This is a genomic window from Brevibacillus reuszeri (assembly GCF_001187725.1).
In the GTDB taxonomy this organism is placed as follows: Bacteria; Bacillota; Bacilli; order Brevibacillales; family Brevibacillaceae; genus Brevibacillus; species Brevibacillus reuszeri.
In genome coordinates, this window is record NZ_LGIQ01000005.1 from 980,418 (window position 1) to 1,093,971 (window position 113,554).

Consider the following 113,554-nt stretch of genomic DNA (forward strand, 5'->3'; position numbering starts at 1 on the left):
ATGAAACCGGAAATCCAAGAGTCATTAACCGTATTGGTGGCAAACCTGCCGAAACTGGCTGAAATGACAACAATCCTGACCAAAACGTATGATTTGGTGCAAACAGTAGCAACAGACAAAGTGTTGATCGACGATCTCAAAGGCGGTATGGAAGAGTTCGTGAAACCGATTTCCGACAAAGCAAAGGGCATTGCGCAAGCCGCTATCGAGGCGAACGATCGTGCGCATGTGGAAGCATCCACAGTTGGCTTGTTTGGTATGCTCAAAATGCTGAAAGATCCGCAAGTACAAAAAACATTGCGTTTTGCTCAAGCATTCCTGGAAGTTCTGGCTGAACGTCAACAAGAAAAGCGCTAAATCAATTACGATTGAAAGACAAGGACGGAGGATTGGGCATGGCGAAGCATATTCTGATTCTAGGCGGCGGTTATGGCGGATTGCTCTCCGCATTGACTGCACGCAAATACATGACAGCTGAAGAAGCATCCATCACAGTAGTAAACCGTTTTCCTTCTCACCAAATCATCACGGAGCTGCACCGTTTGGCAGTAGGAAACCTGTCCGAGCAAAACGTAGCACTGCCTTTGGACAGATTGCTGCGTGGCAAAGATATCGACCTCGTGGTTGATAGCGTAGAAAAAATCGGACTGGATTCCCAGCGTGTTACACTGGCTAGCGGCGAGTCCATCAAGTACGATGCACTGGTTATCGCTTTGGGTAGCGAAACGGCATTCTTTGGAATCCCTGGACTGCAGGAATACAGCTTCACGCTGAAATCTGTAGAAGAAGCAAACAAGCTGCGTGCTCACCTCGAAGAGCGCGTTATCGAATACGGAAAAAGCAAAAACAAAGCAGACGCAACGTTCGTGGTTGGCGGCGGCGGTTTGACAGGTATCGAGCTTGTTGGTGAATTTGCTGACATGCTGCCAGGACTGTGCCACAAGCATGGCGTAGATTTTGCAGACGTTTCCATCTATTGCGTAGAAGCAGGTCCATCCATCCTGGCAGGCTTTGCTCCTGAGCTGGTTGAGCGTGCAAAAACGAGCTTGGAAAAACGCGGTGTGCAGTTCCTGACAGGTGTACCAGTAACCGAAATGAAAGAAACAACTGTATGCCTGAAAGACGGTGGCACCATCGAAACCAAAACAATGGTTTGGACAGGTGGCGTTCAAGGAAATCATGTAGTAGCTGAGTCCGGTATTGAAGTAAACCGTGGTCGTGCTACTGTAACTGAATTCATGCAATCCACTTCCCACCCTGATGTATTCCTGGCTGGTGACAGTGCAGTAGTTATGGGTCCAGAAGGGCGTCCATTCCCACCAACTGCTCAATTGGCTTGGCAAATGGGTGAATTGGTTGGCTACAACCTCTTCGCTCACTTCAAAGGTACAAAAATGAACAGCTTCACGCCAGTATTCTCTGGTACTTTGGGTAGCCTGGGTCGCAAAGATGCAATCGGAACAATCGGTGCTAGCCAAATCAAGCTGAAAGGTTTGCCAGCGACCTTGATGAAAGAAGCAAGTAATGTTCGTTACCTGGCTCACATCAACGGTTTGTCTTCTTTGGCATACTAATCCAAATCCATACCCACATGAAAACCCGGGGCGTTATGCTCCCGGGTTTTTTGCTGTGAAAAATGTCTCGATGTGACCGCTTGCGGTCAAACAAAGCAGTCATGATCGTTTTGTATTGTCCTGATGCCTACCCGTTCCCGCTAGGATCTTCGATGATGTTCGGGGATTGGGCCATTTTTTTGCCCTTTGTGTTGTCGCCAAATTGCTCGAGACTGCTCGGCTTTCCAGCTGGATGGTTGTTGCGACGCTCTGATTTATCTGACTTTCCACGCCCTGCCATATCCATGTCACCTCCTCATGCCAACGGTCATCTCTAGTCTGTACGAAGGCTAGCCTCATCATGTAAGCCCAGGTAAACCGAATATAATTCCACGAAAAAAATTAGCTGCAAGGATTGTCAGAGGAGGGGGGAATCCGTTATAATGTCCTCTATGAAGAAACAACTGTTTTTCTCAGGAGGACATTACAGGTGAAACGGGAAGAAAAATTTTACTTGATTCGAGCCGACATCCTGCCTGAATCGATTGCGAAGACGATTGAAGCGAAAAAAATGCTGGAATCGGGTGAAGTGGATACCGTCAATGAGGCTGTTGATCGTGTAGGGTTGAGCCGGAGTGCTTTTTACAAGTATAAGGACGGGATTTACCCTTTTAACGCGATGATGAGTGAAAAAATCATGACGATCACTTTTTTATTGGAGCATACATCCGGTTATCTGTCGAAGGTATTGACCTTTGTAGCAGATCAAGGCGGCAACGTACTTACCATTAACCAGACGATTCCGCTGCAGGGGATTGCGACGATTTCCATGTCTGTTGATATGGCCTATATGCGCGTATCCAGCACGGAATTTTTGGAAAACCTGCAACAAATTCCCGGCGTCCGTAAAGCGATGATCGTCGGCAGAGGGTAAGAAAACCTATTGAGGCTTGATTTAGAAGACCGACCGCGTTAAGGCGGAATAAGCGCTTGCGGTTAAAAATTCTTTTACGTAAAGAGAAGGGTAGGAGAAGAGAGACGATGGAGAAGCAAAACATTAAATTAGGCTTACTGGGATTTGGAACTGTAGGTACAGGGGTTGTGCGCATCATTTCCGCACATCAGGAGGATTTGCAAAAGCAGACCGGACTTGGCATTGAAATTACGAAGATTCTGGTGCAAAATGCGGAAAAATCCCGCCATATCTCGTCGGTGGACAGCTTAGTGACAACCGATGCGAATGAGATTCTACAAGACCCGGAAATCGAAGTCATCGTTGAAGTCATCGGCGGTATTCATCCAGCCAAGGAGTACATCCTCGAAGCATTGGAGCGTGGCAAGCACGTTGTCACTGCAAATAAAGACTTGATGGCTCTGCATGGTGCCGAAATTTTGAACAAGGCGCAAGAAAAAGGCTGTGACGTCTTCTATGAAGCCAGCGTAGCGGGAGGTATTCCGATTCTTCGTGCGTTGGTCGAAGGTTTTTCGTCTGATCGCATTACGAAGATGATGGGAATCGTAAACGGAACAACAAACTACATTTTGACCAAAATGAGTCAGGAAGGCGCAGAGTACGCAGATGTATTAAAAGAAGCGCAAGCGCTAGGATATGCAGAAGCGAATCCGACCTCCGATGTAGAAGGCTTTGACGCAGCTCGCAAAATGGCCATTCTGGCAACCCTGGGCTTCCGTGTCCCAATGAAGCTGGAAGACGTAGACGTAAAAGGAATCAGCGAGGTAAGCAAGGAAGACATCGCGTATGGCAAGCAATTGGGCTATGAAGTAAAGCTGCTTGGACTTGCGCGTCGTGATGAAGAAGCCATTGAAGTGAGTGTACAGCCTACACTCGTTCCGAAATCGCATCCGCTCGCTTCTGTAAATGGTGTGTTCAACGCCGTATATGTACATGGGGAAGCGGTAGGCGAAACGATGTTCTACGGTCCAGGGGCAGGTGAGCTGCCTACAGCGACAGCCGTCGTCTCTGACCTGGTTACGGTTGTGAAAAACAGAAAGCTCGGCGTAAATGGTCGCGGCATGGTTGCACCATATAAAGAGAAAGTCCTCAAAGACAACAGTCAAAAATTATCCAAATATTTCCTTCGTATCGTCGTTGCAGACAAACGCGGCGTGCTTGCACAAATTACACAGCTTTTGGCTGATAAGAACATTTCGCTGGAGCAGGTCATTCAGCAGCCGTACAACAACGAGGGCGAAGCTGAGATCATCATGGTCACACACATATCCTCCAAGAGCGATATGGACAGCGTGTTGGTATTCATGGAACAAATGGATATCGTTTCAAAAGTAAAAAGCTGCTATCGTGTGGAAGGTGGAGACAAATAATGAGTTCAGATCTTCGTAGTTCAGGCATTATCGCGCGTTACCGGGAGTTTCTTCCGGTCACAGACAAAACTCCACTCGTTAGCCTACATGAAGGAAGCACACCACTGATCCATGCGCCGAATCTTTCCAAGCAGCTAGGTGTTGAGCTGTATGTCAAATACGAAGGATTGAATCCGACTGGCTCGTTTAAAGACCGCGGCATGGTCATGGCTGTTGCCAAGGCTGTAGAAGAAGGCAGCACAACGATCATGTGCGCTTCTACAGGCAATACGTCAGCTGCTGCGGCTGCCTATGCCGCTCGTTGTGGACTGCGTTGCATCGTTTTGATTCCAAGCGGGAACATCGCCTTGGGCAAGCTGGCACAAGCAATCGCCTACGGAGCAGAAGTGATCGCGATTGACGGCAATTTTGACGAAGCACTCAACATCGTTCGGGAAATCACGGCAAAAGAACCGATTACACTCGTTAACTCTGTAAATCCGTATCGGATTGAAGGTCAAAAGACAGGGGCGTTCGAAGTGTGCGACGTGCTCACAGACGCACCAGATATTTTAGCAATTCCAGTGGGTAATGCAGGCAATATTACAGCGTACTGGAAGGGCTTCAAGGAGTACAAGGCTGCTGGCAAATCAAGCAAGCTGCCGAAGATGTACGGCTTCCAGGCTGCAGGGGCTGCGCCACTCGTACTGGGTAAGACAGTGGAAAATCCTGAGACCATCGCTACAGCGATCCGAATCGGGAATCCAGCCAGTAAAGCAGGAGCACTTGGGGCCATCAGTGAATCCAACGGCCTTGTAGATAGCGTGACTGATGGGGAAATTTTGCAGGCGTATCAACTGCTGGCAAAGAGCGAAGGTGTTTTCTGCGAGCCGGCTTCGGCTGCGTCCTTGGCGGGAATCATTAAGCTCCATCAGGCTGGTCAGCTTCAGCAGGGTGTGAAAGTGGCTTGCGTTTTGACGGGAAATGGCTTGAAAGACCCGAATATTGCCTTGAAGCTCGTTGGGGAAGAGCCACGTTCCGTTCCAGCAACACATGAGGCGGTCATGGATCTCGTTCGCCAAAAAGAAAGAGAAGTAACGTCATGATGAGTAGTGTTGTAAAGGTAACCATCCCAGCCAGTACAGCAAACCTGGGCCCAGGGTTTGATGCCTTGGGAATGGCGTTTCAGCTCTATTCGATCGTGGAAATGGCAGTAAGTGACAAAACGAAGATCGTGCTGGAAGGTAAGGAGCTGCAGGGCACACCCGCTGATAAAAGTAATCTGCTCTATCAGGTAGCAGCAGGATTATTTCAGGATGCGGGGCAGCCTGTACCCGAGCTCTCAATTCGTGCCGCGAGTGATGCTCCACTGACACGTGGCCTCGGAAGCAGTGCTGCTGCCATCGTAGGAGCTCTGGTTGCAGCGAATCACTTGGCAGGTGAGCCGTTTACCCGTGAACAATTATTTGCCAAAGCATCTCAGATGGAAGGCCATCCTGATAATGTCGGGGCATCCATGTTCGGTGGAATAGTGGTTGCAACGATGCCAGATCAGGATGGGGCATCCATCCCTTATGTAAAACTTCCCGTTCCAAAAGGCTTGCAGACTCTTGTCGTTATTCCAGAGTTTCCGTTGTCAACCGAAAAAGCGCGAAAAGTATTGCCGCAGGTGTACAGTAAGCAGGATGTTGTATATAATGTTGGTCATAGCAGTTTGCTCGTTGCCGCGTTAGCGCAGGGCAGACTGGACCTGATGGGACAAGCGATGGCGGATCGATTGCATCAGCCATACCGCGCCGAGCTTGTACCTGGCTTAAAAGACATTCTGGACAATGCTACTGATCACGGAGCGGTAGGCGCTGCTTTGAGCGGTGCAGGACCCACGATTCTGTGCTTTTTCCAAACAGAGGAAGAAGCGGCCAGACTTCGTGAGTTCGTGGACAGGGTGATGAACGGACACGACATATCGTACCGCATCATGATATTACAGCCGGACGAGCATGGCGTACAGGTAGAAATCCATCAGAGATAGAGAAAGTGGATAGGAGTAACGCCATGGAGAAGAAACTCGCTTATCTCGGACCACGAGGAACCTTTACGGAAGAAGCGGCTCGCGCTTTGACCGCAGGACAGAAGCTGTCACTCGTGCCGTATCCGAGCATTATCGAAGTGTTAAATGCTGTTGCCAAGGAAGAGGTTGCTTTTGGAGTCGTTCCAATGGAAAACTCGATCGAGGGAACCGTCAATTCGACGCTGGATTGGCTCATTCATGAAGTAGATCTGCCGATTTTGGCGGAGCTTGCTCTGCCGATTACGCAAAATCTGCTTGTCGCCAAAAGAGAGCATTCACTTCCGTTATCCGAAATAACAAAAGTGCTGTCACACCCGCAAGCGATCGCCCAAAGCCACAATTTTCTACGAGAAAATTTGCCTGGCGCCGCTATCGAGTATGTAAACAGTACAGCGTTTGCTGCGCAAATGGTCAGTGAGAACCCGCAGGAGCCATGGGCTGCTGTTGGCACAAAACTGAATGTCGAGATTTATCCACTGGAATTTGCACAAGAACAAATTCAAGATTATTCGAATAACTACACACGGTTTGTTCTTGTGGGTCAAGAGCCTTTGGATATGCCGGCTTCTTCAAAAGAAAAAACAACGATTTTGGTTAACTTGCCAGAAGATTTTCCAGGAGCGCTCTATCAAGTGCTGGCTGCTTTTGCGTGGAGGAAAGTCAACCTGTCGAGAATTGAATCACGCCCGACCAAAAAGGCGTTGGGAAGCTATTATTTCGTGATTGATATTGAGCAAAAAATGGATGATGTTCTGCTTCCAGGCGCTTTTGCAGAAATTGAAGCGATTGGCTGTCAGGTGCGTCAGTTAGGCACCTATCCATTTTATTTGCAGCAAGCCAATTCTTAGGAGTTGGCTTTTTTCTTTTTGTCGTTGCATTACCAACAAGGAATAGCCTCCAAGGAGCAAAAAGCCCATGGGTGCATACCATGGTAGGGAGTTTTACGCAAGGGAGGAGAAAGAGTGAGGATTCACGTAGTCCAAAAAGGCGACACGATGTGGAAGATCGCCAAAAAATATGGCGTCGATTACAAGGAACTGTTACGCCTGAACAATCAAATCAAAACTCCCGATACGATCTATCCTGGAGCGAGAATCAAGATTCCGGCGAAACGTGTGCCAGTACGACCTCAAGACAGACAAACACCTCACCCCATGAGTGAGGCCCCTTATGTAAAAGAGCGGCCGATCACCGAAGAAGGTCCAGAAGTCCCAGAACAGATTGAGCGCAGACCGATTGAACCAGAGGAAAAAGAGGAAGTGCGGATCGAATCCGAGCATGAGACGCGTCCTGCACTACCACCGACTACTCCACCACCACCGCCAACAACTCCACCACCGACTGCGCCACCCAAAGAGGAACCTGTTAAACCTGCGCCAACTGTCTCACCGGAATCGCTACCACCGCCTGTTCCATTGCCTCAACCAACAAAACCGATTGCACCACTACCAACAGCACCTTATGTTCCACCGAATGCCAACCTGCGTCAACAACCAGTCTTACCGCCAATGCCACAGGCGCTACCACCAATGCCACCGGCTCTACCACCAATTCCTCCTACCCGGGTAAGTCCTTATATTTATCAACAACCAATGCCACCCAATATACCGAATGTACCGCCGATGCCGCCGTCACAAATCAGTCCTTTCCAACAGATGAGGCCACCTGCTTTGAATTGTCCGCCATGCTATCCGCCGGTCCAGATTCAACCGACCCGGCCACCAAGTCAGGTACTCCCATGGCAGCAGATGCAGCCGCCGCCACAAGTGCGTCCAATGCCACCGATGAAGCAGCCTCAACAGGTTCTTCCGTGGCAGCAGATGCAGCCGCCACCACAAGTGCTTCCAATGCCACCGATGAATCAGCCTCAACAGGTTCTTCCGTGGCAGCAGACCAAACCGCCACAACAGATAAGCCCGTTTCCGTTTCCGCCAACGAAGCCACCTTCGCAGGTACGTCCAACTTACTCACCGCCACCAGTGAGTCCATCCCAAAAGACCAAACCTAGCCGACCTACTCCGTGCCCGCCTGGAACAGCACCTTTGAGGAGGCCGTCGCCAACCGAACCATTGGTGTCACCAGAATTCATGCCGCCACCTGGAATTGGGCCTATGCTGCCATTCCCACCACCGTTTCCACCACCATTCCCGCCACCATTCCCGCCACCATTCCCGCCACCGTTTCCACCGCCGTTTCCACCACCATTCCCGCCACCGTTTCCACCACCATTCCCACCACCAATGCCAATGCCATGCCCGCCAATGCCGATGCCATGTCCACCAATGCCAATGCCATGCCCACCCAAGCCACTTAAACGACGTCGTACAAAAAGACAGAGTTGTCCAGAGATCGTAGAATCGTCATCGTCATGCGATTGTCCTCCGGAAGAATTCGCAAGCAAATACACGACTAGCCGAGGTCCTCAGCCATTTCGCAACAACATGATGTTTCCACCTTCTCCGTGCATGTCTTCCATGCCTGAAAAAGGGGTATGGCCGAATTGGGGAGATGGACATGATGAATCCTCTTCTTACTGAAAGGGACGGATATGAACAAGGGACTCATATCTTCACTTGAAAAAGCGTTTCGCTGTCAGATTCACGGGGTAAAACCAAAGCGAAATGTGAATCTGCTGAAGACGGACCGGGGCCATTGGATCATCAAGGGGTATAAACAGCTGGATAAGGCAGTGTGGGTTACCGAGCTGGCAGATGCTTTGAGACAAAAGGGATTTCTGCACACCGTTCATTATGTACCGGATGAGACAGGAGCAAAAATTTTCCCCTATGAGAATCAGTATTACACGATCATGAAAATGATTGACGGACAGGAAGCTGATAACGGCTCGTTGTTCGATGTGAAAAAAACAGCGGAGACTCTGGCGCGATTTCACGTGGCAGCACAGGGCTTTCCTGTCGCACAATCATATGCTTATGAAGGCAAGCTGGCTTTACTCGACAAATGGGAGAGCCGGTTAGAGTATTTCGAGAGGCTGACGTGGTCTATCGAGCAAAATGGCCCCCAAAACAAGCTGGAACAGATCATTGAACAGATGTCTGGAGCCGTGATTCGCGATGGGCAAGAAATTCTTCAATCAGCCTACAAGCTGCCGCTTACCCCGGAATTGTTTGGGGCAATGGAACGGGGCACACTTGCTCATCGGGACGTAGCGAGTCACAATTTCCTGATCACACAAAAAGGAAACTGCTATTTAATTGATCTGGATACAGTGGGTCATGACCTGCAGCTTGTGGATTTGGTCCAACTGATGTCGCGTATGCTTTTGTTGCAAGACTATCGAATGGATTCATTCGTCGAGGCAATGGAAGCCTATAGCAATATCAATTATTTGAGTGATACGCAAATATGGGCCGTTCATCAGCTGCTCCGTTACCCCGATAATTTTTTGCGTGAAGTAACGGGGCTGTACAGCAATCGCCCGGGCTATCATACACGTGGAGTTTTGCAGCTGCTTCAAATGGAGGGACGGCTCCACCAAAATCGGCAAAGCTTTTTGGATGCAGGTGAACGAATTTTTCAACGTTCGCCGTGGGGTCATTACCACTTTGTGGGATGAAACGATGATCGTGTATATTACGCAAAAGTCAAAAAAACATCCCTCAACAAATCGAGGGATGTTTTTCCGTGTTTATTTGGAAGCTGGTTTGGAAAGATCGATAGCGAATTTGGCGAAGCCGTTTTCCAATACGCTGATAAATTTCATGTTGGACATTTTTTCAGCGAATGGTTTTGCATCAGGAGAAGAAGTAAATGTTACATTTACTTTTTCTTTCACCGGGGTAAATTTCCAGTTATTATCAGCTGCCGGGTTAATATCTTTTTGGTCCAGGATGTAGTCGATTACAACTTGGCGGTTTTCATCTGGAGAGTCGATCACGATGTTTGAGCCATCCAGTCCAGGGAAGGAGCCGCCGCCGCTTGCACGGTAGTTGTTTGTAACTACAATAAATTTATCTTCTGCTTTTACTGCTTTACCATTGAAGGACAGGTTTTTGATCCGGTTTGCATCTTTGTTAGCGAGCGTGCCGTCAATCGCATATTTGGATGGCTGGGTTACGTCGATTTCATAAGTAACGCCATCAATTACGTCAAAGTTGTACGTAGGGAATGCTTCGTTAACAAGCTGTTGCTCTTCGGATTTTTTCACGTCGATCTGATTGAATTGACCAGCAGAGCGCTCCAGCCACTCTTTCAAAGTAGAACCGTTGATCAGAACTGCTTTGAGTGTGTTTGGATAGATGTACAGGTCAGAAACGTTTTTGATCGCGATGGTGCCAGCAGGAATGTTGGTGTAGTAGCTTGCGCCGTTACGTCCGCCTGCTTTGAATGGTGCACCTGCAGAAAGAACAGGGATGCCATCATATTCGGTACCTTTGATGTTTTTCTCTACGAACCATTTTTGTGCATTGGTTACGATTTGGATGGATGGATCATCTTGAACCAGTGCAAAGTAGCTGAAGATCGGAGAAGATGTTTTTCCTACAGCAGAGCGAACCCACTCAACAGTGTGGTCGTGATCTTCTTTTACAGCATTCAGGATGGATTGATCTGCGTCTGCGAGAGAAGCTTTATTCGCTTTATCGTAGATCGGAATCGCTTTGGTAGTTGATTCAGCTACTTTCCATTTTCCGTTTTCTTGTGTCAACGTGAGGTCAATCACGCCGAGGTTGTTGCCCCAGTAGCCAGGCATGACAGCAGGCTTGCCGTTGATGGTTCCTTTTTCGCTATCAACGCCAGGGATGTTTTCAAAACCAGGACCTGGGAATACGAGGTGGGAGTGACCGAACAAGATAGCGTCAATTCCATCGATTTTGCTCAATTGATAGCTCGCATTTTCCAAATTGGCAGCGTTTTCAACTGGGCCGAGACCAGAGTGAGGTACAGCGATAATGAGGTCTGCGCCTTTTTGCTTCATCTCAGGAATGAACTTTTTAGCAGTTTCCACGATATCTTTTGTAATGACTTTGCCTTCCAGATTCGCTTTGTCCCACTGCATGATTTGTGGAGGAACAAAACCGATAACGCCAACCTTCAGGGTTACTTCCTTGCCGCTTTCGTCCTTGAATTTGCGCTCAAGAATTTGGTAAGGGGTGAACAGGTTTTTGTCGTTGTTCGGGTTGTTGTCTTTGTCATCAATATACACGTTGGAGTTGATATACGGGAATTTCGCGCCTTTAAGGCTGCGATCCAGATGCTCCAAGCCAAAGTTGAACTCATGGTTTCCGATATTGCCAACGTCGTAATTCAGGAGGTTCATCGCTTTGTATACTGGGTGCGTTTCGCCGTCTTTCAAAGGGTCGATTTTCGCAACGTAGTCACCGAGCGGGTTACCTTGGAGCAGGTCTCCGTTGTCGATCAGGATGCTGTTTTTTGCTTCTTCACGAGCTTTTTTGATCAGGGTAGCTGTTTTAGCAAGACCAAATTCGTCAGTAGACTTGTCTTGATAGTAGTCATAGTTGACGATGTTAGTGTGGATGTCAGTAGTTTCCAACAGGCGGAGCTTAAGAGTGGAGCTGGTTGCAGCGCTTACAGGAGTAAGTGGGAAAGAAATGGCGCTAACAACCAAAGAGCTGCTGAGTAAAAACGCAGTCAGCATTTGCTTGTTCTTCTTTGTCATGTTTTGCATAACCTCCATAAGTTTAACAATAATGCCATGCAAAATAAGTTTATCACTAGAATAGTATAATTGGTAGATAGTCCCTTGAAATATGTCGTAAATTACGAATCTTGAGAGAGCAGGGTATGGTCCCCTTCATTCCTGGAGAGAATAGGAAAAAAGAAAGAGAAGGGGTTCATCGAAATATGGAAATAAATAGAAGATGGATGGTGTATACTTCGTGGGCACTAGCCCTCCTGGCTGGTTTGGTTGCGGGGTTTTTTATAGCAGATGCCAGCAAGGAAACAGGGCCACTGCGACAATGGTTTGCCACTGGCTCAAGCAGGTCTGTGGATGTAGCAGGTAAGCCTTACAAGCTTGTTCTTACACGGACGTATTTGTGCGGAGTAAGAGATGAGGAGCATAAGCCGACAAGTCTTACCCATTTAGCGGAGACGATGGTAGACTACAAAGGTTGGGAGATCGTATCTGTTGACTCCTCAAAAATGATCCTGATGAAACGTGAGCAGGATATTTCACCGGCATGTAAAGCCAATGGGCATTTTGGAATATCTGCAGACGGTATGCTGACACTGTTTCATGGGTTGCCATCTGAACAAGAGGTTGTTCAAACCTTTTATCGAATCAATACAGCAAAAATGGAGGCCAGACTCTCTAAAGACGATGTGGAGAATCTGAAGCGCGGAATTCGTGTGCGCGATTTGGCTGAGTATAATAGCATTTTGTCTACGTATGGAGAATTTCAATTAAATGATGACTACTAGGCTGCCCCGATTGAGGCAGCCTTTATTCTTTCAAGTCAATCGAAGTAATTCGCCAGCGCTCCCATGGAGAGAAACGGCGCAGAGTAAATGTCCAACGCTCTCTTTGATTGCCGTCATTTTTCGTGAAATAGTCGATATGAACAGGTACTTCTACCAGAAAGGGACCGCGTTCATCGGATGGAATCACAACCTCCGAATTTTTTACGGATGCGATCGACTGAAGCTTTTGCGGCAAGGTGAACCCATCAGTGGCCATGCGCATCGTATGCTCGTCGTGTTCGTGCAGGGCTGTGAGAAAATACTCAATCAGCTCTTCTGGCGGTGCACCGCTAATGGTGCTTGCCAAGGCACCTGATGCCTTCAGGATCATAAGACTGTGGCTAGGGTCTGGCTCCCTGCGTCGATGAGTGGAGCTGCCAAAAAAGTGAATACAAAAATGCCCGGGAAAATCATTGTCTTTAATGGCTCCGGCACCATGTGGCATGCCGTGCATAGATGCGGCATAGTACAGCCCATCTACTTCTACGAGAATCGCTCGCCGCTTCCAGCTCCATTTGCCTTGGTAAATGTGTTTCATAATCCGCGTATCTTCTCGGGTCAACGGCTGGACATCTGCATGTCGACTGCCTGCTCTGCGCTGCACTTCAAATCGTTCCCCTGTTTCGAGGTCGATAACTGTGCCATAGTCCATGCGGGCAAATGACTTTTTCACCTGTTCCCAGGGAACTGCTTGTCCGTAGTGGACCTTTTCCACCGAGCTTACCAATTCTTCCAGGCGTAGCTTCATTTCTTTGCTAACAATATATTGATGTGGTTTTTCTTTGTCAAACAACAGGCCGTCGTGATCGAATAAAAAGGTCCGTTGATTCACGGTCACCAATGCCCGCTGCCAATGCGGCTGAGACCGAGCTGGCACATATGGCGCGGCAAGAAGCTGAGAAGCAAATCGTTTGTCATGAAACGTGAGAGTCGAAATAAATAGAGAGGAAGGAGAAACCGAAACGGAAATTCTCACTTCGTCTTTCGCTTTTGCTTGGGTGTTCTGAGCAAACGACAGGGAAGAAACGAGCACAAGGAAGCTGCATAAAAACAGGAAAGCACGCCACAACACAATCACCTCCACTGCTATAGTGTGTCCAATGGAGCTAGGCGATGACGAGCAAATCTTGGTATCATAAGCAACTCAGCATTTCGCCATACTGTTTTCATACGGCGATCATGAAGGAGGAGTCTTTTAGCATGTCTACGATGCCTAGGGGTAGCTATAAAGACCAGTTCCACCAGCGTTTGTACGTTCAATTGAACCAGGGACACAACAAGCTCAATTATCGACAGATCAATATGATTAATGAGCAGATGCAGAGTGGCGTTGATGATTATGCCCATATGCAGCACGATGTGTCAGAGACACTTGGGATGAACAAACACTAATTGAAATGACGCCGTGTAACCCGTTCCCTTTTAGGGAGCGGTTTTTTATGTGACCGCTTGCATTCAAACAAAATGGTCATGACCGTTTTATTTGTGCAGGAGCGAAGTCTGTAATTCATGGAAATACACGTTCGCTTTTTAACCGCTTTGTGATACAGTAGAAGATAGAAATGTAGCACGCGGAGAGTGAATTATGCGTATTTTAGGAATCGATCCTGGCATTGCCATTGTCGGCTTCGGGATTGTCGATAAGCAGGGCAGCCAATTGCGTCCCGTCCAGTATGGGAGTATCCAGACCGAAGCGGGCTTGCCAGTGCCTCTGCGGCTTAAACAGATTTTTGAAGCGATGCAGAGTCTTTTGGAAACATATCGTCCTGATGAAATGTCGGTAGAAAAATTATTTTTCAATAAAAACGTGACGACTGCGTTTACCGTAAGTCAAGCGAGGGGCGTCATCCTTTTGGCAGCGGAGCTTGCTGGTGTGCCTATTCATGAATACACACCCATGCAGGTCAAGCAAGCTGTGACAGGCTATGGGGGCGCAGAGAAAAAGCAGATTCAGGAAATGACCAGGATGTTATTAAAGCTAAAAGAAGTACCAAAGCCTGACGATGTGGCGGATGCGCTAGGGATTGCAATTACGCACGCACAGTTCCGGGCGTATATTTCCATTTCGGAGGGAGTTCAGAAATGATCGATTTTGTAGAAGGCACGCTGTGCTATCTGGATTCGGAATACATAGTGCTGGAGACGGGAGGGATCGGATATCGCCTTTTTTGCCCGAACCCGTACCAGTTTGTTCGATACGAAGGCAGCAAGACCAAATTATATACACATCATCACGTCCGGGAAGATGCGATTCTGCTCTACGGCTTTGCTTCCCGAGACGAGCGTGATCTGTTCCGCAAGCTGCTCGATGTAAGTGGAATCGGCCCAAAAGGCGGATTGGCCATTTTGGCGGCAGCAACGCCGGAGCAGCTCGTCATGGCAGTACAGCAGGAGAATGTTACGTATTTAACGAAATTTCCTGGAATTGGGAAAAAGACTGCACAGCGCATCATTCTGGATTTGAAGGATAAATTGGTAGGATATACGCCATCTGCGATTTTGACAGTGGCTGCTGGTGACCTGACGGCTGGCGAACAGGCTGTTTCGGCGTTGAATGAAGCATTGGATGCACTGACGGCGCTTGGTTACTCAGATGGAGAGCTGCAAAAAATCAGAAATGCCCTATCGGAAAAATCAAAAGAGGGCGATGGTGTAGAAAAGCTCATCAAACAAGGGCTTGCCTTGCTCATGAGGGGGTAGGATTTTGGATCAGCGGATCATCACGACGCATATGAATTGGGAAGAGGATGCGGCGGAGCTGAGCCTCCGTCCTCGCTTTTTAAATGAATATATTGGCCAGCAGCACGTAAAGGAAAACCTGAAGATTTTTATCGAAGCGGCCAAAATGAGAAAAGAATCGCTGGACCACGTTCTTTTATATGGTCCACCCGGATTAGGGAAAACGACATTATCACAAATTATTGCAAACGAGCTTGGGGTAAATATCCGCACGACCTCTGGACCTGCTATCGAGCGTCCTGGCGATTTGGCAGCTATCCTGACTAACCTGCAGGAAGGCGATGTCCTTTTTATCGATGAGATTCACAGACTTAATCGAAGCGTCGAGGAAGTGCTGTATCCGGCAATGGAGGACTTTGCGCTGGATATTATCATCGGCAAAGGACCGAGCGCGCGCAGCGTGCGTCTGGATTTGCCCCCATTTACGCTGGTAGGTGCTACGACCCGCGCAGGCATGCTGTCAGCACCGCTACGCGACCGTTTTGGTGTTGTGAATCGACTGGAATTTTACACGGTGCCGGAGCTGACCTTTATCGTTTCGCGTGCAGCTGATATTCTGCAAGTTATCATTCGCGAGGGCGGAGCAGAGGAAATCGCGAGACGCTCACGTGGAACCCCTCGTGTAGCGAACCGTTTGCTGAAGCGCGTCCGAGATTTCGCCCAGGTAAAAGGCGAAGGCGTCATTACGACGGAGATCGCCAAGGAAGCGCTGGAACGCTTGCAGGTAGACACGTGCGGGCTAGACCATATTGATCATAAGCTGCTGCTTGCCATTATTGATCGATTTGATGGAGGGCCGGTAGGTCTTGATACGATTGCAGCTACAATTGGAGAAGAGTCACAAACCGTTGAAGATGTATGCGAGCCATATCTCATGCAAATAGGTTTCATGCAACGGACGCCACGGGGGCGTGTTCTTACCCCGAGTGCGTACCAGCACTTCGGGCGGGAGATGAAATCGTGAATCCTGTAGCCAAGCTACTTATTTTTGGTGGAGCTGCTTTGATCGTGATCGGTATCCTTTGGCAGGTAGGCGGGAGATTTTTGCCGCTGGGCCGCTTGCCGGGAGATATTGTGGTTGAGAAGGAAAATGTGAAGTTTTATTTTCCGGTCGTGACCTGTATTGTGATCAGTATCGTCTTGTCTCTGGGGATGTACTTGTTCCGTCTGTTTAAATAGCAAAAGCTTGCAAGGCAAAAACATCAAAGCCATCGGAGCGGGCTGTTCCGATGGTTTTTTCTGTGCAAAACATCTTGAAGAGCGGCCGATAGCTTCGTCAATAGTAGGACGCAGAAAGTTGTTCGATCGCGAAGACGTTTGCTCCCAAATTGAGAAAAAGGGCAGGAGATTGCATTGTGATTGTCGAAAAACATGGGAGTAGATGCCAATTTTCGACGATTTCAGGTGAAAGGAAGGACGATGGACGACATGAAGAAGAAATGGATGGGAACTGTCCTTTCGGTGGGCCTGATCACAGCAGCTCTTTTGGGGGGACAAGTTCCGGCAAAAGCAGCTGGCGACAATATCAGGGTTGCGCTATTTGTAGATACAGGGCAAGGATACCGAGGGGTAGTCCCTTCGATTACGTTAACCACTGAAAAAGGAATGGAAGTAACACTGGAGGGCCCAGGGGGCAAGACAGAGTTACCTGACTTAAAAGGAGATGCAGCCCGATATCGGGTTGACGAATATCATCTAATCGTTACAGAGACGCCTGACTGGAATCTCGCGCAGCAGGTAGCACAGCAGATGAGTCAGCGCAAATACGAGGGCTCGATTCAGGTGACTACTCGCAATGGTCAGACTATCTACCAGGTCGTTAGTGGCTCGTACGACAACTATCAGGCTGCCACCAATCAGGCAAAAACAGTTGCTCAAGCGACTGGTCAAAATCCGTTTGTAAAAGGTCCTTTCCGAATGGAGGTAGGACAGTACAAGAGCTTGAATGAAGCGCAGAGAACGCAGTCAGCTTTTGAGCAAAAAGGAATCCCTGCTTATCCTGTCATGCTAGCAGACGGCGGTAAAATAACCTATGCAGTATGGATTGGCGATGAGGTCAGCTATGACGCCGCATCGGCTTTGGCAGGGAGAGCTGCCGGTGCTGTTCCGGGCTATACCTACCATGTGCCTTCAACTCAGTCTTATGCTGTGCTGAAGCAGGATGTATACGGCTCACCAGACGAAAGAATTTGGAAATACGTGTTTTCATCCCAGGTAAAACTGACCGCCCGGGCGCTTAAAACAGAGGATCAAGCCTTGATCAGTGTAGTGGAGCGGGACCAGCGGACGTATCGGGGCGAGATGGAGCTATCCGATTACAACGGTCATCTGACATTGGTAAATGAACTGCCAATGGATGAGTACCTGTATGGCGTAGTTGGCTCCGAAATGGCTCCAGACTGGCCGATAGAGGCCTTGAAAACACAAGCGGTCCTGTCGAGAACTCGTGCGGTGTGGCAAGGTAATAAGTACGGCATCGCGAATGTATCGGATACGGTGATTGAGCAGGCGTATTATGGTGTAGCAAAAGAGTCCGAGGTTGTTCGCGAGGCTGTCGACAAAACAAGGGATGAAATTATCTACTATCAAGGTAAGCCAGTAGAGTCTCTGTTTTACTCAAACGCGGGCGGTATGACGGCAGATGGCACGGAGGTCTGGGGAAATCCGGTTCCTTATTTGCGTCCTGTGACGAGCGATGATACATATCCGATGGAGAGAGCAAACGTGTGGTATCGCGTGGAGTTGTCGGATGGTTCGACCGGTTATGTACGAAATGATCTGGTATCAGTGACAGGAGCTGCAAATGGTAAAGGTCAGCGCACAGCTGTCATTACAACAGCAAATACGAATTTGCGCTCAGGACCGAGCACCACGCTACACCGGGTGTTATCCACATTGCCAGGCGGCGCTGAGGTTACCATCCTCTCGGAAGAGGCGGAGGAAAATGCTTACTCGTGGACGCGAGGTCCATACACGGTTGCTGAAATTACCGCTATGATTAATGCAAGTCAGGATAAATACAAGGCTGCTCGCATTTCTGGAAATGTCACGAGTCTGAAGGTAACGGCGCGAGGTCCATCCGGGCGAGTGATCGCGATGGAGGCAAACGGCAAACCGATTGCTGCACCTTCGCCGGATACATTCCGCGCTATTTTCCAACAGGGGGGTACTTCTCTTCGCAGCACGAAGTTTGATGTAGAAGTGATCCAAAACAACAAACAAGCAGGACCACAGTTTTTATTTCGCGGTACCGGTTATGGTCACGGACTTGGTGTATCGCAATACGGTGCACGTGCAATGGCGGAGAACGGGTATGACTATAGGCAGATCTTGCTACACTATTACCAAGATGTGACAATCGAGAAATAAGTCCTTTGCGACATGATCTGACAGAAAAGGGAGTAACGATTCGTGGACGTGCAACAATTTGATTTTGAGCTGCCGGAGCATCTGATTGCCCAGCATCCTTTAGAAGATCGGACTTCATCCAGATTGCTTGTTTTGCAGAAGCAAACCGGAGAGATTATGCACCAGCATTTTACTGATCTGATTGATCATCTGCAGCCAGGAGATGTGCTCGTCATGAATGACAGCCGAGTGTTGCCTGCCAGATTGATTGGAGAAAAGTCTGAGACAGGAGCAAAAATCGAAATTCTCCTGCTAAAATCTTTGGGTGACGATCGCTGGGAGACACTGGTGAAGCCAGGAAAGCGGATGAAGCCTGGTACGGAAGTGGTTTTCGGGAATGGACTTCTGCGTTGTGTATGTGAAGAGGTGACTGAGACGGGAGGGCGGATTGTACGCTTTATGTACGAGGGAATTTTTTACGAGATTCTCGATCAGCTTGGCTCGATGCCTTTGCCTCCTTATATCCATGCACAGCTGGAGGACAGTGAGCGATACCAAACGGTTTACGCACGGGAGAGAGGATCGGCAGCAGCTCCAACTGCAGGCCTGCATTTCACGAAGCCTTATCTGGAGAAAATCGCGGCAAAAGGAATCCAGCTGGCATATGTGACGCTGCATGTCGGACTGGGGACGTTTCGCCCCGTTGCAGCTGATTCCGTCGAGGAGCATGTGATGCATGCAGAGTATTACGAGATACCTGAAGAAACGGCAGAGTTGGTCAACCGGGCGAAAGCAGAGGGCAGACGGGTGATCGCTGTCGGGACAACTTCATGCCGTACACTGGAGACGGTGGGCAGAGCACATGGAGGAAAGCTGGCAGCGACTTCCGGCTGGACCGATATTTTTATTTATCCGGGCTATACCTTTTCGATTTTGGACGGACTTATGACCAATTTCCACTTGCCGAAGTCTACGCTTGTCATGCTGGTTTCCGCATTGGCTGGAAAAGACAATGTCATGAATGCGTACAAAACGGCGGTTCAGGAAGAATATCGCTTTTTCAGCTTTGGAGATGCTATGCTCATTTTATAAAAAGTCTCTGCCATAAGAAATGTGAACAACCCACCTGTATAAGTGTGTACTTATGACTTGGGTGGGTTTACTTCACCCGGAAGTTTTTCTATAATAGGAAAGACTTACATACATAGCTTGAGGAGTGCAATGATTTGGCTGTACGCTACGAATTAATCAAAACATGCAAACAAACAGGTGCACGTCTCGGTAAACTCCATACTCCTCATGGGACCATTGACACCCCGGTCTTTATGCCAGTAGGCACACAGGCAACGGTCAAGACGATGAGCCCGGAGGAACTGAAATCAATCGGAGCGGGCATTATTCTCAGCAACACCTACCATTTGTTTCTTCGCCCAGGGCATGAAATTGTGAGAGAAGCAGGCGGTCTGCACGGATTTATGAATTGGGATCGTGCCATTCTGACTGACTCGGGTGGATTCCAGGTTTTTAGCTTGAGTAATCTGCGCAAAATCACGGAGGAAGGCGTTTCCTTCCGCTCTCACCTGAACGGAGAAAAGCTGTTTATCGGACCAGAAGAAGCGACTCAGATTCAGAATGCATTGGGTGCGGATATCTTTATGGCCTTTGATGAGTGTGCTCCGTATCCGGCTGAGTACGATTATGTGAAGAAATCGATGGAGCGGACGACCCGTTGGGCTGAGCGCTGCCTGAAGGCACACTCCCGTCCAGATGAGCAAGCGCTTTTCGGTATCGTCCAAGGCGGGATGTACAACGATTTGCGTGCTCAAAGCGCCCGTGACCTCGTATCTATGGACTTCCCGGGATACGCGATCGGTGGCTTGAGCGTAGGGGAACCGTTTTCATTGATGTATGAAGTGCTGGAGCATACCGTTCCGCTGCTTCCTACAAACAAGCCCCGTTATTTGATGGGGGTAGGTTCACCAGATGCACTGCTTGATGGGGCTATCCGGGGAATCGATATGTTTGATTGTGTATTGCCAACGCGTATAGCGCGAAATGGGACATGCATGACAAGCCAGGGAAGACTGGTCATTCGCAATGCCAAATACGCTCGTGATTTCACTCCGCTGGATCCGAATTGCGACTGCTACACCTGCAAGAATTACACACGTGCTTACATCCGACACCTGGTCAAGTCGGAGGAAACCTTTGGTATTCGTCTTACTACCTACCACAACTTGTACTTCCTGGTGAAGTTGATGGAGCAGGTGCGTCAGGCCATTGCCGAAGACCGCTTGCAAGATTTCCGAGACCAGTTTTTCGCTCAATATGGATTGGGTGAAGATAGATCTTTTTAATCGAGGGGGATTTACATGGAAGGCTTGACGAATTTTTTACCGATTATCATCATGTTTGCGATTTTCTACTTCTTGCTGATTCGTCCGCAACAGAAAAAAGCAAAGCAGCGTAACGCAATGCTTGCTGCGATCAAAAAGGGCGACAAAATCGTTACGATCGGCGGCATGCACGGTACGATTCAAGAGCTGACAGATGATATGGTAACCTTGCGTATCGCACACAATGTGAATGTATCGTTTGATCGCGGTGCTATCAATAGCGTGGTGTCTGCTAGCAACGAGTCAGCAGCAAAAAGCGAGCCAGCAAAAGTGGAAGAAGCAAAAGAAGAATCGAAATAATACAGGAAAAGCAGGTGGGAGTCTCCCGCCTGCTTTTTTGCATTTCTGCGCCTGTACACTACCGCCGCGGCTTGATTCCTTTTGGCTTGTGACTGGAATTGGCAGAGTTTACCCCCATAATTCCTCCAATGCCTGCGATACCAAAGGCAGCGAGGAGATAGAGAAAGGTGTTCCATTGCATAGGGGCATCAAAGCCAAGAAAGCCGATTAAAATGACTAAAATGAAATAGGAAAGCCCGGTTAACCCCCCATAGTACCAGCCTTTGCCGCCGCATCGCCGACCTGTTACAAAACCACCTGTCAAAAGGCCTATGGCATTGATGACGTAAGTAAAATAGGGGAGAGAAGCTTCTCGCATGCTGGTAAAGCTCAGAAGAAGAGTGGCCAGCAATGCTCCAATCAAAATGAGGCCAAGCGTATACAATAATCCCGTCAGTACAGAGGTGGATGCACTCCGCACAATATTACCCCCCTCACTGCTCAAGTGTTTGTACCATCTATATGAAAGGCTTGGCAGACGTATTCATATTCGCGTTGAACATTGAAAGGAATTTTCGTATGATGGATGAGGAACAAGACGGGGGTGAGGAAGATGATCAAAACCTACTTTTACAACCACTCAGAACAGAAGATGTTTCACGATGTTGATTTGGCTACAAAGGATCAGTGGCTGAAATCGCCAGAGGACCTGCTCTGGATTGATCTGTATGATGTGGGCAACAATGAGCTTCCCTATATTGCTAAGATCTTCGACTTTCACCAACTGGCTATCGAGGACTGTCTGCACGTAAGTCCACGGGCCAAAGTGGATAAGTACGATGATTATTATTTCTTCGTCTTTCACGCCCTGCGTTACAATGAGGAGAGCGACGATGAGATTACCACAGTAGAACTGAACGTGTTTCTCGGCCCGAATTATATCGTCACGATTCACAAATCCCCTATGAACACTATCGGACGGATCGCAGCTATGTGCCATCGTAATATTTCTTATTTAAATCGCGGTCCTGATTATTTGCTTTATGCGATTGTCGACGGGATTACGGATGAGTACTTCCCGATTATCGACCGGATTAGTGTGCGGATTGACGAGCTGGAGGACGAGATTTACGAGCACCAGATGCAGGAAATTACCGAGGAGTTCCTCGCGTTGAAGCGAACGATTATTTTGATTCGTCGCGTCATTATGCCGCAGAAGCGAATCTTCGCCAACGTAAATGGCCGCTATTCCTTCGATATCTCCGAGGAAAACGTTCCGTTCTACAGTGACCTGACAGACCATTTGGAGAGGATTTCAGATTCGACGGAAACCTTCCGTGATCTGGTAAATGGTACACTGGATACGTACTACACGATTATTAGTGCAAAAACAACAGAGACGATGCGAGTGTTAACCATCATCTCGACGATCATCCTGCCTTTGACGTTTATTACAGGGTTGTTTGGAATGAATACCTTTGCCTGGTTGGGAGAAGAAGCGGAGCCGTATATGCTGGTGGTCGCGCTTGTGATCATGCTGGGGATGACGTTTGGGATGCTCAAAATTTTCCAAAAGCGAAAGTGGCTGTAATTGGCGCTAATAGTTGAACGCCCCTTTGCTAAAGACTAGTATCAAATGTCTTTAGGGGGCGTCGTGAAGTGGAAGGACTTTCAACAGCGTTGCTACGCACCCTTTTCTCGTATTTTTTTCTCCTGATCATTATGCGAATGATGGGGAAGCGAGAGTTGGGGAAGCTATCTGTTTTTGATGTTGTGATCTCGATTATGCTTGCTGAGATGGCCGCTATGGCAATTGAGGATGTTGACAAGCCGGCCATTCTTTATTACATACCCATGCTGCTGATCGGTTTGTTGGAAATTGGTCTGGCGTATTTTGCCTTGAAAAGCAAGAAGTTCCGTGATGTGGTAGCAGGGTCGGCAGACTTGATTATTGAAAACGGCGAAATCAGAGAGCATGCCATGCGCCGGAACCGTTTGAATATGGATGACCTGATGGTTCATTTGCGGCAAAAAAATGTAAAGAACATTGCTGACGTTGAATTTGCGGTGATGGAGCCTACTGGTCAGATGAGTGTGTTTTTAAAGCAGCCCAAAGACACGGTAAAGCGTGAAGACATGGAAATACCCGAAAGCAAACCCGTGGGTCCCGTATTTTTTAAAGGACTTCCGATCCCGTTAATTTTAGATGGGAAAGTAAGGGATGAGGCACTAAAAAAAATTGGACAGAACGAGCTCTGGTTAAAGCGAGAGATTCGCAAATATGGGATCAAGGACGTACGCGATGTTTCGTTTTGCTCGATAGACGATCGCGGGATCATGTATTTGGACAAAAAGGACAAGCCGCTGCAATAATGTCAGCGGCGAGGGAAAAAGATTGCCAATTGTTCCCCGATCCAAGGAATACGACGCACATCCTGTTTGCCGAGAACACGCATCGCAACCAACAGGACGAGGTAAAGCAACATACTTGCCATGGTGCTTAAGAGCAGCAGGCGACCCGTAGAGGCCTCGATAAACCAGTGATTCGCTATATACCAGCCTGAATAGCCCATAGCCAGCATAGCGGCGCCAATTTTGCCGAACTCCCGCAGATCAATGGTAAAACCGATTTTCTTAATCAGGCTGGCAAAATGAAGCAGTGTCCCCAAGGTGATGCCGATGTTCATGGCAATCACCGCGCCATGAATCCCGAAAGATGGGTGAGAGGTTAACAAAAACATGGCGGCTGTTTTGATAACAGCACTGATAAGGGTATTACGAAACACGACTTGAGCGAAGTCGAGACCTTGCAGGGCTGCTGCCAGGGGAGCCTGAAAGAATAGAAAAACAGAAAAGGGAGCCAGCTCTTTTAGTAAAATGCCTACTTCTGTAAATTGCTCTCCGTATAAAAGAGCGCAAAGCGGCTCTGCGAAAATAGTAAGCAACACTGTACACGGTGCTCCTATAACGAGTGTAATCCGCATGGCTTGGTAAATGCGTCGATGCACGAGGGGGGCATTGTTTTGATAAGCGGCCTCTGCGACAGCAGGAACCAGTGAAACGGACAAGGAATAGGTTAGGAACGTTGGAAAGAGCAGCAAAGGTACAGCCATACCGGCAAATTGACCGTAGAGTCCTGTAGCAGTAGCGGTGGTATGACCGGCGATGACAAGAGCGAGTGGGACAAGCATCGGTTCCAGAACGTAGGCAATGGAGCCGATGACCCGACTCATAGTGACTGGAAGCGCGACGTGAATCAATTGCTTGATGCTCGCCCTGCTTTTGGAAACAGCTAAAAATAATGGTTTTTCAAAAAACTGGGCGGCTGTTTTTTTACTGCCCTTTCGGTATTGCCACAAAATGTACAAAAGTCCTGCTGCTTCCCCAAAAACAATGCTAGCGACAGCTCCGGCAGTGGCGTATTCGATCCCGGAAGAGAGAAAGGTGATGGTCATGATGACGACCAAAGCCATTCTTACTACTTGTTCCAATAGCTGAGACACAGCAGTGGGCACCATGTTTTGCTTCCCTTGGAAATACCCGCGCAGAACCAGGGAAATGCTCGCGATCGGGATGACTGGGATAGCAGCGAGCATCACGACATGGGCACGTTCGTCAGCAAACAGTGCTCCGGCGATCCAATTTGAAAAAACGACGAGCACCGTGCAGACGACCAGGCTAATCCCACTGGCTATGGATAAAGCTAATAACAGGAACTTACGGGTAAGGCGGGGATTGTTTGCCGCTTCTGTTTCTGCCACTTGTTTGGCGATGGCTACTGGCAGACCAAATGTTGTCACAGTAATCAGAAAGTATAACAGGGGCACAACCATTTGATATAGCCCCATTCCTTCCGCACCGATGATGCGCGAAAGCACGATCCTGTGAGCAAAGCCAAACACCTTCGTAATGCCGCCAGCAATGATGAGGATAACCGTTCCGTAAAAGAATGACTGTCTCATGGAAGGCTCCTTTGCACCAATAAATTCACTCAGTAAAGAATATGGACGTGCCGCACTCGGCATGACTACTTTGAGGGGGAAACAGAATGGATCAAGCGCAAAAGCAGGAATGGTATGGGCAAGTAGCTAGTCTTTGCCAGAGTAAAGCGGAGGAATTCGCCATGCTCGGCTATGAAAATGTGACCGCAGAGGAAGTGTGGGAATGTGTTGTAAGCAGCTACAAAGAGTTTCCTCCGCTTCACCGTTTAGTCAATGATGTCCTGTCTTTGAAGCCAAATAAGTATATGAACTACTTGATGATCCAAATGTACAAAAATTCATAGTGAAACTTTCTCAGCCCCCATTCGTATACGTATGTTGCGCAATGCAGACAAGGGGTGGGTTACCATGGTTCATCTTTCCAGCAATAATTGACACGTTTTTTCATACTTCGCTATAATGGGCATATTGGTTTCTCGTCTAGGACGGGACCCTGTTAGGAAAGAGGGGTATTACTGCTATGATAAAATGGGGAAGATTCCTCCTGTTCCTGGTCGTTGTAGGACTTTTGGGCACACTCGTGTCAACTACGATCACACAGGTGGCAAAGAACATCACACTCGGTCTGGACCTGCAGGGCGGGTTTGAGATTCTGTACGAGGTAGAGCCTCTCGAGGCTGGACACAAGGTTGATATCGAGCTGTTGAAATCAACTGCGCACATGATTGAGAAACGGATTAACATTGGTGGTGTCGTAGAGCCTGTAATTGCTACTGAGCTTCCAAACCGGATTCGTGTACAAATCGCCTCACAATCGGCAGATCAGGACAAGCTTCGTGAACTGATCGGTAAACCTGCTGTGCTTACATTCCGTGACGAAGCTGGCAAGATTATTTTACAGGGAAGCGATTTGGCTCCTGGCGGGGCAGCAGTAGGATATGATGATCTGAAACGCCCTTTGGTTACCCTGAAAATTTCTGACCCGAAAAAATTGGAAGATGTAACACGCGCCAATTTAGGTAAGCATATGGCCATCTATTTGGATGAAAATATGCAAACCAACCCTACCATTCAAAGCGTAATTACGGGTGGAAACGCACAAATTACTGGTAATTACACACAAGAGAGTGCGCAAGAATTGGTTGACCTCTTGAATTCCGGTGCGATGCCAGCGAAATTGGTCGAGCTGCAAGTAAACTCTGTCGGTGCTTCACTTGGTGCATTGGCCTTGCAAAAGACGATTTATGCAGGCTACATCGGTGCAGCTTTGATTTTCTTCTTCATGTTGTTTGTATACCGCATGCCAGGAATGATTGCGAATATCACACTGGCTGGATTTACTTATTTTTGTATGGTCGTTCTGGACTGGATGGACGCGACACTGACATTGCCGGGGATCGCCGGATTTATTTTGGCTGTCGGTATTGCCGTTGACGCCAACATCATTACGTACGAACGGATTCAAGAAGAACTGCGTTCAGGAAAAACCGTTCTGTCTGCTTTCCGCTCCGGTGAACGCCGTTCCCTGATTACCATTATCGACGCTCACGTAACGACACTGATTGCGACGGGCGTGCTGTTCTTCTTCGGGACAAGCTCTGTCCAAGGTTTTGCGGTCGTACTCGCTATGACAATCATCGTAAGTATCATTACCAACGTGTTTGGGTCTCGCTTCCTCCTGTGGCTGGTGGTCCGTTCCAACATGTTTAAAAAGCCGTTCTGGTTCGGAGTAAAGGAGAGTGAGATCGGTGAGCTTTAATCAAGAGAACACGGTCGTTAGATTTGACATCGTAAAGAATCGCCGAAAGTATTTTATCGGCTCTTCTGCGATCATTATTATCGGCTTTTTGTTTATGCTGTTCCAAGGTCTTCACTTGGGTGTAGACTTTAAAGCAGGGACACGACTCGATATTTTTGTGGGAAAAGAATTTAATACCGCAGATGTTGAGGCGGTCATAAAACAAGAAATTCCGGATGTTGCTTTTACCGGCATCACCCGTTATGGTGAAAACCAAGCGTATACCCGTTTTGATCAAGCCATTCCGTCTGACACGATGATGAAGCTGGAAACTGCTCTGAAGAAAAAGTTTGGGGATCAGGTAACGAAGCAGGTATCATCTGTTGACCCAACGATTGCACGTGAAATGGTGAAGAAAGCTGCGATCGCCGTTGCGATTGCCTCCATCGGTATCGTCATTTACATTGCGATCCGTTTCCAATGGCTCTTCGGGATTGCATGTGTTGCGGGACTTTTGCATGACGTATTTATCCCGATCGCGCTTTTCTCTGTATTAGGCTTGGAAGTAGATATCACGTTTATTGCAGCGATCCTTACCATTCTCGGTTACTCAATTAACGACAAGATCGTTATTTTTGACCGGATTCGGGAAAACCTAAGAACCATGAAGTCCAAAACGATTCCAGAGCTTGAGCATCTGGTTAACGTATCTCTTTGGCAGACGATGCGCCGTTCGATCTACACTGTAGCCACCGTATTTTTCACAGCGCTGGCACTGGCGGTATTGGGCAGCGAGAGCATTCGCAACTTCTCCCTGGCGCTTTTGTTCGGTCTGGTGAGTGGTACGTATTCTTCCATCTTTATTGCCGCACAAATTTGGGTAAACTTGAAAGAGCGCAACATGATGAAAAAGAAAAAAGAAAAACAAGCGTAATTAGACGTAAGATAAAGACCGCGGGGGTATCTCTCCGCGGTTTTCTACTCTCAAGAGGGGAATATCATTCGGGAGGGACTGTAGATGACAGATGAGCGCCTAGCCAAAGCACAGTTTGCTGCGTGGGTAGGGATTATTGGAAACATTGCACTGGCAGGAGTAAAGCTATTGATTGGTGTAATCGCCAAGTCTCAAGCTTTGATTGCTGATTCCATACACTCAGCGTCGGATGTAATCGGATCGGTCGCCGTCTTAATCGGTTTGCGTGCTGCAGAACGTCCACCTGACGAGGATCATCCGTATGGTCACGGAAAAGCGGAGTCTGTTTCGGCAATCATCGTTTCCGTCTTGCTTGCAGTGGTTGGCTTCGAAATGGGCGTGTCCTCAATCAAGTCACTCTTCATTCCTTTGGAAGCACCGGGCCTACTTGCGGTTTGGGCGGCAATCGGCTCCATGATCGTAAAAGAGTGGATGTATCGGTATAAATACAAGCTAGGGAAAAAGCTCAAAAGCCAATCACTGATGGCAAATGCATTGGAGCATCGCTCTGACGTGTTCTCTTCTTTTGCGGCACTAGTAGGGATTGGTGGCGCAATTGTCGGTGGACGGCTAGGAATTCCCTGGATGCTGTACCTAGACCCAGTTGCAGGTATTTTTGTGACCTTGCTCGTGTTGAAGATGGCGTACAAGATTTTGATGGAATCGATACATAGTACGCTCGACCATGTTTTGCACGACGATGATACGAAGGAACTGCGGCAGGCGATACTGGAAGTTTCTGGGGTCATGCGCATCGACTCTTTCCGTGCCCGTGAGCATGGGCACTACCAAATTGTCGACGTAAAAATAGGGGTGGATCCGTTCATTACCGTAGAAGCGGGGCATCGGATTGGCAAACAGGTAAAGCATGAGCTGATGAAAAAGTTTCCGGAGGTACGCGATGTTTTTGTGCATATCAATCCCTGAATGTGGATTTGTCGGGCTTTCAGCAAAAGCTGTATGTTTTACGCAGTTGTCAGTCTCCCGCTCCATCCTCTATAATGAATGAGGATTGGAGGAACGCTCATGCTGAAAGCGAAAACTCGCTGGAAACTGGCTACTTACGATGATCAATTAGCTGCAACGATTGCAGAAGAATGTCAGCTCACTCCGCTCGTATCCAAGCTGCTGGTCATTCGAGGCATTGAGTCATCGCAAAAGGCCCGAGATTTTCTTCAGGCAGGACCAGATTTATTTCATGATCCGTTCTTGCTAGATGGAATGGAACAAAGCGTGCGCCGTATTAGGCAGGCCATTGCAGATCAGGAACCGATATGCATTTATGGTGATTATGATGCGGATGGCGTAAGTTCCACATCACTTATGGTACATGTTTTGCGCCAACTGGGCGCCGTGTTTGACTATTACATCCCAAACCGTTTTACCGAAGGGTATGGGTTACATAAAGACGCCTTGGCGCAGCTGCAGCAAAGCGGTTACAAGCTGATTATTACAGTAGATACCGGGATTAGTGCAGTAGAGCAGGTGGAGTATGCCAAACAGCTGGGTCTTGACGTAATTGTAACCGACCACCACGAACCTCCGGCAATCATCCCGGAGGCATTTGCTGTGATTAATCCCAAAAAGCCTGGCTGTTCGTATCCGTTTGACATGCTCGCAGGGGTAGGAGTTGCCTTTAAACTGGGGCATGCCTTGTTGGGAGAGCCGCCACTCTATCTCGCTGATCTGGCAGCTTTGGGTACGATTGCTGACCTGGTACCGCTGGTTGACGAGAACCGTATTCTCGCGCGTGAGGGACTGAAGCGCTTGAATCATACGAGGAATCTTGGGCTGCAAGCGTTGATCCGCGTCTGTGGGCTCTCGGACAGTGATTTGTCGGCGGGACATGTAGGATTTGCCCTGGGGCCGCGATTAAACGCGAGCGGGCGCTTGGAGACCGCAGAATCGGCTGTCAAGCTGCTGACGACAGAAGACACGAATGAAGCAGAAGCATGTGCGCAGGCACTCGATGACTTGAATTGTGATCGCCAGGATTTAGTGGCAGCCATGACAGAAGAAGCTGTGCAGATGGTGAAGGAGCTGTACCCGCCTGATGAGCACAATGTGCTGGTAGTGGCAAAGGAAGGCTGGAATGTAGGGGTTGTCGGCATTGTTGCCTCTAGGCTTGTAGAGACATTTTACCGGCCAACCATTGTCCTGGGAATTGATCCGGAAAAGGGAACGGCGAAAGGCTCTGCACGCAGCATTGCCGGCTTTGACATGTATGAAGCTTTGACTGCTTGCAAAGAATGGTTGCCGCATTACGGCGGACATACGATGGCAGCAGGGATGACGCTGCCGGTTGAGAACCTTGATTTTATGCGTAATAAACTGAATGAGCTCGCTGGTCAGTGGCTTTCGGCGGATGATTTTATCCCCTTGACCAAGGTGGATGTATCGATGGATATTACCCAGATCAGTCTCGAATCAGTGGAACAGCTGGAGCAGCTTGCTCCGTATGGGATGGGAAATCCAACTCCTTTGGTAATGCTAGAGGATGTAGAGACCGCCGGGATGCGTACAATTGGCCGTGACGACAACCACTTGAAATGCTCCTTGAGCAAATCCGGAACAACCGTCGATGCGATCGGCTTTAACTGGGCCCATGTGACCAAAAAGGTGACGCCAAAAGCACGCTTCCAGGTCTTGGGCGAGCTATCCGTAAATGAATGGAACGGCAACCGCAAGCCCCAGCTAACGATACGGGATTTGTCGGTGCCACATCAACAAATCTTTGATTTGCGGGGAAGCCGCGACAAAGCGCAAAAATGGTTGCAGCTCTCGACTGAACCTGGCTCTATCACTGTGCTTTTCCACAAAGATAGCTATGATTTGCTCGCATCGCAGGCTACCGAGGAGCAGAGAAGGGCTCTGTATGTATTTGAGCATGAAAATAGCGAAAGCGTTTTTTCATCTAGTCAAAATGTCATTCTGTACGACCTGCCAAAACGTCGTGCTGATTTTGCTGCCATCCTAACGGGGATAAAAGAGGCAGAGAGAATTTATTGCATGTTTGGCGATCCAGACTTGGGAATGGAGCGGCTTTCCTGTCCAGGACGTCAGCACTTTAAAGAGCTGTACCAATTTTTCGTGCAAGTACCAACTGTCAAGCATATCCATCTGGATGCGCTGGCACGCAAGCTAAAGTGGAAAAGGCCACTTTTGGACGGCATGCTCGGTATTTTTCTAGAGCTGGAGTTTTTGGCAGAGGAGTCTGACCATTACCGTTTACTGAGCAATACGGCAAAACGTCCACTGGAAAGCTCTCGCCTTTATATGGAGTGGCAAGAGGAGTCTCAGCTGGCTACAGATTTATTACTTTCATCTTCAGAAGCCTTACTTCAATCGTTTCATCAGTTGGTGGAGTCTTCCACCGTTTAGGAGGAATTATTCATGGATTTCAAACAATATATTCGCGTCATTCCTGATTACCCGCAGCCTGGTATCCGCTTCAAGGATATTACCACTTTGTTAAAAGACGGTCCAGCCTATCGTGCTGCTATTCAAGAGCTGGCTGTATTTGCGCGGGAAGTGCAAGCAGAAGTGATTGCGGGTCCAGAAGCGCGTGGTTTCGTAGTGGGCGCGCCACTTTCCTACGAGATGGGCATTGGATTTGTTCCGGTGCGCAAATCGGGCAAGCTTCCATATGAGTCGATTAAAGCTGACTACGATCTGGAATACGGAAAAGACGCACTGGCTGTGCATGTTGACGCGATTCAACCAGGGCAGCGTGTTTTGATTGCGGATGATTTGTTGGCAACTGGTGGAACGATTGAAACGACAATCAACCTAATCGAACAGTTGGGCGGTAAAGTAGTTGGTGCTGCTTTCCTAATCGAGCTGTCCTATTTGGATGGCCGTCAAAAAATCGGGGATATGCCGATTAAATCTCTGATTCAATACTAATTTCGAAGAAAAAAAGCGGGTTATATACCCGTTTTTTTCTTTTTTCTTTGACTGTACCTACTTTACAGGGGAAAGCACCTTTACAATATGAACGACTTAAAAGATAATAGATGAAATACCATAGCCAAGTTTTCTTATTCGGATTAGCTGCATCAGAGCCCACGTTTACGTTTGGCTATTCACGTATAGCGTTTAGCTGACGGCACGGCGGGTTCATACTTACTTATAACGCAGTAGCACCTCTGTGAGTTGGCCTCATTTGAGGCTTTTTTATACCGATAGGAATTGAAGAAATTCTTGTCCCGTATAAGTGCAACCGCGCTTTGCCAAGGGCATGGCGTAGACAGGTTTTCTAATGAGAGGATAAGGGAAGGGAACTATGATTACCGGCATTGATGAGGTAGTAAAAAAAGCGAGCACTTATTTATCCCAATCGGATATAGACTTAATTACGCGTGCTTATCAGCTTGCTCACAAGGCTCATGAGGGACAGGTGAGAAAGTCTGGTGTGCCCTATATCATGCACCCGATCGCTGTAGCGGGTATCCTTGCCAATTTGCATATGGATGCCGTAACGATTGCAGCCGGATTTTTGCATGATGTGGTAGAGGACACTGAGATTACGCTGGATGATCTCCGCGATCAGTTTGGCCCTGATGTGGCGTTGCTGGTTGACGGTGTTACCAAGCTGGAAAAAATCAAGTATAAGTCAAAAGAAGAGCAGCTTGCTGAAAACCACCGCAAGATGCTGGTTGCCATGGCGCAGGACATTCGGGTCATTATGATCAAGCTTGCTGACCGTCTGCACAACATGCGGACACTGCGGCATATGTCCGAAGAAAAGCAGCGCGAGATTTCGGATGAAACACTGGAAATCTTTGCGCCACTTGCTCATCGACTGGGGATTGCCTCGGTTAAATGGGAGCTGGAGGATACCTCGCTTCGTTACCTGAACCCGCAGCAATACTATCGGATTGTTAATCTGATGCAAAAAAAGCGGGTCGAGCGTGAAGCCTACTTGAATGAAGCCTCGGATACGATCAGGGAAAAGCTGGGCGAGTTGAACATTGAAGCAGAAATTTCGGGTCGACCGAAACATATATACAGCATCTTTAAAAAGATGACGAAACAAAACAAGCAATTCAATGAGATTTATGACCTGCTTGCACTTCGGATTATCGTAAACGACATTCGTGATTGCTACGCGGTGCTCGGGATCGTCCACACGCTGTGGAAGCCGATGCCAGGCCGTTTCAAGGATTATATCGCGATGCCGAAGACAAACATGTACCAGTCGCTTCATACGACGGTCATTGGGCCAAAGGGCGAGCCGCTCGAGGTGCAAATCCGGACATGGGAAATGCATCAGACAGCGGAGATCGGGATCGCTGCTCACTGGGCCTACAAAGAAGGTCAGAGCGTCGTACAAGGATCTTTTGCCGAGAAGCTGGGGAGTCTGCGCGAGATCATCGAGGGTGGTTCCGAGGAAGCTCCCAATGCCCAGGAATTTATGGAGAGCCTCAAGCAAGACCTGTTCTCGGATACCGTGTTTGTTTTCACGCCAAAAGGAGACGTCGTCGAGCTGCCAAAAGGCTCCGTTCCGCTCGACTTTTCCTATCGCATTCACTCGGCGGTGGGGAACAGGACGATCGGTGCTAAAGTAAATGGCAAGATCGTTCCTCTTGATTACGCAATGAAAACGGGCGATATTATTGAGATTCTGACTTCCAAGCATTCGTACGGACCAAGTCAGGACTGGTTGAAAATAGCGAAGTCAGCACATGCTCGCAATAAAATTAAACAATGGTTTAAAAAGGAAAAGCGTGAAGAAAACGTCGCCAAAGGTCAGCAGATGGTTGAAACCGAGGTCAAGGCGCGTAGCTTTGATGTGAAGGAAGCTATGACGGAAGCTAACCTGAAGGAAGCTGCAGCCCGTTTCAATTTCCAAGGGGCGGAAGACATGTTTGCCGCTGTTGGATACGGCGGAATTACTGCATCTCAGATTGCTACACGTTTGGTTGACAAGCTGCGCCGCGAACGAGAAGAGCAGAACCCGATCATTCCAGAGGTTAAACCTAATACCGTTCATCAGGCAAAAAGTGAATCAGGAGTAAAGGTACGCGGTGTAGACAATCTGCTTGTACGTATATCCCGCTGCTGTACCCCTGTCCCAGGCGACCAGATCATTGGCTTTATTACAAGAGGTCGTGGTGTATCGGTGCACCGCTATGACTGTCCGAATGTGCTGGCGGATGAGTGCTCCGAGCGTTTGATTGATGTTGAGTGGGACAATGACTTCAAGCACAATTTCAACGTGGAAATCGAGATTACGGGCAATGATCGGAGCGGCCTTCTCAATGATGTTCTGCAAGTGGTCGCCGAGACGAAAACAAACATTGCAGCTGTCAGTGGCAAAGCCGATAAAAACCGGGTTGCGACCATACACATGACAATATCGATCAGCAATGTGGATCATTTGCAAAAAGTAGTAGAGCGCATTAAGCGTATCAAAGATATTTATTCGGTTCGCCGGATATTGAGCACCTGATCCCTGTGAGGATTGGGTGTTCTTGTTTTCAACACCTTCCACGGATTTGATAAGAAATGAGCATGAGGAGGACAAGCATTTATGAGAGTAGTCGTACAACGATCAAAAGAAGCGAGTGTAACCGTAGCAGGAGAGGTTGTCGGACAGATTCCGCACGGTTTGATGCTGCTCGTAGGAATTACACACGAGGACAGCGAAAAGGATGTGGAGTTCGTCGCTGACAAGATCGCAAATCTACGGATTTTTGAAGACGAGGAAGGGAAGATGAATCATTCCGTTCTGGAAACAGGTGGGCAAATATTGTCTGTCTCTCAATTTACGCTCTATGGTGATTGCCGAAAAGGAAGACGTCCTAACTTCATGGCAGCAGCACGCCCCGAGCAGGCAGAACCATTGTATGAGCTGTTTAATCAAAAGCTGCGTGAAAAAGGATTGCAGGTAGAAACAGGCCGTTTCGGAGCGATGATGGATGTTGCCCTGATAAATGATGGGCCTGTTACATTGATTGTAGAGTCTTAGAAATGTCGCGGTGAGGGGGAGTGGGAATGAGCAGGCAGGCATTGGTGGTAGGAGCGAGCGGGATGTTGACAGGAGTGGCGCGCTGGCTCGCAGAGCAGGGCTATCTGGTGACATTGGTCGGGAGAGATCAGGGACGGCTTGCACAAGTTCGGGACGGCTCCCTATATCCCCAATCCTTTACACTGCTTCCTCTCGATTATCACCGGACGGACCACTTGCGTGAGGCGATGGAGCAGTTAATTGGAGAGAACAGACACATCGATCTTGTGGTAGCCTGGATTCATCAAACAGCTCCAGACGCACTCCCCACGATTCAACAAGTGCTCTCTCGTCCAAACAAGAACTGGAGCCTCTACCACGTATGTGGGAGCAAAGCGTGGCTCCATCCTCCGATTGTCCAGGAAATAGCATCTTGTACCTATCATCAAATCATTCTCGGATTTATTTGTGAGAACGAGCAGAAATCACGTTGGTTGACGAACAACGAGATTGCCCAAGGCGTGATTCGATCTATTCAGTCACAGGAGATGCAATCCATTGTGGGGCAGGTAGAGCCTTGGGACAGACGTCCCTCTTCGTGATCTTGTTGTTCTTACATCAAAAAAGAAACCCCCAGCAGGGAAGTTGGGCTCGTCGTGTGCTGCGAGTCCGCTCATTGCTAGGGGTTTTTGAATGTCTTTGGCAAAGGCAATCTTGCAGAAGGCTTTATCAACCGCCCTGCGGGTTTAACGAATTGAAGTATTGAATAATCCCTTTGTATAAGCCTTCGGCAGCTAAATCCTGTTGTTTCTCCGAGCGAACCCGTATTTCATCATTGTAGTTGGAGAGGAATCCAATCTCCGCCAAAATAGATGGGACTTGGTTTTCCCGTAGAACAAAGTAGTCGCCGAAGCGGGATTGCAAATCTTTGTAGCTCGTCGCTTTAACCAGCTCATTTTGAACCAGCGAAGCGAGCTTGCTGGAGTTGCCCTGATTGTAGAAAAAGACGATTGAACCGTTTGTCGCTGTGTTCGGATGTGTATTATGGTGAACACTGACAAAAATATCTGCCTTGTTGTTAATGGCCACATCTACCCGTTGCTGAAGGGTCAGCTTGCGGTCATCAGCGCGTGTCATGATGACGCTTGCTCCTGATGATTGCAGCTTGTTTCTCAGCAAGAGAGCAACCTGCAGGTTTACTGTTTTCTCCAGGGTAGAAAAACTGGAGCCTGTCGCGCCATTATCATTGCCGCCGTGTCCTGCATCGACAACGATGGTTTTTCCGACGAGTTCATTGCCGCGAATGACAGCAGGTACACCGCTCGCCGATACGAGCCAACCGGCAATATAGCCGCTAGACCCGTCTGTAAACTTGACCTGGAACCATTCGCCTTCCTTATTGGCAATGCTATATTTTTCGCCCGGTTGCACTCGCTTGATGATTTCGTGCTCAGTGCTTGGGCCAGATCGTACATTTGTATCAGGGTTAACGATGGTGACATACGGACCGCTTGGTGTCGGCATGCTTGGCTGCGATACGGTAATGAGCCAGCCTGCTACCCAGCCCGTTTGCCCTGCTGGAGTTTGTACCCGGTACCAATCTCCCTGCTTCTCCACAACAGTCAGACTTGTGCCGACTGCCAGCGTGGTAATGATTGAGCTGGTAGTGTTGGCCTCGCTGCGCAAGTTTAAGCCGTCTGTTTGCACAGTAGCGGTTTGTTTGGCAGGTGTTGATGTTGTAGGCTGTCCAGGTTGTGCTCCTGAATTGATATCCGTCGGTGGATTACCAGGATCAAGCTCTGCGTTTGGATTAGGTGCCTGCTCAGTTGTAAACCAGGCGTTTACACCGTCATAGGGAAACTGAATCCAACCATTTTGTTGCGTGATGACATTCACCGTTTCACCGGCATGAAGCTGACCGATGGCGGGTGTAGTGGGATCCGGTGTTGCGTAAACATACGGTGCGTATTGTAGGGTCAGGCTGCTGCCTTGTACAGCAGGTGGCTTGGTTGCCTGCGATCCGCCAGCGGGTGGGGCAGTGGTTGTTGTGCCGCCGCCTGCAGAATTAGCTGGGGGGGTGGATGCTTGTCCTGCTGTCGTTTCTTTTACGAGCCAGGAAGCGACCCAGCCTTTGCTTTGGGAAGAGAGCTGAATTTGAATCCACTCTCCATTTTTCTGCACGATGTTATAGCGCGTACCCGGATTGATGGTTCCGACAATCGCATTCGTTTGTCCGGGGCCAGAGCGTACATTGAGATTCGTGGTCGTGCTTTCCACTTGTGCAACTGGAGCAGAGGCTTGCTGCTGGTTTGTTACCAGCCAATTGGCAACCCAACCTGTCTGCCCATTTGGCAGCTTCACTTGAACCCAGTCGTTTTTGGTGGAGATCACAGGCAATACAGTCTTGTTCGGCAGAGTGGTGACGACAGTGTCCTGAAGGCTAGGACCAGAACGGACATTGAGCTTGTCCACAGTGACCTGAACAGAACCGGCGGCCCAAGCTGTAGAGACGGGGATGGAAATGGCACATAGAAAAGTCAGGAGGGTCCTCAGGAGCTTTTGACGAACAAACACGATAGACATCCTTTCACGTTAATTTCCTCATACGAACCAAAATATGTCTTACATGTTTTTGGCAAATTAATCACTTCTCCCTATATCCTGCTTTTTCCTGCATCATCCGACAAACTTCCTCACTATTTTCCAGATTGCATTTCCCAGTGGAAGGCAATAATAGGAATGATAGATAGAGCAATCAGGAGGAATTTGTCGTGAGGCAATCAAATAAGGAAACCTTTGCACAGGAATTGAACCGAAAGTTTTTCTCTGTCGATTTTCATGATTTTTTGGAAAAAGATGCTTCATTAAATGATGTGGAACTGTCAAAGGAATTTACTCCAAGTGTCAGAGATGTTCAGCATTTGCGCAAAAAACGGAAGTGATGGGAGAGCTTGCCTGCTGCAGTGCCACTTGGACAGTTGACCGTGACTGTCACCGTCAGCTATGATGAGGAGTGGCATTTTGAAAAAGCAGGTGAACTCCATGATACAGATTACATGCGTGGGACACGCGTTTGAGCGTGAGCTCTCGTTGATTCTTGCCTTGTTTTACGAGGATCCACAGCTTGTTTTTGTCCCGGAATGGACGAATGAGGCTGATTTAAAAATAAAACTGGCTTTGACAGTACAGGATGAGGGCGTTTTGGCGACAGGCGAGCTGTTCGATGGTACAAAACGCTTGACTCATCAAGTAAATCGGGCGTACGTGGCTCGTGACGAAAAAGCGATGCGCAAAACAGCCAAGCAGGCCCTTTGCTATGCGCTCTTGTTAATGCTGGAAGAATACACGGGGATGGAGCAAGGGTGGGGCATTTTGACCGGGATACGCCCAACCAAATTGCTGCATCAGCTAAATGTGGCAGGTGTCCACAGAGAAGATGCACATCGCCGCCTTCAGCAAGAGGTGATTTTACGACCATACAAACTCAAGCTGCTGCAAGAGATCGTTGACAAGCAGCTTGCGGTTGTACCGGATTTGTATCAGATTGATCGCGAGCTATCTGTCTATATTGGCATACCATTTTGTCCGACGAAGTGTGCCTACTGTACGTTTCCTGCTTATGCCATTCGGAGCCATGCTGCGTCCGTAAATCCGTTTTTGGCGGGTCTTCATTACGAGATCGAGCACATGGGCAAGTGGCTGCGGGAAAATGACCAGCGGATTACGTCCATCTATTTTGGTGGCGGGACGCCAACGAGCATCACGGCCGATGATATGAATCATCTGTTCGAAGCGATGCACGAATCATTCCCTCACATGGCTGATGTTCGTGAATTGACGGTAGAGGCAGGACGACCTGACACGATCACCAGAGAAAAGCTGGACGTGATGAAGCGCTGGGAGGTAGATCGCATTAGCATCAACCCCCAATCGTTTACGCAGGAAACCTTGCAAGCGATCGGTCGCCACCATACTGTCGAAGAGACGATAGAAAAGTACCATCTGGCAATGGAGATGGGGCTTACAAATATCAATATGGATTTGATTATTGGACTCCCCAATGAAGGTGTAGCAGAGCTTGCGCACAGCCTGCAAGAGGTAGAAAAGCTGATGCCGGCATCCCTTACCGTCCATACGCTTTCGTTCAAGCGGGCTTCGGAAATGACGCAGAACAAAGACCGTTACAAGGTAGCCAGTCGCGAGGAGATCAGCAGAATGATGGACATGGCGTCGGATTGGACTGCTACCAACGGGTATGATCCATATTATCTGTATCGCCAAAAAAACATCCTGGGTAACCTGGAGAATGTAGGTTATTCGAAGCCTGGACAGGAAAGCATATACAACATCATGATTATGGAAGAGGTTCAAACGATTTTGGGTCTGGGGTGTGGGGCAGTCTCCAAGCTGATGGCACCAGGGAGCGGCAAGCTGTCACGTTTTCCGAATCCGAAAGACCCGAAGACGTATAACGACACGTACAAGGTGCTCGTAGAAAATAAGCTGCGTGATTTGGACGAGATCTATTTCGGAAAACAGGCCGTCTCACCGGAATAGCTATTCTTTAAAAAAGTTTTATGGAGCGCCTGTTGACGCGTGCCTGCTGGTTTGCTATGATTCACAATAAGCTTTTTGAATAAGTATTGATCTGATGACGGGAACAAGTATCCAGGAACCGGATAACCAGAGAGAAGGCGCCGTGGCTGAGAGTGCTTTCGTATAACGGCTTGGAGAATGACATCCCTGAGGACCGCAGTGAACGGCAGAAGAGCTTCTTTGCTGAGTAACTGGCAGGCGTGCGCCGGCGTTAACGGCTAATAAGTGGGATAGCCTTTCAAGAAACAACGGGCTATTCAAACAGGGTGGCACCACGGGAGTATAAAACCAGTCTCTCGTCCCTGACATGCGGCGATTAGCTAAATGTCAGGAGACGGGGGGCTTTTTTATTTGCTTGATAAAGAAGTCCTCTGATCCTGGAGGTTTGGCGTAGCCCAAGTTTTTTCAAAAGACATGGAGGTTCGATGGGAATGACAAGAATTCAGATCCCCCGCGGTACACAGGATATCATGCCTGGTACGGTAGAGCTTTGGCACTACATTGAAGCCAAAGCACGCGATCTATGCCGCCGCTCCAATTATGCGGAGATTCGAACACCGCTGTTTGAGAGCACAGAGCTGTTCCAGCGCGGGGTAGGCGAAACGACGGATATCGTGGAAAAAGAAATGTACAGCGTAGCCAATCCGCGCAGTACAGATGCTCTCACGCTTCGCCCGGAAGGTACAGCTGGGGTAGTTCGCTCCTACGTCGAAAACAAATTGTACGGCGTGCCGAACCAACCAACAAAGCTGTATTATCTGGGTCCAATGTTCCGTCACGAACGTCCACAAGCGGGACGCTATCGTCAATTTGTTCAGTTTGGTGCAGAAGCGATTGGGTCGAGTGATCCAGCGATTGATGCGGAAGTCATTGGTTTGGCTATTCGCTTGTATCAGGAGCTGGGACTGACTGGTCTGAGCGTTGAGCTAAACAGTGTAGGAACACTGGAGGATCGCGCTCGTCATCGTGAGCATTTGCTGGCTCATTTGAACGGGGTTCGCTCGGAGCTTTGCGAGGATTGCCAATCGCGTATTGACCGAAATCCTCTGCGCGTGCTCGATTGCAAGAACGAAAAATGCAAGTCGCTTACTAAGGACGCACCGTCCATTCTGGATTATTTGAGCGAAGAGTCTGCGGCGCATTTTGAAGCGGTTAAAGGCTATTTGACTGCACTGGATATTCCGTATCACGTGAATCCGCGTCTGGTACGTGGTCTCGATTACTACACACTGACAGCCTTTGAGATCAAAATGGCCGAAATCGGTGCGGTGGAAACGCTATGTGGCGGCGGTCGCTACAACGGACTGGTTGCAGAGCTGGGCGGCGACGACATGCCGGGTATCGGCTTTGCACTCAGCATCGAGCGCTTGCTGCTCGCATTGGAAAAGCAAGGTGTTCAGTTGCCGATTACAGGAGGCATCGATTGCTTCGTGGTCGTCCAATCACCAGAGGCAAAAACAGCAGCATTCGTGCTCGTGGATCAGCTTCGCCAAGCGGGGATCGCAGCTGAGCTTGACTACCTGGATCGTAAAATGAAAGCACAGCTGAAGCAGGCGGACCGGCTTTCTGCCCGTTTCACAGCGATCATCGGCGAGACAGAGCTTGCCAATGGCACTGTTGTCCTGAAAGAAATGGCTACTGGTGAACAGCAAGAGCTCAAGCAGGAAGAGCTTGTGGCCACACTGCACGCAAAAAGAAACTATACGAACTAAAATAACCGAGTGGGGGATATCAAAATGTCTTGGCAATATCGTACCGTAGAATGCGGAAAAGTAACCAAAGAACACGTAGGACAGGAAATTGTACTGAATGGTTGGGTACAAAAGCGTCGTGACCTTGGAGGAGTTATTTTCATTGACTTCCGCGACCGTACTGGCATCGTGCAAATCGTGTTCAACCCTGAGCATGACAAAGCAGCGTGGGAGAAAGCAGACAAGGTTCGCAGTGAGTACGTTCTGGTTGTAAAAGGGAAAGTAGTAAACCGTGCGCCAGAAGCGATTAATCCGAAGCTGGTAACAGGTGAAATCGAGGTTCACATCGACGACATCCAAATCTTGAACGAAGCGAAGACTCCTCCTTTCCAAATCGAAGACGACATCGATGTAGATGAGCAGGTTCGTTTGAAATACCGCTATCTCGACCTTCGCCGTCCAGAAATGCAGCGCTCGCTGTTGCTCCGCAGCAAGGCATCTAAAGCATTCCGCGATTTCCTGGACGGGAACGACTTCGTGGAAGTAGAAACACCAATGCTGACAAAGAGCACACCTGAGGGAGCTCGTGACTATCTGGTTCCTTCCCGCGTGCATCCAGGCGAATTCTATGCACTGCCGCAATCGCCACAGCAATTCAAGCAGCTTTTGATGGTATCCGGTTTGGAGCGCTACTATCAGATCGTACGTTGCTTCCGTGACGAAGACTTGCGTGCTGACCGTCAGCCTGAATTTACCCAGGTGGACATCGAGACCTCTTTCCTGTCGATGGAAGAAATCTTGCCGATGATGGAGAAGATGGTCGCTCACGTATTCAAGCAAACACTTGGTGTGGATGTGCCAACTCCATTCCCTCGCCTGACTTACGCAGAGGCGATGGGACGCTACGGCTCTGACAAACCAGATGTGCGTTTTGGCATGGAGCTGACAGATGTTGCAGACATCGTGGCAACTAGCGATTTCAAGGTTTTTGCAAGTGTGGTAGCAGGTGGCGGACAAGTAAAAGCAATCAACGCAAAAGGCTGCGGTCACTACTCGCGTAAAGAGGCAGACGACCTGCAAAAATTTGCTGCCCGTTATGGTGCAAAGGGTCTCGCCTACATCGGCTTTAAAGATGGCGAGGTAAAAGGTCCAATCGCCAAGTTCTTTAAAGAAGAAGAGATTAACGAATTGAAAAACCGTTTGGCTGTAGAAGAAGGCGACCTGCTTCTGTTCGTTGCAGACAAACCAAAAGTAGTAGCTGACGCCCTGGGCGCGCTTCGCTCCAAGCTGGGTGCTGAGCTGGGTCTGATCGACCAAAGCAAATTCGCATTCCTGTGGGTTGTTGACTTCCCATTGCTCGAGTGGGATGAAGATGCAAAACGCTATGTAGCTCTGCACCATCCGTTCACTCGTCCAAAAGACGAAGACCTGCACCTGTTTGACACCGATCCAGGTCAAATCCGCGCGCAAGCATACGATATGGTCCTGAACGGCTACGAGCTCGGCGGGGGCTCCATGCGTATCTACAAGCGCGACGTACAAGAAAAAATGTTTGCAGCTCTTGGCTTCACTCCGGAAGAAGCGCGTGCACAGTTTGGTCACCTGCTGGATGCATTCGAATACGGTACACCACCACATGGCGGAATCGCGCTTGGTCTGGACCGCTTGATCATGCTGCTGGCTGGACGCACCAACCTGCGCGAAGTGATTGCCTTCCCGAAAACAGCAAGCGCCAGCGACCTGATGGTCAATGCACCAGATGTAGTTGCTCCAAAGCAATTGGAGGAGCTCTCTATCGCCACTACAGTAACAGAAGAAGAAAAGGTAGAAGCGTAATCGGACTTGCAGAGCTGCATTGCTCTTTGATACATTGGTAATACTTAAAGTCAAAGCCCTGCGATGTTCGTGACATCCGATAGTTTTGAGCCACAAAGTTTTTTTAGGGAGTTTTTCGTCCGTAATTGTAAAGGCATGCCTCCGGTGAGTGGACGTCTGCAACAGTTCGGCAAGGCACCCACCTGCGATGAGCAGGTTCAAAACTAAGGAGCAACACGGCATAATGGGGCTCCTTTTTTCTCTTGAATCCTACTTTTCCGATTGACAATAATTCCGTGTACGAATGAAAGGTGACTTTTGCGATGCTTCATCAATTTTCCCGTTGTGAATTGGCCTTCGGTCCCGAAGGTTTGGAAAAAATGAAAAATAGCCGCGTGGCTGTCCTTGGCGTGGGTGGAGTTGGCTCTTTTACAGTAGAAGCTCTCGCTCGTACTGGTGTCGGCAAGCTGGTTTTGGTGGACAAGGATGCCGTAGACATTACGAATATCAACCGCCAAATTCACGCAACCCTGAATACGGTTGGACAAAAAAAGGCAGAGCTGATGAAAGAACGCATCGCGTCGATTAATCCCGAGTGCGAGGTAGTCACGCTCAATATGTTTTACAATGCAGAAACGGCTGATCAGTTTTTTGCCCACGAGCTGGACTACATCGTGGATGCGATGGACACGATGTCTGCAAAGCTGCATTTGATCCAAGAAGCAAAACGACGGGGCATTCCTATTATCTCAAGCATGGGTGCAGCGAACAAAATGGACCCGACGCGCTTCGAGGTAGCGGATATTTCGCAGACAAGCTATGATCCGATTGCCAAGGTCATTCGTCGCGAGTTGCGCAAAAACGGTATTTACAAAGGTGTTAAGGTCGTTTACTCAAGAGAAATCCCTGTAACGGTGCGCTCAGATGTACGCGAGCAAATCGTTTCCAACCCGAATTCACCGATTAGTAAAGTGAGGCAGCCCCCAGCGAGTAACGCTTTTGTGCCATCTGTTGCTGGATTGATTCTGGCCAGCGTCGTGGTACGAGATTTGTTGGATTGGCAGCCAGCAAAAGGATAGTGAACCATGAGTGATCTTTTTTCGTTTGCCTACGACCAAGAGGGAGGCAGCAAACAAAAACCATTAGCTGCTCGGATGCGGCCCAAGTCCATTCAGGAGGTCATTGGCCAGTCACACATTTTAGCGCCCGGAATGCTGTTGCGCCGCGCAATTGAAGCAGATCAGGTGTCCTCTGTCATTTTTTACGGGCCTCCGGGTACTGGAAAAACGACGCTTGCAAAAGTCATCGCTCGCACTACACGAACGCATTTTTCAGAGTTAAATGCGGTAACGGCAGGGGTTGCGGACATTCGCAAGGTAGTGGACGCTGCCAAAGAAAGACTGGTCATGGACCAACAAAGAACGACCCTGTTTGTTGATGAGATTCATCGTTTTAACAAATCTCAACAGGATGCGCTTCTTCCGTATGTGGAGGAAGGAACGATCACGCTTATCGGAGCGACGACAGAAAATCCTTTTTTTGAGGTAAACCCGGCACTTTTGTCCAGATCGCAAATTTTTTCTCTCCAATCGCTCTCTCATGAGGAATTGAAGCAAGTATTGGATCGTGCCCTCACGGATGAAGAAAATGGATTAGCCGAGCTGTCTGTCACCGTTGAACCGGAAGCAGCAGAGCACCTGATCCAATATGCGGAGGGTGACGCGCGCAGATTGCTCAATGCATTGGAGCTGGCTGTGACTACGACAAGACAAGGCTCTGACGGCCGCATCACGGTAACACTGGATGTAGCGGTGGAGTCCATTCAGCGCAGAGCCGTCCGGTATGACAAGAGCGGTGATAACCACTACGACACGATCTCTGCTTTTATCAAATCCATTCGGGGATCTGATCCGGATGCCGCGCTCTATTGGTTGGCAAGAATGATTGATGCGGGTGAGGACCCACGGTTTATTTCACGCAGATTGGTCATCTCAGCTTCCGAGGATATAGGAAATGCCGATCCACAAGCCATCTCCGTGGCGATTTCGTGCTTTCAGGCAGTTGAGCTGGTAGGGATGCCTGAAGGACGAATTCCTTTGGCACAAGCAACCACCTATTTAGCTACCGCGCCGAAAAGTAACGCGGCATACAACGGTATCAATTCCGCTCTGGATCGGATTCGGACGGATGGTCACAAGCAGGTGCCGATCCATTTGCGCGATTCTGCTTACAAAGGGGCAGCCAAGCTGGGACACGGTCAGGGGTATCTGTACCCGCACAATTATCCGTATGGCTACGTGCCGCAACAGTATTTGCCTGACGGTGTAAACTATTCGTTCTACCTGCCAAAGGATCACGGCTATGAACGGCATATCCGCCGCTTCCAGGAAGAGCGCCAGAAGATGGATGGGCGAGGTTTGCCGAAGAAAAACTCCCCCGAATAATGGGGGAGCAGACAATTTAAGTACGCACATCTCCGCCTGGTTTGTTCGGCAAGTCGCCATTTTCATTTGGCTGCTTGCTTTGCTCACTGGCTCCGTAGCGGGCTTTGTGGGCAATCGTGCCAGCCGGCTGGTCGTACAAGGTAGCGGACGGGTGATTACGTCCCCGTTCACGGCGTTTGTTCGTTGCCATTATGCTTTCACCCCCCTAAGATGCTAGTGTGTCCTTGCAGCGCCAAGTCATGTAGGCTCGAAAGGGAAGTGGGTAGAACGAAATAAAGAGGAGAGTTGTTAAACGTGAAGATTTCCACGAAAGGACGTTATGGGCTGACGATCATGATGGAGTTGGCCAATCGTTGCGGAGAAGGGCCGACTTCATTGCGGAGCATCGCCCAGAGACATGAATTATCCGAGCATTATCTTGAGCAATTGATTGCACCGCTGCGTAATGCCGGTTTGGTAAAAAGTATTCGCGGAGCTTATGGTGGATATGTTTTGGCAAAGCAGCCAGAAGAAATATCTGCTGGGGACGTGATTCGGGTATTGGAAGGACCAATCAGCCCAGTTGAATTTGCCGAGGAAGAAGATCCAGCGAAACGCCACCTGTGGCTGCGCATTCGCGATAGCATTTCCGCTGTATTGGACTCCACCTCGTTGCAGGATTTGATCAGCTTCGAAGATGATGGACATGCCAATAACTACATGTTTTATATTTAACCCAGCAAGTACCTACAATGCTAGTAGAAGGTGAGACGAGTGTCTGACATGATGTATTTTGACCACGCTGCTACGACGCCTGTCCATCCCCGTGTCATCGAGGCCATGACGCCTTATTTGACACAAGTGTTCGGGAATCCATCCAGTGTACATGGTGCAGGCCGACAGGCACGCCAGGCTCTTGAGCGAGCGAGAGACCAAATTGCCGCTTTTATGGACGCTGATCCACAATCGCTTATTTTCACGAGTGGTGGGACAGAAGCAGACAATATGGCGATTATCGGCGGAGCGATGGCACAAGCGGAGCGTGGCCGGCATATTATTACTTCGCAAATCGAGCACCATGCTGTCTTGCATGCGTGTGAATATTTGGAGCGGAATGGATTTGAGGTGACCTATCTGCCCGTTGACGAGACTGGAATGGTACAGCTATCCGACCTGAAGCAAGCCGTTCGGGAAGATACGGTGCTCGTCTCGATTATGTATGGCAATAACGAAGTTGGAACGATTCAGCCGATTGAAGAAATCGGTGCATTTTTGCGGGAACGTGGCATCATTTTCCATACAGATGCTGTCCAGGCTTTTGGCGTGTTACCCGTCCAGGTAAGACAGCTTCCGGTGGACATGCTCTCGGTATCTGCCCATAAAATTAACGGTCCCAAAGGAGTAGGCGCATTATATTTGGCGAAAAAGATACCGATATCACCAATTGCGCATGGAGGCTCCCAAGAGCGAAAACGCCGGGCTGGTACGGAGAACTTGGCTGGTATCGTTGGTTTTGCTGAGGCGACAAAAGTCGTTGCCGAGGAAGCAGAAGAACGTATTTCTAAGTACAAGCAGATGAGAGCAGCAATGCTTGGTGTTTGGCAGGAGGAAGGCATCCGTTATCATGTGAACGGACATCCTGAGCAAGTGCTGCCGCATATTTTGAACGTCAGCTTTCTAGGTGTTCATACAGAAACGATGCTGATGAACCTGGATTTGGTTCAGATTGCCGCCGCGAGCGGATCGGCATGTACGTCAGGATCACTGGAGCTGTCTCACGTTCTGCAAGCGATGCATTTGGGGGATGAGATTGAGAACTCTGCTATTCGCTTTAGTTTTGGGATTACCAATACCGTGGAAGAGGCGAGGCTGGCTGCGCATTCAGTAGCCAAAATCGCACGGCGACTTGCTCGTGATCGCTAGCTTCAGCGAAAATGGAAAATAGGCCGCTTGGTTTGTCGTATATGACGAGCCAAGCGGTTTTTGCATGAAAAGCCTTCTAGCAAAAACGTGTCGCTTACCTAAGAGATGCCAAAGTGTCCTCGATAGAGGCTCATTTACTGAGAGGAAAGTAGGTAGATGTCCAAGACCGATTTCATCAATGATACATACCATACTCATATGACATCCGCTAAGGTGAGAGCATGTATAAACAAAAGGCTTCATCACTCCGTCCCCTCTTTTATGTGCCTCAGGGCTGTCCAGATATTTTTCCTGGAAATGACATAGCCCCTCCGCCGAGCCCCCTACTAATGACAGAGAACTATTTTTATTGTGCGATTGCCGATGGGGAAAAATTGATTTTCACAGATCACGACGGCTTGCCTGAATACCATTCAAGTCCGATTTTTGATCCGAGACAAGTATCGCTGATCAATCTATATATCAATGGCATGATCCAGCCACCCGTTTTATATGAGGTTTCAAAAGGATTGCTACGATTAAAAACGGCAGATGCTCCGCGAAAAGAAGTGAGCATCGTCCTTCAATTTATCCGTCTTTTCCTCCCTACATGAATCGGATCAGGTAAAAAATCCGCGAAAAATGTGTCATTTGTGAATGTCACTTGTCCAACACTCTTTCTATTCCGAACATAAGCTATACTTAAAAGACGTCGAAAGGAGGACAACACGTGGCACTTGAAATCATGAAAATAGTCGCGGATGCAACTACAACGACAACTGTAGGACCAACAGTAACCAGATTTTTTCGAAAAGCTCTCTCGCTCGTAATTGGTCCATCAACACTGACGATTAATGCAGACGATTTTTTGAAGGATGATGGGACAGCTGCTACTGAACTACCGACACTTGATGTTAGCAATAGCTACTATCAGGTATTTATAAACGGTGTTCTACAGATGCAAGGGCTTTCAACCTATACACCTGGTGGCACTGGGGTTGGGAAATTGGAAATTACGGTTCCTGCTTCGCAAAACATTGCGTTGAATACCGTCATTGTTCTGGAAATTGTCAGCTATGCACCAACCTCTACCACCATCGTTACGGGATAAAGGAACATCTGAAAATTTCGTGAAAGAACAGTCAGATTGCTGGGAAACTAGCAATCTGCTTTTATTTAAGAGTTGTTTTTCTTACTCTTTTATGGTTAATTTTGGTGGTGGGGTGAAATAGTTCCTCAGAACTAAATATAGAGAACCGATTGGTACGGTCCAGCATAAAGGGGAGGAAATACATGTTTTCCAGACGCTTCTCAATCCGGTACAAGCTTGTCTTAACGATTTTAATTCTTACGATGCTACCACTTATGATTGTGGGGTTCATCCAGTTTGAAAATGCTCGAAGCGCAGTATACAAGCTGACAGTATCTGATTTGCAATACATAACGGATATGAAAGCAAGAGAGTTGTCTGCTTATACACAGGATGTGGCCCAAGCCGATCAGAATAAACAAAAAATTGATGAAATAATCCGGGAGGTAGCTGAGCGCTATTACCAACCGAATGGGATGACTGGCTATGCTTATATTTTGGACAAGGACGGGATAGCAATATTTCATCCCGATCCAACCGTTCACAATACATCGCTTGCGCATGAAGACTTCATCCAGGAGATGCTGGCAAAGAAAAACGGCTGGATCGAATATGTGTTTCAGGATCTCACGAAGGTAACGGCCTACAAGCAGCTGCAAAATGGCTGGACACTTGCGATTGGCAGCTATCAGGACGACCTGTTGACATCCATTGAAAGCAGCCGACCGCTGATGTTTCTTCTCAACTTGATTAGTGCGATTATAGCTCTGACGTGCGGGATTTTCATCGTAAACAAGCTGGTGCGGCCGCTCAAAGAGCTGGTAACTGTCATGAAATCGGCAGAGTCCGGCAATTTGACTCCAAGAGTAGAGGTTCGATCGAGAGACGAGCTTGGCGAGCTGTCTGCCATGTACAACGAAATGATGGATGTTTTTTGTAAGATGCTAAGCGAGGTACAGCACGTCTCTCAGCAAGTGGCTGCATCGTCAGAGGAACTGACTGCGAGTGCCGCAGAAAGTGCTCGTGCTTCTGAGCAAATTTCTATCGCCTCTACTGAAATTGCCAGCGGATCTGAGCAACAGAAGCAGACAGTCGTAGAAACAACGGGTTTTCTGCAGCGAATGGGCAAAGATATCCAGCAGGTTGCATCCTCTACTGACCGAGTAAATGCTGATGCTACGCAAGCATTCGAACTGGCTCAGGAAGGAGAGGGCAAGCTGAAGGCGCTGGTGCAGGAAATGGATCAAATTGCAAAGGATGCTCATCAGACTGAGTTGGTCGTACGTGATTTAGGGGCGCAGTCTGAGCAGATCATGGGGATCATCTCGATCATTCGGCAAATTTCGGATCAGACCAATCTCCTCGCTTTAAATGCAGCGATAGAGGCTGCACGGGCAGGTGAACAAGGGAGAGGCTTCGCAGTCGTCGCTCAGGAGGTGCGCAAGCTGGCGGAGCAATCAGGGCAGGCAGCAGAGGAGATTGCCAATTTGATTCACTCCATCCACCGAGAGATTCAGGAGGCAGTAGAGGCGATTGGAACGACCACAGGCTCCGTCCAGGAGGGAAGGGACGGAGTTGCGATGGCGGGTGCAAGCTTTCAACAAATTTTGGTTGCTGTCCAGGATGTCAGCCAGCAAGTGCATCGAATGAACGAGGCGGCACGAACCATTCATCAGGATACACAGCAGCTGGTCGCCAATGCAGACTTGATATCGGAGCTCGCTGAAACCGCCGCGAATGACACGCAGGAGGTCGCCGCCGCATCTGAAGAGCAATCAGCTACGACAGAGGAAATGACAGCAGCAGCCGAAACTCTGGCCCAAATGGCAGAACGGTTGTCAGAACAAGTAAAACGCTTTACAATTTAATACGTGTGCGCAATCGTGAAATCCACTTTGACGTAAAGTGGATTTTTCTTTTCCGTGCAAGGCTCTAGTTTAGGAGGCGGAAGGATGGAGGAGCAGCAACAGTCGATCTCCTTGTTTGCCGAGACATATATTCGCGGCTTTATCGCACAAGAAATTTTTTACAATGAAGAAACGTGGTACGGAGTTATCCGTCTTAAAATAGAAGAGACTACCGAATCCATCAAAGAATCGGAAGTGGTTGTTGTCGGCAATTTCCCTCGTCCCCATCCGGACGAGCTCTATACCTTTTATGGGGAATGGAAGACACACGCGCGCTTTGGTCAGCAATATGTTGCCAGACGCTACGAAAGAGAAACCCCGAAAACATTGGGAGGGGTAGAGCGTTATTTGGCAAGTGGTCTGTTCCAGGGCATCGGAAAAAAGATGGCAAAACGAATCGTTGAGCACCTGGGGGTCGATGCGCTGACTGTGATCGCAGATTACCCAGAGCGTTTGGCGGAAATACAGGGAATTTCCGAATCGCGAGCCAAAATCATCTATGAATCGGTTATCGAGCATCGTTCGCTGGAAAGTGCGATGGTTTTTTTGTACGACTTTGGCATCGGTGTCAATATGGCCTTGCGTATTTATCAAACCTACAAGCTGGAGACCATGACCGTCCTAAAGGAAGAGCCGTATCGGCTGATCGAGGACATCGTAGGTATCGGGTTTAAGCGAGCAGATGATATTGCCCGTGCAACGGGGATTGCAGCTTCATCTGAAGAGCGGGTCAAGGCTGCTGCCTTGTTCGTTTTGCAGGAGGCCTCTTACTCAGAGGGCCATGTGTATTTGCCGGTAGAAGAGCTTTGTGATAAAACACTTCAGCTTTTAGAGGAGTGCGGGGGGCATGTGTTTGTCCGCGATGATATCCTCGCCGCTGTTGAAGCGATGTTTGTTGCCAGCAAAATCGCCTGGGAAGACGAGCGTGTTTATTTGCCCTCCCTGTTTTTTGCTGAGCTAGGGCTTGCAAAGCGGCTCCGGCACTTTTCCCAGAGGGACGCTTTTGCCTCTTTTCCAGCCTCAGAGTTTTACCGGGCGCTGGGTGCGGTCGAGGATGAACTGGCGATTACGTATGCCCAGACGCAGCGTGATGCGATTGAACAGGCAATCAAATCAGGTCTGATGCTCCTAACAGGTGGTCCAGGTACTGGGAAAACCACAGTGATTCGCGGGATTTGCCGTGTGTTTTCACAGCTCCATGGATTGTCGCTCGACCTAAAAAAGTACGATGAGGAAAATCCGTTTCCGATTTTGCTCGTTGCGCCGACAGGACGTGCTGCAAAACGCATGACCGAGACCACAGGCTTGCCGGCGATGACGATCCATCGCTTGCTGGGCTACAAAGGGGAAAGCTTTGATCATGATGCTGAGCATCCTATCCGTGGCCGTTTGCTGATTGTGGATGAGATGTCGATGGTCGATATTTGGCTTGCCAATCAGTTATTCCGGGCCGTTCCTGATGAAATGCAGATCATTATGGTAGGAGACCCGGATCAGCTTCCTTCTGTTGGGCCGGGCAACGTTTTACTCGATATGATTCGCTCTGGACTATTGCCTCTGGCACAGCTGACAGAGATTTATCGACAGGCTGAAGAATCCACCATTATCCGTCTGGCCCATGATGTACGCAAAGGGTCTGTGCCAGCAGATTTGCTACATACAACACCGGATCGGCGATTTTTCACAAGTTCGCCACAAGATGTTCCGGAAGCGGTGAAACAAATTTGCTCCGGAGCCGTAAAAAAAGGGTATACGGCAAAAGATGTACAGGTTTTAGCACCTATCTATAAAGGTAGTGCTGGAGTAAATCGGTTAAATGAAGAACTGCAGGAGCTGTTTAATCCAAAAACAGCCGGAAAGCGCGAAGTAAAATTCGGTGAAATGGCTTTTCGGAAAGGTGACAAGGTCCTGCAATTAGTAAATAATGCCGAGGAACAGGTTTTCAACGGTGATATGGGTGAGATCGCAGCTATCTTTTTCCCAAACGAAAATGCTGAGAATGAAGAGATGCTGGTCGTTGCTTTTGACAACCGGGAAGTGATGTACAAGCGTTCGAATTACCATCAGCTGACGCTTGCCTACTGCTGTTCGGTACATAAATCGCAAGGTAGCGAATTCCCGATAGTGGTCATGCCGTTTGTCAAAAGCTATTACCGGATGCTCAGACGCAAGCTGGTCTACACGGGAATTACCCGGAGCAAGTCCTTTCTGATCATGTGCGGAGAGCCTGATGCCTTCCGTGCCGCTGTAGAAACAGATGAGGAAGGCATCAGGTACAGCTATCTGGAGGAACGGCTGAAGCAGGAGTAAAGTCAGAGGATGGAACCATTTGCGCCGAATGGACAAATCCTTTTCGCCCGATACTAAAAGAGCGGAAGGGGGATGTCCCACATGCGCAAGGCAATGGATGCAGTCGGTTTGCCCGTCGTGTGCCTGCAATCAGGAGAGACGATTGGGACCGTTCGTGACATTCTTTGCGACTCCACTTGGCATGTACGAGGAGTCTTGCTGAGCGAACAGGGTTGGTTCCATTCAGGTACCTATATCCCTACCGAGCACATTCATGCTGTAGGGGAGACCTGCCTTACCGTAACGGGAAAAGACGCCATCACGCCCTTACCTCATCTCGCTGCTTCGGAACCTGTCGGCATCGTGACGGGAAAGACAAAACTAAAAGGAAAAGCGGTTCTTACCGCTTCCGGAACACTCCTGGGCAGATTGGAAGATGTTTACTTTTCTGCGAACTGGGAGAAACTTGTAGGGTACGAACTATCGAATGGCTGGTTAGCGGACGTCACTGAGGGGCGCAAACGCCTATCCGCACCGCCATCCGTCATCGTCGGGGAAGAAAACCTGATCGTGCCGGACTTTTGTTCGTAGCCAGGCGTGAAAGGGAGGATTCGTGATGCGTGTCATTTGCCCGAATTGCAGCTCCAAAGACGTAGGAAAGATTGGAACGAATCAGTACTACTGCTGGAACTGCTTCATAGAAATGAGCGTGACAAACGAGCAGATTGCTTCTGTCTACCAGGTAGAAGAAGACGGCTCCTTGCATTCGCTCAATGATCTGTTTATTGAAGATCAAACGGTTTCCGCTCAATTAAACATGTAAGACGTGTGAGCGGCAAAAAACAATCGGAGGTGGCACGCTTGTTCATTCGAAGCCTGTTGCGCGTTCTTGCCACAAGTGGAATTGTGGCTGTCATCGGTTATCTGATGGCTCCTCGCCGTCGCAGTCGGTTTTCACTGAATTGGAATCGCTTGCCGTTTTCTATGCGTGACGTACGACGTATGCTGAAAACGAGCCGCAAGATGATGCGTGCTGTTACTCGTTAATTGGTAAAATGCCCCGCTTGGCGGAACATAAATAAACGCCCGAACGTATGATAGTTCGGGCGATTTTTTTTTCGGTTTGCTTACGATTGTTCGGCGAGTCGTTTTTGCTCTCGGCTTTTCATTCGACCGATTAATAGGACTCCAACGACTACGGCAACGATGAACAGCCATTTCACCCAAGGATAAGCAGTAAAGAATGGAACCAAGAATTTCTCTGTCGTTACCATGCTCGCAGCTGTATAAGCGAGAACAGCGGAACCAATATAAATCACGACGGGGTAACGCTCCATGACCTTTAAAATCAGGGTGCTTCCCCAAACCATGATCGGAACACTGATGATCAGGCCGATGATGACTAGCAGGAAGTCACCGTGTGCAGCACCAGCTACTGCAATCACGTTATCCAGTCCCATTACTGTATCGGCTACGATAATGGTCCAAATCGCGGCACCAAGACTTCCGCTTGCCTTCATGGTGTCATGACCCTCATCTTGTACCAGCAATTTGAGTGAAATCCAGATCAGAATCAATCCACCGACCAAGAGCAGACCCGGTATTTTCAACAACCAGACAACGGCCAGGGTTGCCAAAGCACGTATTACGATCGCTCCAACGGTTCCCAAAATAATGGCCTTTTTTTGTTGGTGGGCAGGCAAGTTGCGGGCTGCCATCCCGATGACAATTGCGTTGTCACCAGCCAACACTAAATCAATGACGATAATTGCGAGTAGTGCTGACCAAAACTCAGGGGTTAACAATAGTTCCATTTCTTTTCCTCCTCCTCGTCCTTTGGAAGTGAATAATCCACTGGCCGTTTTCTTTCGATCGCCTACTTTAGTTTGTGTTAAGTGGGAAAAAGAAAACGACCTTTCCCTGGACAGGCAAAGGTCGTTAAAAACCAAAAAAGACCTTTACCTGTGTTAGGCAAAGGTCTTGCTTACAACATTAGAAAACATGTTGCCAACATAGCCGGGGACGAATCCCGTAATGACGACTATATCGCGTAAAAGCTACTCCCCTTTGGAGATATTCTCTTGTATTTCCATACTACTTCGATGTTTCTGATGTGTCAATAGGGTACATGATTTTTGTGTATGTGTGACAACCTATCCCATATGGAAACGGAAGGGAGGGGTTGTCAACATGGATGAACTACGGCGCAGTCGCCTGTTTGCAGCGGCTGTTTGGCTCATCATAGTGTTAGTCATCGGCAATCTCCTGTGGCTGCTCCGTCCCGTCGTAGCGCAGGTTTTTCTTTTTTTAGAGGAAGTAATTGTCCCTGTCTTGGTTGGTCTCGTGATTGCCTATTTGCTTCATCCGATCGTGCAGATGCTGGAAAAACGCAGGATGCCTCGCTTGATGGCGGTCCTTCTCATTTATGGATCGTTCGTGCTGGTGATAACGATTGCAGTCATCAACGCGATTCCGATATTCACGACGCAGCTGGTGGAGCTCTCTGATGATTTGCCGAGGCTGACTGAATGGTATTACAAGTGGATGAGTGAGTGGGAAGCACATAAATATTTTTTGCCGGATAGTATCTCGCATGGTGTCGATCGTGTCATCATCCAGTCCCAGGAAGGAATGTCTCATACCGTTACCAAGCTGGTTAACAATGCACGAAATTCGTTAGGCAAGGTTTTGGCTTTCGCGGTTGTTCCGTTCATCGCCTTTTATTTTTTGAAGGATATGAAGGAATTGCATCAAGCGGGGATGTTGATTGTCCCGCGGGCTTATCGCAAGCAGGTTCTTGTCGTGCTTCGTGATATTAACGAGTCACTCGGAAATTACATACATGGACAAATGATGGTCGCGCTCATCGTGGGCGTGTTCGCCTATATTGGCTATTGGTGGATCGGGATGCCGTATCCGTTTGTATTGGCTGCCTTTGTTTGCTTGACCAACATCATTCCATACATTGGACCGTTGATTGGAGCCGCCCCCGCGGTGGTCGTGGCATTGACCATTTCGACGAAGACGCTTTTGCTGGTGATTGCCGTCAATTTGATCATCCAGATTGTAGAGGGGAATATTTTGTCACCGAATATCGTCGGGCGATCGCTGCATCTGCATCCGCTGCTCATAATTATGGCACTTCTGGCTGGGGAGGCGATCGGCGGGATTATCGGATTGATCGTTGCTGTTCCTGTCTTAGCCGTGTGCAAAGTCATTTTGGGGAGAATCGCAGTCATGATGCATGAAAGTTGACAGTGATCGCCAAAAAAATTTATAATACGAACAAAGCAATACTGGCATTGATCAATGAGGGAACGAGTACGTTGCAGACCTTTTACAGAGAGGACGCTCCACGGTTGAGAGGGCGACCAGAAGAAGTGCAGCTGAAGGCTACTCCTAAGACCGGGCAAAAACCGGCGGTTTGGCACCGTTATATGCCCTTAAAGCGACAGGCACGAGCACGGATTGGTGGTAAGCGAGCCTGTAAGCAGGGTGGTACCGCGAGACATAAAGTTCTCGTCCCTGAGGGGATGGGGGCTTTTTTTTATCGGTAGCTCAAGTGTCCACATCCGGCATCATTTCCGTAAAACCTTCCTTTCAAGCGCGGTCGCTCATCCGAGAGCAGCTACGGTAAAGGTTTTTCTATTTTTTGCAGAGGAGAATGTAGATGAAAAAGCTGACAGGTAATCAAATTCGTCAGATGTTCCTTGACTTTTTTGTAGAAAAAGGACATCGCATCGAGCCGAGTGCTCCTTTGGTTCCCATTGACGATCCATCTCTGTTGTGGATTAACAGCGGTGTGGCGACGCTCAAAAAGTATTTTGACGGCCGCATTATCCCGGATAACCCGCGTATCACCAACTCGCAAAAGTCAATCCGCACCAACGATATTGAAAACGTGGGACGTACCGCTCGTCACCATACGTTTTTCGAAATGCTCGGCAATTTCTCTATCGGGGAGTATTTCAAAGAAGAAGCAATTGAATGGGCATGGGAATTTTTGACCAGTCCAAAATGGATGGCCTTTGATCCTGAGCTTCTCTCGGTTACAATCCATCCCGAAGATGAAGAGGCTTTTGAGCTGTGGAGCAAAAAAATTGGTGTTCTGGAAGAGCGAATCATCCGTTTGGAAGGAAACTTCTGGGATATTGGGGAAGGCCCAAGCGGTCCAAACACAGAAATTTTCTATGATCGCGGCGAGTCCTTCGGCAACGATCCGAATGATCCAGAGCTGTATCCGGGCGGCGAGAACGAGCGCTATCTGGAAGTATGGAACCTGGTATTCTCCCAGTTCAACCACAACCCGGACGGTACCTACACTCCACTACCGAAGAAGAATATTGATACCGGTATGGGTCTGGAGCGCATGGCTTCGATCATCCAAGGTGTGGACAACAACTTCGAAACCGATTTGCTGTTCCCGCTGATCGAAAAGACAAGCGAGATCTCTGGCGTGAAATACAAAGAAAGCGCGGATATGGACGTTGCGCTGAAAGTAATCGCTGACCATGCGCGTACAGTAGCCTTTGCTATTGGTGACGGTGCATTGCCTTCTAATGAAGGCCGCGGCTATGTCATCCGCCGTTTGCTTCGCCGTGCTGTTCGCATGGGCAAAAAGCTGGGCGTGGAAAAGCCATTCCTGTACAGCTTGACTGAAACAGTTGGCACCATGATGGGTGAATTCTACCCAGAGGTTGTACAAAAACGGGTATTTATTGAAAAGGTAATCCGTGCCGAGGAAGAACGTTTCCACGAAACGCTGAACGATGGTCTGACGATTCTCGCTGATATGGTCAAGGCAGCAAAGGAAAACGGCCACACTCAGCTGTCTGGACAAGACGTTTTCAAAATGTATGATACGTATGGATTCCCTGTTGATTTGACGGAAGACTTTGCGGCTGAGCAAGGACTGGCTGTTGACCGCGATGGTTTTGACCAGGCGATGGAAGAGCAGCGTGAGCGTGCCCGTGCAGCTCGTCAAGATGTGGACAGTATGCAAATCCAGGGTGGACCATTATCCGATTTGACGGTTACGAGCCAATTTGTTGGTTATAATGAATTGGTAGCAACAGGAAAAGTGGAAGCAATCATTTTTGACAACCAGCTGACAGAGGAAGCCGAAGAAGGACAGACGGTTCAAGTGATTCTGGACCAAACGCCATTCTATGCCGAGAGCGGTGGACAGATCAACGACGAAGGCTATCTGATCTCCGATTCTGTCAAAGCTCGTGTGATGGATGTACAAAAAGGACCTAAGGGTCAAAATGTACATTCCGTGCTTGTAGAAGCAGGTACGCTTCGCAAGGGTGAGGAAATACGTGCAGAAGTAAACCGTGAATCCCGCCTTGCTATCACGAAAAACCATACAGCAACTCACCTTTTGCATCAGGCACTAAAGGATGTACTGGGAACGCATGTAAATCAGGCAGGCTCTTTGGTATCTCCTGAACGTCTGCGCTTTGACTTCACACACATCAGTGCGATTACGGCAGAAGAGCTGGAACGTATCGAAGCGATTGTGAATGAAAAAGTGTGGGAAAACCTGGCTGTCGAAATTTCCAACAAAGCATTGGCTGAAGCAAAAGCGATGGGCGCAATGGCTTTGTTCGGTGAAAAATACGGCGATGTTGTTCGTGTCGTAAAAGTTGGCGACTACAGCCTGGAGCTTTGCGGTGGCTGCCATGTAAGCAACACAGCCGAGATCGGCTTGTTCAAGCTCGTGAGCGAAAGTGGTATCGGTGCTGGTACACGCCGTATCGAGGCTGTAACAGGAAAAGGAGCGTACCAATTCCTGAACCAGCAATTCACTACGCTGAAGGAAGTAGCGCAAGCGCTAAAAGCCCCAGTGCTAGCAGAAGCGCCTGCTCGTGTAGAAGGTCTCCAGCAACAATTGAAGGAATTAGGCCGTGAAAACGAGTCTCTGCGTGCGAAGCTAGGCAATATCGAAGCAGCTTCTCTGACTGATCAGCTGCAGCAGGTAGATGGCATGAACGTGCTCGCAGCCCGCGTCTCTGCAGTAGATATGGACAACCTGCGCGGCATGGTGGACGAGCTGAAAAACAAGCTTGGCTCCGCTGTCATCGTTCTTGGTGCTGTAGATGGCGACAAGGTAAACCTGGTAGCTGGTGTAACCAAAGACCTGATGGATCAAGGAATTCATGCAGGTAAAATCATCAAGGATGTAGCAACCCGTTGCGGCGGGGGCGGTGGAGGCCGTCCTGACATGGCGCAGGCTGGTGGTAAAGACCCATCCAAGCTGCAAGAAGCATTGGATGCGGTAGCAGATTTGGTGAAGAGTCAGGCTGTTGCAAAATAGTGTTTCCTCGTGAGAATTTTGCAAGATTGACAGGAAAGAGTCGACCTTAGTCGAATACAGTTTGTAACGAGCAACTTTTTTCTTACGCGTTTACAAAGGAAATCGAGGTGTTGATTGTGAGTTCGTTGGATAATACCATGAAATTCACGGTGCCCAAGGAAGCGAATGCGGAGGATGTGCAAGAGACGTTGACAGAGGTGTACAAGGCCCTGCAGGAAAAAGGATACAACCCGATCACCCAGATCGTAGGTTATTTGCTTTCTGGCGACCCGGCGTTTATCCCACGCCACAACAACGCACGCAGCCTGATTGGCAAATTGGAACGGGACAAAATCATAGAAGAGTTGGTGACCGTTTACTTGTCCGAGCGCAAGTAGACCCGATGACATGACACGACTTTTAGGATTGGATGTTGGCGACAAGACGATTGGGGTTGCAGTTAGCGATGAGCTGGGATGGACAGCCCAAGGGGTAGAAACCATCAAAAGGCAGTCCAAGGAAAAGGATCTTGCCCGCCTGAAAGAATTAATTGCCCAGTACCAGGTGGGGGCAGTCGTAGTAGGCTTGCCGAAAAACATGAATGGCACAATCGGCCCGAGGGCTGAGTTGTGCCAGGCATTCGGCAAATTTTTGGAGGAACGCACATCTCTTCCTGTCCACATGTGGGACGAACGATTGACGACGATGGCAGCCGAACGGATGTTGATCTCCGCGGATGTCAGTCGTCAAAAAAGAAAGACAGTTATAGACAAAATGGCGGCCACGTTAATCCTGCAAGGATACTTGGACGCGAAATCGAGGTGACCCATAGTGAGTGAAGAGATGACTACTGAATTTGAAGTGGGCGATGTGATTGCCCTGACAGAAGAAGGTACAGAAGACCCGCGTGACTTCCGTATCATGTACATTTTTGATATTGAGGATCGCAGTTACCTGGTACTGGTTCCCGTTGATCAGGAAGAAGAGGAAGAGTACGAGGTACACTTCCTGCGTTATGACGGTACAGATATGCTGATGCCAATCGAAGACGACGAAGAGTGGGAGCAAGTTGAAGCCACTTTTGAAACGTTGATTGCCGATTTGGAAAAAGACGATATCTAATAGCTACAGCAGGAAAAGAGGACTTTCTGACAGAAGGTCCTCTTTTTTGTTTGAACGGTTTTTTTGATAGAAATGGAAATTGATCCATCCAGATCAATTATCACCTCATTTATGCTGGAAAAAAACGCTAGGATTCGCTTGGATTCGGCAGAATATCCTATACAGTGACAGCAAGAGACACCTCTTGTATAATGAATACGATGGAGAGAAGAGACCCTAAAGGGAGGATTTCTAGCTTGAAACCTAAGTCACAGTTGCCTGATTTTGAGGCGGTACGACCAGTTGTGAGACGGCGTAGACGAGGCGGACGAGTCCTGTTATGGATCATAGCCTTTTTCTTGCTGATCATTCTGGCTGCAGGGGGAGTAGGCTGGTATGTTTATCAGCAATTACAGCCGGTAGCAGGCAGTCCTACAACGAAAAATGTTACAATCCCGTCAGGTTCATCAGTGAGGGACATTGGTCGACTATTGGAAGAACAAGCCCTTATACGAAATGCTGACATGTTCAACTACTATGTAAAGTATAAAGGCGTTGCCCCACAGCTAAAAGCAGGTGAATACGAGTTTACGACGGGACAAACCCTCGATGACTTGCTAGCAGCTATGACGGAAGGGAAAACGGTCAACAATGCAGAGAGATTTACCGTCCCGGAAGGCTGGAATGTGGAGCAGATTGCCGATCATCTTGCAAAAGAAGGGATCGTAGAAAAAGACGCCTTTTTGAAAGAAGTAAACGAAGGTGTGTTTCCGGAGTTTCCTTTTGTCACTGCGATTCCTAAATCAGCAGAACGGAAAAATCGTTTAGAGGGTTATTTATTTCCTGAGACATACGAGGTCAAAAAAGGGGCAACCGCCCATGAAGTCGTTTCTCGTATGTTGGCTCAATTCCAACAGGAATGGAAGCCGGAGTGGAACGAACAATTGAAAAAGCATGATTTGACGCAGGATGAAGCCATTAATTTGGCATCAATCGTAGAGCGGGAAGTTACCGTGGATAAGGAGCGTCCAACTGTCGCAGGTGTCTATTTCAACCGCATCCGGGAGAAATGGCCGCTGCAGGCAGACGCTACCGTTCAGTTCATTCTGGGCAAGCAGCGGGATCGCCTAACCTATGATGACTTGAAGGTAAAGAGCCCCTATAACACGTACACCAATCCGGGTCTGCCACCTGGGCCGATTGCCAATCCGGGGAGATTGTCCATAGAGGCCGTTGTCAATCCGGAGCAGCATGACTACTTTTTCTATGTGACGAAAAAAGATGGGACATCGGAGCATTACTTCTCGAAAACGTTACAGGAGCATAATGCGAATAAGGCAAAAAGCAGAGGAAACTAACCATGTTTCCTCTGTTTTTTTTATTCAGGTATGCTATAATTATGCGGTTGTAAAGTAGAGGAGTGAAAGCATGATTACCAATCCGGCGATAGATGATTATGTGTCCGGCCTGGTTCCCGAACGATCCCCGCTATTGATGCGTTTGGAGAAGGAGGCTGCGGAAGAAAATATTCCCATTGTTCAGCTCGCGTCTGCCCAAGTGATGCGGATGCTGCTTTTACTTCATTGCCCGAAGGCCATCCTCGAAGTGGGAACAGCGATTGGCTATTCGACAATCTGGCTTGCAGAAGCAGCCCCAGATGCGCGGATTGTAACCATGGATATTGACGAGGACAGACTCACTCGTGCGCGAGCAAACATCGCAGAGGCAGGCTGTGCTGATCGCATTGAAATCTTGTCGCATGATGCAACGCTGGGACTTCCGGATTCGTATCAGTTTGATTGTCTGTTTATCGATGCCGCCAAAGGGCAGTATCGCACGTTTCTCGATCGATATTTGCCGTTATTGCGGGACGGCGGTCTCGTGATCAGCGATAATATTTTATTCCGTGGCCTGGTAGCGACACCAGACGAAGCTGGAAAACGCCAGCGACCTATGGTGGACAAGCTGCTTGCTTATAATACACACTTGAGTGAACGTCCAGATATGGAGACAACCTTTATTCCAGTTGGTGATGGCCTCGCCGTCAGCCTCAAGAAACGCATATAGGGTACAGGAAATCAGCTTTGAGGATTGCGTGAAGGGAGACATGAAGCATGGGTAACCCCGTACTGATAGGGGTAGCAGGAGGCAGTGGATCGGGTAAGACCACTGTAGCAAAGGAGCTTTTTCGTCAGTTCCAGAATGATAGCGTAACCATGATTGAACAGGACTCTTACTATAAGGATCAAAGTCACATGAGTGCGGACGAGCGTGCACTTACCAATTATGATCACCCGTTTGCATTTGATAACGATCTGTTGCTGACTCATCTGCAGGAGCTGCTTGCAGGCAAGGCGATCGAAAAACCGATCTATGACTTCAAGCTGCATAATCGCAAGCAGGAAAAAGTGCAGGTAGCCCCAACGGATGTCATTATTTTAGAGGGCATGCTGATTCTTGAGGACACTCGTATTCGCGATTTGATGGATATTAAAGTGTTTGTTGATACGGACGCAGACGTGCGAATTATTCGCCGGATCGCTCGCGATATTGAAGAACGCGGTCGCTCGCTTGATTCCGTTGTAAATCAGTACCTCAATGTAGTGCGTCCTATGCACTTACAGTTTATCGAGCCAACGAAGCGATATGCAGACGTCATTATTCCAGAAGGTGGGTACAATCGGGTTGCGCTTGATTTGTTGTCCACCAAAATCGGCAATATTCTTCTGGAAAAACAGCAACTTGCTCAATCATAATCGAAGCAAACACGCCATCCACAAGGCGTGTTTTTTGTTTGTGCCCTGTTTCTCTCTTTTGTATTCAGGAAATACTGGAGAAATGGGAGGTGACCGTGATGCAGCTGGAGAAGCGAATAAAAAGGCGGCATTTTCTGGTTCTGCTTGTTATGACTTTCGTTTGGCTGGGCTTGATCACACGCTTGTGGTGGATTCAAATCGGATCGCCGCATCGCTTTTCACGCCGAGGAATCGATCTGGTCAAAAACGCGGTGAAGCAACGGCAGCAAAGTATCGTCTTGCATAGTGGACGTGGCGATATTGTGGATCGAAACGGATACGCCTTTACGGGAGAAGAGCATTTGGCGCTGATCCTGTTCCCGCTTGCACGTGGGAGCTTGGAGGGAACCGATGGTTTGGCTCGCTTGGCTGAAATTGTCGGTCAGTCAAAGGAACGGCTTTCTTCGATCATGGAAAAGGCAAAAGTACCGCTGCTCTTGCGCAATGAGGCTGGAGCACTGATTGTCCTGACTGAGAGTCAAACTGAAAAGGTAAATGCGCTCGCCATCCCGGGCATTGTTGCCCTAGCTGTGACCGAGCGATATCGTACAGATGAAGTAGCCAAGCACGTGATTGGCTTCATCCACAAAAATCCCGCCATGGTGGAGTCGCTTTATCCTGACGAAGTGAAAAATGGCAAGATGAACGCAGAGAGTACATTAGGCGCGACTGGCTTGGAGCGGAGCTTTGACCGGTTCTTACAAGGGGTGGAGCCGTCTGTTTTGTCTTACTATGTAGACGGGCAGGGAAAACCGCTGCGAGGACTGGATATTCGCTACTCCAAGCAATCCAATGAGTATTATCCGCTGTCTCTGACGACGACGCTGGATGTAGGGATCCAGAGGAGAATGGAAAGAGCAGCTGATCGGGTGGGATTGAACGAGGGCAGTATTGTCGTGCTGGACGCAAGAAATGGAGATATGCTCGCAAGCGTCAGTCGTCCCAGCTATGATCAAACAAAAGTGACGAACAACAGCAATGAGTGGAAAAATCGGGTTGTCAAACAAATACCACCTGGCTCGGTTTACAAGACAGTAGTAGCTGCTGCGGCTTTGGCTGAGGGAGTCGTCTCACCGACTGATCGGTTCACGTGTACTGGGGATTACGGCAAGTATCACTTTTCCTGCTGGAAAAAAGACGGACACGGCAGTGTCACTATGGAGGAAGCATACGCGCACTCCTGCAATATTGCTTTTGCTGAAATAGCGAAGCGAGTTGGCGGAGAAAAGCTGGAGGAATATGCGCAAAAGCTGGGCTTGTCTGATCAAGTCGGACATCAGACAGCACATTTGTTCAAGCTGGACGGGTTCAAGCAACTGGATGGTGAAGAGCGCGGAAATGTGTTTGCAGAGGGAGTATCCCGCCGTGATGAAGGAGTGCTGATCCAGAGCGCCATCGGTCAGCGGGACGTGAGGGTGACTCCCTTGCAGACGGCTAACATGATGGTGACCATCTTGAGCGGCTCTACGCCGAATCAAGTGCGGCTCGTCAGCGAAATTACGTACAAAAATGGACAATCGTTTTACCGTTTTTCACCGCAAAAGCTGTCGGCGTCTGGGATCGACTACGTCACTGCAGGCAAGCTGCGGAAAATGATGCGCAAGGTTGTCACAGACGGGACTGGCCAGACCCTTCGGGATACAGCGTGGGATGTTGCTGGAAAGAGTGGGACTGCTCAGCTGGGCGGGGAGAATCAATCCAGAAACCATCTGTGGTTTGTAGGATACACCCCGGTGGAAGATCCACGCTATGCAATCTGTGTCGTCTCCGAGAACCAGCCAAGCCAAGGAAAAAACCAAGCTATGGAGCTTTTTCACCTCGTGGTTGATGAGCTTTCCGATCAAACAGCTCAATCTTCCCGACCTCTCTCAGGGTATCCCCAAGAATAAAGCCTCTCGCCTGAACCTGATTCTGCCTGCCGAGCCCAACGATCAGCATCAACGGTGAGGAGGACATGTACATCGATTGCGTTGCTTTGGTCCAGATGGTTCGTTTATCTCCTTTGCTGGGGGAAAGACGTTTGATCGTATGGCTGTGCCAATCCCCTATATATTTCCATTGGCGACTTTTGCTTAATTTCCGAACAAGCTTGCGCAAATGGTTATCGTCGAAAAAAATGGAATGGGGCTGGTGGATCGCCATCGGACCTGGCTCACTGGCATACGTAACGACCCATTCATCCTCACCGATCGAATACCCCATCATCACCCCTCCTGTCTCCAGAGAGGGTTTTTTTCTTACCGCCTTCTCAATCTGCCTCCAGGCTTTAGGCGTGATGTATAGCTTCGTCATGTCAACCTGTTCCCCTCCTTTAATCACCACAAGCATTCGCATTACATCATATGTGTCCACATAAGGGAAGGTCCCGCGATAATATAAAGTTAGGAACTGTTAAAAAGGGATTGTAACGTAAGCCCTTTCTTTCTATAATTTAGAAAATGACTAGATTGGAAGGTTGATTCTATGCCTCAGGCGCCTGTAGACTTCTCATTGATCGGCCGTGTTCTTGCGGATGATGTTTTTGCGGACACAGGAATATTGCTACTCGGTAAAAATACAACAATAACAGCAGCCCATGTCCCGGTCCTGCTCAAGCAACGAATACGAGAGGTAAATGTAGTCCAGGTCCTGTCTGAAGGAACTGGAGAACTCATTTCAAGCCAGCTGTCTCAATTGGAAGCGGATGAAGAAATCGTCGCCGCGTACGTGAAAGCATTAGACAAGACGAGAGCGCTTTTCGACCAGATCGATCATGAAGGAACACCACAGCTTGAGGAATTTTCCGATCTCTTTTTTGAACTAGCAGATCAATCGACAAAAAATTTGGGCTTTTTCCGCTCCTTGTATGTGTTGGAGGGGGCGGACAGCTATACATATCGCCATTCCCTCAATGTTGGCGTACTCTGTTCGCTGATTGCCCGTTTATTGAAATGGGATGAAGAACGAATCGCCTTTATGGGAACGGCTGGTTTTTTACATGATGTGGGGAAGATGCGCATACCCAAGGAAATTCTTTTGAAGCCAGGTAAACTGACAGACGAAGAATTTATGATTATGAAAAAGCACACTGAATATGGATACGAAATGATTAAAAGCATGGAAGGAAGCTCGGAGCTGTTAGCCTTGTGTGCCCTGCTGCACCATGAACGGCTGGATGGGACGGGCTATCCCGAGCAGCGAATTGGCGAGGAAATTCCAAAAGAGTGCCAAGTGCTGGCAGTAGCCGACATGTTTGATGCAATTTGCTCGGATCGCGTCTACAAAGGAAGGACTTCACCATTTGAAGCAGCCCAGTTGCTGTGGAAGGAAGCGTGTGATGGAGCACTTGATATTGAGATTGTCGCTCAGTTTGTTCGTTACATTGCACTATTGTACATCGGTGCAAAAGCCCGTTTGAACAATGGCGAGGAAGTCGAAGTCATTCTGATTCACGCCGATGAGCCGATGCGACCGTTGGTTCGGCGCAGCGAGGAATTTGTGGATCTACGCTTTGAACGAAAACTGACGATTGAGAAAATGATTGGATAAAAAGGGAATGCTATGGTGTGAAACCGCTCTATTTTTTTGAGAGCGGTTTCAATTTTTGAGGATCTGTGAACGTTGCTCTGGATGGCTCGACCCCCTTCACTGATTGTGCCACAATAAAAGGGTGCATCCTAACACAGGATGAACAAGGGGCGTATCGGTTTGTTTAGCATCATGATACGCGGCAATTAGGAGGAGTAACATGATACGAAAAGCAGAACCGACAGATGCAGCATTTGCCGCACCATTGATTTATGAGGCGATTGGAGATATCGCAAACATGCTGACTGGGGCAGAGGAAGCTGACGAAGCTATACGTATGATGGCTGAATTTTTTGCCCAGAAAAATAATCGCTTGAGCTACGAAAATGCACTCATAGCCATGGACGAAGGTGTACCGGTAGGCTTGGCACTGTTTTATCACGGCAGCCAAACAGAAAGGCTGGATCGGCCGTTTGTCGATCACGTTCAGCGCCTGACGGGAGAAGCACCGAGCTTTGTAAAAGAGGCCAAAGACAACGAATTTTATCTGGATACCGTAGTTGTGAGCAGTGCGTGTCGAGGCAAGGGCATCGGGAAAAAGCTGCTGGAAGCCTTTGAAAAAGAAGGAGAGCAGCGTGGTTATGATCGGGTTGCCTTGCTGGTTGATGAAGAAAACGGCCGAGCACGCCAGCTCTATGAAGCTATCGGTTATCGCCAGGATGGAACGATTCTGCTGAATGGCCATTTGTTCAGCCATATGATAAAAGAATTAACTGTTCTTGTGTAAAGGAAAAACGCTTCCGAGGGTGATGTTTAACGCGCTCTCCGGAGGCGTTTTTTAATGGACAGATAGGGAAATGTAAATATTTGGATAAATTTGGTTCTTTGGTCTGATAAAAATTCCATCTTTTCATCCGATCATATAGGAAAAGGAACGGAAAAGGGGGAAGAGCTGTGAGACATGTAGTCACCATTTGGGGTACGAATTTGCAAACAGAGGAAGAACTCCAAAATTTTATCGAACCAATTTTTGACGAGGATGGCGACGTAACTCCATCCGGCTTTCATACAGCTACTGGCCTGGAATGGATTGACGAGGACTTTTTCGAGGTTCACTTTTTGGGCAATGTAAAAGAGAGAACCGAGTTCTGGGCGTATCTGAAGGAAGAGTATGCACCGGAAGCAGGAGCTTTTTCACAGCAGCTGTCAGATGAGCTTGTGTCTAGCCTGGTTGACTATCCCTCTGTTATTTTGTTGTATGGGAACGAATCAAGGTACGGCTCCATTAATGAGAAGCTGTTTGCGCTGCAGAAGAATTTGCCGGATGATGGTTCGCCAATCGTACTGCTTGCTAAAGTTGTTTATGAAACAAAGGAACGCTAAAGAAAAACAATCGGGCATGACTTTGCCGTTTTGTTTTGTTTAAAGTTGCCGAGCTGGGCGTCAGCAGGGATGAAGAGGAAATGATCGAATGATTGAGGAGGACTTACATTTCAATACACGGCAGGAGGGACTTTGCATGTTGGCGGACATACAGAAAGCTGAAAAGGGATTTACGGCACGATTCGAACGTCATCTGAAGCATTCGGTAGAGAACGTGTGGGCTTATTTAACGGAAAATGAAAAGCTGGCCCGGTGGTTTTCGGAGCTGTCCGTGGATGATCTGCGAGAAGGTGGGAGCATTAAGTTTGACATGCAGAATGGAACCTTTGAGGAGATGAAAATTACAGCTTTGGACATGCAGGCTGTGTTGGAATTTACATGGGGAGAAGACTTGGTTCGGTTTGAGCTGTATCCGGAAGCTGAGGGCTGTCTGCTTGTTTTTAAGGAATACATCAATCAAATGACAAGTCATACTCCAAAAGACTTGGCTGGTTGGCATGTTTGCCTGGATGTAATCGCTGCATTGCTGGACGAGAGGGAAGTCGTATCGCGCATGGAGGAATGGAAAAAATGGTATGAGCAATATGTGCACGCTGTTGAAAAATTTGCGTGATCTGCAATCAGCTCTAGATAAGCGTCCTAAGCCAAGATGTAAGGACTATGGCTTGGGACGCTTTGCTTCTTTTTCCAAAACTTCGATGCGTTTTTCGAGCTCTTGAATTTGCGTTTGCTTTGCCTGTGATCGGCTCCGGACAATTCCGATACATCCGGCAAGAAACAATGCGGGGAACAGAATAAAGATCAACAGCTGGATGATGAGCGTACCCCACTCGACAGAAACCGCTCCGAAATCAAGCATTTTGTGGTAAGCCTCCTTAACTTTGATTACATATCGAGATCACCTGCTTTGATGGACTCCCAGTAGCGGTCAATTTTCCAGGTGTCTCCTTCCTTCACGATGGTTACTTGAGCAGGAAGCTCATTGGTAATTACCTTTTTAGTATCGCTGGAAATAATTTCAACAACCAGAGTGTAATCAATGCTAAATGATGTGTTGTTATCAGCGGCAACCAGCTCTTTGATACGAATTTCCTTGATTCGCAGCGTATGATTCATTTTCGCGGATGCAACGATGTAATAGCCGTCTCTGTTCCGAAAGAAGCTGTTTTGAAATACTTTTTCTGTCAAATATGGCTTGACCCTTTCTTCGATGAGCGGATAGATATCGTCTTTGTTTTCAAGAGCCATATCTTCCCGCGTGAGCTCGAATCGGGCTTTTTGATAAGCTGTAATGATCTCCACTGCTCTGTCTTCAACAGAAACAGAGGTGCATCCAAAAAGAAAGAAGAGTCCCCCCACAAGAGACAGAAACAATCCACGCATGGGTAGCGCCTCCTTTACTTTTATTTTCTTCGTCCAGATTGTTAATTGCTTGACAGCGTGATCGGAGGATTTGTGACAGGAACTTTAAAAAAGACATGGCGGTTCGACCAGGTTTGCGAGGTAATGACAATCTTTTCGCTTCCCTGTTCAAAAAAGTAGCCAGCTCCTTCTTGCTGTATAAACGACCAACCGTTCTTTTTCATTGCGGATAACAGGCTTTCGATTTCTTTTCCTTGATCAGCTTTTGCCCCATACCATGTATATCCATCCTCTACTGTGAGTTTTGTTATCGGATGGGGAGAATCCTTGATTAATGAGACTACCGATTGCTTGGAGAGAGATTGAAACGGGAGCTTGCCATAGAGAAAAGAAGGGGGATTATTCACAGTCATGATTCCAGCGAAAACAACAAGGATTAGGGCAATGGCGGGTAGTGCGAGCTTTTTCAGCATATATGCTCTCCAGTTATGATTGCTTGATATCCAAATGTTACCATAATTTCATAGATAATGACATGATTATGTATATATTTATCAAAAGGTCTGATAGAAAAAAACCACATACCATGATCGTGGCAGCGATTACAGTTTTGGGCAGCTTTTGCATTTTGCTGTTTTTCTGGCGTACATGCACGCGTAGGCATCTGCCCACATAAGCATAGGAGTAAGCTATTCCAGACGTGGAGGTGGCAGCCATGTCCAGCATCCTTGCAGCGCTTTCGCTGGTATTTAAAGAACTCCTGATGTTTGTGGCTTATGTCAAAAACAATGCATTCCCGCAACCTCTTCCTGACACGGAAGAAGAAAAGTTTCTCAGGTTAATGGCAAAAGGCGATCCGTATGCGCGCAACAAGCTGATCGAGCATAATTTGCGGCTGGTCGCCCATATCGTGAAGAAATTTGAAAACACCGGGGAGGACAGCGAAGACTTGATTTCCATCGGTACGATTGGTCTGATCAAGGCAATCGAGAGCTACCAGGTGGAGAAGGGGACGAAGCTGGCTACGTATGCGGCTCGTTGCATTGAGAATGAGATCGTAATGTCAAAAGGGGTGCTCATGGCAAAGGGGCTGCACGAATGCTGGAGTCCTTTTTTCGTGTAATAAAGTTTAAGTGCTTCCTCGTATGAAAGCAATCTTGTTTAAACTTTCTGGAACATCCTGCAGGAGGTGGCTACGGTAGAGGATTTTTTATCGCTCGAAGGTGGGTAAATCACGCCCACACTTTGGTTATACTAAAAAGGGTGATCGCGATGAAAATAGTACTAATCATTTTCTTATGCCTAGTCATTGTAATTGGAGTAGGTTATTTCCTGATAAAATCAATTACCAAATGAATTTTCGAGCAGCTGCTATCGTCATCCCTTTTTCTGCCGATTGTATAGCAACAACTGTTTGAAATGTATTCCTCTATCCTAACTTTAGTTAGTAGACTAGAAAAATTCTTCTCCTTTAATCTAAAAGTGCCCATTCTACTTTATTTTCTTATCCGTTGATGGAACGCCGAGTGCGATGAAAGTCGCTCGCTTGGTGTAGGCTCGAACGAAACCCTGGATCCGTCTTCACAGGGTGACTATCTGTTTGGATCTTCTACCCTTCTGCCGCTGCCAGTGGAATTGGATGATGGTATGAACTTCATTGCATTTAGACCAGACATTTTTAGTAGTAACAAGCAATATGTTATTACGATCAAATCAACGGGATACTCTGACGTTACACTTACTGTTCAAGGTCCGATTCTTCCGCCTATGTAATGATTCCATTAACAGCCCCTTAGGAGAAAATCCTAAGGGGTTCTTTTTGCTGAGAATAAAGAAACGAACCAACAGCCCTCTGGATAATCTGGAGGGTGGTTCAACGTATCTTTACAAGTACGGCGAGAGTGGAAGCTCTATTATTTATACAAAATATCATCTCGAAGTGACTCAACTTTGTTCAAGGCGTCTGCAATATCTCCTTCGCTGACTCCAAAATGAGTAAGGGCAGCACGCAAATGCATAACAATGGCATCAAAATGGTTGGGTTGCAAATTCGTCCCCGCATGGACTTTTGCCATAGATTGATCGGTATATTGATTAGGACCGCCAAGTGCATAGCTGATAAACTTTGTTTGGTGCTTACGCTGTTTTTCCATATCGGTGTTTTTGAAAAAATCGTTCACGGTATGGTCAGCTAAAACTAAATCATAAAAGTAGTCTACGACCTTCGATATGGTCTCTTCACCACCGTACTTTTCGTAAAACGTTTCCATCAAAGACCTTGACCTCCTTGGTAATCAAACATCAACACTACCTCAGTGCCATTGTGAATGGATACTGGCATAAGACTGAACGTATTCATCCTCAAAAAGATAGTTGATGGTAAGTGATATCTTTTTCACACTGACTTCTAAAGAGGTAGGATCAATTCCATCAAAGGCGTTTAAAAATGAATCAGGGTTATCAGTTTTCCAATTGTTAATGTAATTCCAAAATCCATCAATTATTTGTTCAATGACTCGGTGAGTTTTAATAAACTGCTTCAATTCATGAGGTTCCAGAAATGACTAATCCAAAGTGAAAAGAAATTTGAAACGCGCAGCTGGTCGACCAAGTACCGCGGCCCCATCGCAATCCATGCTGCCAAGAAAGTGGACAAGGATATATGCCTGCAAGAGCCTTTCCGCAGCATGCTGGATTTGCACGGGTATACGGTAGACAATTTGCCAACAGGCTGGGGAAGACCCCAACTTGGATTAGGGGGTCGCCAGAAGGCAACAGCCAGCAGAGCCTTGGTGCTCTAAGAATCAACCGCATTTTTTGCGGTGAAAGGAGACATATACTTTTCCGCTGAAATAGTAGTCGTTTGGTTTCACCACCAAAAACAGAGCACCAGCCCAACAGTAACAAGGATTGCAGCAGTTTGGGGGCTGGCAATATTCTTTATTCTTACTTTATTGCCACGAAGGAGCTAAACAGCTTGGACATACGGAATTTACATATCTCAAATATCAACCCTGCTCCCTAAAATCCGAGGGTAGATTTGCAACCTAGCGACCCAGAATACGAGAAGCTAAAACGATCGATTCAGGAGTTTGGATACGTACAGCTGCTCATCTGGAATGAGCGATCAGGAAACCTCGTCGGTGGTCATCAAGGATTCAAGATACTCGTTAACTAGTTAGAACGGACTGAGGTAGATGTCTCCGTTGTGGACCTTGATGATACCCAAGAGAAGGTGCTCAACATTGCACTGAACAAGATCAGTGGAGTATGGGATGAGGAACAGCTTGCGATTGTACTGGCTGAATTACAAGAGCATGAGCTGGATATTGTGATTACTGGATTTGGTGAAGACGAGGCAACGAAGCTGATCGGTGAGTTTACATTCAAAAGCGATGCTGATACAGAGTTCTCCAATAAGGAATTAGACCTGAGCGAGTTTGACGAATCGAAATTTGATTGTCATTGCCCGAGGTGCGGATACTTGAGCTCATGTTTCAGGGCTGCCCGATTCTCTACAAAGTGATGAGATCAGGTAGAGATAGGGCGCTTGACCACAACGTTAAGAGTTGATCCTGCATACTTATAGCGTAGTTGTAACACCAAGAATGAGTAGGAGAGGATGTGATGTACTCATGACACGCGAAGATAAGCTTGTCCTGGTTGCTTTGTACAGAGCATTCGAGGAGAAAAAAGACACACATCCTATTTACAACTACTTCTTACAGCAAGAAAAAGTTGATGAATTCCTCCGAATCTTGATTCGTTTGGAGCAAATGGGATTTGTGACCACTCCAACGAACGCTTGGACTTATGTAAATTCATTGCCTTATGACGTTGTAATGTCAGCGGTGATAATAACTTATATGGGGAAGCAAGTAGCCCGAAAGATACTGCGGCAAGCGAGAGAGCGTTCTAACTAGGCGCTCTTCTTTTTTTGAAAACAACCCCATGAAGTGGTGAGGTGGTGGACATTTAGATGGCGAGAAATCCAGAGAAACAGCGGTGCAAAGCAAGCCTGGCTTTGCCCAGTTCTTACACTGTCCGCGTGCTGCTTACTATGCTGAGCAACAGGACGTAATTGCAAGGGTCAGCGTTGAGCCGATGGAGTAGATAAACCAGTCCATAACTCTTTATGCTTGGCGTGAGAGGGAAATCATGCTCAAAATTTCCGCACTCGATAGTGGGCTTACTGAGAAGCAGCGCAGAGTGCTTCAGAAGCGACAGGCTGTAAAAGGAGCGGTGCCTGTTCCTGATAAGGATGGACAACAAAAGACGATCATCGTATCGCGTGAGGAACTGGTCATAGCAGAGCTGGAGGAAACAGAGTATAGGGCAATCGACGACATCCTTAATCTGCAAGAATCCCTAACACGGCTCACAGATAGGAAGCTCCGCGCCGTTGAGATGAAGCACAAGTTGAAGCTCAATGATGATCCTGACGAAGAAGAAGACGACGGCTTTATTGAGGCATTGGACGGTAAGGTCCCAGAGATATGGCTCTCCTGTAAAGGATAGGGATGCCATTATTTGTGATGGATCTGTTCGTGCTGGTAAAACGGTTGTAATGTCATTTTCCTTTGTGGCTTGGGCAATGGATACATGCGATGGCGAAAATCTATGGCCGGTAAGACAATAGGGGCACTGCGTAGGAACGTCTTACAGCCGTTGAAACGCACCTGCCCATCTAAAGTTGATATTTATGCCTTGTGGTATGTTTTGGTCATTGGTTGGAGATGAGCGTGTTATTGTAGGGGGCGAATTCTTATCAAACCGTTGAATTTCGATATTGGCCAATGGGTTTGTTCTATTGGAGAGTCATTGCAGATGACGGAAAAGGCGGGGTTACGAAATCAAGTGAAGGGACATTTATCATTTATGTAACAGGTGTAAATCTGATTATTGGAAGAGATGGACAAGGACAGGTAACCTATACGTTTCGGCCATCTAACATCATTGAACAGTGGACAATACCTATTGGCTGCGAACGTGTGCAGATTAATGCCAAGGAAGCAAAGGGCGGGAATGGGTGGTTTGCCACTAATTATACACAAGGGATTGGCGGCAAAGGAGGCAGTGTTTCATGGGACATTCCCCTTACTCCAGGCAAAATCTTGAAGATAGTTGTAGGGAGAAAGGGACAAGATTATCAAGCTGGCTTTGGTGGAGGAGGAGCTAGTTATGTCATTCGAACAGGAAACGTTCCTCTTGTGGTTTCTGCTGGCGGTGGTGCTTCAAACGCATCCAGACATCTAAACGCACGTATACTTTGACACGTTTCGTAGACAAGGTCATTTTCAAAATGGATTTTGCCAAAGTGCCTGAGACAACGAAAAAGTTTTTCACGACTGACGTTGCAGCAAAGCGCCTTTTGCTAACTCCGATGTGGAACCTTCCACCAGGGGTGAACTTGCTCGTTGAAGCCTGCAACAATGCATATGATGCTGTTCCTACTTGGGAGGATGCAACGCTTATCGTTAAAATGGGGCGGGCATATCTGTTCACCAACACTTCGAAATCAGCTGCTAAGTGGGGTGTAAACTTCCGGTTTCGTATAGAAAAAGGCTCAGCATTATTTCCGATCTCCTTCAAAGGAGTAGGGGGTGCATTCGATGAACATACAGACTTCAAACCCAAGGTCTTGCAGATAGGCCCAGGAAGCAAGAACAGCGTTGGAACAGGAAAAAATGTCGCTTGGAGCTTTGGGGCAAGAATTGGCGTCAGAAAAGATCAAGAACATACAAAAAGACTTGCTGATTTCATCCCTTGGACAGCAAGTAGCACTGTTGAAAAATGGAGTCGGGTTTTCCCATTAAGATCTATCGAGATAGTCTGAAGTATAAACAAATTGCTTCCACTTGCGATCATGAATCGTTTCAATGTCTCTCTAAACGATCGATCTCCAAGTGCCAGCTCCACAATGAACGCCTGCGCGCTGCCAAGAGAACTGCTCAGCTTCGCACCCCAGTATTAATTCTTCGACTGCATTAGTGAAGTTTTTCTACTTTTGACAAGCCGTATTTGAATATTCTCTCCACAGGAGGGGATGAACGGTGCATATAAGAATTATACCTGGCGATTCTACTGACAGTATTCGTTCTGCCTGCTACCAGTACTTAGTAAGAAAATACAGGAGGGAGAAGCCAAATGGTCGGAATCTATGCCAGGGTGAGCACGGAAGAACAAGCGAAGAGCGGATTCAGTCTCGACGATCAGATCAGGGAGTGCCGAAAAAAAGCCGGGACTAGCAAAGTAGCTGAGTATGTCGACGACGCCTCTGGAGAGTTCCTGGATCGGCCATCTCTTACCAGGCTGAGGCGAGATGTAAAGGATGGGGTCATCACGAAAATTGTTTGCCTTGATCCAGACCGATTGTCGCGTAAGCTAATGAATCAACTACTTATCACTGATGAATTCGATAAAAAAGGGATAGATCTGGTTTTTGTAAATGGAGAGTATGCGAAAACACCAGAAGGACAATTGTTTTACAGCATGCGTGGAGCTATCGCTGAATTTGAAAAGGCGAAAATTAATGAGCGCATGAGTCGGGGGCGAAGAGAGAAGGCAAGACAAGGTCGTGTTCTTCGCGACTTTCGAATATATGGATATGGCTACGATTCTGTAAAAGAACAAATTGTAATAAACGAATCCGAAGCAGCGGTAGTTCGCCTGATCTTTGATCTATTTACCCAGCCGAACGATTTGGTTCAAGGCATGAATGGCATCGCTGTTTTTTTGACGAACAAAGGCGTTCCTACGAAGCGCGGGGCTCGTGTATGGCATCGTCAGGTTGTCAGGCAAATGCTCATGAACGAGGCATATGTAGGTCGCTTCTACCAAAATAAATGGAACACAGAAGGAATGCTGGGCAACCAATATCGCCAACCAGATGAAAAGATTCGGATGAAAATACGTCCGAAAGAAGAGTGGATCGCATTACCATGTCCGTCCATTATCGAGGAAGCAAAATTCGAGCACGCACAACGTCTCCTGAAAGAATCGAGGAGAAGGTGGGCCGGGCAGAGTGTAAATGAATATCTGCTGAGTGGGTTAGTCCGGTGCGGCAGCTGCGGAAATACGATGCCAGGGAGAAAGGGCAAAAATTGGGGGCGAAGTATTTTTGAGTACACGGATGTGAAGAATACTGCCGGTGCAAAGACTAGAGGATGCGGTCGTTATATGAGATGCGACAACTTGGATCAGTTCGTATGGGAGGCCGTTCGTTCCTGGTTGCATAATCCAGATGAGTTAGCTGTGGCTGTTGAAGTTAGGGTAGAGGCTCCTGTTGAACAAGTGGAGCTGGAACGAGTGCAAAAAGACTTGGAAAAAACGAGAAACGGTCGCAAGAAATTGCTTACGTTGTTTGCATCTAGTGAGGATGACATCGGTGAAGAAGAAATTCGCATCGAGCTTAAACGGTGGAAGGAAAAGGAAGATGTGCTGCATCAGCGCTTAGGCGAGCTTTTGGAGCAAATAGGGTCGCAGAACGATCATGAATCTAGCCACAACCTGGTTCAGGAAGCAGCAGAGTTTTATTTGGCAAAGATGCAGGATGAGCTATCTTTTGAGGATAAAAAAGAGCTCATACGACATGTTGTAAGGGAAGTAAAAGTTTTTGAAGACGGCCTGGAAATCTACACATTTTAAGTTATATTGGTGCAAGAGCTTTGACATTTAGAATGAAATCCTCATGCATCTTCGCAGTCTGAAAAAAACCAAGAAGGACGTTTCCTTGCACGATCCCATCGGTACGGATAAGGAAGGGAATGAAATCACCTTAATCGACGTCTTGGGAACGGAAACGGATGAAGTTGTGGACGCCGTGCAGCTGAAACTGGAGTCCAACAAAATTTATCAGCACATCCATATTCTCGACGATCGGGAAAAAGAGGTCATTATCGGCCGGTTTGGTCTGGACCAGGACAAAGAAAAAACGCAAAGGGAAATTGCGCGAGAGCTTGGCATCTCCCGGTCGTATGTATCTCGGATCGAAAAGCGTGCACTTATGAAGTTGTTTAACGAGTTTTACCGGACAAAGCAGGCACAGAACAGATAAGACGGCAGGCAAGCGAAAGCCAAGACAATCATCGTCCGCAGGAAGCACTTTGGAAAAAGTGGTTTTTGTGGACGATTTTTATTGGTGTGATGAAGCGGGGGGATATTTCCCAATGAAAAGGTCAGCAATCTTACTCGATTTTTTACATAGGTGATTGTTTCTGGGGAACTGCAGACAGGACTCTATCAGAAGTTTTCTTGTTTATTCTTTGTTGATTGTAGTTTGGTAGAATGAATATGCCCATTGTAAATCTTCACCTTTTTATTCGTTGATGGAACGCCGTGTGCGATGAAAGTCGCCCGCACGGTGTACGCTCGACCGAACCCCCCTTATAGAAGGGAATAAGACGAGAATAGCGTACCGTTAAGCAGTGATGCAACGATTAAAGTAAAAAATGGAAGCACAATCTCTTATATTTATTCCTATGACCCGTTAACGATCGTGGTTTCGGACTCCGTTCTTGTTACAACTACATTGTTGCGGAGCAGTTTGCAAACGAATGACGCTGGAGCGACGTTCAAGATTGTTCCAGTCAACACAGTTATTACAACTGAAACTGAGTTCAATGACTCGAATGAAGCACCAGAAAACGCTCCAGTCCTTGATGGTTCTTCAGGAACCTCAGTTGTGAAGGTGGTTGTAAAAGCAGCGAATGGCGCATTGGAGATGTATGAAGTTAAGAAAAATTTACTTTAATTGATTCGAGGAGGAGCAGCATTTGCAGCTCCTCTTTCTTTTTACACCATGACCATGAGTGCGCCTCGATTTGATCGGGGCTATTTTTATTGCCCCGAGGGGGAAAAAGGTGAGGAGAACATTTGAGCACAGAATTATTGGCGCTTATTTCTGCAGCATCAGCTCTAACCGCTATTACACTTGGTTGGCTTGGTCGGTCCAGAACGATTCTACAGGATGCAGCCCAGCAAGCCGGGACTGACGCAATGCAGCGTGCAGACTAAACGTGGGGTAGATGATATTAGGCTCGAACAGCGCGCTCAAACTATTCGGCAGGCACGCGCAGGACACCAAGTGTGGGTGAACTATCATAAAAACGGGACGTAGTTGTGGAGGGATCATGTCGGTGCTTGATATGCTGGCGCGCGAAGGGTATATCGTGTGGAAGCGATCTGAGCAGGGCANTAACCATCAATGTGGCTATGGAGGTTTGAGAATGAAAATTTTAAAAATGGAGAATCTGTCTAGATTATACGGTAAAGGCGAGCTGTCGGTGCTTGACATGACTACACAGCAGCGTAAGATTATGTTTGCCTTAACCATATTCTATACAATTGTGATTCTTTATTTTATATTTCTGGCTTTCGGTAGAGTAGATTCCTTAGATCAAAGGACAAGTTATGTCTTCATCCTTGTACCGGACAGTTTTTTTAGGTTGCCAAGTGTATCAGATCTTCTACATCCTACTCTGATGGACTTTGTGGGTTTTGGAAACATCGCAGCCTTCATCCCTTTTGGCATATTGATTCCATTGTTATATCGGACCAGTTTTGTTCGATTCATTGCATTGTTCATTCTGTCCATTCTCGTGATTGAAACGATTCAGGCACTAACTTTACTCGGCAGCTTCGATATAGACGACGTCATTCAAAACTCATTAGGTGCAGCAGTCGGATTCGGGGCGTACAAACTTGGCTTTCGTACAAAAAATGTCCGGAGAAACATAGCTGTTACGGGCATTTCCATTGTTGTCCTTATGATCGTGGTTTGGGGGGGCTTCGGGATCATTGACAAAGCGTTCATTAAAGATATGGGCCCTTTTGTGCCGTTGAACGAACTGATAGACAGAACCGGAAAAACTTCAACGGGTACAAAACCATACAGTTTCAAAATTGGCGGTCAAACCGTAGAACCCAAATATAATATGTATAGTGTCGAAGGCAATCCTATCGAAACGTACACATATACGTTAGGCAATAAGGAGCTTTATCTCTCCTTGTTCTATGGGATTCCCGATCAAAAGGATTTTCATGGGAGATTAAGTGTGTGTGTCGACGGACATGAGCTCCTGTCTACGTCTGCAGAAGATCAACACCATCAACCAGATATGTTGCTAGTTTATCTCGAAAAAGCAAATGAGCTTACCATAACCATTGAGGGAAATGTAACAATGTGGGATGTTGCTTTTAGGGAGATGAAATATTATTGGAGTTGGGAAAAGCGTGAGGAATAAGACGAAATGCGAATGCTATTGAAGCCTATCAAAGTATCGAAAAATATCAACGAAAGGGTACTTTTACAGCTTGGCTTTATAAGATTGCTTATTTTCATTGTCTCAATTTGATCAAGCAGCGCAATTTGGTGAAGTGGCTTCCGTTTCTAGGCAATGAAGAGGAGTGCGAAAGCATAAATCCCAAAATACAACCAGAAGAGAATGAATTCAATGAGGCCATTTTGTACGCCTTATCAAAGCTCTCCATTGAAGAGCGAAATGTACTGATTTTACGGCTCGTTGAGGAAATGTCTATAGGAAGAGATTGCTATGATCTTTCCCCAAAAACTGGCCAGCCTTCGTAAAAAATAGGAGAGAGCGGTCAAAAATTATCGGCCGGTTCAGTCTGGATCAGGACAAAGTAAAAACACAAAAGGAAATTGCGCCAGAACTTTGCGTCTCCCGGTCGTATGTATATCGGATCGAAAAACATGCACTTGTGAAGTGTATTACACTTTTAAATTTAAATTACAAAAATAGACCGATATGTTTAGGATTTTGAACCAAAGAGCCGGTGAGGACAATCCGGCTCTCGTTCATGGCTTATTCCTCGTATTCCTCTTCTGCTTTTTCAAAATAAACGATTTCACTTAATCGAATGTGATGCTTTTTTCCATGAACGATAAGAGTTACGTGATCAATGAAAACATCATCCAGAGTACCTATCAATTTGCCAACAGTTGTCGTGATGACAATCATTACCCCTTTGTAGCGGATCAAAAGCTCGGTGAATTTGGGTTCCACAGCTGTCGTGTATATAACATTTGTCGGCAATACCTGAGTATTCTTGCTTTGCACATCTTCAATCCGAAAATATTGCTGAGCCGGAAAGGAGGCATAGGCATGTGGATACCCATAGTACATAAATCTATTCATGAACTGCATACTCCTTTGGGATATATTGAAAAGCACATCTATAACATATGGCCAATACCGATGTGATGTTCCAATGAGTGAAGGATAAGACCCTGCTGGAGTCGGAAGGCTAAACAAGCCTTCGGTAGATAAGTAAAATGCCGTGTGCGCTGAAAGGCGCCCGCACGGTGTAGGCTCGTTATAAAACCGAGTGGAATAAGACGAGAATTGCGTAAACGGAATCACCGGTTTAAAGTATGAAAGGCATTTTAGTTTTCCAGGCCTTACATTTAGCAAGCCGGAAGATGCCACAAGTGTGAAGCTGATGGTATCGACGGATGGTGGGGAAACCTGGAGTGAGACTAGGGCATGCTTTGATCAAAACTCGAAAGGCGTGTCACTTGGTGGTGCTATCGATTCCGTAAACTTAAGGATGTTTTATGAATCAAAGTTTTTCTTTCCCTGAAGAAAACCCTTCAAATAGTCGCCCGCCGTATGGTTCTAATACCCGTTCACTTAGTAGTATAACCTTGCTTTTATCACCGGTTTTATAAAAATCGTCAAAGGCTTCTATAAATTCTTCCGTAAATTTTACATCGTATTGCTTTAAAGCACGAATAATCCATTTGGAAGAACCTATCCAACATCCATTCGTTCTTAAAACAAATTCGTGAATAAGCTCTCCTAATGAATTGGCAATAAATAATTCTTCAGCTCGATTCTTGCAACCTTCAAAATCATCAAGTGCATCCGTAATAAAATAAAGTCTTGTTCTAATCATTTCTTCGGTCCATCTTTCAGGACCATTTTCCAACATCACTCTAGCTTCTTTCTTTATTGAATCTACTACTCCTTCGTCTCTTAATGGAATTCCTTCTAGCACCATTCTTTGCAAGGAGGGCTTTGCATTTTGAAAATCCATTTGGAAATAGTATTGATAGCTAGTTAAATTATGAACAAAAGCCTCAATCGCCCATCCGAAATCTATGAATGACTCTCTATAAGCTGATGCTATGCTTTCATCAAAAATGACAATGTCAAGGTCAGAAGTATGCGTTGCTTCACCTCTAACAACGCTGCCAGCCAATACAGCCCCTTGACAGTTGGGGAAGTGCTTATTAATAAACCGTTTTGCTGCTTCAATCGGCTCTAACTTCTTCGTATCTCCCATCTACTCCACCTCAATCTATTTGATTTCTAATGGTATACTAGCAATATTTTCCGTATAGTAATTTATTTTCGAGTCTACTACGTTAGTTTGATACAACAGAAGCAAATGTAGACAATAATATTGAGATTACATTTACAGAAAATGCAGCATGGCGTACAGCGATATCGGATGTAAAAGTGAATGACGTATCAGTTGGAGCAGGCGAATGGACGACTAAGGCCGGGAAATTAATCTTAGATCCAGCGGATATTGTTGCTCTTCAAACACCAGGAAGTAAGGAAATTACAGTGATAGCCACCGGGTACGAAGACTCAACCGTCACCCAGAATATAGCGACTGGCGCATTGTCGGAAAGCAAATCTTCAGTGAATCCAACTCCTGGTAATTCACCTAGACCTGGTACTGGTTTTTTTATGGTATTAACAGCCAAAGATAAATACGGTAATCCACTTCAAAATTACCAGTTCAAGTTTGACATTGAAGTAAACAATAGCAATTCAACAACAGTGAGTCTATTACTTATTATAATCAGAGTTATACTGAATCAACTTCGAATGTCCAACCTTTACCCGATCGTACTGACAATAATGGTGAATCGTATATTTCCTTTCAATGGGGATCAAACGGTGACTCGGGGGATTCTACTAAAATAGTCTGGAAAGATAAAGATGGGAACGAGATATTCACTCCGACTATTGTTAGTTACCAATAAGTGGTAAATGGTTGTCAGTAATTGATTTAAGCAAGAGAGTCTCTCTCGAAAAGGAGAGTCTCTTTTTTATGATGGGACGGATTGCTAAACGTTATAAGAGCACTCAACATCATTTTTCTGAGAAACAGTCGATTACATAAATGAATTGGGTAATTCATCCATTTTTACAATAAAGATCGACATCGACTATAAAAGAAACGAGACAAACTAACGCCGGTTCAATATTTTAGAAAAGATTTTTTTACTAGCATTTACCTAAAGGCAAATAAACGTTAAATGTCGTACCTTGTTCAGACTCACTCACGACGTGGATAAACCCACCGTGCGCTCTGACAAAATGATGAGCGATCGATAATCCGAGCCCTGTTCCACCTGTATTCCGCGAACGAGCCTTTTCGACACGATAAAAACGATCAAATAGGTAGCCCAGCTCTTCTGATGGAATACCAATGCCAGTGTCTATCACTGAAATACATGTATAGGCTGCATTCCGATCGAGGACCTTTTCTTCCATTAAAACGGAAATCTTTCCGCCTTCTGGCGTATAGCGGATTGCATTTGTCAACAAATTGATGAACACCTGTGTGATTCGTCTCACATCCGCCATTACCATGATCGGCCTCGTGTTCGAGTAGAATCGTAGTTCCAGTCCGTTCTCCTCAGCCTCCATTTTCACATCATCCACGATTCGTTCAAGTCTTGCTGATAGATCGAGCAGTTTGCAGTCCAATGACAGACGGCCCGCTTCAGCCAATGACAAGACATGAAGATCTTCCACAAGCAGGCTTAGACGGATCACTTCGTCATGGAGTCTGAGTAGCATTTCCGGAGGGACGTCTTGACCGGTCTGTTGAACATTTTCCAGCTTTAGCTGCATGATAGACAGCGGAGTTCGAAGCTCATGAGCAACATCAGCTACTAACCGCCTGCGGGCGTCCTCAGCTTCACGGAGGCGAAGTGTCATGTCGTTAAAGGTCTGGATTACTTTCCCATATTCATCTTTTGATTGGACAGGAACGTTTACGTCCAGATCTCCCTGCGCAACGCGTTCGATCGCGGCAACGAGCTTTCGAAGCGGGCGCGTTAGTACCCCTGAAATCCATAAACTGAAGAATAAGCCGAGTGCTACGAAAACGACCCAGTTCCCAAGAGCAAATTTCTGCATCTTATCTGAAACGTATGTCTTCAAGATATCAATTTGTTTCTCAGGCGGTACGTTCAAATAAGATGCATTGATTTCGTCCTTACGAAATTGATCGAACAAAGTCTCCATGTAAACTTGTTTGGTAACGATATGAGCGCCGCCGATAATAAGAACGAGCAGTCCAATGTAAACAAATATCTTTTGGCGAACTGTCAGCCTCATGATTGTTCACCGAATCGATAACCGAAACCGTATACCGTTTGAATATAACGAGGATTGGCCGGATCGTCTCCAAGTTTGCGGCGAAGATTACGGATATGGGAATCCATCGTTCTCTCGTATCCCATATATTCGTCCGAGAGTGCGGCTTTTAATAATTGCAGACGGCTGAAAACCATTCCGGGACGTGCAGCTAATGTATACAAAATTTTGAATTCCGTCGGTGTCAGTTGAATCTCCAGACCGTCCTGGAATACCTGACATTTGGCCTCGGAAATGACTAGGTTGTCTCTTTCCAATAGCATCAACCTGTCTTCTGGTCCGCGCAAGCGACGAAGTAAAGCTCGGATACGCGAAGAGAGCTCGCGCAAGCTAAACGGCTTCGTCAAATAATCGTCCGCACCGATTTCCAGACCGACGATTTTATCTGATTCATCCGATCGGGCCGTGACCATTATAATACCGCAATTCGAGATTTGCCTTATTTCGCGGACTACGTCGATGCCGCTTTTCTCTGGGAGCATCCAATCAAGCACGACGAGATCAGGACGCTCGGACCGGGCAATCGTGAGCGCTTCTTTGCCGTTACCGGCGGTCAATACCCGAAACCCTTCATGCAGCAGGTAGGTTTGCATCTCCTCAAGCATCCTCGTTTCGTCCTCCACAACCAACAATTTTGGTTGCATTCCAATCACCTCTTTCCAGTTAGTCTGCTTCCAGTGAGCGAGTCACCACTCACCCCAAATTATACTTGATTACTTACGTTCTTGAAGAAATCCACACAAAAAGAGGAAGATTTGCATAAGTTCTCGACATTTATTGTTTAAACTGACTGCGAAACCAGAGAAATAGCCGCGAAGAACAGGAGAGAACGATTGTTAGGAAAGGTGGAAGGTCTACGCCAGAATGGCGAATAAAGGAGGTGAAAGTATGGCCCCTATCAGGGTTCGTTACATTGTCGATGATGTAGTTGCTACAATCGCATTTTACACACAACATCTTGACTTCCTGGTCAAAACACACCCTGTACCCGGTTTTGCCATTTTGCAGAGAGATGATTTGAATCTTCTTGTGAATGAAAAAAGTGGTCAAGGTGGAGCCACTCAAGCCATGCCGGATGGGCGAAAACCGGAACCAGGAGGCTGGAATCGGATTCAGATCGAGGTAAAAGACCTGGACGGCTTAGTTGAGAACCTGCGTAAAGCAGGTGTACGCTTCCGCAATGATATTGTCACAGGTTTTGGTGGTAAGCAAATTTTACTAGATGACCCAGCAGGTAATCCTATCGAACTCTTCGAACCTCCAGGCAAATGATAAAAAGAAGAGCACCTCCTTTGCATCAAAGCATCAAGTAGAAGAACAAAAAGTGTTTGCTCGTTTTTGTTTTTCCTATCAGGATGAGAGAAACTACAACGAACCTAAAAACAACAAGGGAGGAAAACTAACTAATGAAAATGAAGCTAGCTTTATTCGTAATCCTTTGTCTCTTTCTACTAGCTCCAACGATTGCTTCTGCTGAAGTGACCCATGGTAATGTCGGTTATGGAGTAACCACACCCGGGCGACTCTGGGCCACGATTGACGCGGTCGTGGGGTTGATCAGTGCGATCTTCGCCGGAATGTCTTTGGCTCGCTCCACCGGTCGTTTTGGCACCGGTAGTGGGCGACGTGGGGCCAGCGTGGCCGCTGTGACGGGACTGATCGTCATCGCCTACGCTATGCTGCATCTGACCAGATTCACTGGTGATTTTGGCACCGGTGACGGGCGAGCTGGTGCAATCATTGCCATCATAATGGGGCTAATCAGCATGGTGCTCTCTGGGTTAACTTTGGCCCGCTCCCGTCGCACCGGTTGACCTAACCACCGTACCCTCTATGTCCTGCATGTGTGTATTCAGGTGCGAGCAGGGGTCAGCTATGACTTGAGTAAATTAGGTAATGTTACGTAATTTTTCGAAGCAGATCAATGTTTACCGGGGCAAAAATCTACAACAACAATCGTCCGCAGGAAGCGCTTTGAAAAAAGTGGTTTTCGTGGACGATTTTTATTGGTGTGATAAAATAAGGGGATATTTTCCAAGTAGTTTTGGACGTGAAGTGGAGGAATTTACATGCTAACGAAGGATGTCGTTTGGAGACCCAGCACAGGAATCGGTCTTGAGCATCTAAAAATAAGAGAAGATACGTATCAAATTCATATAGACAGTATTGTCGTTGGCAGTGTACATAACGATAATCGTATAGACAGAATAAAATATGAAATTGTGCTGGATAAAGGATGGGCAACTAGAGAAGTCAAAATTTCATACCTGGGAGAAAAACAATATCTGTGTCTCTCATCAGATGGTAATGGGATGTGGAAAGATGAATAAGGACAAGTAATCCCAGAATTGTCTGGTTGTATCGATATTGACATTTCATGCACGCCCTTTACGAATACTCTACCGATCAAACGCTTGTCCTATGAACCTTTACAACCGCAGGAGATGAAAGTGGTGTACATCTCTGCCGGTGATTTGAACTATCGACAAGTGAATCAGCGTTATACCTTGCTGGAGAAGAGAGACGATTCATCTTTATTTCGATATCAAAGCGGGAATTTTCAAGAGACTATTACGGTTGACATAAATGGTATCGTAATCGATTATCCAGATCTCTTTTATCGGGAGAATTTTTGAGGCGCTCAATGAGCGTCTTTTTTCTATGCGAAAACAGGCCTGAATGCTGGTTCAAATTCTTCCATTTGCTGCTGACTAAGCACGCAGGAGCAATGAAGGGAAGCGATTACAAGAGCGGTAAATATTCCCACGCAGTCAACTTTGTAGTATGCTAGCCAAAAATGGAGGAGGTCATGTTATGGTCAAACAACTGATCATCGGCGACGCCCTGCAAGAGCTGGTCGCTACACGTCGCGTTCTTGAGCGATTGCCGGACGAACATATGACGTGGAAGCCGCACGAGAAATCGATGACGCTGTGCGGACTCGCCACGCACCTGATTAACCTGCTAAACTGGCAAGTCGCGATATTTCAATCCATTGACTTCGATCTTTCCACCGTACAAGTGCGTCGTGAGCCTTTGGAAAGACTCGCGGACGTGCTGGAGGAGTTCGATGCGAATGTCAGCAAGCTGGAGAAGCTGCTGGCCGATTGCGACGAGAAATCGCTCGGTGAGGAATGGACGCTGCGCCATGGCGACCATATCATCCTCCGTCAGCCGCGTGCGATAGCGCTGCGCACTTTTGGATTAAGCCATATGGTTCATCATCGGGCTCAGCTCGGGGTTTATTTACGGCTTCTCGATGTTCCTGTGCCGGGTCTCTATGGTCCTTCGGGTGATGAGGAAAGATAGTGAACGAACTGAACGAACTGAACGGGATATCCAGCCAAGCATCAAAAGATCAATAGCAGACATCGGTCGGAAAAGTGGAGTCAGTGTAGCCGTTTGATTTAAAATGGATTCATTTCCAATTGGACTCAGGTTAAAGAAATTGGCTTATTTGCTTGCGAGTTTGAAACTTTTGTTACTACCGTACTAAAGTTAGATCGCAGAAAACAAACTTGCCAGTTTGATGATAAAAATAACCCTCGGTCTATCCCGAGGGCAGTTGATGGACGGCAGTTTAGTTTTTCTTGGTAATGTCCATTCTGGCTCCTTCTACTGGTGCTAAAGCCAGGCTTAATGGAGCTAGGAAGTGATTGCGCAATGTAATCACATCTCCGGCATTTAGATTCAAGAGAGCGGTGCCAGAAGCGCTACCACTAGGCATAATGGGGGTTGACGCATTCTCAGATACGACGCCATTAACCGCAACAGCCAGCATAGATCCGATCAAGGAGTTCGTATAGTTAATTTGGTAATCAATCTGGTATTCACCGGATGCATAACGATCCAAGAGCTCGCTCTAGCTTTCGTCGGGATCAAAACAAAACGTTCATCCAATCCACGATGTCTCTTCGCCTGTTTATTACCAATGTACAAGCCCAGACAGCCCAAGAGGGCACCACCAATCAATCCTACCAGAGCCCCAATTGTATCAATCATATGTTTCCATCCCCTTCAAAAATAAATAAATCCTCAATGGAACAGCTAAAAACCTGTGCGAGCTTGTGAGCGTATTTTACATGAATACCGCTGTCAAGGGAGCTTTACATGGGGGATACATGTAGGTTTTGTTTCGCCAACTGTGTCGGTCGCCAAGCGGGGTCAAGGTAAAGCATCATGGTGTTCTCTAAGCCTGTAGTCATAAAAAAATAACCCGCCAATTAGCGAGTAACATACGAAGAAGCATACTATCTGCGATATCTTCCATGTGGGTAGGTAGGCATATAGGCTATGCGTTAATCAGTTTCATGATCTGATCGTTCACATTTTCATTACTTAATCCCCCGTGATAACAAACGACGGATGCGATGTCGAGGTCTGTATACTTTTTTAATGAAAGGCGAGCTGTATCCATATCGAGTGTAGTTGGGGCATGAATTCCCCCGAGAATCCCATTTTCACTGTACATGGAATCCCCGGCAATGAGCGTCTTGCTTTGCTTTACATAAAGGCTGATATGACCGGGGGTATGTCCAGGAGTATGGATGAATTGAATTCCACCGCAAAAGGGCAGCTCCTGGCCGTCGATCAAGGTATGGTCCACTCTGCCTTTCGGGGGATTCTCGAGGTCCCCGTTTTTCAAAAGCGGTAGCTCCCCCTGAATATACGGCTTATCCAATTCATGCGCGTAAACCTTGACCTGATGACTACGCTCCTGCAAGATCTCGGGAAGACTGCCGATATGATCAAAATCCTGATGCGTCAAGATCACAGCTTTTAGCTTATCGAACGGCACATGTACCTTTTCCATGGCTACGCGCAAATCTTCCAATTGCCCTGGGAACCCTGTATCCACTAACACAGCCATTTCATGATCCCATAAAAGCATTGGGTGAATAACATACTCATGAAAAACGAGTTGAAGCATCTCTACTCCCTTTGAAATTTCCACAATTCCACCCCTTTTCGCAAATGGAAAACTATACGTAAAAATATATTATTACGTTGATTCAAATACTGTCAACGCCTTCTTTGAGAAAACACTGAGCAAAACTGTCCCCTTAAAATTTTTTCATATCGAAGTCCAGACGCAAAAATAACCCCTAGGTTATCCCAGGGGCAATTGCTTACTCGATCAATCCCATTTCTTCGTAAACTTTTTTAGTGACAACACCATTTGGGGACAGACGGTGATTGCGTTGATACTTTTTTAGAGCGGTAGTTGTACTTGACCGAAACTTGCCATCACATGTACCTTTGAAGTATCCAGCGCTTTTCAACCGGGATTGAATCAGTTGAACATCTCCACCCACATCTCCTTGAGCTAAATCTCTTGGGTGATGGCTCGGATGACCCAAAACATGTCCATAAATGGTAACCTTGGACCCGAGGGGCACCAGATCGAATAATTCAATGACGTCTCTGTTATGCATGCGAATACAGCCATGGCTTAAATGCTGTCCGATCGAGTGGGGCCGGTTTGTGCCGTGAATACCATAGGTTCCCCAAGGGACATTTAATCCGAGCCACCTTGGTCCAAAAGACGGCCCCCAATTTTTCCCTTTGTAGATGATTTGGTAATCACCTATTGGAGTTGGCGTGGACGGGTTACCGACGGCTATGGGATAGACCCTTATCTTTTTACCCTGTTTCCGCACAATTAATTGGTGACGATATGGATGAATCTCAATGGAATAGACCGTTTGATTCACATGAATCGGCAAAGCAGGTTCAGCATTAGCAGGTTCAGCATAAGCAGGAAGGGAATAAAGAAACATGCACAAACCAAAAAAAAGGGATGCAATCATTCGGAGACAATGCGAATGAGAAAGCAACCGTTGATGCAATTGGAATCACTACTTTTCCCGTTTAGTGTTTTACCTCACCAATTATCATGTGCCATCAACACTAATTCTATTTAGGCAACGATTTGGAAAAGTAGTCCTGGCGGGCGATTTGTAGTGTTCAATCGAAATTCATTGCAGAATATTTATGATCATTGAACCGTAACGTTCGTATACAAAATATAGTTGGCAGCGCCAATCAAAATCTGGAGGCAGAAAGAGACGAGGGAAAAATATAAAGCGGTTCGACCGACTTTTTTCATTTGCTGACTTTGATTAAATAACGAAATGATCCACGTTATAAAACCGATGGGGAAAAGAATAAAGCTCAAAATATACAAAATAACCTTTTCAAAATGATTCATTTCTTCCACTCCTTTCTTTTCCATTATACGAAAATAATATCATTTAACAAAATTTGGACGCAGGTACATAATCTATGACCACGGGAAACCGGGGGTATTTTTGTTTGCACAGGTCAATTTGGTGAAATCAAGGACATATGTCCTTTCATGCTTACCTCGTTCTATTCTTTAATGAAGAAAAAGACTTCAAGGAGAGAACGAAATGAAGGGCAGCTTCTTTGCATTTATCGGCGGGGCGTTTATCACCTTGCAAGGTGTAGCCAACTCCCGAATCAGCCAAGATATAGGAACCTGGCAAACGGCGACGCTTACGCAGCTTACGGGCTTCCTTACAGCTTTAAGTATTCTTTTTTTCGTGCGAGATAAAAAATGGCTTGGGTTAAAACGAGTCAAACCCGTATATTTGACAAGTGGCGCCTTGGCAGCATTGATTATTTTCGGCAATGTTACTGCCATTCATCAGATCGGAGCGACAATGACCGTTTCGATGCTCTTGATTGCCCAACTCAGCCTGACCTTTTTGATTGATAGTAAGGGATGGTTTGGAATGGTCAAACAGCGGATGAGGCTTCCTCATTTTATCGGGATTGGTCTGATGATTGCAGGTGTGATCATCCTTAGATTTTAGGCATCCTCGCAGGGAAAAAGCGATGGGAGAGGACGATATGGATGTAAACCAGAATTTTGACCAAATAAGTCACTATTTACGTGAGTATCAACTGGAGTCTATATTTCCTCAACAACTACTGCCGCATTTGTTGCTGTTTCGCTTTGATCCGGGAGAACTCATTTGCTTCCAGGGGGAACAGGCTGACGCTTTGTATGTGCTTGTGAAGGGAAAGGTAAAGATCTACACGACGACAGCAGAGGACAAGACACTAATCCTTTCCTTTAAGTCGCCGCTTGAGGTGATTGGGGAGGTTGAATACGTAAGAGGGATGGAAAATCTCAATACGGTAGAAGCAGTCTCGGTTGTATGGATGATTGGCGTGCAGCATCGGTGGCTGAAAAAATACGGTCATGCTCATGCCCCTTTCCTGCAATTTTTGCTTGAAATTATTACGAAAAAATTTACGCTCAAATCGAATTCACTCAGCTTCAATTTGATGCATCCGGTTGATGTGCGTTTAGCCAGCTATCTGCTTTCCGTCTCTTTTGATGAGTCTGATTCTCAGTTAAGAGGTCAGCTGGGGACAGACCAGCTGATCGATGCTGCCCATCTCATTGGAACCAGCTACAGGCATCTGAATCGAGTCATTCAGCAGATGTGTATTGATGGTCTGATTGAACGAAGCAAAGGATACATCGTAGTGAAAGATAGAGCAGGGCTCGCCGCCATGGCTCGAGGTAATATTTACGAATGAATGGAGGGTATCACGGATGCTTGCAGGGCTATTATTGGCGTTGATGGCTGGCTCGTTGGTCAGCTTGCAAAACATTTTTAACACAAAAGTGAATGAACACGCGGGAACCTGGACTACGACCACGATCGTTTTAGGGATGGGGTTTTTAGCTTCCTTTACTATCGGGCTGTTGATAGAAGGAGGCCATTTGTTTTCTATATCACGTATGCAGCCTTGGTACTGGTTCAGTGGAGTGATCGGTGTAGGAGTAGTAATTAGTCTCGTACAAGGGATCAGATTGCTTGGCCCTACGTATGCGATTTCCATCGTTCTCACCTCCCAGCTCGTTTTCGCGCTCTTGTGGGATTCTCTTGGCTGGTTCGGTCTTGAACAGGTGCCTTTTACGCTGAAGCAGCTGGCAGGTGTGCTAGTGATTGTAGCGGGGGTGATCGTCTTCAAAATCGGAGGAGGACGTGCGACGCAAAAAGCAGTGTAATAAACAGTAAAAACAGCGTCTAGAGACATCTTTTTCTTCTTTGTTTTTCATGAAAAATTATCCAAAATAAAATATTGACTTAAAATAATTTCCTATGATAAAATTAAAAATTTTAAAATCAAAATCTGTGGTATAATGAAATGGATCGTATTGAAGGAGGTGGACGTATGTTTCAAGTTGGAGACAAGATTTTTTATCCGATGCACGGTGCTGGAATCGTTGAGGCTATGGAGGAGAAAGAGTTTCTGGGGGAAAAGCATCTGTACTTTGTACTGAACATGATGTTAAAAGAATTAAACATTATGGTCCCCGTTGAAAAAATGTCCGCTCTGGGTATACGCCAGATTGTTGAAGCAGATGTTTTAGAACATGTGTTGGCTGTTTTGGATGAGGGAGAACCAGATCTGTCCATCAATGCAGCACAACGGTACAGGGCTAATACGGAAAAAATGAAGAGCGGTAACATTTACGAAGGTGCGCAGGTTATCCGTGATTTATTTTTGATCAGCAAAGGCAAGGTACTTGGAACAGGGGATAAAATCATGCTAGATCAAGCGCAACAGCTGCTCGTCAGTGAAATTGAGCTGGTAAAAGATTTGGACTCTCAAGCAGCTTCCGTATTGCTGAAACATGCTCTTTATAAAGAAGAAGCGCAGGTGACACCTTGATCTTTACCTGCTGCGGTAAGCACTGATTCCTATTATGAATAAAAAAGGGGTGGGACTGCGCTGGCAATCTCACCCCTATTTGTTTGCACAAAGCTTGGTCGCTTGGTCTGCTCAGCATTAAATAAAGCGTGGACCGATTGTGCGTCTGGAATGGCCGAAAAGCGTTCGGAGTTTTTTTCGTTGGGTTATTGTCAGGAATTTGTCTGGAGAAAGCAGCGCAGAGCGCATCGGAATGACACGATACCGGACACGTCCGCCCGAAATGTAGCGATGCGAGTAAGTTGGGACAACAGAAATTTGTGTAATTTCGGTTTGCTCGCGTTCATCTTTTTCCACCGTTAGGCGCAAAATGGCACCACACAAGGAGGTTTCGAATTGGAGCATCCGCTCCGAGGTGAAATTGCCGAGTGAATAGGCGACCACTGTACGCCGGGTTTGCCCGTTTCGTATTTTGATATTCGGGGTGACGACTGGCTGCAAAACATGGGGATGCGCGCCAAGAATCACATCTGCCCCCTGGTCCAGAATGCTCTGGGCAAGTAGTCTTTGGCGTTTGGTCGGGAGATAACGGAATTCCAGCCCAAAATGAAGAGAAACAATTAATAGATCGACAACAGGACGAAGCTGCTTGATGTCCCGCAAAATTTTATCCTGATTGATTAAATTGACGATCCAGGGTGAGTGTGGCGGGATTTGTTGTTTGTTGGTTCCGTAGGTGTAAGCAAGAAGTCCAATGCGTATGCCGTTAACCTCTTTGATGAGATAGGTTGAGGCATCCTGCCCGTTTCGATAGGTGCCAGTGTGATCTAGCTGATGCTGATCTAGGATGTCTAGTGTCCGATAGAGGCCAGTCACACCACCGTCGAGACAGTGGTTATTGACCGTCGTCAGCACGTCGAAGCCTACCTTTCTCAAATCAGCTGCTAGGGAGTCCGGACAGTTGAAGCGAGGATAGCCTTCTCGTGCTGACCCAATTTGGTAGGGTTGGGTGTTTCCGGTGAATGTTGTTTCCAGATTCCCGATCGTCAAATCCGCACTCTGCAGGATAGGAGCGACAGGAGAAAACATATCCGCGAAAGAATACTGGTTGGTACCTGGAATGTGAGCAGATGCGATTTGCTCTCTCCACATGAGAATATCACCAACCGCTGCTATCGTTACTTTTTGTTTCATCAGCTTCACCTCTCATCCCTACTCTATTCTGGGAGTCGTCCGCTTGTTTTGGATAGAAGCGGAACGTTTTCATAGATATCGGTCTATACAGGCTGTCTCACAAACTCATACAATGTGAGAGCTAATCGCAAGGGAACCGAGTAAAGGGGAGGCTGCCAGTGAAAAGGACGGGGGGAAAGAAAGCGCTTAAGCCCGCACTTAAGCCTGTAGGGCCGCTCATTCTGGATAAACCGGTTATCGCCGTGACAGGGAGCGCAGGCAAAACAACTACTAAAGAAATGATATCGGCAATCCTTAGTAGACGCTGGAGCATTTATAAATCCATGTATAACAAGAATTTTTTGGGAAATACGAGGGCACATGCTAGACGAATCAAGGACGAGCACAAAGCGGCTGTCCTCGAATACGGTATGTTGAATAGTGGTCATATTAAAAAGCACTGCCAGATTATTCGGCCATCCATAGGGGTTATCACGAACATCGGTACCGCCCATATTGGTAATTTTGGCGGTCAGATTGCGGGAATTGCAAGTGCAAAATCCGAATTGATCCGGCACATGAAAACGACAGGGAAAGTCTATTTAAGTGCAGACTGTCCGTACACGAAACAGTTCATGCAACAGCCTTATGTGGGCCCATTTGTAGGCACCTTTGTTACGATTGGCATTTACAACGAGGCGAATTACCGGGCAAGTAATATTCGTCTGGATGAGTGGGGAATCAGCTTTTCTTGCCTCATAAACAATGAAGAAGAGCCCTTTTTCATTCCAATTCTCGGTGAGCACAATGTATACAACGCGCTGTTTGCTATTGCTGTTTCTCACAGTCTTGGCTTTCCAATCACCGTCATCCGCGAAGGGCTGAGGACCTTCCACCAGCAAAGTAAACGGTTGACACAATATCGATTTTCAGGAAATGTGCAGGTACTTGACGACACCTACAGCTCGAATCCCCATGCAGCCAAGGCAGCGATTGATGTTCTCTGTCAGGTAGGAGAGGGAACCAAGGTAGCAGTTTTGGCTAGCATGCTGGAAATGGGAGCGTACGAGGTTCAGGGGCACGAAGAGGTTGGACGCTATTTAAGTCAAAAAGATGTAGATTATCTTTATACGCTAGGAAATAGTGCCCGCCATATTGCCAGAGGCGCGATTCGCTCAGGCTTTCCAGCGAATCGAGTGGTACATTGCAGGACCAAGGCTGGTTTACATCGGATGCTCGCGAAACGTATGGGACCAAACACATCTTTTCTCGTAAAAGGCTCCCATCGACTGAAAATGGGAGAAACCGTGATTTTTCTATGCAGGCAGACAGGGAAAATCGGTTCCTGAAAGAAATGAGTTGCTTTGAATGTGTGGAGGTTGAGGCTCTTGTCAGTCAGATGGGACAAGGGCTTTTGTCCATGTTTTGGTGTGATTACAGGATAGGTCAATGGTCATCCTACTATGTAATCAAATCCTCTATTGGAAAGATTTACAGCCTTATACAGGCCCTATTTTTTCAGTAAACTGGTTTTCGTACCCAATCCGTTGGGAAATACACAGCCAGGAGGAGAACGAATGACGAAACGAGATTGGTTGCAAAAGTCGACTGTCGCCGTCATGCTGAGTACATCCCTGCTCATGTTTGCTGAAGGTGGACATGCTGCAGCTAAGACTGTGGATTCGCAATCTTCTGCGAAAACGACAGCAGAAGTGGTAACACAAGCAAAAGCATTGGTTGGAAAGGATTACAAATACGGAGCAGTGGGACCAAACTCATTTGGCTCGGCAGGTTTGGCAACGTACATATATAAAAAAGCGGGTATTACGATCGGAGACACGATTGCTACGCTCTATAAAGCGGGAGAGAAAATTTCTGTGAAGGACATCCAGTCTGGTGATCTCGTGTTCTTTTCTTCGAATGGGACAGGCGTACCGAGCTTCATGGGAATTTATATCGGGGATGACCAATACGTTTACGCATCCCAGGGAGAAGACGCTGTAGTAATCAAAAAAATGAGCGATTATTCGAAAAAACTGGTTGGTGTGCGGAGACTTCTTCCAGCAGATAACGGTACGGGAACAAAACCTGCCCCGGGCGAGACAGAGAACACCTCCTCTCTCGGAGATAAAGTGATCGCAGCAGGAAAGAAATATTTGGGAACGCCGTATGAGTACGGTTCGACCCGTTCCAATAAAAAGACAATGGATTGCTCTGAACTGACGATGTGGGCTTATCTGGAAGGTGCCAATATCGATATGGGAAAAGGTGGAGCACGCTCTCAGGCAAATTACGTAAAGAAAAATGGCAGCTATACGACAGACATCAACAAGCTGAAAAATGGCGATCTCGTCTTCTTTATGGCATACAAGGGCTATAAGGAGTCTGATTATAAAGGGATCGATGTAAGCAAGCAAAATATCACTCACGTAGCCATCTATATGGGAGACAACAAACTGCTCAACACGTTTTCGAAAGAATCAGGTGGTGTGAAGATCACCGATTTTAAAGACACGCATTGGGGATATCGTTTCATCATGGGTGGACGACCTTATTAAATGGCAGGAAGCAAAGAAATGCAGGCAGTAGCGGAAAAAATAGGTGAATGACCACGGGCAAACGCACATACCATCTGTGCGTTTGCTGCATCTCTTATAGGGAGACTTGTAGGAGGTGAACGTCATGTCATATCAACATCCGCCTGGAGGTTTTCCGCCTGGAGGTTACCCACCGCCCCCCGGAGGTGGCTATCCACCACCGCCTGGAGGATCATCTGGCGGGTTCCCACCACCACCCCCAGGACCTCCGCCAGGCAGGACGCCGAGTTCGCCGGGAGCACAAGGATATGGAGGTACACGGCGCATTGATCGAGGAGCTATTTATCCTTGCCTATATCGCTATACCTACATTTGGCTGAAGAACGGTCATTCCTTTTGGTTCTACCCCGTATATGTCAGCCACAATTCGATATCGGGGTATCGTTGGAGACACAACCGTTGGGAGTATTACGGTCTGGAGCTGGATCGAATTGCCTACTTTACTTGCTAACGAACACCTACCTTCATCCAAACAAGAACGGCCTCCAACTGGGAAGGCCGTTTTTGTTCTTTCTTTTATTTGACGGTCAGTGGGAATTCCTTGTGATCATGGACATCTCCTTTTTCTACATGGACCTTCACCTGATAGGAACCAGCTGCGGGAAAGGAGATACTGCTCTCATACTGTCCTGGCTTGGATTCGCTAGCATCGATGAACGTATGCTTTTCCTCATTTCCTTGCCAGAATTCGAATTTGACGGATGCTTCCGCAAAAGTCTGATTGTCCTTCATCAGGTGGACAGTGACTGGAGCTGGAGTAGAAGATTTGATTTCATCAGCAGGCATGAAGTGAAAATCTACTCCACTTGCTGCGTGCTGTTCATTTTCCCCACCTGCACCATGCTGATGGGCAGCCCCTGCGTCAGCAGCAGGCGTACCATGTGCGGCATGCTCATCTCCTTGGCCTTTTACAGTAAATGGCGTCTTTTGCATATTGTGAAAATCTCTCGCGGTCACATGATAGTACACAAAGTAAGAGCCGGGCTCGTCGATTGTTTGCTGAGCAGTATAGACACCGTCAGATGTCAAGGCAGCGGGGATGGTCACATGCTGTTCCTGTCCATCCTTCCACCATTCAAATTTCACTTCCTTGGCGTCATCCACTGGTTTTCCTTCTTGTGTCACTTTGACAGAGAAGGTAATTGCCTCGCGAACAGCAGGCTCAGTGGGAGTAAAAGAGAAGGCTGCTTCCACAGGTGCACCGGAAGTGAGCTCGGTATGTTCGCTGTTTGCGTTGCCACAAGCTGATGCGATGAGTGCGATTGCGCAAAGTAACACGAATAAATAGCGTTTCATTTTCATTACCCTTCCTTCTTAACATTCAGCAGCTCCTGATAAATTTCGTCAGGATCAAAGTCTTCCCCCATGCCAAACTTGCGCATGACTCTATTGTTTTGATCGATCAGATACGTGCTGGAAGTATGCGAGATAAAACCGTCCTCCATTTTATTGGAGAAAAAGCCGAGTGAGCTCATAACCGAACGGGTGGTTTGTTCATCACCGCGCAAAATCGTCCAGCCCTGTGGTTGTATTCCTAATTGCTTGGCATAGTAGCGCAGTACATCAGGGGTGTCATTTTCCGGATCGATCGTGACTGTTAAAAATTCGATCCCATTCCCCATCAAATTTGCTTCCAGCAAACGCTTTTGCAGTTGAACCATCTTGATCGTAGTTGTTGGACAAATATCCGGACAGCGTGTGTAGATCAGCTCAACCAGGCGTATGCTTCCTGGCTTTGGGGTGAGAGCGTAAGCCTGTCCATCCAGCGTTTCCAATGTAACGTCAGGGAGTGTGGACTGTGCGTTTTTCGAACCGCCCCAAAACCAGGAGGCGACCAATGCAGCGAGTACGAGTAGCGGCAAAATCAAAAGCAGCCGTCTGACGCGAATCGCAGTAATAGTAGGAACAGACATGAGTCCGCCTCCTTGCGGGATTTGGTTAGTGAATCAGAATGGAGGTTTTCTTACTGCGGTAATAACTCATCCTCAGGCTGATTCTTTTCCTTTTTGTACCAGCCAGTAAAAATGTAGGCGAGTACGGCGCCATAGGTCATTTCCTGCATCAACTTCATAATAATTCCGCCAAGCCTCTGGTCCTCGTGAGGAGGGAGCGGCACGGCAAACATGGATTTGTCGATGGGGGCAGAAAAGAATGGTGCACATAAAAGAGACGGACCGTCTACATACGTCCCATACATGGCGGTTTCCGAAAAGATGATCAGGGCACAGGCAGGCGTGAGGAGTACGCCATTGGCGAAAAGATAGGCAAGCTTTTGCAGCTCTGTCAATCGATTAATCTCTGGAAACGGCGCAAGCACTGGTATCCACATCACGAGGGAAGCAAATAAGAGCACGAGATGGATCAGATTATGTACGGCCAGATTGTTCATCGCCAAATCTAGGACAACAGGCATATGATAAAACGAAAACAGGCTGTTAAACAAGAGAACAGCAGGAATAGGATGCGTGATAATACTGAGTAAACGTTTTGACCAGCTGCGCGCAATCAATGGACGCAAAAGCCACCTGGGCATTCCGGAGAGCAGCAGCAGTGGCATGACCAGGTATAAAATCGACTGCTGGAGCATGTGTGCGCTGAATAAAAAGTGTCCAGCGACGTTTAACGGACTACCCATGCCAAAGTAAAAGATCACGAGTCCAAGCGAAAAGCATATCTTTTGTCGCAGTGTCGCAGGTTCAGCATCCGCAAAGGTGTGACGCAACGGACCGACAAATGAAAAATACGCCAAGGCGAGTAACGCAGTCAGGAGCATTAGCTCCGGGTTCCAGGTTGCCCGAAAGCCAAAGGTTTCCGTCAGATAAATGAGGGTCAATGGTCTTACCTCCGTTTTCCAAGGATATTCCCCAGTACTCATTATAGGCAAAGATTGCAAAAGACTTATGACTCGTTCGGGCTATTTCTTCCATGGGAAGTACAGGAGTTCACATGAATGTCACGATTATCCAATAGAAAAAGCCTCCCTAGGAAGGGAGACTCTCATTTTTTTATCGTATAAGAATTTATAAGCGAGAAGCTTATGAATTCTGGAGCGCATGGAAACTTTCAGCTAAAACGCGGTCGCTCCTCCTCGAGCAAGCCTCGATAAAGGCTTCCTTATGATTTTTTCTGCTCTTCAAGCCATGTTTTCCATTCTCCAGCTTCGTGACCGCCTACCAAACGAGCTACTTCTTTTCCATCTTTGTAGTGAACGAGAGTAGGGGTAAATTCAATATTGTATTTATCCCAGCTCGCGTTGAACTCCAATAAATTGTGCTTCTTCATGTCGATTTGCATGTCCTTGACAAGCGGTACGAGGACAGGAGTGGTTGCTTTACAATGCTCGCAAACAGGACTGTAGTAATAAACGAACATCTCGTCCTTGTTATCCAGCTTTGTCTGCAGTTCTTCAGGCATGATCAGGTTGTCATACAGCGGATCTTTTAACTGCTCGATCGTAGCCGGATTCAGGCTTGATTTGCCATAAGGGTTGCCAGCAGCTGCCTCGCGATTGGAAATATCGGAGTAAACAATCGCGCCGATTAACAGAGCTGCGACGAGAATGGAAAGAAAAATGATTTTTTTCATGCATCAGATCTCCTTTGCGTTTTTCATGACAATGACTTGAAGGATGCTAATCAGGGTAAATCCGATCAAGGCGAGGAAAGGAATCGTGATGAAACCAAACCAGTTGATGTAGTCCGTATTGCAAGGCACGATGCCGCAAGCATTACCCAGATCATGTAGTGCGGGCACCTTTTGGACGAGGTAATGATATAGCGAGATGGCTCCGCCAATCAAGGAAAGCACCAGGGCGTACATAGACATTTTGTAGTCCTTTTTGGCGCTAGCGATCCCAAGCAGGATGATGAGCGGATACATCAAAATGCGCTGGTACCAGCAGAGATCGCATGGTATGTATTTCAGTACTTCCGAAAAAAAGAGACTGCCTGCTGTGGCAATAAGGGAGACTCCCCAAGAAAAAAACATAGCTTGTTCTGCGACTTGCTCGCGTTTCATAACAACACCTCGTCCATATCTTAACATATTACGAATCGGAAGTAGATTATAAAAAGTAACAATTTGTGAAAGACATAGCTTGTCCAGCTAAGGAGTGAGGGCAGGCCACCTGTTGCCTCGTGCAGCAGGTAAGCGCACCTGATGACTTTTGCACGTACGTACGGGTCTTACATTCGGACGAAAGGAGAGGATTGGACCTCATGTATCGGGACGAATATGGACTGTAGGGAAGGCCATTCAACTAGCATAACGCCGCGTCGGTAAGCTGCACCACCGTCAATTCCTATCATATTGTTTCGCCTCCATGGACCGAAGCCTTCATAGTTAGGTAATTTCGGTACAGGAGTATGACCAAAAACGATAGGTCGCTCTCCTTCATAATAAAGGTAAAAGGGCTCTCGAATCCACAACAGATCTTCAGGCGACTGTTGCTGTAGCGGGATGCCAGGACGTATTCCAGCATGTACGAGTAGAACAGCAGGCGCTCCTGTCTGCGGATTTGCTGGCAGCTCTACATAGAGAGGGAGAGAAGCCAGGGCAGGAAGCAGCTGTGGATAGCGGGAAAGAATGAACTGACGGGCTTCATCCTGAGCTTCCTCGGAGGGCATCGAGCCGATAAAAGCACGACGCAATGGATGATTTCCGAGAAACGAACGGATGGTGGCATCGCCTCCATTAAAGCGGAGGTAATTTTCAGAATTTCCGCGTCCGAGCAACCAGTCCTCAAACATCTGCTCATGATTTCCCTTTAGTAAGACCACTTGCCCTGGATAGGCATCTCGCATGGCAAGCAAATCCAGCAACACTTCTTTCGATTCCGGCCCACGATCAATCATATCTCCGAGGACATACAGCTGATCATTTCGTTGTGGTGAGAAGGAAGCGTTGCGCAGAGCCTGTTGAAAAGCTTGATTCTGTCCGTGAATGTCTGAAACGAAATAGGTGGACATACCTTCCCCTCCTTCAAAATTCCGATCTATCGTTCTTCTTACCATATGTGTAAAAAACGAGTAGGGTGATTGTCTGCATCGTGAGATTGGCGACGAGGAGGGCAAGAAGCACTTAGAAGATGGATTCACGGATGTGGGGTGTAGGAATATCTATAAAAGGTAGTCAAATACCTGTGATGCGGGAGGATACAAAGAAAGATGGCAACTTCATCTCTTGATTTTACTTCACCGTCCGTACAATTTACGTACGATCTGAGAAACAGTGTCTTTTATAAAAAAGATGATTGGAATTTTATTGATGTACTGTCGGTCAATCAGTTAAACACCTTGGGAAATTCGTCACTACTGGATATATTCTTGACCACAGGGAATGTAGTCGAGCCTCATATTCATCAAAATGCATCTGAGCTTGTCTATTGTATCTCGGGTGGAGCTGTTGTCTCGATTATGAATCCGTATACCAATCAAATGCTTAATTTCACGATAGGGCCGAGACAGGTAGCCAACGTGCCTCAGGGCTGGTGGCATTATGAGATGGCAACAACAGACGATACACATCTCTTGGCGGTCTTCGATGCTCCAGTTCCAGAGGTTATTTTTGGTTCTCAAATGCTGCGTCTGACGCCAGCAAATGTACTCGCTCATACGTACTGCCTGGATGAGAGCAAAGTAAAGGATGCCTTAGCGCCCATTACCGATACAGTTATTATTGGACCGCCAAGAGGATGTCAGACAGGGGGTCAGGGAAGCATGCCCTCCAGTGCATACCCACAGCAACATTACTACGGTCAATATCCTTCTTCTCAAAACTATTATGATTCTGCTTATTCGCAGCAGGCACAGGTCCCATATGGATATCATCCAGGTGTGCCGCAACAGCCTGTTTACCAGCAACCTGCCTATCAAGGGTATTACTGATTGGGTGGAGCATAAAAAGAGGCGAGCGATACTTCGGGAAGAAACCGAGATCGCTTGCCTTTCATTTGGTTAGTCAAGAAGAATTAGTGGCTTGAGTGAATAAGCGCACCTGTGACAGCGTCTACAGCAATGCTTCTCATCTTATTTGTTGGCAGATAGACAAGCTTGGATGAGGAGGATTTGTGATCAAAATCGTTCACGTACACATAGCTTTTTTCAACATCAAGTCCGTTTACGAAAGCTTTTATCGCCTCTTCTTTCGAGATAACGGTGGGAGTTGATCCTACGAGCACTGGATACACATTCGTTTCCAGCGAGGTCACTCCATTTCGCTGCAAATCGATGGTTGCAGTAACATAGGGGACAGCTGCGCGAACTTTCCCATGAAGTGGGTAGATTGCCAGCGCCACTTTTTCTGATCCAGATCGCTCTTGTACTACATATTTGTCGGCAGGGATTGGCACGTAGCTTTCGATAAAACGCAGCATGAGCTGCTTCGCATCTTCTTGGGAAGCGCCTTTAGGCGTTTGCTCGTTTTGCTCACCCAATTGACTGACAGACAACAACGCACCTGACTTCTCATCCACTTTCACTACTACTTCGTTTGTACCGTCCTTCAATTGGCTGCAAATTTTTTAAATATCCCTTATTTTACCAGTAGATCATACAAAATCGTAGCAGGAATTTCCATTATTTTGGGTAGAAGTATCGTCAACACCTCATCAAGCAGATCAAGCCTAGAGCTTCGGGGAAAAACATGATACCATCGTGTATAGCATTCATTTGCCTCTGTATCACGGCAAATAGAAAAGTACAGGTGACCGACATGCAAATATTAACAGTAGAAAATCTCTCCAAAGGATATGGAGAGAAAGTATTGTTTGATAACATTTCCTTTCATATTGCCGAGCAGCAGCGGATCGGATTGATCGGTGTAAACGGCACAGGAAAGTCTTCCTTGTTAAAAATCATTGCAGGCTTGGATACAGCAGATAGCGGAAAGATCGTTCATGCCAATCACTTTCGCGTCGAATACTTGCCGCAAAATCCTAGCTTTGAAGAGGATTCCTCTGTATTGGACCAGGTTTTTTACGGAGATTCTCCATTGATTCAGTTGCTTCGTGAGTACGAGCAGGCTTTGGCTGATCTGCAAGTGGCACCAGATGACGAGAAGAGGCAGACGCGGATGTTTTCCGTGCAAACCCGAATGGACGCAGCTGATGCATGGGAGAGCAATACACAGGCCAAAATGATTTTGACCCAATTGGGATTACACGATTTCTCGCAACGAGTGAGTGAGCTCTCTGGCGGTCAGCGCAAGCGAGTCGCGATGGCTCGTGCTTTGATTCAGCCAGCCGATCTATTGATTCTGGATGAGCCTACCAACCATATCGACAATGAGACGGTGGAGTGGCTTGAAGAGTATTTGTCCCGTTACAAAGGTGCCTTGCTGCTCGTCACCCATGATCGCTATTTCTTGGATCGTGTAACGAATCGAACCTTTGAGCTTGACAAAGGAAAGCTGTACAGCTATGAAGGCAACTACGCTGCCTTTTTGGAGAAAAAGGCTGAGCGTGAAGAAAACGAGGCGGCGACGGAGAGCAAAAGGCAAAATCTCTTAAGACGAGAGCTTGCCTGGCTGCGCCGTGGGGCAAAAGCGCGGACAACCAAGCAAAAAGCACGGGTTCAACGTGCCGAGGAACTGAGAGATCGGGTTGTAGAAGGGCCTGCTGCCAAAATGGAGATGGCACTTGGTGCAAGCCGCCTGGGCAAAAAAGTGATCGAGATTGAAGGAATAAACAAAGGCTTTGGAGACCGCAAGCTGATTCAAAACTTTAGCTATATCGTACTACCCGGTGATCGTGTCGGGATTATTGGTCCGAATGGCAGTGGAAAGTCGACGCTATTAAACATGCTTGCTGGTAGAATCCAGCCAGATAGCGGTTCTCTCGAGGTGGGTACGACTGTTAAGATCGCCTACTATACCCAAGGTAGCGTAGAGATGGATGAAAAGCTGCGCGCGATTGAGTATGTAAAGGAAGCAGCAGAGGTCATTCAAACGAGTAACGGTGAATCGATCACAGCATCACAAATGCTGGAGCGCTTCTTGTTTGCCCCGCATATGCAGTGGACGCCGATTTCGCGGTTATCAGGTGGCGAGCGCAGACGTCTTTATTTGCTGCGGACGTTGATGGGTGAGCCGAATGTTCTGTTCCTGGATGAGCCGACAAATGATCTCGATATTCAAACGCTCAGTATTTTGGAGGATTATTTGGAGCAGTTTCCGGGTGCAGTCATTACGGTATCCCATGACCGTTACTTCCTGGATCGTACGGTCGATCATTTGTTTGCCTTTGAAGGGCAAGGCGTCATTCGTCACTACAACGGCAATTATTCCGAGTACCTCGAAGAAAGACGAGAGGAAAAGGCCGTGCAGCAAGCTATCGCAGAGCCGGTCGAGAAAAATGAGAAGCCGAGCAGTAATCGAGGCAATAATCGGACGAAAAAGCTCTCGTACAAGGATCAAAAGGAATGGGATGAAATTGAGGGCAAAATTGCTGCGTTGGAAGAACGAAGTGTTCGCTTAAAAGAAGAAATTGCTACATCTGGCAGTGACTATGGCAAAGTAGAAAAGCTTTTTGCCGAGGAACAGCATGTAGCAACCGAGCTGGAAGCCGCAGTGGAGCGCTGGGCAGAGCTGTCCGCGATGATTGAGGAATTGGAACAAGGAAAATAAAAAGGAAATGAGTGACCCCAAGCGAGCGAAAACGCCAGTCTTGGGGTTTTTTGCTATATAATGGGAGGAAGGGGAGTGATTGAATGTTGATAGCGATGAAGCGAGAGCTTTTTGATTCACTGACGCCTGAACAGTTGGGCCGAGCATGTATAGAGCCGGTACTATTACCGCTCAGGGGAAAGCGTCCGTCTGTAAAGGCAGAGGTGTATCAAGGGCTCACAGTCGGGCAGCGAGCTTTGTTTATGTTTCATGTTTGGCATGATCATGCATGTGGATCTGCTCTGGAGTTTTATTGCTGGCTGGCGTATACGAGACAGGAATTTTCTTACTGGATCGGGATTCAGGCAGGCTTGCGCTTTTTCGACCAAGAAAGCATCATCGCCCTACTCGAGGAAATGAACGATGTTTTAGAGGAAAGAAACGAGAGACTAGGCAAGTCGTTAGCAGATGTAACCGGACAGGATTTGGAAGAGGATGCTCTGCTTCGGGAAACGGTTGATCGAATCTATCATGATTATCGGCAGCATGTACCGGACACGTTCCTTATCATTTATCGTTATATTCGAAGCCACCCCGAGGAGTTCGTCTCTTTTTCGGTTGAGTAAAAGTGGAAGGAAAAGGACGAGTGCCAATCTCTGTTTGTTTAGCCAGTAATTGAGGCTGTGAAAGCACTCCTTTCATCCTGTAGACTAGAGGAGATTACTTGAGTAGAGGAGTCGCTGTCGTTGCCTGCTTATAAATTGGATCCAGAATGGGTAGAGTCCTATCTTGCCCAGCAAGAACAAAAACTCGCTTGCGAAGTGCACCCTGACGAAAAAGATGCGATCATGAACAAAATGAGAGAAATGACGCTATCGATTATGTACAAGCAAGCCAGAAGATTTCTTGTATACATTGAATCAGATGAAGCGCATGTAACCGCGGAAAAAAAGACTCGCTTCATGTAAGGGAAAAAGGAAGACCCGCCTCGGGAATAAAAAGAGGCGGGTCTTTGCTTTGACCCAATACATTACTGCGGTCTAATACGTACTGGCGTACCAATGGAAACCGTCCTCGCCAAAAAATTGACGTCCTCATTGAACATGCGAATACAACCATGTGATACGTAATGGCCAATCGAGGAAGGATTGTTCGTTCCGTGGATGCCATAATGCGGCTTACTCAGGCCGAGCCAATAGGTGCCGAACACACTGAGCGGACCCCCCGGATATGAGCCTGGATACGGCACTTTAGTGACTATAGTAAAATCCCCGCGTGGGGTTGAGGTAGCGATCTTTCCGAGCGCAACCGGAAAGGAGCGGACAAGCCGGGTACCGTCAAAGAGATCAAGTCTCAAATTGGCGAGCGAAATGCGGATGTTGTAGGACGGCATCTTCTTCACCTCCTCCATTTAGGGGGAACCAAGCGCATCTATCAACATCCTATGTGAAAGGGCAGAAGCGGTCCCTGTTTGTTATTTACCCGATTTCAGCTTGAAGTCCAGGGAGAATGGGTCTGGATAGCGCAGGCCATCCCGATAAAACAGCGCACGGACCCAGGCATACAGGCGCAGAGGGATGGAGGGGAAGACGATAGCGAGCTTCCCTTGCTCCAGAATAGGCAAATCGACAGGAGATAAAATTTCATAAGGGACGCCTTCTTGATCCAGCATCATTTTGTATTTTTGCGCTTCACTCCAGCTAACAGGATAATAAAAAGACCTCTCCATCTGTATCCAACACCTTTCCGATATTCACTACTTCTCATTGTATGCAAAGCGTTTGAGATAAAAAAAGCGATCCGCTGCCCAAACTTAAAAGGGGCTAGGGATGCTTTCGAAAGGAAATGAAGTGTCAGAGGTCCGAAAAACAAATGATTTTCCCGCGCGATTTCGTGTAAAGTGAAGGAGAAAGGAACGGGAGGGACGCTTGTATGACACAAACGCATTTGCACTTTAACATGCAAATGGGCAGAAGAAAACCAGAGAGTGTAATCAACCGGGAAACGGCTTGTCCATTTTGTGATCACAATAGTCTTACAGACGTGCTGGAGCAGCGAGGATCGATGATCTGGCTGATGAATAAATTTCCGGTCTTGCAAGAAACCTATCAAACCGTCTTGATTGAGTCGGATGACTGTGAGGGAGACTGGTCGGTTTACTCCAAGGAGCATGTACATGCTCTGCTGTCCTTTGGGGTAGAAAAATGGCTGGAGATGGAGCGGAGCGGCTCCTTTCAATCTGTTCTTTTTTTCAAAAACCACGGTCCTTTATCGGGAGGAAGCATTCGTCATCCACATATGCAAATTGTCGGGCTGAACCATTATGACTACCTCGCGCAAGTAAAGGATAGTGATTTTATCGGGAAGACCATCGACAAGGAAGCGGGGATTGAGTGCACGCTTTCGACGCATCCGCGTGCCGGTTTTTTTGAATACAATGTAGTCTTATCAGACTGGGATCGTTTGCCCCAAATGGCGAATTATCTGCAAATTCTTGCTCACTGGGTGCTTAATCATGTGAATGTGCGAAATAAAAGCTATAATTTCTTTTTCTATCACTGGAAAGACAAGCTGATTGCCAAAGTCGTACCGCGTTTTGTTACCTCACCATTGTATGTCGGGTATGCGATCCCACAGGTGGCAAACAATCTGGAGGAAATTATTCATGAAATAAGACGCCATTACTTTTAGCCAAAAAGTATGTGCTTCAGGTGATGAAGCGTCAAACTGCATTTGCTGCGTCTCCAGATTGGAAATGGAGGGAGCTGGCGTGCTACGATAGAGAGGATGCTTGAAGCAGTACGGAAAAAGGAGTGACAATTGATGAAACTGTTGTCGATCGAACCAACGCCAAGTCCAAACGTGATGAAGCTTAATGTGGACGAGCGTTTGCCAGATGGCGTTCAACATGTTTATACAAAAGCGGGGGCTGCAAAGGCACCTGAATTGATGGGCAAGCTACTCGAAATTGATGGAGTAACTTCTATTTTTCATACCGCTGATTTTCTCGCCCTGGAGCGTAAATCGAATGCGGACTGGCAGCGTATCTTGACGCATGCGAGAGAAATCCTGCAGGTGGGTGCTGGTGCAGCTGTTGTAGTACCGTCCACAGCAGATGCTGGTGCGTTTGGTGAGGCACAAGTGTTTATCCAAATGTTTCGCGGGGTACCGATGCAAGTGAAGGTGACGATGGGGACAGAGCAAATCCGGGCGGCGTTGCCAGAGCGTTTTGGGCAAGCGGCTGTAGGTGCTGGCTCTGCTTCACCAAACCTGATCATGGAGCGCAAATGGGTAGAGCATGGCGTACGCTATGGGGATTTGCGTGAGATTGGGGAAGAGGTAGCCGCGGAAATCGATGCTTCCTACCCACAGAGTCGTGTGGAGGAGCTCGTAGAACAGGCGATGCAGCTGGGGCCGGGAGAAGCTCCCGAGCCTGTCGTACGTGAAAAAAAGGGTGTTACACTCGAGATGCTCGACGATCCAGACTGGCAAAAACGATATGAGGCTCTCGATCGGATGGAGCCGACGGAGGAAGATATGCCAGTTCTTGGAAAGGCGCTGCGTGATTCCAAGCCGTCCATCCGTAGACTTGCTGTCGTTTATTTGGGTATGGTGGGGGGAGACTCTGTTTTCCCACTCTTGTTTGAAGCACTTCGTGATGACTCCGTCTCCGTAAGACGTACGGCAGGTGATACCTTGTCCGACTTAGGAGATGAAAGAGCGATTGCGCCGATGTGCGAGGCGCTGAAGGATCGTAACAAGCTGGTTCGCTGGCGTGCAGCCCGCTTTTTGTTTGAGGTGGGAGATGAGTCTGCACTTGAGGCATTGCGTGCGACACAGAATGATCCCGAGTTCGAGGTCAGTCTCCAGGTACAAATGGCCGTTGAACGGATTGCAAGTGGCGAAGCGGCAAGTGGTACGGTATGGCAGCAAATGACACGGAGAAATGAGTAAGGGATTTAATGGAAAAACGGGGCGATGTATGCGGCCCCGTTTTTTGCTGTTCAGTTGGATGCTTGCGGTACTACACCGCCATAGCATGCCCTCTCATTTCCTGTCAATATTGCCCAGGCTTGATTGCCAAAATCAAAATGCCACCACTCATCTGAATAATTAGTGAAGCCAACCTGATTCATGACATGGTACAATAGCCGACGGTGGTCACGAATCAGTTGCTCATCAGGTTGCAGATCAGATTTTTGTTCATAATAGCGTGTAGCTGCACGTTCGCTGAAATCATCAAAAGGGGTCCCCATATTAAGCCATCCGTTTGGACCTGTAAGCGTTAAATCAACAGCACCACCCGTGAAATGGCGTGGCGGCTTAGCCGGATCGACTGTGGGGCGGGCAACAAAGCGATGCAATTCGGCATACATCTCTTCACTCTCTGTCCACCCTTGCTCAAGCAAGTGATTTCTTTGCCGATCATATAAAGCCTGTTGGACCGCAATCGGCCGATAGCCATCCAACAGTACGAGCCGTATCCCTGCCGGGAGGAGCTCTGCCGCTTTTTTCAAGCGCTGTGCGACACCATGACGCAGCAGGCAATCATCGATTGCGCCTGACAAGCCTTCGCGATAGTAAGCGGGATATACCTCAATCTCAGGGGAATACTGCTTGAGAGAGAGTAGTGGCTCATGGCTCTCCATAATGGATGGCAATGAGTTCAGCGTTTGAGCTTGCAGAGGGATAGGAGAATTCCAGTTCATGAGTGAAAGCACCCTTCTCTTTTCTGGTTTCTTTTCATTATAGCATGATGGATGCAGAGGAAATAAATGGTATGTGCTAGTATAAAAATAGACACAGTTCAATAATAGTTGACTTCCACCTTATACATCCAGTATTCTAGGATAGGGTTTAAATGCGGTCGCTCATTTATGAGCACGCCTCGATAGAGGTTTTTTCTTATCAACATCGCTAGTGCGTAGGGGAGATTGTGTATGACAACCAATCACTATGACGTTGTTATTGTAGGTGGAGGACTAGCTGGACTTTCCAGCGCTGCCTACCTGTCATCGAAAGGCAAAAAAGTTGCTGTTTTGGAACGCGGTCAATTAGGTGGACGTGCTGTTACATTGAAGATCAAGGGCTTCAACTTTAACTTCGGTGCCCACGCTATTTATGCTCGCGACAGCTCTGTTCTAAGAACGTTTGAAAAAGAGCTGGGACTTCACATTGATTGGCAAGACTTTAATCCGACCAAGGCCAAGTACGATATTGGAGACGAGCTCACAGCTGTTCCTTCCAACGTACAAGGTCTGTTCCAAACAAAGCTGTTGACCGGTTTGGACAAAGTGTTGTTTACGTTTGAAATTTTAAAAACCATGTTGAAAATGGAAAAGGGCCATCCACATATGTCCATTCAAAAGTGGATGGAGAAGAAGCATGTGAATGAAGAAGTCAAGGATATGATGCTGACGCTCGCTTCCTCCAACTTCTTTACACGTGAACCGGAAAAAATTCCGTCTGACGTATTCTTCGCATACTACAGCCGTCTGTTTACAACGAATAAGCCTGTTGCTTACATCGCTGGTGGCTGGCAGGCGCTGATTAATGAATTTGTTCGTGTCATTGAAGCGAATAATGGGACAATTTTGACCAAAACGAAAGTGGAGCAGTTCCATGTTGAAGATGATCGTGTCGTGGGAGTGGTCACACCTGAGGGTGAGTTTACTGCAGACGAGTTTATCAGCTGTATTCCGCCGAAAGAGATGGTCAAAGTCTTCGCTGAAACACGTCTGGAGCATGCGATTGCACAGCATGCAGAGTACGAGCCAACTGTGGTTATCGTCTATGATATCGGACTCAAAGAACGCGTTGACGTTCCGTTCTCGTACATCTACGACAAGCAAAACAACATCTTTATTACGGATATCTCGTATTACGACCCGACCTGTGTACCTGAGGGCGGACAGCTTTTGCAGGCAACCGCGTATATGCGTCAAGCAGATGTAGGGAACAAGGAAGCAGCCGAGCAGCGTAAACTGGAAATTGAAAACCTGTACGACAAGCATTTTGCTGGCTGGCGTGAGCAACTGGTTGTGCCACGCGTCTCCACTCGTGCGATTGTACAGGAGATCAAATGGACCATGAACCAGAAGCCATTGCCAATTTCGCTGCCGGATTACCGCAACCTGTTCTTTGCTGGTGACTGGTGTGAGGGCCAAGGACAACTGTCCGAGCTGTCTTTCTCCAGTGCATTGAATGTAGCCAAGCTGATTTTGGAAAAAGAATAATGTAAGAAAATGATAACGGGTGCTCCCTTCATACGAGGGTGCGCCTGTTTTTCGTCAAAAGAAAAGCCGCCAAATATAGCTGGCGGCAAAGATAGCGTTTCCATTTTTGGCGATTTATGAAGTGTACACTCCGTATACGAGGCTGCCGATGCGTGCCATGACATCTGCAGCTGCTTTTTGCTTCAGCCCTTTGTTCAGCACACTGATCGTAACAGCGTGTCCGCCCACGTAGAGGATACCGACATCGTGGGTGATGTTGGTAACAGAGCCTGTCTTGCTCGCGAATTCCCATTTCGGCACCATGCCGATGAAATCACCATCTGGATCGGGCAGCAGGGAAGGAATGCGATCACGGTGCTGCTGCTGCTTCAAGATATGGATCATTTTTAGACAGCTGTCATACGAAATGACTTTGCCTGTAGCCAAATAGCGCAGATGGCTTCCCATGTCGGCTGCGGTAATCTCGTTGTATCCCTCTAGCTCAGCAGGGACGACCATCAACTTGTTGTAAAACTGGCTGTTCACCATCTCAGTTTTGCTCATGGCAGTACGGATTGCTTCGGTTCCAACCAGATCGATCATCATGTTCGTTGCTGTATTATCGCTTTGGATAATCATCAGCGTGACCAGATCCTGTACGGTCAGCTCTGTACCTGGCGTCAAATGCTGCAAGACTCCTGCACCGCCAACCAGATCTTCACGACGCAGCTTGATTTTGTCTTCAAGCGCGAGCTTACCTGCATATGCCTCAGCAAACACGGCTGTCATGATCGGAACCTTGATAACACTTGCTGCATAAAAACGTTGATTTTCATTCAGAGCGAACTTTTCACCCGATTGTAAATTTTCCAAATAAATGCCCCATTCACCGCCCGCTTCTTGCAGCAAATCAGCTATGGAAGTAGAAAGACTCGATAGCATTTCATTCATCTCCTTTTCTTTCGTGTAGACAAAATTTTCTCAAGATAATATTATTTAGTCATGCTCCTAACAATCAAGAAGAATTATTCCAGAGACGGGGGTTTTTTTGTGAAAAGGTTCAAAAAGCTATCATTTTGCGCTGTGCTGCTGACCAGTCTGGCCTTTGCTGGCTGTGGTACACCGCAAGCGGGCACAAATGGAGGAACGTCTACTGCCGAGCAGGGACAAGCAGCATCCAGCCCGCAGACCATGCAGGTGAACCTGAACACAGGTGAGCCGAACACGATCGACCCTGGACTGGCAGAAGATATCCCTTCGATGTCTGTTGCCCGGGCAGCATTTGATGGCCTCCTTCGCCTGAATGAAAAGGGCGAGCTGAAAGAGGCGGTCGCCGAAAAGTACGAGGTATCAGAGGATGGGCTCACCTACACGTTCCATTTGCGCGATTCCAAATGGTCCAACGGTGATGCGGTAACCGCTCATGACTTTGAATACGCATGGAAACGTGTTCTCGATCCTGAAACCGCTTCCGGCTATGCGTACCAGCTGTACTATTTGAAAAATGGAGAAGCCTTTAACTCCAAGAAAGCAAAAGCAGAGGATGTTGGTGTAAAGGCAACGGACGACAAGACACTTGTCGTAACCCTGGAGAACCCGGCGCCGTTCTTCCCGGAGCTGGTCGCATCGGTCACCTACTTCCCAGTGAACCAAAAGGTAGTAGAAGCGAGCAAAGACTGGGCTTCCAAACCCGAAACCTACATCGGAAACGGTCCGTTCGTGTTGAAAAAATGGGAGCATAAATCGGTCATTGAATTTGAAAAGAGCGATTCCTATTGGGATAATGCGACTGTCAAATTGTCCAAACTCACTGTCAACATGATTGAAGATGCAAACACAGAGCTGTCGATGTTTGAAAAAGGAGATCTGGACTGGGCAGGCTCACCACTTGGTGATTTGCCACTCGATGCACTCGATGCCCTGAAGGATTCAGGTAAAATGCAATCGCAGGCGACAGCAGGGACGTACTGGTACATCTTTAACACGACTAAGAAGCCTTTTGACAACAAAAAAATTCGTGAGGCCTTTGCAACAGCCGTAAACCGTAAAGAAATTTCGGATAACGTCGTACCATTTAAGAGTACGCCAGCAACAGGCATTTTGCCGCCAACCATGGCGCTCACTCCAGATGGCTACATCAAAGACGGTGATGTAGAGACAGCGAAAAAACTGCTCGCAGAAGGCATGAAGGAAGCAGGTCTGACTGAACTGCCAGAGCTGACGATCGCGTACAATACGACGGAAGTAAACCAGCGCATCGCAACCGTCATTCAGGATCAATGGAGAAAAGCGTTTGGAATTGAAGTAAAGCTGGTTAATAAAGAAAACAAGGTACACCGTGAACAGATGAAGGAAGGGAACTTCACGATTGGACGTGCGAGCTGGATCGGCGATTTCAACGATCCGATCAACTTCCTCGAAGTGTTTAAAGGCGGCCTGAATACATCGAAATGGGAAAACAAAGAGTTTCTGGACCTGCTCGCCCAATCTGCAAAAGAAGGCGATGCAGCCAAGCGAAAAGAAATTCTGAAAAAAGCAGATGCCATTGTCATGGATGAGATGCCAGCAATGCCAATCTACTATTTCACGTATGCATGGGTAAAACAGGACAGCGTTAAGGATGTAGTAGTAGACGCCCTCGGATTCATTGACTTCAAATACGCGTCCAACGAAAAAAAGAAATAAAGAATGGATGAGGGAGTGAATTGTGTGCGTCCGATTATTGGCGTAGCGTGTACGAAAATGTTTTTCCCTGGTAACAATCTGGACCAGTTCTTCTACGTAGGGTCAGGGTATATGGATGGAATTGCCCGCGCTGGCGGAATTCCTCTCATCCTGCCACTGCTCACCATACAGGAGGCGCCGTTTCGTCAGATGATCGAATCGCTGGACGGTTTGATTTTGACAGGCGGTGACGACCCGGCCCCTCACTT

The 113,554-nt window shown here is 47.4% G+C and carries 125 protein-coding genes, 1 other RNA gene and 6 pseudogenes (2 of these 132 only partly in view); 94 read left to right on the forward strand and 38 right to left on the reverse strand.

All coding sequences use genetic code 11. The features are described 5' to 3' along the window. Both ADS79_RS08260 and ADS79_RS08265 read left to right on the forward strand, forming a co-directional pair. Positions 1-357, forward strand: partial view of a DUF1641 domain-containing protein gene (locus ADS79_RS08260; protein WP_049737924.1) — the 3' portion only. The gene continues 93 nt to the left of window position 1, outside the view; 357 of the gene's 450 nt are visible here — the last part of the coding sequence; its start codon lies off the left edge, out of view; it ends in the stop codon at positions 355-357. 38 nt (positions 358-395) lie between these two features. After that, on the forward strand, positions 396-1,574 hold the full coding sequence (locus ADS79_RS08265) for an NAD(P)/FAD-dependent oxidoreductase (protein ID WP_049737925.1): 1,179 nt from the start codon (positions 396-398) through the stop codon (positions 1,572-1,574). 127 nt (positions 1,575-1,701) lie between these two features. Here the strand turns inward: ADS79_RS08265 and ADS79_RS35580 are convergent, their stop codons facing one another. Beyond that, positions 1,702-1,854: a hypothetical protein gene (locus tag ADS79_RS35580; protein ID WP_162839511.1), complete on the reverse strand. Its 153-nt coding sequence runs from the start codon at positions 1,852-1,854 to the stop codon at positions 1,702-1,704. Positions 1,855-2,043: 189 nt separating this feature from the next. On the opposite strand from ADS79_RS35580, the gene ADS79_RS08270 reads away from it, so the two are divergent. The 6 genes and pseudogenes from ADS79_RS08270 to ADS79_RS36600 all read left to right on the forward strand — a co-directional run. Then, complete coding sequence (locus tag ADS79_RS08270) at positions 2,044-2,487, forward strand: ACT domain-containing protein (protein ID WP_049737926.1); 444 nt, start codon at positions 2,044-2,046, stop codon at positions 2,485-2,487. Between the two features lie 107 nt (positions 2,488-2,594). Beyond that, on the forward strand, positions 2,595-3,896 hold the full coding sequence (locus tag ADS79_RS08275) for a homoserine dehydrogenase (RefSeq protein WP_049737927.1): 1,302 nt from the start codon (positions 2,595-2,597) through the stop codon (positions 3,894-3,896). Continuing rightward, a complete protein-coding gene (thrC, locus tag ADS79_RS08280) occupies positions 3,896-4,981 on the forward strand; it encodes a threonine synthase (protein ID WP_049737928.1) in 1,086 nt (361 codons plus the stop codon). The genes ADS79_RS08275 and thrC overlap by 1 nt, the downstream gene beginning before the upstream one ends. Beyond that, a complete protein-coding gene (gene thrB, locus ADS79_RS08285) occupies positions 4,978-5,907 on the forward strand; it encodes a homoserine kinase (protein ID WP_049737929.1) in 930 nt (309 codons plus the stop codon). Before thrC ends, thrB begins: the two co-directional genes overlap by 4 nt. 23 nt (positions 5,908-5,930) lie before the next feature. Beyond that, the gene (pheA, locus tag ADS79_RS08290; protein WP_049737930.1) at positions 5,931-6,794 is read left to right on the forward strand and encodes a prephenate dehydratase; all 864 of its coding nucleotides are present in this window, start codon (positions 5,931-5,933) and stop codon (positions 6,792-6,794) included. A gap of 147 nt (positions 6,795-6,941) precedes the next feature. Continuing rightward, positions 6,942-6,995, forward strand: a pseudogene (locus tag ADS79_RS36600) (LysM peptidoglycan-binding domain-containing protein); the annotation flags it as partial. Between the two features lie 119 nt (positions 6,996-7,114). On the opposite strand, the gene ADS79_RS35980 reads toward ADS79_RS36600, so the two are convergent. The 4 genes from ADS79_RS35980 to ADS79_RS35995 all read right to left on the reverse strand — a co-directional run bounded on the left by ADS79_RS35980 (position 7,115) and on the right by ADS79_RS35995 (position 8,353). After that, complete coding sequence (locus ADS79_RS35980; protein ID WP_236699936.1) at positions 7,115-7,300, reverse strand: hypothetical protein; 186 nt, start codon at positions 7,298-7,300, stop codon at positions 7,115-7,117. Positions 7,301-7,311: 11 nt separating this feature from the next. Continuing rightward, entirely contained in the window at positions 7,312-7,494 is a 183-nt protein-coding gene (locus tag ADS79_RS35985) for a hypothetical protein (protein WP_049737931.1), read from the reverse strand. Between the two features lie 90 nt (positions 7,495-7,584). Continuing rightward, positions 7,585-7,923 carry a hypothetical protein gene (locus tag ADS79_RS35990; RefSeq protein WP_236699937.1) on the reverse strand — a complete coding sequence of 113 codons (339 nt, stop codon included), beginning with the start codon at positions 7,921-7,923 and terminating at the stop codon, positions 7,585-7,587. Further along, positions 7,910-8,353: a hypothetical protein gene (locus ADS79_RS35995; RefSeq protein ID WP_049737933.1), complete on the reverse strand. Its 444-nt coding sequence runs from the start codon at positions 8,351-8,353 to the stop codon at positions 7,910-7,912. Before ADS79_RS35995 ends, ADS79_RS35990 begins: the two co-directional genes overlap by 14 nt. 141 nt (positions 8,354-8,494) lie before the next feature. Between ADS79_RS35995 and ADS79_RS08310 the strand changes: the two genes are divergently transcribed. Continuing rightward, the gene (locus ADS79_RS08310) at positions 8,495-9,523 is read left to right on the forward strand and encodes a phosphotransferase (protein ID WP_049737934.1); all 1,029 of its coding nucleotides are present in this window, start codon (positions 8,495-8,497) and stop codon (positions 9,521-9,523) included. Between the two features lie 72 nt (positions 9,524-9,595). Here ADS79_RS08310 and ADS79_RS08315 read toward each other — a convergent pair whose 3' ends face one another. Continuing rightward, positions 9,596-11,584: a bifunctional 2',3'-cyclic-nucleotide 2'-phosphodiesterase/3'-nucleotidase gene (locus tag ADS79_RS08315; protein ID WP_049737935.1), complete on the reverse strand. Its 1,989-nt coding sequence runs from the start codon at positions 11,582-11,584 to the stop codon at positions 9,596-9,598. A gap of 185 nt (positions 11,585-11,769) precedes the next feature. On the opposite strand from ADS79_RS08315, the gene ADS79_RS08320 reads away from it, so the two are divergent. Then, on the forward strand, positions 11,770-12,348 hold the full coding sequence (locus ADS79_RS08320; protein ID WP_049738177.1) for a BofC C-terminal domain-containing protein: 579 nt from the start codon (positions 11,770-11,772) through the stop codon (positions 12,346-12,348). Between the two features lie 22 nt (positions 12,349-12,370). Here ADS79_RS08320 and ADS79_RS08325 read toward each other — a convergent pair whose 3' ends face one another. Further along, a complete protein-coding gene (locus ADS79_RS08325; RefSeq protein ID WP_236699914.1) occupies positions 12,371-13,459 on the reverse strand; it encodes a hypothetical protein in 1,089 nt (362 codons plus the stop codon). Positions 13,460-13,587: 128 nt separating this feature from the next. On the opposite strand from ADS79_RS08325, the gene ADS79_RS08330 reads away from it, so the two are divergent. From ADS79_RS08330 to yajC, 9 genes are all read left to right on the forward strand, one after another. Further along, positions 13,588-13,779 carry a hypothetical protein gene (locus tag ADS79_RS08330; protein ID WP_049737937.1) on the forward strand — a complete coding sequence of 64 codons (192 nt, stop codon included), beginning with the start codon at positions 13,588-13,590 and terminating at the stop codon, positions 13,777-13,779. A 193-nt stretch (positions 13,780-13,972) separates the two neighbouring features. After that, positions 13,973-14,473 (forward strand): crossover junction endodeoxyribonuclease RuvC, encoded by a 501-nt coding sequence (gene ruvC / locus ADS79_RS08335; protein ID WP_049737938.1) that lies wholly within the window; start codon positions 13,973-13,975, stop codon positions 14,471-14,473. Next, complete coding sequence (gene ruvA, locus ADS79_RS08340) at positions 14,470-15,087, forward strand: Holliday junction branch migration protein RuvA (protein WP_049737939.1); 618 nt, start codon at positions 14,470-14,472, stop codon at positions 15,085-15,087. Before ruvC ends, ruvA begins: the two co-directional genes overlap by 4 nt. Before the next feature lie 4 nt (positions 15,088-15,091). Continuing rightward, a complete protein-coding gene (ruvB, locus tag ADS79_RS08345) occupies positions 15,092-16,090 on the forward strand; it encodes a Holliday junction branch migration DNA helicase RuvB (RefSeq protein ID WP_049737940.1) in 999 nt (332 codons plus the stop codon). Beyond that, positions 16,087-16,305, forward strand: a complete 219-nt coding sequence (locus tag ADS79_RS08350) for a DUF2905 domain-containing protein (RefSeq protein ID WP_049737941.1) — start codon at positions 16,087-16,089, stop codon at positions 16,303-16,305. The genes ruvB and ADS79_RS08350 overlap by 4 nt, the downstream gene beginning before the upstream one ends. Before the next feature lie 180 nt (positions 16,306-16,485). Further along, a complete protein-coding gene (locus tag ADS79_RS08355; RefSeq protein ID WP_236699915.1) occupies positions 16,486-18,495 on the forward strand; it encodes a SpoIID/LytB domain-containing protein in 2,010 nt (669 codons plus the stop codon). A gap of 42 nt (positions 18,496-18,537) precedes the next feature. Continuing rightward, entirely contained in the window at positions 18,538-19,566 is a 1,029-nt protein-coding gene (gene queA, locus ADS79_RS08360; RefSeq protein WP_049737942.1) for a tRNA preQ1(34) S-adenosylmethionine ribosyltransferase-isomerase QueA, read from the forward strand. Positions 19,567-19,700: 134 nt separating this feature from the next. Next, a complete protein-coding gene (tgt, locus tag ADS79_RS08365; protein WP_049737943.1) occupies positions 19,701-20,831 on the forward strand; it encodes a tRNA guanosine(34) transglycosylase Tgt in 1,131 nt (376 codons plus the stop codon). A gap of 15 nt (positions 20,832-20,846) precedes the next feature. Further along, positions 20,847-21,170, forward strand: a complete 324-nt coding sequence (gene yajC, locus ADS79_RS08370; RefSeq protein WP_049737944.1) for a preprotein translocase subunit YajC — start codon at positions 20,847-20,849, stop codon at positions 21,168-21,170. A 58-nt stretch (positions 21,171-21,228) separates the two neighbouring features. On the opposite strand, the gene ADS79_RS08375 is transcribed toward yajC, so the two are convergent. Continuing rightward, positions 21,229-21,630, reverse strand: coding sequence for a TIGR04086 family membrane protein (locus ADS79_RS08375; RefSeq protein WP_049737945.1), 402 nt, complete (start codon positions 21,628-21,630; stop codon positions 21,229-21,231). A gap of 132 nt (positions 21,631-21,762) precedes the next feature. Here ADS79_RS08375 and corA point away from each other — a divergent pair, with 132 nt between their 5' ends. Next, a complete protein-coding gene (gene corA, locus ADS79_RS08380; protein ID WP_049737946.1) occupies positions 21,763-22,740 on the forward strand; it encodes a magnesium/cobalt transporter CorA in 978 nt (325 codons plus the stop codon). Between the two features lie 68 nt (positions 22,741-22,808). Continuing rightward, a complete protein-coding gene (locus ADS79_RS08385) occupies positions 22,809-23,522 on the forward strand; it encodes a DUF421 domain-containing protein (protein WP_049737947.1) in 714 nt (237 codons plus the stop codon). A gap of 2 nt (positions 23,523-23,524) precedes the next feature. Here ADS79_RS08385 and spoVB read toward each other — a convergent pair whose 3' ends face one another. Then, positions 23,525-25,111, reverse strand: coding sequence for a stage V sporulation protein B (gene spoVB, locus ADS79_RS08390; protein WP_049737948.1), 1,587 nt, complete (start codon positions 25,109-25,111; stop codon positions 23,525-23,527). Between the two features lie 86 nt (positions 25,112-25,197). On the opposite strand from spoVB, the gene ADS79_RS08395 reads away from it, so the two are divergent. From ADS79_RS08395 to ADS79_RS08430, 9 genes are all read left to right on the forward strand, one after another. After that, the gene (locus ADS79_RS08395; protein ID WP_049737949.1) at positions 25,198-25,434 is read left to right on the forward strand and encodes a post-transcriptional regulator; all 237 of its coding nucleotides are present in this window, start codon (positions 25,198-25,200) and stop codon (positions 25,432-25,434) included. Positions 25,435-25,610: 176 nt separating this feature from the next. Continuing rightward, on the forward strand, positions 25,611-26,849 hold the full coding sequence (gene secD / locus ADS79_RS34160; RefSeq protein ID WP_084765703.1) for a protein translocase subunit SecD: 1,239 nt from the start codon (positions 25,611-25,613) through the stop codon (positions 26,847-26,849). Then, positions 26,839-27,762 carry a protein translocase subunit SecF gene (secF, locus tag ADS79_RS34165; protein ID WP_084765705.1) on the forward strand — a complete coding sequence of 308 codons (924 nt, stop codon included), beginning with the start codon at positions 26,839-26,841 and terminating at the stop codon, positions 27,760-27,762. Before secD ends, secF begins: the two co-directional genes overlap by 11 nt. 84 nt (positions 27,763-27,846) lie before the next feature. Next, entirely contained in the window at positions 27,847-28,728 is an 882-nt protein-coding gene (locus ADS79_RS08405; protein ID WP_049737950.1) for a cation diffusion facilitator family transporter, read from the forward strand. Between the two features lie 99 nt (positions 28,729-28,827). After that, positions 28,828-31,182 carry a single-stranded-DNA-specific exonuclease RecJ gene (gene recJ, locus ADS79_RS08410; protein ID WP_049737951.1) on the forward strand — a complete coding sequence of 785 codons (2,355 nt, stop codon included), beginning with the start codon at positions 28,828-28,830 and terminating at the stop codon, positions 31,180-31,182. 12 nt (positions 31,183-31,194) lie between these two features. Then, positions 31,195-31,707, forward strand: coding sequence for an adenine phosphoribosyltransferase (locus ADS79_RS08415; RefSeq protein ID WP_049737952.1), 513 nt, complete (start codon positions 31,195-31,197; stop codon positions 31,705-31,707). A 379-nt stretch (positions 31,708-32,086) separates the two neighbouring features. Further along, positions 32,087-34,255 carry a RelA/SpoT family protein gene (locus tag ADS79_RS08420; protein ID WP_049737953.1) on the forward strand — a complete coding sequence of 723 codons (2,169 nt, stop codon included), beginning with the start codon at positions 32,087-32,089 and terminating at the stop codon, positions 34,253-34,255. Positions 34,256-34,336: 81 nt separating this feature from the next. Further along, positions 34,337-34,774: a D-aminoacyl-tRNA deacylase gene (dtd, locus tag ADS79_RS08425; RefSeq protein ID WP_049737954.1), complete on the forward strand. Its 438-nt coding sequence runs from the start codon at positions 34,337-34,339 to the stop codon at positions 34,772-34,774. A gap of 26 nt (positions 34,775-34,800) precedes the next feature. Then, entirely contained in the window at positions 34,801-35,355 is a 555-nt protein-coding gene (locus ADS79_RS08430) for a Rossmann-fold NAD(P)-binding domain-containing protein (protein ID WP_049737955.1), read from the forward strand. 127 nt (positions 35,356-35,482) lie between these two features. Here ADS79_RS08430 and ADS79_RS08435 read toward each other — a convergent pair whose 3' ends face one another. Next, positions 35,483-37,336 (reverse strand): N-acetylmuramoyl-L-alanine amidase family protein, encoded by a 1,854-nt coding sequence (locus tag ADS79_RS08435; protein WP_049737956.1) that lies wholly within the window; start codon positions 37,334-37,336, stop codon positions 35,483-35,485. Between the two features lie 188 nt (positions 37,337-37,524). Here ADS79_RS08435 and ADS79_RS35585 point away from each other — a divergent pair, with 188 nt between their 5' ends. From ADS79_RS35585 to ADS79_RS08460, 7 genes are all read left to right on the forward strand, one after another. Further along, positions 37,525-37,695, forward strand: coding sequence for a hypothetical protein (locus ADS79_RS35585; RefSeq protein WP_162839512.1), 171 nt, complete (start codon positions 37,525-37,527; stop codon positions 37,693-37,695). A gap of 100 nt (positions 37,696-37,795) precedes the next feature. Further along, positions 37,796-39,310: a coproporphyrinogen III oxidase gene (locus ADS79_RS08440; RefSeq protein ID WP_049738179.1), complete on the forward strand. Its 1,515-nt coding sequence runs from the start codon at positions 37,796-37,798 to the stop codon at positions 39,308-39,310. Positions 39,311-39,780: 470 nt separating this feature from the next. After that, a complete protein-coding gene (gene hisS / locus ADS79_RS08445) occupies positions 39,781-41,061 on the forward strand; it encodes a histidine--tRNA ligase (protein WP_049737957.1) in 1,281 nt (426 codons plus the stop codon). Between the two features lie 24 nt (positions 41,062-41,085). Beyond that, complete coding sequence (gene aspS / locus ADS79_RS08450) at positions 41,086-42,876, forward strand: aspartate--tRNA ligase (RefSeq protein ID WP_049737958.1); 1,791 nt, start codon at positions 41,086-41,088, stop codon at positions 42,874-42,876. A gap of 52 nt (positions 42,877-42,928) precedes the next feature. Then, a non-coding RNA gene (gene ssrS, locus ADS79_RS34170) (6S RNA) lies at positions 42,929-43,110 on the forward strand. Between the two features lie 68 nt (positions 43,111-43,178). Next, positions 43,179-43,934, forward strand: coding sequence for a tRNA threonylcarbamoyladenosine dehydratase (locus ADS79_RS08455; RefSeq protein WP_049737959.1), 756 nt, complete (start codon positions 43,179-43,181; stop codon positions 43,932-43,934). A gap of 6 nt (positions 43,935-43,940) precedes the next feature. Next, the gene (locus tag ADS79_RS08460; RefSeq protein WP_049737960.1) at positions 43,941-45,299 is read left to right on the forward strand and encodes a replication-associated recombination protein A; all 1,359 of its coding nucleotides are present in this window, start codon (positions 43,941-43,943) and stop codon (positions 45,297-45,299) included. A gap of 16 nt (positions 45,300-45,315) precedes the next feature. On the opposite strand, the gene ADS79_RS35590 is transcribed toward ADS79_RS08460, so the two are convergent. Next, complete coding sequence (locus tag ADS79_RS35590) at positions 45,316-45,489, reverse strand: hypothetical protein (RefSeq protein ID WP_162839513.1); 174 nt, start codon at positions 45,487-45,489, stop codon at positions 45,316-45,318. Between the two features lie 104 nt (positions 45,490-45,593). Between ADS79_RS35590 and cymR the strand changes: the two genes are divergently transcribed. The 9 genes from cymR to ADS79_RS08505 all read left to right on the forward strand — a co-directional run bounded on the left by cymR (position 45,594) and on the right by ADS79_RS08505 (position 53,513). Further along, positions 45,594-46,013, forward strand: a complete 420-nt coding sequence (gene cymR / locus ADS79_RS08465) for a cysteine metabolism transcriptional regulator CymR (RefSeq protein ID WP_049737961.1) — start codon at positions 45,594-45,596, stop codon at positions 46,011-46,013. A gap of 39 nt (positions 46,014-46,052) precedes the next feature. Next, positions 46,053-47,201 (forward strand): cysteine desulfurase family protein, encoded by a 1,149-nt coding sequence (locus tag ADS79_RS08470; protein ID WP_049737962.1) that lies wholly within the window; start codon positions 46,053-46,055, stop codon positions 47,199-47,201. Between the two features lie 329 nt (positions 47,202-47,530). After that, the gene (locus tag ADS79_RS08475; RefSeq protein ID WP_161807265.1) at positions 47,531-47,794 is read left to right on the forward strand and encodes a DUF4183 domain-containing protein; all 264 of its coding nucleotides are present in this window, start codon (positions 47,531-47,533) and stop codon (positions 47,792-47,794) included. A 116-nt stretch (positions 47,795-47,910) separates the two neighbouring features. After that, entirely contained in the window at positions 47,911-48,291 is a 381-nt protein-coding gene (locus tag ADS79_RS08480) for a DUF4183 domain-containing protein (RefSeq protein WP_049737964.1), read from the forward strand. Between the two features lie 182 nt (positions 48,292-48,473). Next, on the forward strand, positions 48,474-50,138 hold the full coding sequence (locus tag ADS79_RS08485) for a methyl-accepting chemotaxis protein (protein WP_049737965.1): 1,665 nt from the start codon (positions 48,474-48,476) through the stop codon (positions 50,136-50,138). An 84-nt stretch (positions 50,139-50,222) separates the two neighbouring features. After that, a complete protein-coding gene (gene recD2, locus ADS79_RS08490) occupies positions 50,223-52,487 on the forward strand; it encodes an SF1B family DNA helicase RecD2 (protein ID WP_049737966.1) in 2,265 nt (754 codons plus the stop codon). 81 nt (positions 52,488-52,568) lie between these two features. Next, on the forward strand, positions 52,569-53,057 hold the full coding sequence (locus ADS79_RS08495; RefSeq protein WP_049737967.1) for a PRC-barrel domain-containing protein: 489 nt from the start codon (positions 52,569-52,571) through the stop codon (positions 53,055-53,057). A gap of 25 nt (positions 53,058-53,082) precedes the next feature. Then, complete coding sequence (locus ADS79_RS08500; RefSeq protein ID WP_049737968.1) at positions 53,083-53,289, forward strand: hypothetical protein; 207 nt, start codon at positions 53,083-53,085, stop codon at positions 53,287-53,289. A 29-nt stretch (positions 53,290-53,318) separates the two neighbouring features. Continuing rightward, positions 53,319-53,513 carry a hypothetical protein gene (locus tag ADS79_RS08505; protein ID WP_236699933.1) on the forward strand — a complete coding sequence of 65 codons (195 nt, stop codon included), beginning with the start codon at positions 53,319-53,321 and terminating at the stop codon, positions 53,511-53,513. 80 nt (positions 53,514-53,593) lie between these two features. Here ADS79_RS08505 and ADS79_RS08510 read toward each other — a convergent pair whose 3' ends face one another. Next, positions 53,594-54,280, reverse strand: a complete 687-nt coding sequence (locus ADS79_RS08510; protein WP_049737970.1) for a TerC family protein — start codon at positions 54,278-54,280, stop codon at positions 53,594-53,596. Between the two features lie 376 nt (positions 54,281-54,656). On the opposite strand from ADS79_RS08510, the gene ADS79_RS08515 reads away from it, so the two are divergent. From ADS79_RS08515 to ADS79_RS08560, 9 genes are all read left to right on the forward strand, one after another. Further along, a complete protein-coding gene (locus ADS79_RS08515) occupies positions 54,657-55,721 on the forward strand; it encodes an AI-2E family transporter (protein WP_049737971.1) in 1,065 nt (354 codons plus the stop codon). A gap of 415 nt (positions 55,722-56,136) precedes the next feature. Then, complete coding sequence (gene alaS, locus ADS79_RS08525) at positions 56,137-58,785, forward strand: alanine--tRNA ligase (protein WP_049737973.1); 2,649 nt, start codon at positions 56,137-56,139, stop codon at positions 58,783-58,785. Between the two features lie 116 nt (positions 58,786-58,901). Beyond that, positions 58,902-59,162 (forward strand): IreB family regulatory phosphoprotein, encoded by a 261-nt coding sequence (locus tag ADS79_RS08530; RefSeq protein WP_049738180.1) that lies wholly within the window; start codon positions 58,902-58,904, stop codon positions 59,160-59,162. A gap of 10 nt (positions 59,163-59,172) precedes the next feature. Beyond that, positions 59,173-59,589: a Holliday junction resolvase RuvX gene (gene ruvX, locus ADS79_RS08535; RefSeq protein WP_049737974.1), complete on the forward strand. Its 417-nt coding sequence runs from the start codon at positions 59,173-59,175 to the stop codon at positions 59,587-59,589. A gap of 6 nt (positions 59,590-59,595) precedes the next feature. Then, positions 59,596-59,886 (forward strand): DUF1292 domain-containing protein, encoded by a 291-nt coding sequence (locus tag ADS79_RS08540; RefSeq protein ID WP_049737975.1) that lies wholly within the window; start codon positions 59,596-59,598, stop codon positions 59,884-59,886. A gap of 236 nt (positions 59,887-60,122) precedes the next feature. Beyond that, complete coding sequence (mltG, locus tag ADS79_RS08545; protein WP_049737976.1) at positions 60,123-61,223, forward strand: endolytic transglycosylase MltG; 1,101 nt, start codon at positions 60,123-60,125, stop codon at positions 61,221-61,223. Positions 61,224-61,293: 70 nt separating this feature from the next. After that, positions 61,294-61,932 (forward strand): O-methyltransferase, encoded by a 639-nt coding sequence (locus ADS79_RS08550; protein WP_049737977.1) that lies wholly within the window; start codon positions 61,294-61,296, stop codon positions 61,930-61,932. Between the two features lie 47 nt (positions 61,933-61,979). Beyond that, positions 61,980-62,621, forward strand: a complete 642-nt coding sequence (gene udk / locus ADS79_RS08555) for a uridine kinase (protein ID WP_049737978.1) — start codon at positions 61,980-61,982, stop codon at positions 62,619-62,621. A gap of 98 nt (positions 62,622-62,719) precedes the next feature. Further along, positions 62,720-64,549: a peptidoglycan D,D-transpeptidase FtsI family protein gene (locus tag ADS79_RS08560; RefSeq protein WP_049737979.1), complete on the forward strand. Its 1,830-nt coding sequence runs from the start codon at positions 62,720-62,722 to the stop codon at positions 64,547-64,549. Here the strand turns inward: ADS79_RS08560 and ADS79_RS34175 are convergent. Continuing rightward, positions 64,461-64,952, reverse strand: a complete 492-nt coding sequence (locus ADS79_RS34175) for a Mov34/MPN/PAD-1 family protein (RefSeq protein WP_084765707.1) — start codon at positions 64,950-64,952, stop codon at positions 64,461-64,463. The genes ADS79_RS08560 and ADS79_RS34175 overlap by 89 nt on opposite strands. A gap of 171 nt (positions 64,953-65,123) precedes the next feature. Between ADS79_RS34175 and ADS79_RS08565 the strand changes: the two genes are divergently transcribed. From ADS79_RS08565 to ADS79_RS08580, 4 genes are all read left to right on the forward strand, one after another. Further along, positions 65,124-66,188, forward strand: coding sequence for an HD-GYP domain-containing protein (locus tag ADS79_RS08565; RefSeq protein WP_049737980.1), 1,065 nt, complete (start codon positions 65,124-65,126; stop codon positions 66,186-66,188). A 199-nt stretch (positions 66,189-66,387) separates the two neighbouring features. After that, positions 66,388-66,954: a GNAT family N-acetyltransferase gene (locus ADS79_RS08570; protein ID WP_049737981.1), complete on the forward strand. Its 567-nt coding sequence runs from the start codon at positions 66,388-66,390 to the stop codon at positions 66,952-66,954. A gap of 167 nt (positions 66,955-67,121) precedes the next feature. Then, a complete protein-coding gene (locus tag ADS79_RS08575) occupies positions 67,122-67,550 on the forward strand; it encodes an immunity 22 family protein (protein WP_049737982.1) in 429 nt (142 codons plus the stop codon). 136 nt (positions 67,551-67,686) lie between these two features. Then, a complete protein-coding gene (locus ADS79_RS08580) occupies positions 67,687-68,163 on the forward strand; it encodes an SRPBCC family protein (RefSeq protein WP_049737983.1) in 477 nt (158 codons plus the stop codon). Positions 68,164-68,208: 45 nt separating this feature from the next. On the opposite strand, the gene ADS79_RS08585 is transcribed toward ADS79_RS08580, so the two are convergent. From ADS79_RS08585 to ADS79_RS08595, 3 genes are read right to left on the reverse strand one after another with little or no spacing between them, the layout of a single operon-like run. Next, on the reverse strand, positions 68,209-68,409 hold the full coding sequence (locus ADS79_RS08585; protein ID WP_049737984.1) for a hypothetical protein: 201 nt from the start codon (positions 68,407-68,409) through the stop codon (positions 68,209-68,211). A 26-nt stretch (positions 68,410-68,435) separates the two neighbouring features. Then, a complete protein-coding gene (locus tag ADS79_RS08590) occupies positions 68,436-68,933 on the reverse strand; it encodes a hypothetical protein (protein ID WP_049737985.1) in 498 nt (165 codons plus the stop codon). Positions 68,934-68,974: 41 nt separating this feature from the next. Beyond that, positions 68,975-69,385: a hypothetical protein gene (locus ADS79_RS08595; protein ID WP_049737986.1), complete on the reverse strand. Its 411-nt coding sequence runs from the start codon at positions 69,383-69,385 to the stop codon at positions 68,975-68,977. A 242-nt stretch (positions 69,386-69,627) separates the two neighbouring features. On the opposite strand from ADS79_RS08595, the gene ADS79_RS08605 reads away from it, so the two are divergent. Next, positions 69,628-70,035, forward strand: a complete 408-nt coding sequence (locus tag ADS79_RS08605; protein ID WP_084765709.1) for a sigma-70 family RNA polymerase sigma factor — start codon at positions 69,628-69,630, stop codon at positions 70,033-70,035. Between the two features lie 524 nt (positions 70,036-70,559). Beyond that, on the forward strand, positions 70,560-70,685 hold the full coding sequence (locus tag ADS79_RS36605) for a hemoblobin-interacting domain-containing protein (RefSeq protein WP_084765711.1): 126 nt from the start codon (positions 70,560-70,562) through the stop codon (positions 70,683-70,685). 140 nt (positions 70,686-70,825) lie between these two features. On the opposite strand, the gene ADS79_RS08610 is transcribed toward ADS79_RS36605, so the two are convergent. Both ADS79_RS08610 and ADS79_RS34870 read right to left on the reverse strand, forming a co-directional pair. Then, positions 70,826-71,182 (reverse strand): group I truncated hemoglobin, encoded by a 357-nt coding sequence (locus tag ADS79_RS08610; protein WP_049737988.1) that lies wholly within the window; start codon positions 71,180-71,182, stop codon positions 70,826-70,828. Between the two features lie 42 nt (positions 71,183-71,224). Then, complete coding sequence (locus ADS79_RS34870; protein WP_141261052.1) at positions 71,225-71,455, reverse strand: hypothetical protein; 231 nt, start codon at positions 71,453-71,455, stop codon at positions 71,225-71,227. A 24-nt stretch (positions 71,456-71,479) separates the two neighbouring features. Between ADS79_RS34870 and ADS79_RS36610 the strand changes: the two are divergent. The 12 genes and pseudogenes from ADS79_RS36610 to ADS79_RS34880 form a co-directional block, all read left to right on the forward strand. Then, positions 71,480-71,644: pseudogene (locus tag ADS79_RS36610) on the forward strand (ASCH domain-containing protein); the annotation flags it as partial. Positions 71,645-72,120: 476 nt separating this feature from the next. Next, positions 72,121-72,438, forward strand: coding sequence for a ParB N-terminal domain-containing protein (locus ADS79_RS36005; protein WP_236699916.1), 318 nt, complete (start codon positions 72,121-72,123; stop codon positions 72,436-72,438). Positions 72,439-72,547: 109 nt separating this feature from the next. Beyond that, positions 72,548-72,835: a hypothetical protein gene (locus ADS79_RS08620; protein WP_049737989.1), complete on the forward strand. Its 288-nt coding sequence runs from the start codon at positions 72,548-72,550 to the stop codon at positions 72,833-72,835. A gap of 235 nt (positions 72,836-73,070) precedes the next feature. Continuing rightward, the gene (locus ADS79_RS08625; RefSeq protein WP_049737990.1) at positions 73,071-73,430 is read left to right on the forward strand and encodes a hypothetical protein; all 360 of its coding nucleotides are present in this window, start codon (positions 73,071-73,073) and stop codon (positions 73,428-73,430) included. A 278-nt stretch (positions 73,431-73,708) separates the two neighbouring features. Then, on the forward strand, positions 73,709-74,185 hold the full coding sequence (locus ADS79_RS08630; RefSeq protein WP_049737991.1) for a hypothetical protein: 477 nt from the start codon (positions 73,709-73,711) through the stop codon (positions 74,183-74,185). Positions 74,186-74,214: 29 nt separating this feature from the next. Continuing rightward, entirely contained in the window at positions 74,215-74,748 is a 534-nt protein-coding gene (locus tag ADS79_RS35215; protein WP_049737992.1) for a hypothetical protein, read from the forward strand. A gap of 311 nt (positions 74,749-75,059) precedes the next feature. Next, positions 75,060-76,559, forward strand: coding sequence for a recombinase family protein (locus tag ADS79_RS08640; protein WP_049737993.1), 1,500 nt, complete (start codon positions 75,060-75,062; stop codon positions 76,557-76,559). A gap of 31 nt (positions 76,560-76,590) precedes the next feature. After that, positions 76,591-76,968 (forward strand): annotated as a pseudogene (locus ADS79_RS08645) (sigma-70 family RNA polymerase sigma factor); the annotation flags it as partial. Positions 76,969-77,457: 489 nt separating this feature from the next. Next, on the forward strand, positions 77,458-77,664 hold the full coding sequence (locus tag ADS79_RS36015) for a hypothetical protein (RefSeq protein WP_049737994.1): 207 nt from the start codon (positions 77,458-77,460) through the stop codon (positions 77,662-77,664). Positions 77,665-77,786: 122 nt separating this feature from the next. After that, a complete protein-coding gene (locus tag ADS79_RS35220; RefSeq protein WP_161807266.1) occupies positions 77,787-77,927 on the forward strand; it encodes a hypothetical protein in 141 nt (46 codons plus the stop codon). 278 nt (positions 77,928-78,205) lie between these two features. Then, entirely contained in the window at positions 78,206-79,156 is a 951-nt protein-coding gene (locus tag ADS79_RS08655; protein ID WP_049738181.1) for a VanZ family protein, read from the forward strand. A 361-nt stretch (positions 79,157-79,517) separates the two neighbouring features. Next, positions 79,518-79,697 (forward strand): annotated as a pseudogene (locus tag ADS79_RS34880) (hypothetical protein); the annotation flags it as partial. 41 nt (positions 79,698-79,738) lie between these two features. Here ADS79_RS34880 and ADS79_RS08660 read toward each other — a convergent pair. Together ADS79_RS08660 and ADS79_RS08665 are read right to left on the reverse strand one after the other, a co-directional pair. Beyond that, on the reverse strand, positions 79,739-80,071 hold the full coding sequence (locus tag ADS79_RS08660) for a DUF2642 domain-containing protein (RefSeq protein ID WP_049737995.1): 333 nt from the start codon (positions 80,069-80,071) through the stop codon (positions 79,739-79,741). A gap of 424 nt (positions 80,072-80,495) precedes the next feature. Then, positions 80,496-81,221, reverse strand: a complete 726-nt coding sequence (locus ADS79_RS08665; protein WP_049737996.1) for a nucleotidyltransferase domain-containing protein — start codon at positions 81,219-81,221, stop codon at positions 80,496-80,498. A 101-nt stretch (positions 81,222-81,322) separates the two neighbouring features. Here ADS79_RS08665 and ADS79_RS08670 point away from each other — a divergent pair. Then, a pseudogene (locus tag ADS79_RS08670) lies at positions 81,323-81,874 on the forward strand (DUF1533 domain-containing protein); the annotation flags it as partial. A 303-nt stretch (positions 81,875-82,177) separates the two neighbouring features. On the opposite strand, the gene ADS79_RS08675 reads toward ADS79_RS08670, so the two are convergent. Both ADS79_RS08675 and ADS79_RS08680 read right to left on the reverse strand, forming a co-directional pair. Further along, positions 82,178-83,299 (reverse strand): sensor histidine kinase, encoded by a 1,122-nt coding sequence (locus tag ADS79_RS08675; RefSeq protein ID WP_049737998.1) that lies wholly within the window; start codon positions 83,297-83,299, stop codon positions 82,178-82,180. Beyond that, on the reverse strand, positions 83,296-83,982 hold the full coding sequence (locus ADS79_RS08680; protein ID WP_049737999.1) for a response regulator transcription factor: 687 nt from the start codon (positions 83,980-83,982) through the stop codon (positions 83,296-83,298). The genes ADS79_RS08675 and ADS79_RS08680 overlap by 4 nt, the downstream gene beginning before the upstream one ends. A gap of 244 nt (positions 83,983-84,226) precedes the next feature. On the opposite strand from ADS79_RS08680, the gene ADS79_RS08685 reads away from it, so the two are divergent. From ADS79_RS08685 to ADS79_RS08700, 4 genes and pseudogenes are all read left to right on the forward strand, one after another. Next, positions 84,227-84,610: a VOC family protein gene (locus ADS79_RS08685; RefSeq protein ID WP_049738000.1), complete on the forward strand. Its 384-nt coding sequence runs from the start codon at positions 84,227-84,229 to the stop codon at positions 84,608-84,610. A gap of 140 nt (positions 84,611-84,750) precedes the next feature. Then, positions 84,751-85,152: a DUF6223 family protein gene (locus ADS79_RS36395; protein WP_255323690.1), complete on the forward strand. Its 402-nt coding sequence runs from the start codon at positions 84,751-84,753 to the stop codon at positions 85,150-85,152. Between the two features lie 255 nt (positions 85,153-85,407). Further along, positions 85,408-85,974, forward strand: a pseudogene (locus tag ADS79_RS08695) (putative glycolipid-binding domain-containing protein). Between the two features lie 178 nt (positions 85,975-86,152). Beyond that, positions 86,153-86,647 (forward strand): DinB family protein, encoded by a 495-nt coding sequence (locus ADS79_RS08700; protein WP_049738002.1) that lies wholly within the window; start codon positions 86,153-86,155, stop codon positions 86,645-86,647. 271 nt (positions 86,648-86,918) lie between these two features. On the opposite strand, the gene ADS79_RS34885 is transcribed toward ADS79_RS08700, so the two are convergent. The 4 genes from ADS79_RS34885 to ADS79_RS08720 form a co-directional block, all read right to left on the reverse strand. Next, a complete protein-coding gene (locus ADS79_RS34885) occupies positions 86,919-87,191 on the reverse strand; it encodes a BclA C-terminal domain-containing protein (RefSeq protein WP_141261139.1) in 273 nt (90 codons plus the stop codon). Between the two features lie 438 nt (positions 87,192-87,629). Then, complete coding sequence (locus tag ADS79_RS08710) at positions 87,630-88,292, reverse strand: MBL fold metallo-hydrolase (RefSeq protein WP_049738004.1); 663 nt, start codon at positions 88,290-88,292, stop codon at positions 87,630-87,632. A 175-nt stretch (positions 88,293-88,467) separates the two neighbouring features. Beyond that, positions 88,468-89,118 (reverse strand): L,D-transpeptidase family protein, encoded by a 651-nt coding sequence (locus ADS79_RS08715; protein WP_236699917.1) that lies wholly within the window; start codon positions 89,116-89,118, stop codon positions 88,468-88,470. A gap of 218 nt (positions 89,119-89,336) precedes the next feature. Beyond that, positions 89,337-89,549 (reverse strand): hypothetical protein, encoded by a 213-nt coding sequence (locus ADS79_RS08720; RefSeq protein ID WP_049738005.1) that lies wholly within the window; start codon positions 89,547-89,549, stop codon positions 89,337-89,339. 202 nt (positions 89,550-89,751) lie between these two features. On the opposite strand from ADS79_RS08720, the gene ADS79_RS08725 reads away from it, so the two are divergent. The 4 genes from ADS79_RS08725 to ADS79_RS08740 all read left to right on the forward strand — a co-directional run bounded on the left by ADS79_RS08725 (position 89,752) and on the right by ADS79_RS08740 (position 92,056). Next, positions 89,752-90,177 carry a DMT family transporter gene (locus tag ADS79_RS08725; RefSeq protein WP_049738006.1) on the forward strand — a complete coding sequence of 142 codons (426 nt, stop codon included), beginning with the start codon at positions 89,752-89,754 and terminating at the stop codon, positions 90,175-90,177. Between the two features lie 37 nt (positions 90,178-90,214). Continuing rightward, complete coding sequence (locus ADS79_RS08730; RefSeq protein WP_049738007.1) at positions 90,215-90,913, forward strand: Crp/Fnr family transcriptional regulator; 699 nt, start codon at positions 90,215-90,217, stop codon at positions 90,911-90,913. 16 nt (positions 90,914-90,929) lie between these two features. Next, positions 90,930-91,388: a DMT family transporter gene (locus tag ADS79_RS08735; protein WP_049738008.1), complete on the forward strand. Its 459-nt coding sequence runs from the start codon at positions 90,930-90,932 to the stop codon at positions 91,386-91,388. A 167-nt stretch (positions 91,389-91,555) separates the two neighbouring features. Then, positions 91,556-92,056, forward strand: coding sequence for a CarD family transcriptional regulator (locus tag ADS79_RS08740; RefSeq protein WP_049738009.1), 501 nt, complete (start codon positions 91,556-91,558; stop codon positions 92,054-92,056). Positions 92,057-92,173: 117 nt separating this feature from the next. Here ADS79_RS08740 and ADS79_RS08745 read toward each other — a convergent pair whose 3' ends face one another. Beyond that, positions 92,174-93,229 carry a CapA family protein gene (locus tag ADS79_RS08745; protein ID WP_049738010.1) on the reverse strand — a complete coding sequence of 352 codons (1,056 nt, stop codon included), beginning with the start codon at positions 93,227-93,229 and terminating at the stop codon, positions 92,174-92,176. A gap of 278 nt (positions 93,230-93,507) precedes the next feature. On the opposite strand from ADS79_RS08745, the gene ADS79_RS08750 reads away from it, so the two are divergent. The 3 genes from ADS79_RS08750 to ADS79_RS35225 all read left to right on the forward strand — a co-directional run bounded on the left by ADS79_RS08750 (position 93,508) and on the right by ADS79_RS35225 (position 96,256). Then, positions 93,508-94,557: a UDP-N-acetylmuramoyl-tripeptide--D-alanyl-D-alanine ligase gene (locus ADS79_RS08750; protein WP_409362438.1), complete on the forward strand. Its 1,050-nt coding sequence runs from the start codon at positions 93,508-93,510 to the stop codon at positions 94,555-94,557. 228 nt (positions 94,558-94,785) lie between these two features. Beyond that, entirely contained in the window at positions 94,786-95,766 is a 981-nt protein-coding gene (locus tag ADS79_RS08755) for a C40 family peptidase (RefSeq protein WP_049738012.1), read from the forward strand. 124 nt (positions 95,767-95,890) lie between these two features. Then, complete coding sequence (locus tag ADS79_RS35225; protein WP_084765722.1) at positions 95,891-96,256, forward strand: transporter; 366 nt, start codon at positions 95,891-95,893, stop codon at positions 96,254-96,256. Positions 96,257-96,321: 65 nt separating this feature from the next. Here ADS79_RS35225 and ADS79_RS08760 read toward each other — a convergent pair whose 3' ends face one another. The 6 genes from ADS79_RS08760 to ADS79_RS08785 form a co-directional block, all read right to left on the reverse strand. Then, on the reverse strand, positions 96,322-97,107 hold the full coding sequence (locus ADS79_RS08760) for a FixH family protein (RefSeq protein ID WP_236699918.1): 786 nt from the start codon (positions 97,105-97,107) through the stop codon (positions 96,322-96,324). Then, positions 97,107-97,718 (reverse strand): SCO family protein, encoded by a 612-nt coding sequence (locus ADS79_RS08765; protein ID WP_049738013.1) that lies wholly within the window; start codon positions 97,716-97,718, stop codon positions 97,107-97,109. Before ADS79_RS08765 ends, ADS79_RS08760 begins: the two co-directional genes overlap by 1 nt. A 50-nt stretch (positions 97,719-97,768) precedes the next feature. Next, complete coding sequence (ctaG, locus tag ADS79_RS08770; protein WP_049738014.1) at positions 97,769-98,638, reverse strand: cytochrome c oxidase assembly factor CtaG; 870 nt, start codon at positions 98,636-98,638, stop codon at positions 97,769-97,771. Between the two features lie 281 nt (positions 98,639-98,919). After that, on the reverse strand, positions 98,920-99,390 hold the full coding sequence (locus ADS79_RS08775) for a thioredoxin family protein (RefSeq protein WP_049738015.1): 471 nt from the start codon (positions 99,388-99,390) through the stop codon (positions 98,920-98,922). 3 nt (positions 99,391-99,393) lie between these two features. Further along, positions 99,394-99,822 (reverse strand): disulfide oxidoreductase, encoded by a 429-nt coding sequence (locus ADS79_RS08780; protein WP_049738016.1) that lies wholly within the window; start codon positions 99,820-99,822, stop codon positions 99,394-99,396. A gap of 167 nt (positions 99,823-99,989) precedes the next feature. Then, a complete protein-coding gene (locus tag ADS79_RS08785; protein WP_049738017.1) occupies positions 99,990-100,772 on the reverse strand; it encodes a metallophosphoesterase family protein in 783 nt (260 codons plus the stop codon). A 198-nt stretch (positions 100,773-100,970) separates the two neighbouring features. On the opposite strand from ADS79_RS08785, the gene ADS79_RS08790 reads away from it, so the two are divergent. Beyond that, positions 100,971-101,690, forward strand: coding sequence for a cupin domain-containing protein (locus tag ADS79_RS08790; RefSeq protein WP_049738018.1), 720 nt, complete (start codon positions 100,971-100,973; stop codon positions 101,688-101,690). An 83-nt stretch (positions 101,691-101,773) separates the two neighbouring features. On the opposite strand, the gene ADS79_RS08795 is transcribed toward ADS79_RS08790, so the two are convergent. Next, positions 101,774-102,283: a hypothetical protein gene (locus tag ADS79_RS08795; RefSeq protein WP_141261140.1), complete on the reverse strand. Its 510-nt coding sequence runs from the start codon at positions 102,281-102,283 to the stop codon at positions 101,774-101,776. A 233-nt stretch (positions 102,284-102,516) separates the two neighbouring features. Between ADS79_RS08795 and ADS79_RS08800 the strand changes: the two genes are divergently transcribed. The 3 genes from ADS79_RS08800 to ADS79_RS08810 all read left to right on the forward strand — a co-directional run bounded on the left by ADS79_RS08800 (position 102,517) and on the right by ADS79_RS08810 (position 105,374). Further along, a complete protein-coding gene (locus ADS79_RS08800) occupies positions 102,517-104,427 on the forward strand; it encodes an ABC-F family ATP-binding cassette domain-containing protein (RefSeq protein ID WP_049738020.1) in 1,911 nt (636 codons plus the stop codon). A gap of 83 nt (positions 104,428-104,510) precedes the next feature. Next, positions 104,511-105,032: a hypothetical protein gene (locus ADS79_RS08805; RefSeq protein WP_049738021.1), complete on the forward strand. Its 522-nt coding sequence runs from the start codon at positions 104,511-104,513 to the stop codon at positions 105,030-105,032. Between the two features lie 120 nt (positions 105,033-105,152). Then, positions 105,153-105,374: a hypothetical protein gene (locus ADS79_RS08810; RefSeq protein ID WP_049738022.1), complete on the forward strand. Its 222-nt coding sequence runs from the start codon at positions 105,153-105,155 to the stop codon at positions 105,372-105,374. Between the two features lie 62 nt (positions 105,375-105,436). On the opposite strand, the gene ADS79_RS08815 is transcribed toward ADS79_RS08810, so the two are convergent. Next, entirely contained in the window at positions 105,437-105,799 is a 363-nt protein-coding gene (locus tag ADS79_RS08815; protein ID WP_049738023.1) for a L,D-transpeptidase, read from the reverse strand. 81 nt (positions 105,800-105,880) lie between these two features. After that, positions 105,881-106,135 (reverse strand): hypothetical protein, encoded by a 255-nt coding sequence (locus ADS79_RS08820; RefSeq protein ID WP_049738024.1) that lies wholly within the window; start codon positions 106,133-106,135, stop codon positions 105,881-105,883. 203 nt (positions 106,136-106,338) lie between these two features. Between ADS79_RS08820 and ADS79_RS08825 the strand changes: the two genes are divergently transcribed. Beyond that, a complete protein-coding gene (locus ADS79_RS08825) occupies positions 106,339-107,097 on the forward strand; it encodes a DUF4931 domain-containing protein (protein WP_049738025.1) in 759 nt (252 codons plus the stop codon). 132 nt (positions 107,098-107,229) lie between these two features. Continuing rightward, entirely contained in the window at positions 107,230-108,360 is a 1,131-nt protein-coding gene (locus tag ADS79_RS08830) for a virulence factor (protein ID WP_049738026.1), read from the forward strand. A gap of 50 nt (positions 108,361-108,410) precedes the next feature. Here ADS79_RS08830 and ADS79_RS08835 read toward each other — a convergent pair whose 3' ends face one another. Then, on the reverse strand, positions 108,411-109,115 hold the full coding sequence (locus ADS79_RS08835) for a M15 family metallopeptidase (RefSeq protein WP_049738027.1): 705 nt from the start codon (positions 109,113-109,115) through the stop codon (positions 108,411-108,413). Positions 109,116-109,346: 231 nt separating this feature from the next. Between ADS79_RS08835 and ADS79_RS08840 the strand changes: the two genes are divergently transcribed. Further along, entirely contained in the window at positions 109,347-110,642 is a 1,296-nt protein-coding gene (locus ADS79_RS08840; RefSeq protein WP_049738028.1) for a phytoene desaturase family protein, read from the forward strand. A gap of 114 nt (positions 110,643-110,756) precedes the next feature. On the opposite strand, the gene ADS79_RS08845 is transcribed toward ADS79_RS08840, so the two are convergent. Then, positions 110,757-111,563, reverse strand: a complete 807-nt coding sequence (locus ADS79_RS08845) for a serine hydrolase (RefSeq protein WP_049738029.1) — start codon at positions 111,561-111,563, stop codon at positions 110,757-110,759. A gap of 108 nt (positions 111,564-111,671) precedes the next feature. Between ADS79_RS08845 and ADS79_RS08850 the strand changes: the two genes are divergently transcribed. Continuing rightward, positions 111,672-113,306, forward strand: coding sequence for a peptide ABC transporter substrate-binding protein (locus ADS79_RS08850; RefSeq protein WP_049738030.1), 1,635 nt, complete (start codon positions 111,672-111,674; stop codon positions 113,304-113,306). Between the two features lie 24 nt (positions 113,307-113,330). Then, a protein-coding gene (locus ADS79_RS08855; RefSeq protein WP_049738031.1) for a gamma-glutamyl-gamma-aminobutyrate hydrolase family protein crosses the window boundary here: on the forward strand, positions 113,331-113,554 show its beginning. 511 nt of this gene lie beyond the right edge of the window; 224 of the gene's 735 nt are visible here — the first part of the coding sequence; its start codon is at positions 113,331-113,333; the stop codon falls past the right edge of the window.

What these genes read in the sequence shown, in the direction of transcription:
- ADS79_RS08735 (WP_049738008.1), top strand. Translation starts at nt 90,930, where the DNA reads ATGCTTGCAGGGCTATTATTGGCGTTGATGGCTGGCTCGTTGGTCAGC.
- ADS79_RS08320 (WP_049738177.1), top strand. Translation starts at nt 11,770, where the DNA reads ATGGAAATAAATAGAAGATGGATGGTGTATACTTCGTGGGCACTAGCC.
- ADS79_RS08800 (WP_049738020.1), top strand. Translation starts at nt 102,517, where the DNA reads ATGCAAATATTAACAGTAGAAAATCTCTCCAAAGGATATGGAGAGAAA.
- dtd (WP_049737954.1), top strand. Translation starts at nt 34,337, where the DNA reads ATGAGAGTAGTCGTACAACGATCAAAAGAAGCGAGTGTAACCGTAGCA.
- ADS79_RS08640 (WP_049737993.1), top strand. Translation starts at nt 75,060, where the DNA reads ATGGTCGGAATCTATGCCAGGGTGAGCACGGAAGAACAAGCGAAGAGC.
- ADS79_RS08785 (WP_049738017.1), bottom strand. Translation starts at nt 100,772, where the DNA reads ATGTCCACCTATTTCGTTTCAGACATTCACGGACAGAATCAAGCTTTT.
- ADS79_RS08610 (WP_049737988.1), bottom strand. Translation starts at nt 71,182, where the DNA reads ATGGAAACGTTTTACGAAAAGTACGGTGGTGAAGAGACCATATCGAAG.
- ADS79_RS35215 (WP_049737992.1), top strand. Translation starts at nt 74,215, where the DNA reads ATGGATTTTGCCAAAGTGCCTGAGACAACGAAAAAGTTTTTCACGACT.
- ADS79_RS36395 (WP_255323690.1), top strand. Translation starts at nt 84,751, where the DNA reads ATGAAGCTAGCTTTATTCGTAATCCTTTGTCTCTTTCTACTAGCTCCA.
- ruvX (WP_049737974.1), top strand. Translation starts at nt 59,173, where the DNA reads ATGACACGACTTTTAGGATTGGATGTTGGCGACAAGACGATTGGGGTT.
- ADS79_RS08510 (WP_049737970.1), bottom strand. Translation starts at nt 54,280, where the DNA reads ATGGAACTATTGTTAACCCCTGAGTTTTGGTCAGCACTACTCGCAATT.
- ADS79_RS34175 (WP_084765707.1), bottom strand. Translation starts at nt 64,952, where the DNA reads ATGACGAAGCTATACATCACGCCTAAAGCCTGGAGGCAGATTGAGAAG.
- ADS79_RS08680 (WP_049737999.1), bottom strand. Translation starts at nt 83,982, where the DNA reads ATGCAACCAAAATTGTTGGTTGTGGAGGACGAAACGAGGATGCTTGAG.
- ADS79_RS08605 (WP_084765709.1), top strand. Translation starts at nt 69,628, where the DNA reads ATGTCCAGCATCCTTGCAGCGCTTTCGCTGGTATTTAAAGAACTCCTG.
- ADS79_RS08330 (WP_049737937.1), top strand. Translation starts at nt 13,588, where the DNA reads ATGTCTACGATGCCTAGGGGTAGCTATAAAGACCAGTTCCACCAGCGT.
- ADS79_RS08315 (WP_049737935.1), bottom strand. Translation starts at nt 11,584, where the DNA reads ATGACAAAGAAGAACAAGCAAATGCTGACTGCGTTTTTACTCAGCAGC.
- ADS79_RS08720 (WP_049738005.1), bottom strand. Translation starts at nt 89,549, where the DNA reads ATGAATCATTTTGAAAAGGTTATTTTGTATATTTTGAGCTTTATTCTT.
- ADS79_RS08620 (WP_049737989.1), top strand. Translation starts at nt 72,548, where the DNA reads ATGACACGCGAAGATAAGCTTGTCCTGGTTGCTTTGTACAGAGCATTC.
- ADS79_RS08265 (WP_049737925.1), top strand. Translation starts at nt 396, where the DNA reads ATGGCGAAGCATATTCTGATTCTAGGCGGCGGTTATGGCGGATTGCTC.
- alaS (WP_049737973.1), top strand. Translation starts at nt 56,137, where the DNA reads ATGAAAAAGCTGACAGGTAATCAAATTCGTCAGATGTTCCTTGACTTT.
- ADS79_RS08500 (WP_049737968.1), top strand. Translation starts at nt 53,083, where the DNA reads ATGCGTGTCATTTGCCCGAATTGCAGCTCCAAAGACGTAGGAAAGATT.
- ADS79_RS08565 (WP_049737980.1), top strand. Translation starts at nt 65,124, where the DNA reads ATGCCTCAGGCGCCTGTAGACTTCTCATTGATCGGCCGTGTTCTTGCG.
- yajC (WP_049737944.1), top strand. Translation starts at nt 20,847, where the DNA reads ATGGAAGGCTTGACGAATTTTTTACCGATTATCATCATGTTTGCGATT.
- ADS79_RS08665 (WP_049737996.1), bottom strand. Translation starts at nt 81,221, where the DNA reads ATGGGAGATACGAAGAAGTTAGAGCCGATTGAAGCAGCAAAACGGTTT.
- thrC (WP_049737928.1), top strand. Translation starts at nt 3,896, where the DNA reads ATGAGTTCAGATCTTCGTAGTTCAGGCATTATCGCGCGTTACCGGGAG.
- ADS79_RS08755 (WP_049738012.1), top strand. Translation starts at nt 94,786, where the DNA reads ATGACGAAACGAGATTGGTTGCAAAAGTCGACTGTCGCCGTCATGCTG.
- ADS79_RS08585 (WP_049737984.1), bottom strand. Translation starts at nt 68,409, where the DNA reads ATGCTTGATTTCGGAGCGGTTTCTGTCGAGTGGGGTACGCTCATCATC.
- corA (WP_049737946.1), top strand. Translation starts at nt 21,763, where the DNA reads ATGATCAAAACCTACTTTTACAACCACTCAGAACAGAAGATGTTTCAC.
- ADS79_RS08730 (WP_049738007.1), top strand. Translation starts at nt 90,215, where the DNA reads ATGGATGTAAACCAGAATTTTGACCAAATAAGTCACTATTTACGTGAG.
- ADS79_RS08830 (WP_049738026.1), top strand. Translation starts at nt 107,230, where the DNA reads ATGAAACTGTTGTCGATCGAACCAACGCCAAGTCCAAACGTGATGAAG.
- ADS79_RS08745 (WP_049738010.1), bottom strand. Translation starts at nt 93,229, where the DNA reads ATGAAACAAAAAGTAACGATAGCAGCGGTTGGTGATATTCTCATGTGG.
- ADS79_RS08395 (WP_049737949.1), top strand. Translation starts at nt 25,198, where the DNA reads ATGGATCAAGCGCAAAAGCAGGAATGGTATGGGCAAGTAGCTAGTCTT.
- ADS79_RS08570 (WP_049737981.1), top strand. Translation starts at nt 66,388, where the DNA reads ATGATACGAAAAGCAGAACCGACAGATGCAGCATTTGCCGCACCATTG.
- ADS79_RS08715 (WP_236699917.1), bottom strand. Translation starts at nt 89,118, where the DNA reads ATGTTTCTTTATTCCCTTCCTGCTTATGCTGAACCTGCTAATGCTGAA.
- ruvA (WP_049737939.1), top strand. Translation starts at nt 14,470, where the DNA reads ATGATCGATTTTGTAGAAGGCACGCTGTGCTATCTGGATTCGGAATAC.
- ADS79_RS08825 (WP_049738025.1), top strand. Translation starts at nt 106,339, where the DNA reads ATGACACAAACGCATTTGCACTTTAACATGCAAATGGGCAGAAGAAAA.
- ADS79_RS08790 (WP_049738018.1), top strand. Translation starts at nt 100,971, where the DNA reads ATGGCAACTTCATCTCTTGATTTTACTTCACCGTCCGTACAATTTACG.
- ADS79_RS08460 (WP_049737960.1), top strand. Translation starts at nt 43,941, where the DNA reads ATGAGTGATCTTTTTTCGTTTGCCTACGACCAAGAGGGAGGCAGCAAA.
- ADS79_RS08660 (WP_049737995.1), bottom strand. Translation starts at nt 80,071, where the DNA reads ATGAATAGATTTATGTACTATGGGTATCCACATGCCTATGCCTCCTTT.
- secD (WP_084765703.1), top strand. Translation starts at nt 25,611, where the DNA reads ATGATAAAATGGGGAAGATTCCTCCTGTTCCTGGTCGTTGTAGGACTT.
- hisS (WP_049737957.1), top strand. Translation starts at nt 39,781, where the DNA reads ATGACAAGAATTCAGATCCCCCGCGGTACACAGGATATCATGCCTGGT.
- udk (WP_049737978.1), top strand. Translation starts at nt 61,980, where the DNA reads ATGGGTAACCCCGTACTGATAGGGGTAGCAGGAGGCAGTGGATCGGGT.
- ADS79_RS08845 (WP_049738029.1), bottom strand. Translation starts at nt 111,563, where the DNA reads ATGCTATCGAGTCTTTCTACTTCCATAGCTGATTTGCTGCAAGAAGCG.
- ADS79_RS08820 (WP_049738024.1), bottom strand. Translation starts at nt 106,135, where the DNA reads ATGGAGAGGTCTTTTTATTATCCTGTTAGCTGGAGTGAAGCGCAAAAA.
- ADS79_RS08440 (WP_049738179.1), top strand. Translation starts at nt 37,796, where the DNA reads ATGATACAGATTACATGCGTGGGACACGCGTTTGAGCGTGAGCTCTCG.
- recJ (WP_049737951.1), top strand. Translation starts at nt 28,828, where the DNA reads ATGCTGAAAGCGAAAACTCGCTGGAAACTGGCTACTTACGATGATCAA.
- ADS79_RS08840 (WP_049738028.1), top strand. Translation starts at nt 109,347, where the DNA reads ATGACAACCAATCACTATGACGTTGTTATTGTAGGTGGAGGACTAGCT.
- ADS79_RS08700 (WP_049738002.1), top strand. Translation starts at nt 86,153, where the DNA reads ATGGTCAAACAACTGATCATCGGCGACGCCCTGCAAGAGCTGGTCGCT.
- ADS79_RS08675 (WP_049737998.1), bottom strand. Translation starts at nt 83,299, where the DNA reads ATGAGGCTGACAGTTCGCCAAAAGATATTTGTTTACATTGGACTGCTC.
- ADS79_RS08515 (WP_049737971.1), top strand. Translation starts at nt 54,657, where the DNA reads ATGGATGAACTACGGCGCAGTCGCCTGTTTGCAGCGGCTGTTTGGCTC.
- ADS79_RS08815 (WP_049738023.1), bottom strand. Translation starts at nt 105,799, where the DNA reads ATGCCGTCCTACAACATCCGCATTTCGCTCGCCAATTTGAGACTTGAT.
- ADS79_RS08435 (WP_049737956.1), bottom strand. Translation starts at nt 37,336, where the DNA reads ATGTCTATCGTGTTTGTTCGTCAAAAGCTCCTGAGGACCCTCCTGACT.
- ruvC (WP_049737938.1), top strand. Translation starts at nt 13,973, where the DNA reads ATGCGTATTTTAGGAATCGATCCTGGCATTGCCATTGTCGGCTTCGGG.
- ADS79_RS08455 (WP_049737959.1), top strand. Translation starts at nt 43,179, where the DNA reads ATGCTTCATCAATTTTCCCGTTGTGAATTGGCCTTCGGTCCCGAAGGT.
- ADS79_RS35590 (WP_162839513.1), bottom strand. Translation starts at nt 45,489, where the DNA reads ATGGCAACGAACAAACGCCGTGAACGGGGACGTAATCACCCGTCCGCT.
- spoVB (WP_049737948.1), bottom strand. Translation starts at nt 25,111, where the DNA reads ATGAGACAGTCATTCTTTTACGGAACGGTTATCCTCATCATTGCTGGC.
- ADS79_RS08550 (WP_049737977.1), top strand. Translation starts at nt 61,294, where the DNA reads ATGATTACCAATCCGGCGATAGATGATTATGTGTCCGGCCTGGTTCCC.
- ADS79_RS08595 (WP_049737986.1), bottom strand. Translation starts at nt 69,385, where the DNA reads ATGCTGAAAAAGCTCGCACTACCCGCCATTGCCCTAATCCTTGTTGTT.
- ADS79_RS08630 (WP_049737991.1), top strand. Translation starts at nt 73,709, where the DNA reads ATGGGTTTGTTCTATTGGAGAGTCATTGCAGATGACGGAAAAGGCGGG.
- ADS79_RS08775 (WP_049738015.1), bottom strand. Translation starts at nt 99,390, where the DNA reads ATGAAAAAAATCATTTTTCTTTCCATTCTCGTCGCAGCTCTGTTAATC.
- ADS79_RS08430 (WP_049737955.1), top strand. Translation starts at nt 34,801, where the DNA reads ATGAGCAGGCAGGCATTGGTGGTAGGAGCGAGCGGGATGTTGACAGGA.
- aspS (WP_049737958.1), top strand. Translation starts at nt 41,086, where the DNA reads ATGTCTTGGCAATATCGTACCGTAGAATGCGGAAAAGTAACCAAAGAA.
- ADS79_RS08415 (WP_049737952.1), top strand. Translation starts at nt 31,195, where the DNA reads ATGGATTTCAAACAATATATTCGCGTCATTCCTGATTACCCGCAGCCT.
- ADS79_RS08275 (WP_049737927.1), top strand. Translation starts at nt 2,595, where the DNA reads ATGGAGAAGCAAAACATTAAATTAGGCTTACTGGGATTTGGAACTGTA.
- ADS79_RS35225 (WP_084765722.1), top strand. Translation starts at nt 95,891, where the DNA reads ATGTCATATCAACATCCGCCTGGAGGTTTTCCGCCTGGAGGTTACCCA.
- ADS79_RS35580 (WP_162839511.1), bottom strand. Translation starts at nt 1,854, where the DNA reads ATGGCAGGGCGTGGAAAGTCAGATAAATCAGAGCGTCGCAACAACCAT.
- ADS79_RS08760 (WP_236699918.1), bottom strand. Translation starts at nt 97,107, where the DNA reads ATGAAAATGAAACGCTATTTATTCGTGTTACTTTGCGCAATCGCACTC.
- ADS79_RS08765 (WP_049738013.1), bottom strand. Translation starts at nt 97,718, where the DNA reads ATGTCTGTTCCTACTATTACTGCGATTCGCGTCAGACGGCTGCTTTTG.
- ADS79_RS08495 (WP_049737967.1), top strand. Translation starts at nt 52,569, where the DNA reads ATGCGCAAGGCAATGGATGCAGTCGGTTTGCCCGTCGTGTGCCTGCAA.
- ADS79_RS08725 (WP_049738006.1), top strand. Translation starts at nt 89,752, where the DNA reads ATGAAGGGCAGCTTCTTTGCATTTATCGGCGGGGCGTTTATCACCTTG.
- ADS79_RS08485 (WP_049737965.1), top strand. Translation starts at nt 48,474, where the DNA reads ATGTTTTCCAGACGCTTCTCAATCCGGTACAAGCTTGTCTTAACGATT.
- ADS79_RS08420 (WP_049737953.1), top strand. Translation starts at nt 32,087, where the DNA reads ATGATTACCGGCATTGATGAGGTAGTAAAAAAAGCGAGCACTTATTTA.
- thrB (WP_049737929.1), top strand. Translation starts at nt 4,978, where the DNA reads ATGATGAGTAGTGTTGTAAAGGTAACCATCCCAGCCAGTACAGCAAAC.
- ADS79_RS36605 (WP_084765711.1), top strand. Translation starts at nt 70,560, where the DNA reads ATGAACTTCATTGCATTTAGACCAGACATTTTTAGTAGTAACAAGCAA.
- ADS79_RS08780 (WP_049738016.1), bottom strand. Translation starts at nt 99,822, where the DNA reads ATGAAACGCGAGCAAGTCGCAGAACAAGCTATGTTTTTTTCTTGGGGA.
- ADS79_RS08835 (WP_049738027.1), bottom strand. Translation starts at nt 109,115, where the DNA reads ATGAACTGGAATTCTCCTATCCCTCTGCAAGCTCAAACGCTGAACTCA.
- ADS79_RS08685 (WP_049738000.1), top strand. Translation starts at nt 84,227, where the DNA reads ATGGCCCCTATCAGGGTTCGTTACATTGTCGATGATGTAGTTGCTACA.
- pheA (WP_049737930.1), top strand. Translation starts at nt 5,931, where the DNA reads ATGGAGAAGAAACTCGCTTATCTCGGACCACGAGGAACCTTTACGGAA.
- ADS79_RS08750 (WP_409362438.1), top strand. Translation starts at nt 93,508, where the DNA reads ATGATATCGGCAATCCTTAGTAGACGCTGGAGCATTTATAAATCCATG.
- ADS79_RS08580 (WP_049737983.1), top strand. Translation starts at nt 67,687, where the DNA reads ATGTTGGCGGACATACAGAAAGCTGAAAAGGGATTTACGGCACGATTC.
- ADS79_RS08475 (WP_161807265.1), top strand. Translation starts at nt 47,531, where the DNA reads ATGACAGAGAACTATTTTTATTGTGCGATTGCCGATGGGGAAAAATTG.
- ADS79_RS08655 (WP_049738181.1), top strand. Translation starts at nt 78,206, where the DNA reads ATGACTACACAGCAGCGTAAGATTATGTTTGCCTTAACCATATTCTAT.
- ADS79_RS08625 (WP_049737990.1), top strand. Translation starts at nt 73,071, where the DNA reads ATGCTCAAAATTTCCGCACTCGATAGTGGGCTTACTGAGAAGCAGCGC.
- ADS79_RS08590 (WP_049737985.1), bottom strand. Translation starts at nt 68,933, where the DNA reads ATGCGTGGATTGTTTCTGTCTCTTGTGGGGGGACTCTTCTTTCTTTTT.
- ADS79_RS08560 (WP_049737979.1), top strand. Translation starts at nt 62,720, where the DNA reads ATGCAGCTGGAGAAGCGAATAAAAAGGCGGCATTTTCTGGTTCTGCTT.
- ADS79_RS08740 (WP_049738009.1), top strand. Translation starts at nt 91,556, where the DNA reads ATGTTTCAAGTTGGAGACAAGATTTTTTATCCGATGCACGGTGCTGGA.
- ADS79_RS08405 (WP_049737950.1), top strand. Translation starts at nt 27,847, where the DNA reads ATGACAGATGAGCGCCTAGCCAAAGCACAGTTTGCTGCGTGGGTAGGG.
- ADS79_RS08805 (WP_049738021.1), top strand. Translation starts at nt 104,511, where the DNA reads ATGTTGATAGCGATGAAGCGAGAGCTTTTTGATTCACTGACGCCTGAA.
- recD2 (WP_049737966.1), top strand. Translation starts at nt 50,223, where the DNA reads ATGGAGGAGCAGCAACAGTCGATCTCCTTGTTTGCCGAGACATATATT.
- ADS79_RS08310 (WP_049737934.1), top strand. Translation starts at nt 8,495, where the DNA reads ATGAACAAGGGACTCATATCTTCACTTGAAAAAGCGTTTCGCTGTCAG.